This window comes from Arthrobacter sp. NPDC057009 (genome assembly GCF_042673905.1).
GTDB lineage: Bacteria > Actinomycetota > Actinomycetes > Actinomycetales > Micrococcaceae > Arthrobacter.
This window is the reverse complement of the sequence record NZ_JBHUSB010000013.1, coordinates 1-115343: the sequence shown is the minus strand read 5'-3', so window position 1 is coordinate 115343 and position 115343 is coordinate 1. Positions and strand designations below refer to the sequence as shown.

The 115343-nt window shown below is 66.7% G+C and carries 88 protein-coding genes; 32 read left to right on the top strand and 56 right to left on the bottom strand.

The features are described from left to right. Positions 1–59 precede the first annotated feature (59 nt). The 6 genes from ACFTR6_RS14745 to ACFTR6_RS14720 all read right to left on the bottom strand — a co-directional run bounded on the left by ACFTR6_RS14745 (position 60) and on the right by ACFTR6_RS14720 (position 5276). Complete coding sequence (locus ACFTR6_RS14745; protein ID WP_076803166.1) at positions 60–392, bottom strand: metal-sulfur cluster assembly factor; 333 nt, start codon at positions 390–392, stop codon at positions 60–62. 16 nt (positions 393–408) lie between these two features. Then, complete coding sequence (gene sufC, locus ACFTR6_RS14740; RefSeq protein WP_076803168.1) at positions 409–1194, bottom strand: Fe-S cluster assembly ATPase SufC; 786 nt, start codon at positions 1192–1194, stop codon at positions 409–411. A 109-nt stretch (positions 1195–1303) separates the two neighbouring features. Next, positions 1304–1663, bottom strand: a complete 360-nt coding sequence (locus tag ACFTR6_RS14735) for a non-heme iron oxygenase ferredoxin subunit (RefSeq protein ID WP_087873436.1) — start codon at positions 1661–1663, stop codon at positions 1304–1306. A 54-nt stretch (positions 1664–1717) separates the two neighbouring features. Then, a complete protein-coding gene (gene sufD / locus ACFTR6_RS14730; RefSeq protein ID WP_076803172.1) occupies positions 1718–2959 on the bottom strand; it encodes a Fe-S cluster assembly protein SufD in 1242 nt (413 codons plus the stop codon). After that, positions 2959–4422, bottom strand: a complete 1464-nt coding sequence (sufB, locus tag ACFTR6_RS14725) for a Fe-S cluster assembly protein SufB (RefSeq protein ID WP_076803174.1) — start codon at positions 4420–4422, stop codon at positions 2959–2961. The genes sufD and sufB overlap by 1 nt, the downstream gene beginning before the upstream one ends. Next, the gene (locus ACFTR6_RS14720; protein WP_087873434.1) at positions 4422–5276 is read right to left on the bottom strand and encodes a helix-turn-helix domain-containing protein; all 855 of its coding nucleotides are present in this window, start codon (positions 5274–5276) and stop codon (positions 4422–4424) included. Before ACFTR6_RS14720 ends, sufB begins: the two co-directional genes overlap by 1 nt. 107 nt (positions 5277–5383) lie before the next feature. On the opposite strand from ACFTR6_RS14720, the gene ACFTR6_RS14715 reads away from it, so the two are divergent. The 3 genes from ACFTR6_RS14715 to ACFTR6_RS14705 are packed head-to-tail and all read left to right on the top strand — an operon-like array spanning position 5384 to position 8059. Further along, on the top strand, positions 5384–6352 hold the full coding sequence (locus ACFTR6_RS14715) for an ABC transporter ATP-binding protein (RefSeq protein ID WP_377958435.1): 969 nt from the start codon (positions 5384–5386) through the stop codon (positions 6350–6352). Further along, the gene (locus ACFTR6_RS14710; RefSeq protein ID WP_087873432.1) at positions 6349–7107 is read left to right on the top strand and encodes an ABC transporter permease; all 759 of its coding nucleotides are present in this window, start codon (positions 6349–6351) and stop codon (positions 7105–7107) included. The genes ACFTR6_RS14715 and ACFTR6_RS14710 overlap by 4 nt, the downstream gene beginning before the upstream one ends. A gap of 7 nt (positions 7108–7114) precedes the next feature. Beyond that, positions 7115–8059 carry a heme A synthase gene (locus ACFTR6_RS14705; protein ID WP_377958434.1) on the top strand — a complete coding sequence of 315 codons (945 nt, stop codon included), beginning with the start codon at positions 7115–7117 and terminating at the stop codon, positions 8057–8059. A gap of 648 nt (positions 8060–8707) precedes the next feature. Here the strand turns inward: ACFTR6_RS14705 and ACFTR6_RS14700 are convergent. Next, positions 8708–9655 (bottom strand): heme o synthase, encoded by a 948-nt coding sequence (locus ACFTR6_RS14700; protein WP_377958433.1) that lies wholly within the window; start codon positions 9653–9655, stop codon positions 8708–8710. A gap of 517 nt (positions 9656–10172) precedes the next feature. On the opposite strand from ACFTR6_RS14700, the gene tkt reads away from it, so the two are divergent. The 6 genes from tkt to pgl are packed head-to-tail and all read left to right on the top strand — an operon-like array spanning position 10173 to position 18416. After that, positions 10173–12290: a transketolase gene (gene tkt / locus ACFTR6_RS14695; RefSeq protein WP_377958458.1), complete on the top strand. Its 2118-nt coding sequence runs from the start codon at positions 10173–10175 to the stop codon at positions 12288–12290. A 30-nt stretch (positions 12291–12320) separates the two neighbouring features. Then, positions 12321–13439, top strand: a complete 1119-nt coding sequence (gene tal / locus ACFTR6_RS14690) for a transaldolase (RefSeq protein ID WP_087873429.1) — start codon at positions 12321–12323, stop codon at positions 13437–13439. Positions 13440–13445: 6 nt separating this feature from the next. Continuing rightward, entirely contained in the window at positions 13446–15080 is a 1635-nt protein-coding gene (locus ACFTR6_RS14685) for a glucose-6-phosphate isomerase (RefSeq protein ID WP_377958432.1), read from the top strand. 15 nt (positions 15081–15095) lie between these two features. After that, the gene (gene zwf, locus ACFTR6_RS14680; RefSeq protein WP_377958431.1) at positions 15096–16670 is read left to right on the top strand and encodes a glucose-6-phosphate dehydrogenase; all 1575 of its coding nucleotides are present in this window, start codon (positions 15096–15098) and stop codon (positions 16668–16670) included. After that, positions 16667–17608, top strand: coding sequence for a glucose-6-phosphate dehydrogenase assembly protein OpcA (locus tag ACFTR6_RS14675; RefSeq protein ID WP_076803190.1), 942 nt, complete (start codon positions 16667–16669; stop codon positions 17606–17608). The genes zwf and ACFTR6_RS14675 overlap by 4 nt, the downstream gene beginning before the upstream one ends. Further along, a complete protein-coding gene (pgl, locus tag ACFTR6_RS14670; protein ID WP_076803192.1) occupies positions 17598–18416 on the top strand; it encodes a 6-phosphogluconolactonase in 819 nt (272 codons plus the stop codon). Before ACFTR6_RS14675 ends, pgl begins: the two co-directional genes overlap by 11 nt. Here the strand turns inward: pgl and ACFTR6_RS14665 are convergent. From ACFTR6_RS14665 to ACFTR6_RS14585, 17 genes are all read right to left on the bottom strand, one after another. Continuing rightward, positions 18387–18764 (bottom strand): RNA polymerase-binding protein RbpA, encoded by a 378-nt coding sequence (locus ACFTR6_RS14665; RefSeq protein ID WP_076803194.1) that lies wholly within the window; start codon positions 18762–18764, stop codon positions 18387–18389. The two genes, pgl and ACFTR6_RS14665, sit on opposite strands and share 30 nt — an antisense overlap. A gap of 152 nt (positions 18765–18916) precedes the next feature. Beyond that, complete coding sequence (gene secG / locus ACFTR6_RS14660; protein ID WP_087873427.1) at positions 18917–19174, bottom strand: preprotein translocase subunit SecG; 258 nt, start codon at positions 19172–19174, stop codon at positions 18917–18919. Positions 19175–19223: 49 nt separating this feature from the next. Next, positions 19224–20039: a triose-phosphate isomerase gene (gene tpiA, locus ACFTR6_RS14655; protein ID WP_076803198.1), complete on the bottom strand. Its 816-nt coding sequence runs from the start codon at positions 20037–20039 to the stop codon at positions 19224–19226. A gap of 116 nt (positions 20040–20155) precedes the next feature. Then, positions 20156–21382: a phosphoglycerate kinase gene (locus tag ACFTR6_RS14650; RefSeq protein WP_076803200.1), complete on the bottom strand. Its 1227-nt coding sequence runs from the start codon at positions 21380–21382 to the stop codon at positions 20156–20158. 10 nt (positions 21383–21392) lie between these two features. Next, on the bottom strand, positions 21393–22403 hold the full coding sequence (gap, locus tag ACFTR6_RS14645; RefSeq protein ID WP_076803202.1) for a type I glyceraldehyde-3-phosphate dehydrogenase: 1011 nt from the start codon (positions 22401–22403) through the stop codon (positions 21393–21395). A 276-nt stretch (positions 22404–22679) separates the two neighbouring features. After that, the gene (locus ACFTR6_RS14640) at positions 22680–23303 is read right to left on the bottom strand and encodes a superoxide dismutase (RefSeq protein ID WP_076803204.1); all 624 of its coding nucleotides are present in this window, start codon (positions 23301–23303) and stop codon (positions 22680–22682) included. A 136-nt stretch (positions 23304–23439) separates the two neighbouring features. Further along, positions 23440–24420, bottom strand: a complete 981-nt coding sequence (gene whiA, locus ACFTR6_RS14635; protein WP_076803206.1) for a DNA-binding protein WhiA — start codon at positions 24418–24420, stop codon at positions 23440–23442. 10 nt (positions 24421–24430) lie between these two features. Further along, a complete protein-coding gene (gene yvcK, locus ACFTR6_RS14630; RefSeq protein ID WP_076803208.1) occupies positions 24431–25444 on the bottom strand; it encodes a uridine diphosphate-N-acetylglucosamine-binding protein YvcK in 1014 nt (337 codons plus the stop codon). Further along, positions 25444–26367: an RNase adapter RapZ gene (gene rapZ, locus ACFTR6_RS14625; protein WP_076803889.1), complete on the bottom strand. Its 924-nt coding sequence runs from the start codon at positions 26365–26367 to the stop codon at positions 25444–25446. Before rapZ ends, yvcK begins: the two co-directional genes overlap by 1 nt. Before the next feature lie 112 nt (positions 26368–26479). Then, complete coding sequence (uvrC, locus tag ACFTR6_RS14620; RefSeq protein WP_377958429.1) at positions 26480–28519, bottom strand: excinuclease ABC subunit UvrC; 2040 nt, start codon at positions 28517–28519, stop codon at positions 26480–26482. A gap of 56 nt (positions 28520–28575) precedes the next feature. Then, positions 28576–29244, bottom strand: a complete 669-nt coding sequence (locus ACFTR6_RS14615; RefSeq protein WP_377958428.1) for a lysophospholipid acyltransferase family protein — start codon at positions 29242–29244, stop codon at positions 28576–28578. Continuing rightward, positions 29231–29947: an HAD hydrolase-like protein gene (locus ACFTR6_RS14610; protein ID WP_377958427.1), complete on the bottom strand. Its 717-nt coding sequence runs from the start codon at positions 29945–29947 to the stop codon at positions 29231–29233. Before ACFTR6_RS14610 ends, ACFTR6_RS14615 begins: the two co-directional genes overlap by 14 nt. A gap of 170 nt (positions 29948–30117) precedes the next feature. Then, positions 30118–33042 carry an excinuclease ABC subunit UvrA gene (gene uvrA, locus ACFTR6_RS14605; protein WP_377958426.1) on the bottom strand — a complete coding sequence of 975 codons (2925 nt, stop codon included), beginning with the start codon at positions 33040–33042 and terminating at the stop codon, positions 30118–30120. A 60-nt stretch (positions 33043–33102) separates the two neighbouring features. Next, positions 33103–33483 (bottom strand): GntR family transcriptional regulator, encoded by a 381-nt coding sequence (locus ACFTR6_RS14600; RefSeq protein WP_076803217.1) that lies wholly within the window; start codon positions 33481–33483, stop codon positions 33103–33105. After that, on the bottom strand, positions 33480–35375 hold the full coding sequence (locus ACFTR6_RS14595; protein ID WP_377958425.1) for an ABC transporter ATP-binding protein: 1896 nt from the start codon (positions 35373–35375) through the stop codon (positions 33480–33482). Before ACFTR6_RS14595 ends, ACFTR6_RS14600 begins: the two co-directional genes overlap by 4 nt. Positions 35376–35388: 13 nt before the next feature. Then, positions 35389–37221 (bottom strand): ABC transporter ATP-binding protein, encoded by a 1833-nt coding sequence (locus tag ACFTR6_RS14590; protein ID WP_377958424.1) that lies wholly within the window; start codon positions 37219–37221, stop codon positions 35389–35391. A gap of 122 nt (positions 37222–37343) precedes the next feature. Beyond that, positions 37344–38153 carry a trans-aconitate 2-methyltransferase gene (locus ACFTR6_RS14585; RefSeq protein ID WP_377958423.1) on the bottom strand — a complete coding sequence of 270 codons (810 nt, stop codon included), beginning with the start codon at positions 38151–38153 and terminating at the stop codon, positions 37344–37346. A gap of 76 nt (positions 38154–38229) precedes the next feature. On the opposite strand from ACFTR6_RS14585, the gene ACFTR6_RS14580 reads away from it, so the two are divergent. Further along, the gene (locus ACFTR6_RS14580) at positions 38230–40776 is read left to right on the top strand and encodes a DEAD/DEAH box helicase (RefSeq protein WP_377958422.1); all 2547 of its coding nucleotides are present in this window, start codon (positions 38230–38232) and stop codon (positions 40774–40776) included. On the opposite strand, the gene ACFTR6_RS14575 is transcribed toward ACFTR6_RS14580, so the two are convergent. The 7 genes from ACFTR6_RS14575 to sbnA all read right to left on the bottom strand — a co-directional run bounded on the left by ACFTR6_RS14575 (position 40763) and on the right by sbnA (position 51462). After that, a complete protein-coding gene (locus tag ACFTR6_RS14575) occupies positions 40763–41347 on the bottom strand; it encodes a hypothetical protein (protein WP_140416543.1) in 585 nt (194 codons plus the stop codon). The genes ACFTR6_RS14580 and ACFTR6_RS14575 overlap by 14 nt on opposite strands. A 44-nt stretch (positions 41348–41391) precedes the next feature. After that, positions 41392–42513, bottom strand: a complete 1122-nt coding sequence (locus ACFTR6_RS14570; RefSeq protein ID WP_377958421.1) for an acyl-protein synthetase — start codon at positions 42511–42513, stop codon at positions 41392–41394. 68 nt (positions 42514–42581) lie between these two features. Beyond that, positions 42582–43649: a 2,3-diaminopropionate biosynthesis protein SbnB gene (gene sbnB, locus ACFTR6_RS14565; protein WP_087873415.1), complete on the bottom strand. Its 1068-nt coding sequence runs from the start codon at positions 43647–43649 to the stop codon at positions 42582–42584. Continuing rightward, positions 43646–44653 (bottom strand): TauD/TfdA family dioxygenase, encoded by a 1008-nt coding sequence (locus ACFTR6_RS14560; protein WP_377958420.1) that lies wholly within the window; start codon positions 44651–44653, stop codon positions 43646–43648. Before ACFTR6_RS14560 ends, sbnB begins: the two co-directional genes overlap by 4 nt. 16 nt (positions 44654–44669) lie before the next feature. Beyond that, positions 44670–47279, bottom strand: a complete 2610-nt coding sequence (locus tag ACFTR6_RS14555; protein WP_377958419.1) for an amino acid adenylation domain-containing protein — start codon at positions 47277–47279, stop codon at positions 44670–44672. After that, positions 47276–50242, bottom strand: coding sequence for a Pls/PosA family non-ribosomal peptide synthetase (locus ACFTR6_RS14550; RefSeq protein WP_377958418.1), 2967 nt, complete (start codon positions 50240–50242; stop codon positions 47276–47278). Before ACFTR6_RS14550 ends, ACFTR6_RS14555 begins: the two co-directional genes overlap by 4 nt. Positions 50243–50394: 152 nt before the next feature. Further along, on the bottom strand, positions 50395–51462 hold the full coding sequence (gene sbnA / locus ACFTR6_RS14545) for a 2,3-diaminopropionate biosynthesis protein SbnA (protein WP_377958417.1): 1068 nt from the start codon (positions 51460–51462) through the stop codon (positions 50395–50397). 433 nt (positions 51463–51895) lie between these two features. Here sbnA and ACFTR6_RS14540 point away from each other — a divergent pair, with 433 nt between their 5' ends. After that, the gene (locus ACFTR6_RS14540) at positions 51896–53005 is read left to right on the top strand and encodes a M20/M25/M40 family metallo-hydrolase (RefSeq protein WP_377958416.1); all 1110 of its coding nucleotides are present in this window, start codon (positions 51896–51898) and stop codon (positions 53003–53005) included. Positions 53006–53020: 15 nt separating this feature from the next. Here ACFTR6_RS14540 and ACFTR6_RS14535 read toward each other — a convergent pair whose 3' ends face one another. Then, positions 53021–53749, bottom strand: coding sequence for a 4'-phosphopantetheinyl transferase family protein (locus ACFTR6_RS14535; RefSeq protein WP_377958415.1), 729 nt, complete (start codon positions 53747–53749; stop codon positions 53021–53023). A gap of 112 nt (positions 53750–53861) precedes the next feature. On the opposite strand from ACFTR6_RS14535, the gene ACFTR6_RS14530 reads away from it, so the two are divergent. The 4 genes from ACFTR6_RS14530 to ACFTR6_RS14515 all read left to right on the top strand — a co-directional run bounded on the left by ACFTR6_RS14530 (position 53862) and on the right by ACFTR6_RS14515 (position 57804). Then, positions 53862–54362, top strand: coding sequence for a GNAT family N-acetyltransferase (locus ACFTR6_RS14530; protein WP_377958414.1), 501 nt, complete (start codon positions 53862–53864; stop codon positions 54360–54362). Between the two features lie 124 nt (positions 54363–54486). Then, a complete protein-coding gene (locus ACFTR6_RS14525) occupies positions 54487–55764 on the top strand; it encodes an alpha/beta fold hydrolase (protein WP_377958457.1) in 1278 nt (425 codons plus the stop codon). A 188-nt stretch (positions 55765–55952) separates the two neighbouring features. Beyond that, a complete protein-coding gene (locus ACFTR6_RS14520; RefSeq protein ID WP_377958413.1) occupies positions 55953–56402 on the top strand; it encodes a GNAT family N-acetyltransferase in 450 nt (149 codons plus the stop codon). A 124-nt stretch (positions 56403–56526) separates the two neighbouring features. Continuing rightward, positions 56527–57804 (top strand): alpha/beta fold hydrolase, encoded by a 1278-nt coding sequence (locus ACFTR6_RS14515; protein ID WP_377958456.1) that lies wholly within the window; start codon positions 56527–56529, stop codon positions 57802–57804. Positions 57805–57899: 95 nt separating this feature from the next. Here the strand turns inward: ACFTR6_RS14515 and ACFTR6_RS14510 are convergent, their stop codons facing one another. The 3 genes from ACFTR6_RS14510 to coaE all read right to left on the bottom strand — a co-directional run bounded on the left by ACFTR6_RS14510 (position 57900) and on the right by coaE (position 62566). Continuing rightward, positions 57900–58925, bottom strand: coding sequence for a TerC family protein (locus ACFTR6_RS14510; protein ID WP_076803240.1), 1026 nt, complete (start codon positions 58923–58925; stop codon positions 57900–57902). Positions 58926–59151: 226 nt separating this feature from the next. Then, positions 59152–61284: an excinuclease ABC subunit UvrB gene (uvrB, locus tag ACFTR6_RS14505; RefSeq protein ID WP_076803241.1), complete on the bottom strand. Its 2133-nt coding sequence runs from the start codon at positions 61282–61284 to the stop codon at positions 59152–59154. Positions 61285–61324: 40 nt separating this feature from the next. Continuing rightward, positions 61325–62566: a dephospho-CoA kinase gene (gene coaE, locus ACFTR6_RS14500; protein WP_377958412.1), complete on the bottom strand. Its 1242-nt coding sequence runs from the start codon at positions 62564–62566 to the stop codon at positions 61325–61327. 146 nt (positions 62567–62712) lie between these two features. On the opposite strand from coaE, the gene ACFTR6_RS14495 reads away from it, so the two are divergent. Together ACFTR6_RS14495 and ACFTR6_RS14490 are read left to right on the top strand one after the other, a co-directional pair. Beyond that, positions 62713–63399: a YigZ family protein gene (locus ACFTR6_RS14495; RefSeq protein ID WP_076803243.1), complete on the top strand. Its 687-nt coding sequence runs from the start codon at positions 62713–62715 to the stop codon at positions 63397–63399. Between the two features lie 97 nt (positions 63400–63496). Next, a complete protein-coding gene (locus ACFTR6_RS14490; RefSeq protein WP_377958411.1) occupies positions 63497–64063 on the top strand; it encodes a type 1 glutamine amidotransferase domain-containing protein in 567 nt (188 codons plus the stop codon). Positions 64064–64200: 137 nt separating this feature from the next. On the opposite strand, the gene rpsA is transcribed toward ACFTR6_RS14490, so the two are convergent. The 3 genes from rpsA to polA all read right to left on the bottom strand — a co-directional run bounded on the left by rpsA (position 64201) and on the right by polA (position 69956). Continuing rightward, a complete protein-coding gene (gene rpsA / locus ACFTR6_RS14485; RefSeq protein WP_076803245.1) occupies positions 64201–65676 on the bottom strand; it encodes a 30S ribosomal protein S1 in 1476 nt (491 codons plus the stop codon). A 192-nt stretch (positions 65677–65868) separates the two neighbouring features. After that, the gene (locus tag ACFTR6_RS14480) at positions 65869–67158 is read right to left on the bottom strand and encodes a GNAT family N-acetyltransferase (protein WP_377958410.1); all 1290 of its coding nucleotides are present in this window, start codon (positions 67156–67158) and stop codon (positions 65869–65871) included. Then, positions 67158–69956, bottom strand: a complete 2799-nt coding sequence (gene polA / locus ACFTR6_RS14475; protein ID WP_377958409.1) for a DNA polymerase I — start codon at positions 69954–69956, stop codon at positions 67158–67160. Before polA ends, ACFTR6_RS14480 begins: the two co-directional genes overlap by 1 nt. Before the next feature lie 19 nt (positions 69957–69975). Here polA and ACFTR6_RS14470 point away from each other — a divergent pair, with 19 nt between their 5' ends. Then, entirely contained in the window at positions 69976–70479 is a 504-nt protein-coding gene (locus ACFTR6_RS14470) for a hotdog fold thioesterase (RefSeq protein ID WP_076803248.1), read from the top strand. A gap of 40 nt (positions 70480–70519) precedes the next feature. Here the strand turns inward: ACFTR6_RS14470 and ACFTR6_RS14465 are convergent, their stop codons facing one another. From ACFTR6_RS14465 to ACFTR6_RS14440, 6 genes are all read right to left on the bottom strand, one after another. Next, positions 70520–71068, bottom strand: coding sequence for a dihydrofolate reductase family protein (locus ACFTR6_RS14465; protein ID WP_377958408.1), 549 nt, complete (start codon positions 71066–71068; stop codon positions 70520–70522). A 45-nt stretch (positions 71069–71113) separates the two neighbouring features. Further along, on the bottom strand, positions 71114–71335 hold the full coding sequence (locus ACFTR6_RS14460; protein WP_076803250.1) for a hypothetical protein: 222 nt from the start codon (positions 71333–71335) through the stop codon (positions 71114–71116). After that, on the bottom strand, positions 71332–72561 hold the full coding sequence (locus ACFTR6_RS14455; protein ID WP_076803251.1) for an inorganic phosphate transporter: 1230 nt from the start codon (positions 72559–72561) through the stop codon (positions 71332–71334). The genes ACFTR6_RS14460 and ACFTR6_RS14455 overlap by 4 nt, the downstream gene beginning before the upstream one ends. 188 nt (positions 72562–72749) lie before the next feature. Then, on the bottom strand, positions 72750–73268 hold the full coding sequence (locus ACFTR6_RS14450) for an HAD domain-containing protein (RefSeq protein ID WP_087873398.1): 519 nt from the start codon (positions 73266–73268) through the stop codon (positions 72750–72752). A 58-nt stretch (positions 73269–73326) separates the two neighbouring features. After that, positions 73327–74577: an FAD-dependent oxidoreductase gene (locus ACFTR6_RS14445; RefSeq protein ID WP_377958407.1), complete on the bottom strand. Its 1251-nt coding sequence runs from the start codon at positions 74575–74577 to the stop codon at positions 73327–73329. Then, complete coding sequence (locus tag ACFTR6_RS14440; protein WP_377958406.1) at positions 74570–75874, bottom strand: MFS transporter; 1305 nt, start codon at positions 75872–75874, stop codon at positions 74570–74572. The genes ACFTR6_RS14445 and ACFTR6_RS14440 overlap by 8 nt, the downstream gene beginning before the upstream one ends. A 49-nt stretch (positions 75875–75923) precedes the next feature. Here ACFTR6_RS14440 and ACFTR6_RS14435 point away from each other — a divergent pair, with 49 nt between their 5' ends. From ACFTR6_RS14435 to ACFTR6_RS14415, 5 genes are all read left to right on the top strand, one after another. Further along, positions 75924–76751: an IclR family transcriptional regulator gene (locus ACFTR6_RS14435; RefSeq protein ID WP_377958405.1), complete on the top strand. Its 828-nt coding sequence runs from the start codon at positions 75924–75926 to the stop codon at positions 76749–76751. Between the two features lie 142 nt (positions 76752–76893). Then, positions 76894–78027 carry a cupin domain-containing protein gene (locus tag ACFTR6_RS14430; RefSeq protein WP_377958404.1) on the top strand — a complete coding sequence of 378 codons (1134 nt, stop codon included), beginning with the start codon at positions 76894–76896 and terminating at the stop codon, positions 78025–78027. Further along, on the top strand, positions 78024–78860 hold the full coding sequence (locus tag ACFTR6_RS14425; protein WP_377958403.1) for a fumarylacetoacetate hydrolase family protein: 837 nt from the start codon (positions 78024–78026) through the stop codon (positions 78858–78860). The genes ACFTR6_RS14430 and ACFTR6_RS14425 overlap by 4 nt, the downstream gene beginning before the upstream one ends. Then, the gene (locus ACFTR6_RS14420) at positions 78860–79609 is read left to right on the top strand and encodes a maleylpyruvate isomerase family mycothiol-dependent enzyme (RefSeq protein ID WP_377958402.1); all 750 of its coding nucleotides are present in this window, start codon (positions 78860–78862) and stop codon (positions 79607–79609) included. Before ACFTR6_RS14425 ends, ACFTR6_RS14420 begins: the two co-directional genes overlap by 1 nt. A gap of 74 nt (positions 79610–79683) precedes the next feature. Further along, entirely contained in the window at positions 79684–82110 is a 2427-nt protein-coding gene (locus tag ACFTR6_RS14415) for a phosphoketolase (protein WP_377958401.1), read from the top strand. Between the two features lie 10 nt (positions 82111–82120). On the opposite strand, the gene ACFTR6_RS14410 is transcribed toward ACFTR6_RS14415, so the two are convergent. The 3 genes from ACFTR6_RS14410 to ACFTR6_RS14400 form a co-directional block, all read right to left on the bottom strand. Continuing rightward, the gene (locus ACFTR6_RS14410; protein WP_076803260.1) at positions 82121–82552 is read right to left on the bottom strand and encodes a VOC family protein; all 432 of its coding nucleotides are present in this window, start codon (positions 82550–82552) and stop codon (positions 82121–82123) included. 146 nt (positions 82553–82698) lie between these two features. Beyond that, entirely contained in the window at positions 82699–83373 is a 675-nt protein-coding gene (locus tag ACFTR6_RS14405; RefSeq protein WP_377958399.1) for a response regulator, read from the bottom strand. Further along, positions 83370–85367 (bottom strand): DUF4118 domain-containing protein, encoded by a 1998-nt coding sequence (locus tag ACFTR6_RS14400; protein ID WP_377958398.1) that lies wholly within the window; start codon positions 85365–85367, stop codon positions 83370–83372. The genes ACFTR6_RS14405 and ACFTR6_RS14400 overlap by 4 nt, the downstream gene beginning before the upstream one ends. A 113-nt stretch (positions 85368–85480) precedes the next feature. Between ACFTR6_RS14400 and ACFTR6_RS14395 the strand changes: the two genes are divergently transcribed. Next, positions 85481–86101, top strand: a complete 621-nt coding sequence (locus tag ACFTR6_RS14395; RefSeq protein ID WP_076803263.1) for an L-threonylcarbamoyladenylate synthase — start codon at positions 85481–85483, stop codon at positions 86099–86101. 6 nt (positions 86102–86107) lie between these two features. Here ACFTR6_RS14395 and ligD read toward each other — a convergent pair whose 3' ends face one another. Further along, entirely contained in the window at positions 86108–87130 is a 1023-nt protein-coding gene (gene ligD / locus ACFTR6_RS14390) for a non-homologous end-joining DNA ligase (RefSeq protein WP_377958397.1), read from the bottom strand. A gap of 217 nt (positions 87131–87347) precedes the next feature. On the opposite strand from ligD, the gene ACFTR6_RS14385 reads away from it, so the two are divergent. Both ACFTR6_RS14385 and ACFTR6_RS14380 read left to right on the top strand, forming a co-directional pair. Beyond that, the gene (locus ACFTR6_RS14385; protein ID WP_377958396.1) at positions 87348–89321 is read left to right on the top strand and encodes an amylosucrase; all 1974 of its coding nucleotides are present in this window, start codon (positions 87348–87350) and stop codon (positions 89319–89321) included. 22 nt (positions 89322–89343) lie between these two features. Next, positions 89344–90027, top strand: a complete 684-nt coding sequence (locus tag ACFTR6_RS14380; protein ID WP_377958395.1) for an alpha/beta family hydrolase — start codon at positions 89344–89346, stop codon at positions 90025–90027. A gap of 5 nt (positions 90028–90032) precedes the next feature. On the opposite strand, the gene ACFTR6_RS14375 is transcribed toward ACFTR6_RS14380, so the two are convergent. Further along, positions 90033–92213, bottom strand: a complete 2181-nt coding sequence (locus tag ACFTR6_RS14375) for an elongation factor G-like protein EF-G2 (RefSeq protein WP_377958394.1) — start codon at positions 92211–92213, stop codon at positions 90033–90035. Positions 92214–92462: 249 nt separating this feature from the next. Here ACFTR6_RS14375 and ACFTR6_RS14370 point away from each other — a divergent pair, with 249 nt between their 5' ends. Then, positions 92463–94592, top strand: coding sequence for a glycogen debranching N-terminal domain-containing protein (locus ACFTR6_RS14370; RefSeq protein ID WP_377958393.1), 2130 nt, complete (start codon positions 92463–92465; stop codon positions 94590–94592). 83 nt (positions 94593–94675) lie between these two features. Beyond that, entirely contained in the window at positions 94676–95707 is a 1032-nt protein-coding gene (locus tag ACFTR6_RS14365) for a glycosyltransferase family 4 protein (protein WP_377958392.1), read from the top strand. 17 nt (positions 95708–95724) lie between these two features. Here ACFTR6_RS14365 and ACFTR6_RS14360 read toward each other — a convergent pair whose 3' ends face one another. Next, positions 95725–98472, bottom strand: coding sequence for an ATP-dependent RNA helicase (locus ACFTR6_RS14360; protein ID WP_377958391.1), 2748 nt, complete (start codon positions 98470–98472; stop codon positions 95725–95727). Between the two features lie 102 nt (positions 98473–98574). Next, on the bottom strand, positions 98575–100329 hold the full coding sequence (locus ACFTR6_RS14355) for a DUF222 domain-containing protein (protein ID WP_377958390.1): 1755 nt from the start codon (positions 100327–100329) through the stop codon (positions 98575–98577). Between the two features lie 74 nt (positions 100330–100403). Here ACFTR6_RS14355 and ACFTR6_RS14350 point away from each other — a divergent pair, with 74 nt between their 5' ends. Further along, on the top strand, positions 100404–101126 hold the full coding sequence (locus ACFTR6_RS14350) for a hypothetical protein (RefSeq protein WP_377958389.1): 723 nt from the start codon (positions 100404–100406) through the stop codon (positions 101124–101126). A 9-nt stretch (positions 101127–101135) separates the two neighbouring features. On the opposite strand, the gene ACFTR6_RS14345 is transcribed toward ACFTR6_RS14350, so the two are convergent. Continuing rightward, positions 101136–101840, bottom strand: coding sequence for a BTAD domain-containing putative transcriptional regulator (locus tag ACFTR6_RS14345; RefSeq protein WP_377958388.1), 705 nt, complete (start codon positions 101838–101840; stop codon positions 101136–101138). Positions 101841–102190: 350 nt separating this feature from the next. Here ACFTR6_RS14345 and ACFTR6_RS14340 point away from each other — a divergent pair, with 350 nt between their 5' ends. Further along, positions 102191–105955 carry a DUF3376 domain-containing protein gene (locus ACFTR6_RS14340; RefSeq protein ID WP_377958387.1) on the top strand — a complete coding sequence of 1255 codons (3765 nt, stop codon included), beginning with the start codon at positions 102191–102193 and terminating at the stop codon, positions 105953–105955. Here ACFTR6_RS14340 and ACFTR6_RS14335 read toward each other — a convergent pair. Together ACFTR6_RS14335 and ACFTR6_RS14330 are read right to left on the bottom strand one after the other, a co-directional pair. Beyond that, complete coding sequence (locus ACFTR6_RS14335) at positions 105905–107761, bottom strand: DNA/RNA non-specific endonuclease (RefSeq protein WP_377958386.1); 1857 nt, start codon at positions 107759–107761, stop codon at positions 105905–105907. The two genes, ACFTR6_RS14340 and ACFTR6_RS14335, sit on opposite strands and share 51 nt — an antisense overlap. Continuing rightward, positions 107758–108792 carry a hypothetical protein gene (locus ACFTR6_RS14330; RefSeq protein ID WP_377958385.1) on the bottom strand — a complete coding sequence of 345 codons (1035 nt, stop codon included), beginning with the start codon at positions 108790–108792 and terminating at the stop codon, positions 107758–107760. Before ACFTR6_RS14330 ends, ACFTR6_RS14335 begins: the two co-directional genes overlap by 4 nt. Positions 108793–109030: 238 nt before the next feature. Here ACFTR6_RS14330 and ACFTR6_RS14325 point away from each other — a divergent pair, with 238 nt between their 5' ends. Continuing rightward, positions 109031–109663 carry a hypothetical protein gene (locus ACFTR6_RS14325; RefSeq protein ID WP_377958384.1) on the top strand — a complete coding sequence of 211 codons (633 nt, stop codon included), beginning with the start codon at positions 109031–109033 and terminating at the stop codon, positions 109661–109663. Between the two features lie 11 nt (positions 109664–109674). Here ACFTR6_RS14325 and ggt read toward each other — a convergent pair whose 3' ends face one another. Together ggt and ACFTR6_RS14315 are read right to left on the bottom strand one after the other, a co-directional pair. After that, positions 109675–111501 (bottom strand): gamma-glutamyltransferase, encoded by a 1827-nt coding sequence (ggt, locus tag ACFTR6_RS14320; protein ID WP_377958383.1) that lies wholly within the window; start codon positions 111499–111501, stop codon positions 109675–109677. Positions 111502–111599: 98 nt separating this feature from the next. Continuing rightward, on the bottom strand, positions 111600–112841 hold the full coding sequence (locus ACFTR6_RS14315) for an MFS transporter (RefSeq protein WP_377958455.1): 1242 nt from the start codon (positions 112839–112841) through the stop codon (positions 111600–111602). 195 nt (positions 112842–113036) lie between these two features. Here ACFTR6_RS14315 and ACFTR6_RS14310 point away from each other — a divergent pair, with 195 nt between their 5' ends. After that, positions 113037–115190, top strand: a complete 2154-nt coding sequence (locus ACFTR6_RS14310; RefSeq protein ID WP_377958382.1) for a glycogen debranching N-terminal domain-containing protein — start codon at positions 113037–113039, stop codon at positions 115188–115190. The last annotated feature ends 153 nt before the right edge of the window (positions 115191–115343 follow it).

Sequence of the window (115343 nt, the reverse complement as noted above, 5' to 3'; positions counted from 1 at the left end):
AACGACGACGGCCGGTCACCTTCGCTGGGAAGGTGACCGGCCGTCGTCGTACTTGTGTGTCAGATGTTGAAGCCGAGGGCCCGCATCTGGTCCTTGCCGTCGTCGGTGATCCGCTCCGGACCCCATGGCGGCATCCATACCCAGTTCAGGCGCCACTCGTCCACGACGCCGTCAAGCGCTTTGCCCACCTGCTCCTCGAGCACGTCGGTCAGCGGACAGGCGGCGGTGGTGAGGGTCATGTCGATCAGCAGGGCGCCGTCTTCATCCGAGTACCGCAGGCCGTAGAGCAGGCCCAGGTCCACGACGTTGACCCCGAGTTCGGGGTCGATGACGTCCTTGAGCGCCTCTTCGACATCCTCCAGGGCGGTGCGCCCTGCGTCGATTTCGGTCATGGTCAGTCAGTCCTAACTAGGCCTGGACCGCAGCCGCCGTGGCGGTTCCGGCAGCACCGGCGTAGCGGTCGTAACCTTCTTCTTCCAGACGGTCGGCGAGTTCCGGGCCGCCCTCTTCCACAACCTGGCCGTTCACGAAGACGTGGACGAAGTCAGGCTTGATGTAGCGCAGGATCCGAGTGTAGTGCGTGATGAGCAGCGTGCCCATGTTGCCGGTGGCGTGTGCGCGGTTGACGCCTTCGGAGACCACCTTGAGGGCGTCAACGTCGAGGCCGGAGTCGGTCTCGTCCAGGACGGCGAACTTCGGCTTGAAGAGTTCCAGCTGCAGGATCTCCACGCGCTTCTTCTCACCGCCGGAGAAGCCTTCGTTGACGTTGCGCTGGGCGAAGTCGGCGTCGATGCGCAGCTGCTGCATCGCGGCCTTGACGTCCTTGGTCCAGGTGCGCAGGGCCGGGGCTTCGCCGTCGATGGCGGTCTTGGCGGTCCGCAGGAAGTTGGTCATGGTGACGCCGGGAACCTCCACCGGGTACTGCATGGCGAGGAAGACGCCGGCGCGGGCGCGCTCGTCAACGCTCATGGCCAGCACGTCTTCGCCGTCCAGCGTGATGGAACCGCCGGTGACGTTGTAGCGCGGGTGGCCGGCGATGGTGGAGGCCAGGGTGGACTTGCCGGAGCCGTTGGGGCCCATGATGGCGTGGGTCTCACCGGTGCGGATGGTCAGGCTGACGCCCTTCAGGATTTCCTTGGTGCCCTGCTCGGTGTCGATGCTGACGTGCAGGTCCTTGATCTCAAGAGTAGACATGTGTCTTGTTCTCCTCTGCACCGTGCCGTTCTGTCGGCGGTGCGGTCTCTGGTCTGGAAGTTGTTAGGTTCTGGGACAGGCCCGGCTGGCTTCTGCGGCCGTTGCCGGATCAGGTGAAGTTCGGCGTTTCGGCGCCGTTCAGGACGTTGGTGAAGTCCACGTAGACGTCGTCCCCGTGGATCTCCACCGCGAACACCGGAACGGGGTCGTAGGCCGGCAGCTGCAGGGGTTCGCCGGTGCGCAAATCGAACTGGGAGCCGTGCCCCCAGCACTCGATGGTGCAGCCTTCCACGTCGCCCTCGGAGAGCGAGATGTCGGCGTGCGAGCACGTGTCACCGATTGCGTGGATTTCTCCCATGGAGTCCTTGACGATCGCGACGGGGTAGTCGTCGATCAGGATCCGCAGGGCCTGCTTGAGCTGGATCTCGTGTGCCTTGCAGACGAGTTCGCCCTTGGGCTGTTCAGTCATCCGTTGTCCTGTGCTGTAGTTCCGGCCGGTTGGGCCGGGCCTGTTTCCGTACGGTCAGTTCTCGTTGGCGGCGAGCTCGCGCTCGACTTCCTCGGTCAGGCGCTCTTCGAGGGCCGGAACCTTGATCTGCTGGATGATCTCGTTGAGGAAGCCGCGCACCACGAGCCGGCGGGCCACGTCTTCGGGAATGCCGCGGGCCATCAGGTAGAACAGGTGCTCGTCGTCAAAGCGTCCCGTGGAGCTGGCGTGGCCGGCACCCTCGATGAGGCCCGTCTCGATTTCGAGGTTGGGCACGGAGTCTGCCCGGCAGCCGTCGGTGAGCACCAGGTTCTGGTTCTTCTCGTACGAGTCGGTTCCCAGCGCCTGCTTCTGGATCAGGACGTCGCCAACCCAGACGGTGTGCGCGTTCTTGCCCTGCAGGGCGCCCTTGTAGAGCACGTTGGACTTGCAGTTGGCCACGTTGTGGTCAACGAAGGACCGGTGCTCCAGGTGCTGGCCGGCGTCGGCGAAGTACAGGCCCAGCAGCTCGGCCTCGGCGCCCTCGCCGGAGAAGCGGACGTTGGAGTTCAGGCGCACCACGGAACCGCCGAGGGAAACGGCGATGTGCTTGTAGACGGCGTCCTTGCCCACCTGGGCGTCGTGCTGGCCCAGGTGGCGGGCGTCGTCTTCCCAGAGCTGCACGGAGATCACGGTCAGCTGCGCGCCCTCGCCAACAATCACTTCCAGGTTTCCGTTGTGGTCGGCGGCACCGGTGTGCTCCACGATGACCACGCTGCGGGAGTTGGCACCCGCCTCCAGCACGAAGTGTGCGTTGGAGCGGCGGCCTGCGCCCGCCCCGTTGACCAGGATGCGGACCGGCTCAGCCGGCTCTGCCTCGGCCGGGATGACCACGTGCAGGGCCTCGTCCGTGTTGGCGGAGGCGACGACGGCGGCCCGGTCGGCCGGGGTCAGGACCGAGCCGCGCGGGGCGGCACCCTGTGCGAGGGTTCCGCGGACGTAGCCTTCGGGAGCTTCCACGGTGAACGCTGCAGCGTCGCCGTCCGTTGCGGCGTCGGACAGCAGGTTGGCCAGTCCGCGGACCGGGGTGAAGCGCCATTCCTCTTCGCGGCCCGTGGGCAGCGCGAAGTCGGCGACGTCGAAGCTCGTGAGCCGCTCGGCGCGCGAGGACATGACGGTGACGCCGTGGTTGTGGCTGTGGTCCACCTTCGCGGGGACCAGCGCCTCGCCTTCCTCCGTGAACCCGGCGATGGAAGGAGCTCCGATGCGGGCCTTTTCAGTAGTAATTTCGGCAGTCATTAACCGACGGATCCTTCCATCTGGAGTTCAATGAGGCGGTTCAGCTCGAGGGCGTATTCCATCGGCAGCTCGCGGGCGATCGGCTCGATGAAGCCGCGCACGATCATGGCCATGGCTTCGTCTTCGCGCATGCCGCGGGACATGAGGTAGAAGAGCTGCTCTTCGGAAACGCGCGAGACGGTGGCCTCGTGCCCCAGCTGCACATCATCCTCGCGGATGTCGATGTACGGGTAGGTGTCCGAGCGGCTGATGGTGTCCACCAGCAGAGCGTCACAGCGGACCGTGTTCGCCGAGTGCTTGGCACCCTCGCGGACCTGGACCAGGCCGCGGTAGGCCGCGCGTCCGCCGCCACGGGCAACGGACTTGGAGATGATGGAGCTCTTGGTGTTCGGCGCGATGTGCACCATCTTGGAACCGGTGTCCTGGTGCTGGCCTTCGCCGGCGAACGCGATGGACAGGGTTTCGCCCTTGGCGTGCTCACCCGTGAGGTAAACGGCCGGGTACTTCATGGTGACCTTGGAGCCGATGTTGCCATCGATCCACTCCATGGTGCCGCCCTCTTCGCAGATGGCGCGCTTGGTCACGAGGTTGTACACGTTGTTGGACCAGTTCTGGATGGTGGTGTAGCGGACGCGGGCGCCCTTCTTGACCACGATCTCGACGACGGCGGAGTGCAGCGAGTCCGAGGTGTAGATCGGCGCGGTGCAGCCTTCGATGTAGTGGACGTAGGAGTCCTCGTCGGCGATGATCAGCGTGCGCTCGAACTGGCCCATGTTTTCCGTGTTGATGCGGAAGTAGGCCTGCAGCGGGATGTCGACGTGCACGCCCTTGGGCACGTACACGAAGGAACCGCCGGACCATACGGCCGTGTTCAGCGAGGCGAACTTGTTGTCGCCCACCGGAATGATGGTGCCGAAGTACTCCTGGAAGATCTCCGGGTGCTCGCGCAGCGCGGTGTCGGTGTCAAGGAAGATGACACCCTGGCTCTCGAGGTCCTCGCGGATCTGGTGGTAGACAACCTCGGACTCGTACTGGGCGGCGACGCCGGCCACGAGGCGGGCACGCTCGGCTTCCGGGATGCCCAGCTTCTCGTACGTGTTGCGGATGTCCTCGGGCAGATCCTCCCAGGAAGCAGCCTGCTTCTCGGTGGAACGCACGAAGTACTTGATGTTGTCGAAGTCAATGCCCGACAGGTCCGCGCCCCAGGTGGGCATGGGCTTGCGGTCGAAGTACTTCAGACCCTTCAGGCGGAGGTCGAGCATCCATTCCGGCTCGTTCTTCTTGGCCGAGATGTCGCGGACCACGTCCTCGTCGAGGCCGCGGCGGGCGTTAGCGCCGACGTCGTTCTTGTCGGCCCAGCCGTACTCATAGTTGCCGATGCCGTGCAGCTCGGGATTCTTTTCCAGAATCTCAGCGATAACACCAGGCTCGGCAACCTTCTTCTCTGATAGTTGGTCCGTCATCACGGCCTTTCTTGCAGATGGTTGGATACTTCGTCCAGGGTGTCCGGCGTGTCACCGGCGGCCGAAGCCACCGTCAGGGCCGGACGGCCTGTGGGTATGTGGGTGGTGCAGACGTGTCCCCCGCGGGCGAGCGTGGAAAGCCTGCGGACATCGACACCGACGAGGCGCGAAAACATTTCCGCTTCCGCGTCGCAGAACACGGGAAACTGGGTGGCCAGCTGCTGGATAGGGCAGTGCCCCTGGCACAGCTGGACGCTGGACAGCGCCGCGGGCAGCGGCGCCTTCGCTTCAATGGTGGCCGTGGACGCGACGAAGCCGTCCCGCGACAGGGCGGCAGACAGTGCCTGGGCACGGGCGGTGATGTCGGTTCCGGCCGCCTCCACCTCGGGGGCGTAGCGGCGCTCCATCTCCGCAAAACGCTCGACGGCGAACCGGCGGACGGCTTCGTCCCCCGCCACCGCGCCGAGCTGCTTGAGCGCCAGCGTGGCGATGTTCAGGTAGTCATCGCCCAGTGAGGACTGGCCCTGGGAGCTGAGGACGTAGCGGCGGGCGGGACGGCCGGCTCCGGCGCCTGCGCGGGCAACGCGCTTGACCTCGATCACGCCTGCACGGGAGAGGTGGTCCAGGTGGCGGCGGACGGCGGCCGGAGTGAACCCGAGCAGGTCGCCCAGTTCCGCGGCGCTGACCGGCCCGTGTTCCAGGACGGCGCTGAGGACGCGGTCGCGCGTGCGCTCATCCGAGTCGGCTGCGGCCGGCACCGACGCCAGGGCAGCACGTTTTCCACCGCGCAGCGCACCGGTAGGCGCGCCCTGCCCGGCCAAAGGCGCGGAAGTGGTCTTGGTCATGGAATACACAACACAATAATGTCGTAATTTATTGCGGCCTTCCAGTAAGGCAAGGCTGACCTGAGCCCGGCACCCCGGCTCGAGCGTGAGAGTACTACTTCCCGTAGAATACTGGGGTGCGATCCCCCAAATCCCCCGTCCTGACCATCGACGGGCTCATCAAGGACGTCGGTCCGCTCCCCGCCCTCGATGGCAAGATGCTCAGGGTGGTGAGCGACGTCTCACTCGTCGCCGGCCGCGGTGAAGTCACGGCGCTGCTTGGAGCCAACGGTGCCGGCAAGACTACCACCATCGAATGCGCGCAGGGGCTGCAGAAGCGGACGGGCGGATCCATTACGCTGCTCGGTGCCGACCCCGGCACTGCCAGCGCGGAACTGCGCGCCCGCGTCGGCGTCATGCTCCAGGACGGCGGCCTCCCGCCGTCGGCCCGTCCCATTCCCCTGCTCCGGCACATTGCCGGCATGTACCGCAATCCCAGGCCCCTGGATGAACTGGTGCAGCGGCTGGGCATCGACACTTTCAGCGGGACCAACGTCCGCCGGCTGTCCGGCGGGCAGAAGCAGCGGCTGGCCCTCGCCGCTGCGCTGATCGGCAATCCGGAGGTCCTGTTCCTGGATGAGCCGAGCGCCGGGCTGGACCCGCAGTCCCGGCAGCTGGTGTTCGACCTGATCGGGGAACTCCGGGACAGCGGCATGGGGATAGTGCTCACCACCCACCTCATGGATGACGCGCAGCGGCTGGCCGACTACGTGTACATCATCGACGCCGGCAGGAACGTTGCGGAGGGCACCGTTGCCCAGCTGCTGCAGCACAGGATGCCGGAAACGCCCCACAAGGACCACATCCGGACGCTGCACTTCGAAGCCGTGCCGGGACTGGATTTCGCCGGCGTCCTGCCTGCCGAGGTCGAGGTCCGCGAGACGCGTTCCGGCAGCTACACCGCCACGGGCGCGCTGACCCCGGACGACCTTGCCGCGCTGGCCGCATGGTGGGCGCAGCACGGCATCATGCCGGGCTCCCTGAGCATGGAGGCCCGGAGCCTCGAAGATGTATTCCTTGACATTTCCGGAAGGGAAATCCGATGACGACAGCCACGGGCAGCACCCCCGCTCCCCTGCTCCGCCGGATCCTCCTGCAGGGCAAATACGAGGCCGCGACCATGCTCCGGAACGGCGAGCAGCTCATCCTGGCCGTTGTACTGCCGCTCCTTGCCCTGGTCGGGCTGACGGTTACTCCGCTGCTGGACGGCATCGGGGACAGCCGGATCAACGTTGCCGTTCCGGGCATCCTCGCGCTCTGCGCCATGTCCACGGCGTTCACGGGCCAGGGCATCGCGACGGGCTTCGACCGGCGGTACGGCGTGCTGCGGTTCCTGTCCACGACGCCGCTGGGCCGGGCCGGCCTCATCGCCGGAAAGATCCTGGCGGTGCTGGCTGTCCTGGTAATCCAGGTGGTCATCGTCGCCGCCGTCGCCTTCCCGCTCGGCTGGCGGCCGGATCCGCTGGGCGTGGTTCCCGGCCTGGGCCTGCTTGTCCTGGGCGCGGCGGCGTTTACGGCCCTGGGCCTGCTGGTGGCCGGCACCGTCCGGCCCGAGGCCACACTGGCCATCACCAACCTGCTGTGGATCCTGCTGGGTGCCCTCGGCGGCATCGTGATCCCCATGCAGCGGCTGCCGGAACTCGCCCAGAGCACCGTCCACCTGCTGCCGTCCGGGGCCCTTGGTGAAGGGTTGCGGGACGCGTTCCTGCACGGCGCCGTGAACGGCAATGCTGTCCTTGTCCTGCTGATGTGGACGGTCCTCGCCGGCGCAGCAGCCATCCGCTGGTTCAAATGGAATTGAGAATAAAGTGAGCACGGCTTCACGCCTCCCCCAGTTCGTCGGCCGCCTGGCATCCAAGCTGCCCGTCACCGTCGATTCGACAGTCCGCCGCCTCGCTGTGCTGTCCCTCATCGGGCAGACGGTCCTGGTGGTGACCGGCGGCGCTGTCCGGCTGACCGCCTCCGGTCTGGGCTGCCCGACGTGGCCCCGCTGCACGAACGAGTCCCTCGTGAACACCCCGGAAATGGGCATCCACGGGTTCATCGAGTTCGGCAACCGCCTGCTGACGTTCGCCCTCGCCGCCGTCGCCGCACTCATGCTCGTGTACCTGTGGAACCTGCGCAAGGAGCGCAAGGACCTCTTCCTGCTGGCACTGGGTCTGCTGGCGAGCATCCCGGCGCAGGCCATCATTGGCGGCATCACCGTGCTGACGCAGCTGAACCCGTGGGTGGTGGGCCTGCACTTCCTGGTCTCGATGGCCCTGGTGGTCTTCGCCACGCTGCTGGTCAACCGGGCCTACGGGAGGACAGGCAGGTTCCGGACCCACTCCCTGGCCGCGCTGCCGGGCACCCTGCGCCCGGTGATGACCGCCGTCGCGCTTTTCTCTGCCGTGGCCGTGATGCTGGGCGTCGTGGTGACCGGAGCCGGACCGCACGCGGGTGATGCCGATGCGCCCCGCAACAACCTCGACTGGGACCTCTTCTCGCACATCCATGCCGTGCCCGCGTACCTCGTCACTGCCGGCACGCTGGTCGCCGTGTACTTCGTGTTCCGGCGCGGAATTGCGGGGATCTTCCGGACGGCTGTGCTGATGCTCCTCGGCGTCACCGTGCTCCAGGCCGCCATCGGCTTCACGCAGTACTACAACGGCATTCCGGCGCTCCTCGTCGGGGCGCACATGCTGGGCGCGGCCCTGCTGATGAGTGCGGCAACCAACGCAGCCGACGTCGCCCGCTCCAGCCCCGTCGAGTAGCCTCCAACGCCCGCTCATTCCCTGCCGCTTCTTCCCCGACGCTCTATCACTTCCTGTCGGGTTTTCCCCGACGCTCTATCAGTTCCTTTCGGGTTCTTTTCAACGCTCTATCAGTTCCGCGTCCCCAGGTCCTGCGGGAATTCTCGAGACGTTTGATCACTGTCGCCGCCATGAGGGGCGGGCTCTCTCCCGCAAAGAGACCGCACGACGTCGTTGGCGCTGGGCGACCGGCGATGGTGTTTGTCCACGTTCTGCGGTCCGAACCGCCAGCCAGCTTCGGGGAGGGTGCCTCGATCTGAACTGGTCCCATGATGCTCCACACGGTCTACGAGCGCTTACCGTTGCAGGAGTTGGCGGTCCTGGACAGGCCGCGTCGTGCATTTCCTCTGGCGCCAGGCAGCACCGCGCGGCGCGCCTTGGTGGACCCACGGCATTCAGACACTTCGTATGAGACGAGTAATGCTCCCTGACATTGGTCAGGGAGCATTACTGTCTTCAGTGCAGGATCTGATGGGGCGTCGGGGGAAAGCCTGCAGGATCTGATGGGGCGTTGGGGGAAAGCCTGCAGGATCTGATGGGGCGTCGGGGGAAAGCCTGCAGGATCTGATGGGGCGTCGGGGGAAATCCTGCAGGATGTGAGGACGCGTTTTAGCCCATGATCGGCGTGCCGACGAACGGGTCGACGGCCAGCGCGATGAAGAGCAGCGTCAGGTAGCTGATGGAGCCGTGGAAGACCTTCATCGCGCCCTTGTCCGAAAGGTCGCCGCCCTGCGCCCGGTTGTACAGGGCGTGGGACTCGTAGAGGAACCAGGCACCGGCCAGCACGGCCACAGAGGTGTAGACCCAGCCCGCGCTGCCCGCCGGGATCATCAGCAGCGAGCACGCGACCATGGCCCAGGCGTAGAGAACCACCTGCACGGAAACGACCCTGGCGCCGGCGATGGCACCGAGCATCGGCACGTTGGCGTTGCGGTAGTCCTCGCCGTAGCGCATGGACAGCGGCCAGTAGTGCGGCGGGGTCCACAGGAAGATCACCATGAACAGCACGATGGCCGGCCACTGGACAGTGTTGGTGACGGCGGACCAGGCGATGAGGACCGGGAAGCAACCCGCAGCGCCGCCCCAGACGATGTTCTGGGCAGTGCGCCGCTTGAGGATCATCGTGTAGATGACGACGTAGAAGACGATGGCACCGAGTCCAAGCCATGCGGAGAGCGGGTTGGCGCCGAACCATAGGATGGCTATGGCCGCCGCGCCCAGCAGCCACGCAAACACCAGCGCCTCGCGTGGCGTTACCTCACCGGTAACGAGGGGGCGGTTCTCCGTACGGTGCATCAGCTTGTCGATGTCACGGTCGATGTAGCAGTTGAATGCACCGGCGCTGCCGGCGGCAAAGGCGCCACCGACAAGGGTTGCCATGATGAGCCCCAGGGACGGGAAGCCGCGCTGTGCGTAGATCATGGTGGGCAGGGTGCTGACCAGCAGGAGTTCGATGACTCTGGGCTTGGTGAGTGCAAGGTACGCCTTCGCCTTGCGGGCTAGTCCGGCTCTTCCGTGGACCCGGGAAGAGGTCAGCGGCGTATCTGTTGTGCTCACGTGGCAGTCACTCTGTTTCTGTCTGGCTGTTCGTCTGACCAGTCCGTCTGGACGTATGGTCCGGACTGATCCCTCAACGGCGGTCGGCAGGGCTGTCATGCGGGCGCTTGAGCCCGCCCTGTCCGCCGGTGGCCTCCCGATATCATACCGCGGTCCCGCATGGATCGCTGGCATCGGCGTGTGACGGCAAATCACTGAAAATGATTCGTTCGAGCGTGCTTCGATCACATTAACGCAGCCTCACGGCACGAAAGATTCATAAAAGAGAAATTGCGTCCAACTGGTGAGATTTTGACCGCTCGAAGTGTGGAATAGAGCTAAGCTGTCTGCAGATCAGCGCACGCTGGAAGACGGGCGAGAAACCGCATTCCATCCCGTCGGGCGACTGAATGAAGATCAACGTTTCAATGGTGAACGGCTGGTACACCTAAATGCAGCGGGCACCAATTATGCCCTGCCGCTGTGTGCCATTACCGTCTGCCGTTAACACAGAGAGGGGCCCGGTTACGTGGCACATTTGACAGAGCAGGAACTGACCTGGACCGACCTCGACAAGCGCGCCGTTGACACTGTGCGTGTCCTGGCCGCCGACGCCGTGGAAAAGGTGGGCAACGGCCACCCCGGCACCGCGATGAGCCTGGCTCCGGCCGCATACCTTCTCTTCCAGAAGCTCATGCGCCATGACCCGAAGAACCCGGACTGGATCGGCCGTGACCGCTTCATCCTCTCCCCCGGCCACTCCTCGCTGACCCTGTACATCCAGCTGTTCCTCTCCGGCTACGGCCTGGAGCTGAAGGACCTGGAAGCACTGCGCACCTGGGGCTCCCTGACCCCGGGCCACCCGGAATACAAGCACACCGCCGGTGTTGAAATCACCACCGGCCCGCTGGGCCAGGGCCTGGCCTCCTCGGTGGGCTTCGCCTACTCCCAGCGCCGCCAGCGCGGCCTGTTCGACGCCGATGCTCCCGCCGGCGAGAGCCCGTTCGACCACACCATCTGGGTCATCGCCTCCGACGGCGACCTCCAGGAAGGCGTCACCTCCGAGGCTTCCTCCCTGGCCGGGCACCAGGAACTGGGCAACCTCGTGGTCATCTACGACGAGAACCACATCTCCATCGAGGACGACACCGACATCGCCTTCACCGAAGACGTCCTGAAGCGCTACGAGTCCTACGGCTGGCACACCCAGCGCGTGGACTGGACCAAGACCGGCGACTACGTCGAAGACATCCAGGAGCTCTACTCCGCACTGCTGGCGGCCAAGGCGGAGACCTCCAAGCCGTCCATCATCTCCCTGCGCACGATCATCGGCTACCCGGCCCCCAAGAAGCAGAACACCGGCAAGATCCACGGCTCCGCCCTCGGATCCGAAGAAGTGGCAGCACTGAAGAACGTCCTGGGCTTCGACCCGGAGAAGTCCTTCGAGGTTGACCAGGAAGTCCTGGCCCACGCCCGCCAGGTGGTGGACCGCGGTGCCCACGCCCGCAAGGAATGGGAAGAGTCCTTCTCCGCCTGGCAGTCCGCCAACGCGGAAGCTGCCGCCCTGCTGGAGCGCATTGAAACCCGCCAGCTGCCCGCCGAGCTCGACGGCGCCCTCCCCGTTTTCCCGGCCGGCAAGGACGTTTCCACCCGCGCCGCCTCCGGCAAGGTCCTGAACGCGATCGGCCCGGTCATGCCGGAACTCTGGGGCGGTTCCGCTGACCTCGCCGAGTCCAACAACACCACGATCGAGGGCTCGCCGTCGTTCATCCCGGCCTCCCGCTCCACGGAAGCCTGGAAGGGCAACCCGTACGGCCGCGTCCTGCACTTCGGTATCCGCGAGCACGCAGCCGCGTCGATCGTGAACGGCATCAGCCTGCACGGCAAGACCCGCGCGTTCTCCGGCACGTTCCTGATCTTCAGCGACTACCAGCGTCCCGCCATCCGCCTCTCTGCCCTCATGGGCGTGCCGTCCCTGTACGTCTGGACGCACGACTCCATCGGCCTCGGCGAAGACGGCCCCACCCACCAGCCGGTGGAACAGCTCGCCTCGCTGCGTGCCATCCCCGGCCTGGACGTCGTCCGCCCGGGTGACGCCAACGAGGTGGCCGTAGCGTGGAAGACCATGCTCGAGAACCACGAGAACCCGGCCGGCATCGTCCTCACCCGCCAGAACATCCCCACCTACGAGCGTGGCGAGGGTGCAGCCGAAGGTGACACCTTCGCGTCGACCGCCGGCGTCGCCAAGGGCGGCTACGTGCTGGCCGAGGCATCCAGGGACGGCAAGAGCGTCGACCCGCAGGTCATCCTGATCGGCACCGGTTCCGAAGTCCAGCTCGCCGTCCAGGCCCGCGAGGCACTGCAGGCCGAAGGCATCGCGGCCCGCGTGGTCTCCATGCCGTGCGTCGAGTGGTTCAACAAGCAGGACGCCGCCTACCGCGAGGCTGTCCTGCCCGCAGCCATCAAGGCCCGCGTTTCCGTTGAGGCCGGCCTGTCGCAGGGCTGGCGCGAGTTCGTCGGCGACGCCGGCCGCTCCATCAGCCTCGAGCACTACGGCGCATCCGCCGACTACAAGCGTCTGTTCCAGGAATTTGGCATCACGGCAGAAGCAGTTACCGCCGCCGCCAAGGAATCCCTCGCCGGACTCCAGTCCTGACAGCACCCCCACAGTTCAAGGAGATTAGAAATGACTAGCACTCCCACCCAGCAGCTCTCCGACGCCGGTGTTTCCATCTGGCTCGATGACCTCTCCCGCGGCCGCCTGAAGACCGGCACGCTGCAGAAGCTGATCGAAGAAAAGAACGTTGTTGGTGTCACCACCAACCCGTCCATCTTCCACGCGGCCATCACCACCGGCCACGACTACGACGCCGTCATCGCCAAGGAGGCCGCCGCCGGCGCCTCCATCGAAGACACCATCTTCGAAATCACGACGACGGACGTCGCCGACGCCTGCGACCTCTTCGCTCCGATCGCCGCCGCCACCAACGGCGTCGACGGCCGCGTCTCCATCGAGGTGGATCCCCGCCTGGCCTGGGACACCGCCGGCACGATCGCCGAAGCGAAGCACCTGTACAAGAAGGTCAACCGCGACAACGTCCTGATCAAGATCCCGGCCACCCTTGAGGGCCTGGAAGCGATCACGGCTACCCTGGCCGAGGGCATCAGCGTCAACGTGACCCTGATCTTCTCGCTGGAGCGCTACCGGGCTGTCATCAACGCCTTCCAGTCCGGCCTGGAGCAGGCCAAGGAAAACGGCCACGACCTGTCCAAGATCCACTCCGTCGCCTCGTTCTTCGTCTCCCGCGTGGACACCGAAATCGACAAGCGCCTGGACAAGATCGGCACGGACGAAGCCAAGGCCCTCAAGGGCAAGGCCGGCGTGGCCAACGCCCGCCTGGCCTACCAGGTCTACGAGGAGCTTTTCTCCACCGAACGCTGGGCAGTCCTCGCCGAAGCCGGCGCCCGTCCCCAGCGCCCGCTCTGGGCCTCCACCGGCGTGAAGGACCCGGCCTACCCGGACACCCTCTACGTCACCGAGCTCGTCGCCCCCGGCGTCGTGAACACCATGCCGGAGAAGACCCTGGACGCCACGTTCGACCACGGCGTGGTCACCGGCGACACCGTCACCGGCGGTTACGATGAAGCCAACGCCACCCTTAACGCCCTTGATGCCCTCGGTGTCTCCTACAACGAGGTCGTCGCCCTCCTGGAATCCGAAGGCCTCGACAAGTTTGTTGCCAGCTGGAAGGAACTGCTGGCTGACGTTGAAGGCGCTCTCGCCACTGCACGGAAGGCTTCCTAGTCCACAATGAACACACTCAGCTACGACGCCACCGGTGCTGCCCGGAAGGCTCTTGAGCAGCACCTGTCCGCCCTCGTTGAAGACCGGGTTGCCACCCGTATTTTCGCGAAGGACCACACTTTGTGGGGTCCGGATGCGGAGTCCGAGTCGGCTATCCGCCTGGGCTGGGTTGAGGCGGCTACTGTCTCCCGGTCCCTGGTGGACGGCATCCTGGAGCTCCGGGATGCTTTGAAGGCCGAAGGGGTGACCCGGATTGTGCTGTGCGGCATGGGCGGGTCCTCGCTGGCTCCTGAGGTGATCGCCGGCACCGCTGGCGTCGAGCTGACTGTGCTGGACAGCACCGATCCCGAACAGGTCGGCGCTGCCCTTGCGGACCGTCTTGTGGAGACCGCGATCGTGGTGTCCTCGAAGTCGGGTTCTACCCTGGAGACCGATTCGCAGCGCCGGATTTTTGAGCAGGCCTTCACCGATGCCGGCATTGATGCCCGGAGCCGGATCATCGTGGTGACCGATCCGGGTTCCCCGCTGGATAAGGCGTCCCGTGACGCCGGGTACCGGGCGGTGTTCAACGCGGACCCGAACGTCGGTGGCCGGTACTCGGCGCTGACCGCTTTCGGGCTTGTCCCCTCCGGCTTGGCCGGGGTGGACATCGCGGCCCTGCTGGACGAGGCGGAGGAAGCCGCCGAGGTCCTGAATGAGGACGCACCGGAGAACATTGGCCTGGTCCTGGGGGCCGCGCTGGGGGGCACGAGCCCGCTGCGGAACAAGATCGTGATTGCGGAGGACGGCTCCGGCATTGTCGGTTTTGCTGACTGGGCCGAACAGCTCATCGCTGAATCCACGGGCAAGCTTGGCACCGGCGTCCTGCCGGTGGTCGCCGGGCCGAATGCCCCGGAAGTTACCTCCGGCGCTGAGGACGTCCTGGTGGTCCGGCTGGTCAGCACGGACGCCGACGTCGAACTTGGCGAGAACGAGATGGCCATCGCCGGCGGGCTCGCCTCGCAGCTGCTGGTGTGGGAGTTCGCCACGGCCGTGGCCGGGCGCCTGCTGGGCATCAACCCGTTCGACCAGCCCGACGTCGAGGCCGCGAAGGTCGCTGCCCGCGGGCTGCTGGACGCGCAGCCGGAACCGACGCCGGCCAACTTCACCGACGGGGCGATCGAGGTCCGCGGCGGGGAATGGCTGGGTGACGCGGCGACCGCGGCCGACGCTGTTGCGGCGCTGCTGGGACAGCTGGGTGCCGACGGGTACCTGAGCGTGCAGGCGTACTTCGACCGACTGGCGTTCTCCCAGCTTGAGGGTGTCCGGGACGAACTTGCCGCCGTGAGCGGCCGTCCGGTCACGTTCGGCTGGGGTCCCCGGTTCCTGCACTCCACCGGGCAGTTCCACAAGGGCGGTCCCGCGATCGGCGTGTTCCTGCAGGTCACCGCGGCGTCCGCCACGGACCTGGCCATCCCGGAGCGCCCGTTCACCTTCGGTGAGCTGATCGCGGCGCAGGCCGCCGGCGACGCCCAGGTGCTCAGCGAGCACGGCCGGCCCGTCCTGCGCCTGCACCTGACCGACCGTGCGGCGGGCGTGGCCCAGCTGCAGGAGATTGTTTCGTCGCTGGCCAGCAAGGCAGCATCCGCCACTGAGAGCTAAGGCACCGATATCACCATGCCAGATACTTTGAACGGCAAGAGGCCAGCGGGCCGGTCCGGGAACCCGTTGCGGGATCCGCGGGACCGGCGGCTGAACCGGATTGCCGGACCGTCCTCGCTTGTGCTCTTCGGAGTCACGGGGGACCTTGCCCGCAAGAAGCTCATGCCTGCCGTGTATGACCTCGCCAACCGTGGCCTGCTGCCGCCCAGCTTTGCGCTGGTGGGTTTCGGGCGGCGGGACTGGGACAACGAGGACTTCGCCGCTGAGGTGAAGGACGCGGTGACGTCCTACGCACGCACGCCGTTTGACGAGGCGGTCTGGAACCAGCTGTCCGAGGGCATCCGGTTCGTGCAGGGCGCGTTCGACGACGACGCCGCGTTTGAGCGGCTCGGCGAGACGATCAAGGAACTCGACGAGAACCGCGGCACGCGCGGGAACCATGCGTTCTACCTGTCGATCCCGCCGAAGGCTTTCGAGCAGGTCTGCCGGCAGCTCTCCAAGCACGGGCTGGCGCAGGCCGAGGGCGAGAAGTGGCGGCGCGTGGTGATCGAGAAGCCCTTCGGCCATGACCTCGAATCGGCCCGGCAGCTCAATGACATCGTCGAGTCGGTGTTCCCGCAGGATGCGGTGTTCCGCATCGACCACTACCTGGGCAAGGAAACGGTCCAGAACATCCTGGCGCTGCGCTTCGCGAACCAGCTGTTCGAACCGCTCTGGAACGCCAACTACGTGGACCACGTCCAGATCACCATGGCCGAGGACATCGGCACCGGCGGCCGCGCCGGATACTACGACGGCGTGGGCGCGGCCCGCGACGTGATCCAGAACCACCTGCTGCAGCTGCTCGCGCTGACCGCGATGGAGGAACCGATCTCCTTCAACGCCGATGACCTGCGCGCGGAAAAGGAAAAGGTCCTCGCCGCCGTCCGGCTTCCGGAGGACCTCTCCACCCACTCGGCCCGCGGGCAGTTCGCCGGCGGCTGGCAGGGCGGGGAACAGGTGCAGGGGTACCTGGAGGAGGAAGGCATCCCGGCCGACTCCACCACCGAAACCTACGCGGCGATCCGCGTGGACATCAACACCCGCCGCTGGTCCGGAGTGCCGTTCTACCTGCGTGCAGGCAAGCGGCTGGGCCGGCGCGTCACCGAAATCGCGGTGGTGTTCAAGCGGGCACCGAACCTGCTGTTCCAGACTCCCGGGACCGTTGACCACGCCGGTGACGACTTCGGGCAGAACGCCGTGGTGATCCGGGTCCAGCCCGATGAGGGCGCCACGATCCGCTTCGGTTCCAAGGTCCCCGGCACCCAGATGGAAGTCCGGGACGTGACCATGGACTTCGGCTACGGGCACTCCTTCACGGAATCCAGCCCCGAGGCGTACGAGCGGCTGATCCTGGACGTGCTCCTGGGCGAGCCGCCGCTGTTCCCGCGGCACGAGGAAGTGGAGCTGTCCTGGAAGATCCTGGATCCCTTCGAAGAGTACTGGGCCAGCCTCGGCGAACAGCCCGAGCCCTATGCGCCCGGCAGCTGGGGCCCCGCCTCCGCTGATGAGCTGCTAGCCCGCGACGGACGCACCTGGAGAAGGCCATGATCGTAGACCTGCCCAACACCACCACCTCGAACGTCTCGAAAAAGATCCAGTCCCTGCGCGAGCAGGGCGGCGTGATCGCGCTCGGCCGGGTGCTCACCCTCGTGGTGGTCACCAAGTCCGGGCTTGAGGAAGAAGCGATCGAGGCTGCCAACGAGGCCAGCCGCGAACACCCCTGCCGGATCATCGTGCTCGCCGACGCAGGATCGTCCGCGCCGAACCGGCTCGACGCGCAGATCCGCGTCGGCGGGGACGCCGGCGCGTCCGAGGTCATCGTGCTGCGCGGCTACGGCGAACTCGCCGAGGAAAGCGAGTCCCTCGTCGCCGCGCTGCTGCTGCCCGACGCCCCGATCGTGGCCTGGTGGCCGCACGGTGCACCCAAGAACGCCTGCGAAACCTCGATCGGACGCATCGCCCACCGGCGCATCACCGACTCGGCCAACGAGGCCGAACCGCAGGTCGCGCTGGAAAACATCCGGAACACCTACAAAGCCGGCGACACCGACCTCGCCTGGACCCGGCTGACGAACTGGCGGATCCAGCTCGCCGCCGTCCTGGACCAGGTGGACTCCTCCCCCGTCACCGCGGTCGCCGTCGAGGGTGCCTCGGACTCCCCCAGCACCATCCTGCTCGCGGCCTGGCTGACCCTGACCCTGGACGCCCCGGTCACGATCGTGGCCGACCCCGCCGGAACCGGCATCCGCCGCGTCCGGCTCACCCGCGCCAGCGGAGACGTCCAGCTCTTCCGCCCCGGCCTCTCCGTCGCCGAGCTCACCCAGCCCGGGCAGCCCGCACAGCGGATCTCGCTCCCGCGACGCAGCCTCCGCGACTGCCTCGCCGAGGAACTCCGCCGCCTCGACCCCGACGAAGTCTTCGGCGAAGTGATTACTATTGGACTGCCACGTACCAATCTAAGGAGTGTCCGTCCCAGTGAGCGCTGAGCCCAGAGTAAGCATCCATCCTGACTCTTCCGTACTCATGGCCGCCATTGCGGCCCGCCTGATCACCAAGCTCGTGGATGTGCAGGACCGATTCGGTGAAGCAACGGTGGTGCTGACCGGAGGCACGGTGGGCATCGGCACGCTCAAGGCGGTGGCCGATTCGCCCGCCGCCCCCGCGGTGGACTGGGGCAAGGTCAATTTCTGGTGGGGTGACGAGCGCTTCGTCGGTGCCCAGGACCCGGACCGCAATGCGGTTCAGGCGCATGAAGCGCTGCTGAAGCACATCGACGTCGATCCTGCCCGGGTCCATGTTCCCGGGTCCACGGATGACTTCGAGACACCGGAACAGGCCGCAGAGGATTACGCACGCCGCCTCAGCGAGGCTGCGGCGGCCGAGCACGCCGCTGACGCTTCGGATGACCGTCCCGAGGAGCCGGGCCGGCTCCCCCGGTTCGACGTCGTTCTGCTGGGTGTGGGTCCGGACGCGCACGTGGCGTCCCTGTTCCCCGAGCAGGGCGGTATCCGCGAGAAGCAGCTGACTGTTGTGGGGGTCCGCAACTCCCCGAAGCCGCCGCCCGAGCGCATCTCCCTGACGCTGCCGGCGATCAACACTTCCGCTGAGGTGTGGATGGTGGTCGCAGGCGAGGATAAAGCCGGTGCCGTTGGCCTGGCCCTGGCCGGGGCGAACCCGGTGCAGGTGCCCGCGTCCGGTCCGGCGGGCCGGTCCCGGACGCTGTGGCTGATCGACGAGAACGCAGCCTCGCGCGTTCCTGAGCAGCTAGTCAGGAAGGCGCCGGCCGGCTCTTAGCCGCTGCAGCGCTCCAGCCAGAACGTCTTCGGCGTCCTGGCTGGAGCGTCTTTCTTTAACGTATTCCAGGTGGGTCTTGAAGCCTTCTTCCGGCGCTGCAACGGGCAGTCCGGCACCAGGATTGCGGGAAGCCGGGCGACCGCAGTGGCGGCAGTCCCAGATCTCCGGAATCTCGTTGTCCGGCAGCTTAAGAAAAACAGGCCGCGTCTCATGCCCCATGGCGCACCAATAGGAGACACAAATACGCGGCAGGGGCTCCCCTAGAGGATCATCGCCCTGGTTCTTCAATCCGGCTCCCTGAATGACACCCACGCGGGTGCCACGGAATCCTGAAGAGGAATGCACCATGGGAACTCCTCGCTACTAATGGCGGCGCTGCCGTTAGATCCGATAGCGACAGTTTAGTGCGGAGTTCCTCTTGGCGGCAGGGAAAAGCCCGGCCCAATCAGGAACGGATCCTGACCGGGCCGGGCTTTTTGGGCTCGGAGCTTGGGCCGGCGTTAGGAGTCGGCCGCGCCCGTGAAGCGCATCAGAAGGCCCAGGGCGATGATCACGAGGCCCCACGTGACACCGAGGATGACGGTAAACCTGTTGAGGTTGCGCTCGGCAACACCGGAGGACGCCAGCCCCGAGCTCATGCCGCCGCCGAACATGTCCGACAGGCCGCCGCCGCGTCCCTTGTGGAGCAGGATGAGCAGGGTCAGCAGAAGGCTGGTAATGCCCAGCAGGATCTGCAGAATCACATGAAGAACGTCCACGACGGCCTTTCCAAAGTTGGTGGATACGGGAGCGTGCCAGTTGAACGGATTAGTCCGTGACGAGGTGGCTCTCGAACTTGACAATATTAGCAAACTCGGCGGGATCGAGGCTGGCACCGCCCACCAGGACGCCGTCGACGTCGCGTTCCTTGAGGATCGCGGCAGCGTTGCTGGCCTTGACTGAACCGCCGTAGAGCAGGCGTGCCTTGGCGGCCACGTCGGCGTCGAAGAGTTTGGTGAGTTCGGCACGGATGGCCGCGCACATTTCCTGGGCGTCCTCCGGACCCGCAACCTCACCGGTGCCGATGGCCCAGACGGGCTCGTAAGCAACGACGAGTTCGGCTGCCTGCTCCGCAGACAGGCCTTCAACGTCGGCGCGGAGCTGGTCCAGCGTGTGCTCAACATGGGTGCCGGCCTGGCGGATTTCCAGGCCCTCGCCGATGCAGAGAACGGGGATCAGGTTGTGGCGGTAGGCAGCCTTGACCTTGGCATTGAGGACTTCGTCCGACTCGCCATGGACAGTACGGCGTTCGCTGTGTCCCACGAGGACGTACTTGCAGCCGAGCTTGTTGAGGAACTGGCCGGAGATGTCGCCGGTATACGCGCCGGAGTCAAACTGGGACAGGTCCTGGCCGCCGTAGGCAATCTCGAGTTCGTCGCCCTGGACGAGGGTCTGCACACCGCGGAGGTCCGTGAAGGGCGGGAAGACGGCGGCTTCCACGCGGTTGTAGTCGTGCTTGGCGTCGGACAGTGTCCAGGCCAGCTTCTGCAGCAGGGTGATGCCCTGGACGTGGTCCATGTTCATCTTCCAGTTGCCTGCGATCAAAGGCGTGCGGTCAAAGGTGCCGTTGGTTGACGTTGTCACGTGTTCTCCAAAAGTGCCGGTCAAAGGTGCTGATGATGTGAGCAGCCGGCAAGGCGTCTCCCCCGTACGTCCAAGTGAAGCACGGTGCGGAAGGTACCCTGCCGGCTGGTGTCCTGTTAGCGGTCCAGAACGCTCAGGCCGGGAAGTTCCTTGCCTTCAAGGTATTCCAGGCTGGCGCCGCCGCCGGTGGAAATGTGGCCGAACTGGTCATCGGCGAAGCCGAGGGTCCGGACGGCAGCCGCGGAATCGCCGCCGCCGACGACGGTGAACGCGTCCGTCTCCGTCAGCGCCTGGGCGATGGCCCGGGTGCCTGCGGAGAACGCCTCGAACTCGAACACGCCCATCGGTCCGTTCCAGAACACGGTCTTGGCGCCCTTGATCTGCTTGGCAAACGCCGCGGCGGATTCAGGTCCGATGTCCAGGCCGATGCCCTGCGTGCCGAAGCTGCTGCTTTCGATGGCGTCGGCGCTGACCGTTTCATGGTCGGCGTCGGCTGCGAACTTGGCGGCGACCACCACATCCGTGGGGATCACGAAGTCCGTGCCGGCGTCCGCTGCGCGCTTGAGGTAGTCCTGGACGACCGGGATCTGGTCCTCTTCCAGCAGGCTGCCGGCCACCTTGTGGCCCGCCGCTGCCAGGAACGTGAACAGCATGCCGCCGCCCACCAGGATGGTGTCAGCCTTGCCGAGCAGGTTGTCGATGACAGCGAGCTTGTCCGATACCTTCGACCCGCCCAGGACCACGACGTAGGGACGCTGGGTGTCTGCGGTCAGCTTGCGGAGGACTTCCACTTCGGTTCCCACAAGGTCGCCGAGGTAGGACGGCAGCCGGGTGGCGACGTCGTAAACGCTGGCGTGCTTGCGGTGCACGGCGCCGAAGGCGTCGTTTACAAACGCGCCGTTGCTGCCGGTGAGTCCCACCAGCTCATCCGCGAAGGCGCCGCGCTCGGCCTCGTCCTTGCTGGTCTCGCGTGCGTCGAACCGCACGTTCTCGAGCACCAGGACCTGGCCGTCCTGCAGCGATGCTGCCTGCTCCTTGGCCGAGGGTCCCACCGTGTCCTCCGCGAGGGAGACCGGGAAGGAGGCCAGCTCGGCCAGGCGGGTCACCGCCGGCTTGAGGGAGTACTTGTCTTCAGGGGCGCCCTTGGGGCGGCCAAGGTGGGCTGTAACCAGCACGCGGGCACCGGCGTCCGTGAGCTTTCCCAGCACTGGCAGTGAGGCCCGGATGCGGCCGTCGTCAGTCACTGTAGAGCCGTCGAGCGGCACATTCAGGTCACTTCGAACCAGAATGTACCGCCCGCGGACACCTTCAGCGATCAGTTCGTTGAGGGTGTGAGATGTCATGTAGCTAACCCTAGCCCAGCTTTGCGGCGACAAGCTCCGTGAGGTCCACAAGGCGGTTTGAGTAGCCCCATTCGTTGTCATACCACGACACAACCTTGACCTGGTTGCCAATCACCTTGGTCAAACCGGAGTCGAAGATGGACGAGGCGGGGTCCCCGACGATGTCGGAGGAAACGATCGGGGCGTCCGTGTAGGTCAGGATGCCCTGCCACTCGTCGGACTCGGCAGCCTTCTTGAGCGCGGCGTTGACTTCTTCGACGGTGGTCTCGCGGGAGACGGTGACGGTGAGGTCGGTGGCGGAGCCGGTGGGGACGGGAACGCGGATGGCGTAGCCGTCCAGCTTGCCCTTGAGCTCCGGCAGGACCAGGCCGATGGCCTTGGCGGCACCGGTGGAGGTGGGAACCATGTTGATGGCGGCTGCACGGGCACGGCGGAGGTCGTTGTGCGGCCCGTCCTGCAGGTTCTGGTCTGCGGTGTAGGCGTGCACGGTGGTCATCAGGCCGCGTTCGATGCCGAAGTTGTCGTTGACGATCTTGGCGAGCGGGCCGAGGCAGTTGGTGGTGCAGGAAGCGTTGGAAATGATGTGGTGCTTCTCGTTGTCGTACAGCCCGTCGTTCACGCCCATAACGATGGTGATGTCCTCGTCCGAGGCAGGGGCGGAGATCAGGACCTTCTTGGCGCCGGCCTCAATGTGCTTCTTGGCGGCAGCGGCCTTCGTGAAGAATCCGGTGGACTCGATGACGATGTCGACGCCGAGGTCCTTCCAGGGGAGGTTTGCGGGGTCACGCTCGGCGAGGACCTTGATGGCGTTGCCGTTGACGACCAGGTTGCCTTCCTTCACCTCAATGGTTTCGGTCAGGCGACCGCCGACGGAGTCGTACTTGAGCAGGTGGGCCAGCGCTTCGGGGCTGGTGAGGTCGTTGACGGCAACGATCTCAAGGTCCGCACCCTGGGCCAGTGCTGCGCGGAAGTAGTTGCGGCCGATCCGGCCAAAGCCGTTGATACCAATACGGGTCGTCACTTTTCAATCTCCTTTGTGCTTGGGAAGCACAACTAGTTGAGCGGGCTAAAAGCCAACTAACAGATCCCGCACGCCATTGGGCAAGATATTTTTCAGATCGGAGGGCGACCAGCCTCATTGCTGAAGGCTAACCGCCTTCCGTGATCTATCTTACGTTTAAGTTGGTCCGCCCCCGCAAGTGCGGGGGCAGACCGTCCATGATTTGAGCCTAATGACGCCGAATGTGAGATTTGTTACTGCAATATGTACTTCGGGTCACACATTCGGGTATCGCGCTTAAAGCGTGATGAGGCCGGTTGCGTTGGCGCGGGCCGCGGCGAAACGGGCCGAGACGTCTGCCCAGTTGACGATGTTCCAGAACGCCTTGACGTAGTCGGCCTTGACGTTGACGTAGTCCAGGTAGAAGGCGTGCTCCCACATGTCCAGCATCAGCAGCGGCGTGGTGCCCAGCGCGACGTTGCCCTGCTGGTCGTAGAGCTGCTCGATGACGAGGTTGCCGCCGATGGGCTCGTAGGCCAGGAAACCCCAGCCCGAACCCTGCAGGCCGAGGGCGGCTGCGGAGAACTGGGCGCGGAAGGCATCGAACGAACCGAAGGCGTCGTCGATGGCGGCGGCGAGCTCACCTTCAGGCTTGTCGCCTCCGTCCGGGGAGAGGTTGTTCCAGAACACGGAGTGGTTGACGTGGCCGCCGGTGTGGAAGGCCAGGTCCTTGGAAAGACGGTTGATGTTGGCGAAGTCGCCCTTTTCGCGCGCCTCGGCCAGCTGGGCCAGCGCGTTGTTGGCGCCCGTCACGTACGCGGCGTGGTGCTTGCTGTGGTGCAGCTCCATGATCCGTGCAGAGATGTGGGGCTCGAGCGCTGCGTAGTCGTAGCTGAGTTCGGGCAGAACGTACTCGGTCACAAAATCCTCCAATGTCGTGGACAGGTTGTCCGGTTTTGCTAACTCTCGGATTGTGCATCCCGGATGACGGGTCATCCGGAAAACTCCGGTGGCGGCAGCAACGTCCCCCACCTGGTCTTGATTCTATGGGCGCCGTTTACTCGTCCAGCATTTCCGGCGTCACATTGGCATCCGTGCCCGGGATGCCGAGATCCGCGGCGCGTTTGTCCGCCATGGCCAGCAGCCGGCGGATGCGTCCGGCGATGGCGTCCTTGGTCATGGGCGGGTCGGCGAGCCGGCCAAGTTCGTCAAGGCTGGCCTGTTTGTGGGCCACCCGGAGCTCGCCGGCGTACTTGAGGTGGTCCGGGACGTCGTCGCCGAGGATTTCCAGGGCCCGGTCCACGCGGGCGCCGGCTGCCACGGCGGCCTGCGCGGAGCGGCGGAGGTTGGCGTCGTCAAAGTTGGCGAGCCGGTTCGCGGTGGCCCGGACTTCCTTGCGCATGCGCCGCTCTTCCCAGACCATGAGGGCGTCGTGTGCGCCCATCCGGGTGAGCAGCGCGGCGATCGTATCGCCGTCGCGGATCACCACGCGGTCCACTCCCCTGACCTCACGGGCCTTGGCCTGGATCCCGAGGCGGCGCGCCGCGCCGACCAGCGCGAGGGCCGATTCCGGCCCGGGGCAGGTGACCTCCATGGACGAGGACCGCCCGGGTTCGGTCAGGGAGCCGTGCGCCAGGAAGGCGCCGCGCCACACCGCTTCGGCGTCGGCGGCTGAACCGTTGACGACGACGGACGGCAGCCCGCGCACGGGCCGGCCCCTGCCGTCCAGAAGGCCGGTCTGCCGGGCCAGCGCCTCGCCGTCGCGGACGACGCGGACCACGTATCGGCTGCCGCGGCGCAGCCCGCTGCCGGACACGACGATGATCTCGCTCTGGTGGCCGTAGACCTCGGCGATCGCGGCGCGCAGGCGCCGGGCGGTGGAGGCCAGGTCCACCTCGGCTTCGATGACGATCCGGCCCGAGATGATGTGCAGTCCCCCGGCGAAGCGGAGCATGGCCGAGACCTCAGCCTTGCGGACTGATGACTTCTTGATATCCAGGCGGGAGAGTTCTTCCTTGACTGATGCTGTCAGTGCCATGGCACCTTTCCTAACTGTTCCCGAAAATATCCTGGTAGGCCGTAGCCAGCCGCAAGGGATCGTGGACCGGACCCCGGCCCGAAGCCCCTACTCTACCCAAGACAACCTCGGCGCCGATCATCCCGGCGGCCCGCTCGAACTCGGCCAGGTCCGAAACCGAGGCCGGGTCCGCAAGCACCACGTCCGCATTGAATTCCGGGGCATACTCGCGCAGGACGTGAAGGTGGTCCGCGGCGGACATGCCGGAGGTTTCCTTGGTGTCCATGGCGAGGTTCATGGTGAGGCAGCGCTTGGCCGGCGTATCGCAGAGCGCCTGCCGCATTTCCGGCAGCAGCAGGTGCGGAAGCACGGAGGTGTACCAGGAACCCGGGCCGAGCACCACCCAGTCGGCGAGCTCGATCGCGGTCAGGGCCTCAACGCAGGCGGGGGCCTGGCCCGGCAGCAGACGGACGCTTTCCAGCGACCCCGCCACGGCACAGCGTGCCTGCCCCGTGATGGTGGTGACTGTGCTGGTGCCATCCGGGGCTGTTACGCGCACATCGCCTTCGATGGTGAGCGGAACGGTGGACATGGGCAGCACCTGGCCGCGGGCGCCGAGCAGGGCACCGGCCCACTTCAGGCCGGCCACCGCGTCCCCGAGAAGCTCCCAGAGCGTGACGATGAGCAGGTTGCCCATGGCGTGCTCGTCGAGGGAGGCGCCGCCGCGGGCGGACTGGAAGCGGTGCTGCATGACGTCGCGCCAGGTGCGTCCCCAGTCGGTGTCGTCGCACAGGGCGGACAGGGCCATCCGGAGATCACCGGGCGGAAGGACGCCGTACTCCTCGCGCAGGCGGCCGGAGGAACCGCCGTCGTCCGCCACGGTGACCACCGCCGTCAGTTCGGAGGTCAGCAGTCGCAGCGCCGAGAGGGAGGCCGACAGGCCGTGGCCGCCGCCGAGCGCGACGACGGTGGGTCCCTTGGCCTGTTGGGAACCGGTCAGGCCGGCCGGTGGAATCAGGGGCAGCGGGCCGGTAAGAACACCCATTACTCGCGGCCCAGGTCCCGGTGCGTCGTGGTCACGGTCACCCGCGGATATTGCGCGAGCCGCTTGGAGAGCTCCATGGCCACAGCCACCGAGCGGTGCTTTCCGCCCGTGCAGCCGACGGCGATCGTGGCGTAGTGCTTGTTCTCCCGCCGGTACCCCTCCAGGACGGGTTCCAGGGCATGGACGTAGCGTTCCACGAAGTTGGGAACGCCTTCGGCGCCCAGGACGTAGTCGCTGACGTCCTGGTCCAGGCCGGTGTGCGGCCGGAGCGCCGGCACCCAGTGCGGGTTCGGGATGAACCGGACATCGGCGACGTAGTTCGCGTCCACCGGGAGGCCGTACTTGAAGCCGAAGCTCATGATGTTCAGGCGTATCGCGATGGGGCCGGTCTCGGTGAACAGCTCGGTGATCGCCGTGGCGAGCCCATGCACGTTCAGGGCCGAGGTGTCCAGGACCAGGTCCGAGGAGTCGCGGAGCTCCTTGAGGACCTCACGCTCCGCGGCGATGCCGTCAAGGATCCGGCCACCGGCCTGCAGCGGGTGCGGGCGCCGGCCCTGCTCGAAGCGGCGCACCAGGACGTCGTCGCTGGCATCGAGGAACAGGACCCGGAAGGTGACGCCGCTGGCTTCGAGGGCGCGCAGTGCCGCCCGGATGTCGGCGAACAGGGCCTTGCTGCGCACGTCCATGACCACGGCGAGTTTGGGTATGGACTGCGGGGCGTGGGAGACGAGTTCGGCGAGGGTTCCCAGCATCTGCGGCGGCAGGTTCTCGACGACGTACCAGCCGTGGTCCTCCAGCGCATCGGAGGCGGTGCTGCGGCCGGCGCCGGACATTCCGGTCACGATGAGCAGTTCCGCTTCGGCGGGCTTGACCGGTGTCAGGCCGTCCTCTTCCGTGCTGGACTCCGCCGTCGACTCTGCCATTGATTCCAGCCTCATTCCTGCTGTTGCCTCCCGCGTGCAGTTCCTGCGCGGTTGCTGTTTGCGGCACACGCCGATTTCCCGTACTTACCCTAACCAAGTTTCCGGGTGCGGGCTAAGTTTCCAGCACTTCACCGGTGGTCATGTTGATCGCCGGAACGGCGTCTTCAGGTGCACCGCCGGCTCCTGCGGGACTGAAGTGCGTGACGATGGCCGCGGCCAGCGCCGGCCCGACGCCCTTGGCAGCCGTCAGTTCCTCTGCCGTTGCGGCCTTGATCTTCTTGACGGAACCAAAATGCGCGAGCAGGGCCTTCCGCTTGGAATCGCCCAGCCCGGGTACGCCGTCGAGGGCGGAGACGGTCATCGCCTTGCCGCGCTTTTGCCGGTGGAACGAGATGGCGAACCGGTGGGCCTCGTCGCGGATGCGCTGGAGCATGTAGAGGCCCTGCGAAGAGCGCGCCAGGATGACGGGGAAGTCGCTGTCCGGCAGCCAGACCTCCTCAAGGCGCTTGGCGAGGCCCACGACGTAGACGTCGTCGATGCCCAGAGCTTCGAGGGCCCGGGCGGCCGCGTTGACCTGGGGCTTGCCGCCGTCGACCACCACGAGGTTGGGCGGGTAGGCGAACTTGGCTTTGGGTGCGGGTGTGGTGGTGTCAGCCAGCGCAGCGTCCGCGGCGCTCCCGGAAGCCAAGGCCGAGCCGTTGGCCCCGGCCGCCGGGGTGGCTACCAGTTCCGCCGTCTCAACCTGGGCGGTCTTGTCCACGAGGTAGTGCCGGAAGCGCCGGGTCAGCACGTCATGCATCGCAGCCGTGTCATCCGTGGCAGCGGCCCCGGTGATGGAAAACTTCCGGTAGTCGGACTTCTTGGGCAGCCCGTCCTCCACCACCACCATGGACGCCACCACGTTGGTGCCCTGGACGTGGGAGACGTCGAAGCACTCGATGCGCAGCAGCGGGACGGGCAGTTCCAGCGCTTCCTGCAGTTCCTGCAGCGCCTGCGACCGGACCGTCAGGTCACCTGCCCGGCGGGTCTTGTGGAGCCGGAGCGCGTGCTCGGCGTTATCCCGGACCGTGGACATGAGCGCGGCCTTGTCACCGCGCTGTGGAACGCGGATGTCCACCTTGGCGCCGCGGATTCCGCCGAGCCACGCCGCAAGATCCTGTGCGTTGCTCGGCTCAACGGGCACCAGGACTTCGCGGGGAAGCCGGCCCTGGATCTCGGCGTCCTCGCCGTAGACCTGCTGGAGGAGGTGTTCGACGAGGTCGGGGGTGGTGAAGTCCTCCACCTTCTCGACAACCCAGCCGCGCTGGCCGCGGACCCGGCCGCCCCGGACATGGAACACCTGGACGGCCGCTTCGAGTTCGTCCTCGTGCAGCGCGAAAACGTCGGCGTCGGTGTCTTCGGCGAGCACCACGGCGTTCCGTTCGAAGACCTTCTTGAGGGCGGTGATGTCATCCCGCAGGCGGGCGGCGCGTTCGTAGTCAAGGATGGCGACGGCGGCCCCCATCTCCTTTTCGAGCCGCGCGATGAACCGCTTGGCCTCGCCTCCCATGAAGGCGCAGAAGTCCTCGGCCAGGGCGCGGTGTTCCTCGGGCGTGACACGGCCAACGCAGGGGGCCGAGCATTTGTCGATGTAGCCCAGCAGGCAGGGCCGGCCGCTGGCCTGCGCCCGCTTCAGGACTCCCGCGCTGCAGCTGCGCACGGGAAAGACCCGGAGCAGAGTGTCCATGGTTTCCCGGATGGCACCGGCCGTGTACGGGCCGAAGTAACGGGTGCCCTTGCGCCGCTCGCCGCGCATGACTTGCACGCGCGGCAGCTTCTCGCCCATGGTGACGGCAAGGTAGGGGTAGGTCTTGTCGTCCCGGAACACCACGTTGAACCGCGGCTTGAATTCCTTGATCCACGTGTATTCCAGCTGCAGGGATTCCAGCTCGCTGCCCACCACGGTCCACTCGACGCTGCTGGCCGCGTACACCATGGCATGGGTCTTGGGAAGCAGCCCGGCCGGGTTCGCGAAGTACGAGTTCAGCCGCGACCGGAGGTTCTTGGCCTTGCCGACGTAGATGACCCGCCCGTGGGGATCCCTGAACCTGTAAACACCCGGATTGGTCGGAATCTCACCCGTCTGGGGCCTATAACTCGATGGATCTGCCACGTTTCCAGTCTACTGAGCCGGGGAGGTGCCGATTGCCGCCGGCAGGTCGCCAGCGCCTACTCGATGACCTTGCTCTGGTTGTAGCTGGTGGAGCGCTGCTGGCCGCTGAGCTCGGCGATGGCGTCCATGATCTTGTCGGTCACCTGGCGCCGCGCGGGGAGGGAGTGGTCGGGGCCGGTCCTGTCGAAGTAGAGCGGCTCCCCCACCTTCATGGTGAAGTGCTGGGGCGAGACGGCGTTGCGGCCGGCGGGCTGCAGCTTTTCGGTGCCGATCAGTCCCACCGGAATGACCGGCGCCCCCGTGGTGAGGGCCAGCCAGCCGACACCGGTCCGGCCGCGGTACAGGATCCCGTCGCGGGACCGGGTGCCCTCGGGATAGATGCCGATGCCCCTGCCGTCCTCGAGGATGTCCAGGAGCGTCTTGAGGGCCTGCACGCTCGCGGCCTGCTCGCCGCGTTCGACGGGAATGGAACCGACGGCGGTGAAGAAGGACTTCATCACGCGCCCTTTGAGGCCCTTGGTGGTGAAGTATTCAGCCTTGGCAAAGAACGCCACGGGCCGGGGCATGAGCGCCTGGACGATCACGCTGTCCAGGAAGGACAGGTGGTTCGGCGCCACAATGAACGGCCCGTTCTTGGGCACATTCTCGAGCCCGATGACGGTGGGCCGGCAGGTGCCGGAGATGAGGGTGCGCGTGGTCCAGCGGACTCCGTCAAACAGCTCCATCGTTGCGCACCTCGCTCATGGCTGCGGTACGGACGTTCTCCAGTTCCTCGACCTTGGCGCGCAGGCTGTCGGTGCTGTGCACGACCGCCACGGCTCCCGCTTCCTCCAGTTCGCCGTCGGGCGCAAAACCCCAGCTCACGCCGATGCAGTCGAGACCGTTGGCCAGTGCTCCTGCCACGTCCTGGGCACGGTCGCCCACCATCACGGCGTGCTGCGTGTGGAGGGACGCCATGGCAGCGGCGATGATGCCGGTTTTGCCGACCGGGCCAGCTGCCGCTGCGGTCTCGTCCGCGGCCGAGCCCCTGATAGCGAGGAACTGGCGTGCGATCCTGTGGTGCTCAAGCACGATGTTCGCGAGGCCTTCAGGCTTTTGCGTCGCCACTGCCACGGGGCGTCCCGCTTCCACGTACTCGTCCAGCAGCTCGACAATGCCCGGGTACAGGCGGCTCTGGGCGATGCCGACGTCAAGGTAGTGCATCCGGTAGGTCCGGATGACCGCCTTAAGCATGGCCGGCGGAACAGCAGCCACGTTCAGCAGGGAGTCGCTCAGCTTGGGGCCCACCATGGCATCCAGCAGGTCCTGGCTCGGAACGGGAAGTCCATGTTCTCGGAGGGCCGCGGCAATTCCGCCTGTAATCCCGCCGGCCGGATCGACAAGAGTGCCGTCCAGGTCGAAGATCACGGGCACTGTTGTTGAAGTCACCGGCTTAGTTTCTCATGGCGGCACGCCTGCTCAAACTCGTATGCCATCCAAGGCATACTTCCGCCGCTGCTGAAGAGTTTCGGAGAACGACGGGGGGACCCGGGAAACAGCGATGGCCCGCCGGTCGATCTGGCGGGCCATCGCTGTGGCTGGAGCGCGCGACGCGCGCCTTATCCGAGGATCTCGGCCAGGAACTTGGCGGTGTGGCTTTCGGACGACTTGGAAACCTGCTCGGGCGTACCAGAGGCCACGATGCGGCCGCCGCCGGAGCCGCCGTCGGGGCCCAGGTCCACGATCCAGTCGGCGCTCTTGATGACGTCGAGGTTGTGCTCGATGGTGATGACCGTGTTGCCCTTGTCCACGAGCCCCTGCAGCACCATGAGCAGCTTCCGGATGTCCTCGAAGTGGAGCCCGGTGGTGGGCTCGTCCAGGACGTAGACGCTGCGCCCGTTGGACCGTTTCTGGAGTTCGGCTGCCAGCTTGACGCGCTGCGCCTCACCGCCGGACAGCGTGGTGGCGGGCTGGCCCAGCCGGACGTATCCGAGGCCGACGTCCACGAGCGTCTTGAGGTGGCGCGCGATCGGGGAGAAAGCCGCGAAGAACTCGGCACCCTCCTCGATGGGCATGTTCAGCACGTCCGCGATGGTCTTGCCCTTGTAGTGCACCTCGAGGGTTTCGCGGTTGTACCGGGCGCCATGGCAGACCTCACACGGAACATAGACGTCCGGCAGGAAGTTCATCTCGATCTTCAGGGTGCCGTCACCGGAGCAGGCTTCGCAGCGGCCGCCCTTGACGTTGAAGGAGAACCGTCCGGGAAGGTAGCCGCGGACCTTGGCCTCGGTGGTCTCGGCGAAGAGCTTCCGGATGTGGTCGAACACGCCCGTGTACGTGGCCGGGTTGGACCGCGGGGTGCGGCCGATCGGGCTCTGGTCCACGTGGACCACCTTGTCGAGGTGCTCGAGGCCCTGAACGGTGCGGTGGCGGCCGGCCACCTGCTTGGCGCCGTTGAGCTTGTTGGCGAGCACCTTGTACAGGATCTCGTTGACCAGGGTGGATTTGCCGGAGCCGCTGACGCCGGTCACGGCGGTGAACAGGCCCAGGGGGAAGGCGGCATCGACGTTGACGAGGTTGTTTTCGCGCGCGCCGACCACCTTCAGCTCGCGCTTCTTGTCGTACTTGCGCCGCTTCTTGGGGACGTCGATGCTCTTCCGGCCGGAGAGGTAGTCGCCGGTGAGGGACTTCGTGTTCTCCAGGAGTTCCTTGTAGGACCCGGAATGGACCACCTGCCCGCCGTGCTCGCCGGCGCCCGGGCCGATGTCCACGATCCAGTCCGCTTCGTGGATGGTGTCCTCGTCGTGCTCGACCACGATGAGCGTGTTGCCCAGGTCCCGCAGCCGGGTCAGGGTTTCGATCAGGCGCCGGTTGTCCCGCTGGTGGAGTCCGATGGAGGGCTCGTCCAGGACGTAGAGGACGCCCACGAGGCCCGAGCCGATCTGGGTGGCCAAGCGGATGCGCTGGGCTTCACCGCCGGAGAGCGTGCCGGAGGGGCGTTCCAGGTTCAGGTACTCCAGGCCCACGTCCAGCAGGAAGGTCAGGCGGGCCTGGATCTCCTTGAGGACCTGGTGCGCAATCTGCGCCTCTCGGCCGGTCAGCACGAGGTTGTCCAGGAATGCTGCGCATTCACGCATGGGCAGTCGTGCGACGTCGGCAATGGACTTGCCATTGATGAGAACCGAGAGCGACGCCGGGTTCAGCCGCGCACCGTCGCAGGCGGGGCAGGGGATCTGCCGCATGTATTCCTCGTACCGGTCCCGGGCGTAGTCGGACTCGGTTTCGGTGTGCTTGCGGTGCACATACTGCACCACGCCCTCGAAGCCGGTGCTGTACTTGCGCTCCCGGCCGAAGCGGTTGCGGTACTGCACTACAACCTTGTGGTCCTTGCCGTGCAGGACGGTCTGCCGGACGTCCTTGGGCAGGTCCTGCCACGGCGTGCTCATGGAGAACCCGAGCTCCAGGGCGAGTCCGCCGAGCAGCCGGTTCCAGTATTCGGTGGTCGCGGTGCCGAGGGACCACGGGGCGATCGCTCCGTCCTCCAGCGCGAGCTCCGGGTTGGGAATGATGAGTTCCTCATCCACTTCCAGCCGGGTGCCGATGCCGCTGCAGACCGAGCAGGCGCCGAAGGGGTTGTTGAATGAGAACGACCGGGGCTCGATCTCGTCGATGGCCAGCGGGTGCTCGTTGGGGCAGGCCAGGTTCTCCGAGAAGGCACGCGTGCGGTGGGGATCGTCGGCGTCGAGATCCACGAAGTCAGCCAGGACGCGTCCCTCGGCGAGGCCCAGCGCCGTCTCGATGGAATCCGTCAGCCGCTGGCGGATGCCTTCCTTGACCACGAGCCGGTCCACCACCACCTCGATGGTGTGCTTGAACTGCTTGCCAAGCTTGGGCGGATCGCTCAGCTGGATGAGGTCGCCGTCCACCCGGGCGCGCGAATAGCCCTTGGCGGTCAGTTCCTTGAAGAGGTCCACGAATTCACCCTTGCGCCCGCGCACAACCGGGGCGAGGATCTGGAAACGGGTGCCGTCCTCCAGCTCGAGCAGCTGGTCCACGATCTGCTGCGGGGTCTGCTTGATCACGGGCTCGCCGCACACCGGGCAGTGCGGCCGGCCTACACGTGCCCACAGGAGACGCATGTAGTCGTAAATTTCAGTGATGGTGCCCACGGTGGAGCGCGGGTTCTTGCTGGTGGACTTCTGGTCGATCGAGACCGCCGGAGACAGGCCCTCGATGAAGTCGACGTCGGGCTTGTCCACCTGGCCCAGGAACTGCCGGGCGTAGGCCGAGAGCGATTCGACGTAGCGGCGCTGGCCCTCGGCGAAGATGGTATCGAAGGCCAGGGAGGACTTGCCGGAGCCGGACAGGCCCGTAAAGACGATCATGGCATCGCGCGGCAGGTCGAGGTCGACGTTGCGCAGGTTGTGCTCGCGTGCGCCCTTGACCACCAGCCGGGAAAGGTCCGGGCGCGCCGGTTTGGCGGGGCTTAAGGGGACGACGGCGGAGGGGGCGACAGCGGTTTCTTCAGCTACGGCTTTAGGCACCCACTAATGCTAGTCGAAAACTTCTTCGAATATCCACGCGGGTGTGCTACGCCACGTCCGCTAGTCGGCGTCGTAGGCGGCCGCCAGCAGATGTACTGCCTGCGCGAATGTGGCTCCCTGTGATTTTGCCGCTGCCGCATATTCTGCTGCGGCCTCGGACAACGCCCCCCACCGTTCGTCGCGGGCGCAGACAACCGTTCCGTTGCGGCCCTTCGTGGCGACGACTCCCGCGGCTTCGAGTTCCTTGTACGCCCGGGCCACGGTGTGGGGTGCGACGCCGAGGGTCCCGGCCAGGGTCCGCACTGCCGGCAGCCTGGTGCCCGGGGCGAGCTTGCCCTGGTCCGCCTGTTCGATCACGTAGAGCCGCAGCTGCTCAAAGAGGGCCACGGAGCTGCCGGTGTTCGGCTTCCACTGCCCGGGGAAGGCATCTCCGCCGGTCACAGGCCCAGCTCCCGGTAGCGCTGCTGGCCTGCGGCGTGCCGGCCGCGGGGCCGGCGGATTGCCCCAAGTTCGCGGTCCACACCGCGGAACTGGGCCTCGTACAGGTGCCTGTAGTGGCCGTCCACGGACAGCAGGCTGCTGTGCGTCCCCTGTTCAACAATGCGTCCGTGATCCATGACGAGAATTAGATCAGCGTCGCGCACGGTGGACAACCTGTGGGCAATGATGAAGCTCGTCCGGCCCTGCCTCAGCCGGTTCATGGCAAGTTTGATCTGCACCTCGGTGCGGGTGTCCACCGAGCTTGTTGCCTCGTCCAGGATGAGGACGCTGCGGTCGGCGAGCCGGGCCCGGGCGATGGTGATCAGCTGCCGCTGGCCCTGGCTCAGCGAATCGCCGTCGTCGCCCAGGACCGTTGCGTAGCCGGCGGGCAGCGACCGCACGAAGTGGTCCACATGGCTGGCCTCGGCCGCTGCCAGGATGCGGTCGTCGTCCGCGCCCGGCCAGCCATACTCGATGTTTTCGCGCACGGTGCCGCTGAACAGCCACACGTCCTGCATGACCACGGCGAAATTGGACCGCAGTGAGTCCACCGGCACGGTGGCGATGTCCGTGCCGTCGATGGTGATGCGCCCCGAATCCGGTTCGTAGAAGCGCATGAGGAGGTTAACCACCGTGGTCTTGCCGGCACCGGTGTGTCCCACGATGGCCACGGTCTGTCCCGGGAGGACGGAGAAGGACAGCCCGCTGACCGCCGGAGCCCCGGGGGTGTAGGCAAAGGTCACGTCCTCGAACTCAATCCGGCCGCGCAGGCTCCCTTGGGCGGACAGGTTCCCTTGGCCGGATGGGGGCACCTGGCCGGCCGGAACGCCGTCCTCGCGCGGGATCTCGGGCTCGTCAAGCAGGGCGAACACACGCTCGGCCGAGGCGGCGCAGGACTGCATCAGGGTGAGCATGCCGCCGATTTGCCCCATGGGCTGGGTGAACAGGCGGCTGAACTGGATGAAGGCCTGGATGCCGCCGATCGTCATGGCTCCCGCCGCCACCTGCAGGGCGCCGACGACGGCCACCGCCACGTAGTTGATATTGGCGACGAAGACCATGAGCGGCTGCACCGCTCCGGACACGAACTGGGCGCGTGCGCTGGTGCGCGCCAGCCGGTCGTTGCCGCGGCCGAATACGGCCGACGCCGCGTCCTGCTGCCCGAACGCCTTGATGACCTCGTGCCCGGTGATGAATTCCTCGACGTGGGCGTTCAGCTCCCCGGTGGATGCCCACTGGGCCGCGAAGTAGGTCTGCGACTGGCGGGCCATGTACACCGTTATCAGCGTGGAAACCGGAACCGAGATCAGGGCAATGGCGGCCAGCAGCGGCGAGATCCACAGCATCATGGCCAGCGAGCCGCACAGCATCAGAACGGACATGATCAGCTGCGTGAGCAATTGGGTGAGCGCCTGGGAGATGTTGTCGACATCGTTGGTGGCCCGGCTGAGGACATCGCCCCTGGCCTGCTCATGGAAGTGCGACGACGGCAGCCGGTGCAGTTTGTCCTCGACTGCGGCGCGGAGGCGGAAGACAAGCCGCTGCACCGCCTGTGCGGTCAGGGCTCCCTGGACCCAGTTGAAGACCGAGGTGCCGACATACATCAGCGCGACCACGCCAAGCAGGGCCGCCAGCTTCCCGGCGTCGAATGTGCCGCGTATGAAACCGTCCACGACGAGGTCGGTGGCGTCACCGAGAAGCTTGGGAGCCGTCACGTTGAGGGCGGCGAAACCGCAGGTGGCCGCGATCGCCACGGTCATCCTGCGCCTTGAGGGGCGCAGGAGTCCCAGGAGGCGTTTGGCCGCCGGCACAAAGCTGCCGGTGGTGCGCTTGGCTGCGTGCGTGCCCTTCATGGGCGCCCGCTTTTCACGGCTGTTCATCCAGGGCCAGCTGGAATTCTGCGGTTTCCCGGTAGGTGGGCGACACTGCGAGCAGTTCGGCGTGGGTCCCCTGTGCCACCAGCCGGCCTTCCTCCAGTACCAGGATCCGGTCCGCGTCCATGATGCTGGGGATGCGTTCGGCCACCATGAGCACCGTGGCTGCTTCCAGCCTGGGTGCCAGCGCCTGCCGGACCGCGGACTCGGTGGCATAGTCCAGGGCGGAAAAACTGTCGTCAAAAAGGTAGAGGTCCGCACTGCGGAGCACCGCGCGGGCGATGCATAGGCGCTGCCGCTGCCCGCCCGAAAGCCCGGCCCCACCCTGCGCGACGGCGGCCTGGAGACCGTCCGGGAACGCGCGGACGAAGTCCTCGGCCTGCGCCAGCTGCAGGGCCTGCCAGAGGTCGTCCTCGGTGGCGTCCGGCGCGGCCATCCGCAGGTTGCTCGCCACGGTGCCTGCGAACAGGTAGGAGTGCTGCGGCACCGCCGAAATCCGCTGGCGCAGCCGGCCGGGCTGAAGTGTCCGGACATCGGCGCCGCCGAACCGGACCTCACCGGTTGTGGCGTCGAGGAACCGCGGCAGGAGGTTCAGCAGCGTGGTCTTGCCGCTGCCTGTGGGACCGATGATGGCCGTGGTGGTGCCCGGCCAGGCTGAAAAGGAGATGTCGGCCAGGACGGGTGACTCCGCCCCGGGGTAGGCGAACCAGACGTGGCTGAACTGGACTCCCCCGCCGGCTGCCGGCTCCGGCGCTGGCTCCGCCCCGGCGGCCACTGCCGAGCCCGGCACGACGGCCGAGCCCGGCACGGCGGAGGAGGCCGGCGCCGCTGCCGAGGCGGGCGGCGCTGCCTCCGCCCCTTTGGCCACTGCCAGAGCCGGCGCCACGTCAAGGACGTCCTGGATCCGTTCGGCGCAGACGGCAGCGCGCGGCGCGGTGCTGAACACGTACATGGCCATCATGATGGCCAGCAGGATCTGCAGGATGTAGGCGATGAAGGCCGTCAGGGCGCCCACTTCCATCCTGCCGCTGCTGATCAGGTGCCCGCCGAACCAGACCACCGCCACGGACGAGAGGTTCACCACGATCATGATCATCGGAAGCATGCCCGCGACCAGGAGCGCCGACTGGAGGTTGTTCCGGGTCAGCCGCCGGTTCGCTTCCGCAAAGCGCGCAACCTCATGCTTTTGCCGGACGAAGCCGCGGATGACGTTCGCGCCGATGATCTGTTCGCGCAGGATCCGGGTGATGTTATCGATGAGTGCCTGGCCCTGGCGGTAGAGCGGGATGAGGCGGCGCACGATCAGGTACATGATGAGCACCAGCACCGGGACTATGACAATCACGACGGCGGACAGGGCCGCGTTCTGCTGGACGGCCAGGATGATGCCGCCGATGCCCATGACCGGCGCCGCGGCGAGCATGGTGAACACCAGGACGGCGAAGGTCTGGATTTGCTGGACATCGTTGGTGGTCCTGGTGACGAGGCTGGGCGTGCCGAACGTCCCGATCTCCTGCGAAGACATGGCCTGGACCTGGGAGAACAACTCCCGCCGCAGGCGGTGGCCGATCTTCATGGCGACGCCGGCCCCGAGGTACCCGGCGCCCAGGGCTGCGGCGGCCTGCATGGCGGTCAGCACCAGCATCCAGCCGCCGAGCGCCAGGATCACCCCGGGCTGGCCGGCGAGGATCCCGTCGTCGATGATGCTGGCATTCAGGGTCGGCAGCAGCAGGTTTCCCGCTGTCTGCACCACCTGCAGCACGATAATCGCCCAAACAGCGGCCCGGTGCTCACCGAGGAGGCGGAGCATTAAGCCAATCAGCACCGCACCTCCTCCATCGCCAGGGCGTACGGGAGCCCAGGCCGGTCCCCAATAACCGCTTGGCCATTGTAAGCCAGATCACATGGGACCGCGCGGGTATGGCCCGCGCGGCGGGAGCAGCTGCCCTAAAGCTTCCGGGCTACCGCGAAGATCCTGCGGAACGGATATACCGTGCCGTGCGCTGTGGCCGGATAGGCGGCTGCCAGCCGGGCGCCGTATTCGGCCTCGAACCCGGCCGCTTCATCCGGGGACAGCGCTGCCAGCACGGGCCGCAGGCCTGCGCCCCGCACCCAGTCCAGCACCGGGTTTTCACCGGTGAGCACCTGCTGGTAGGTGGTCTCCCACGCATCCGCTGCACATCCGGCGTCGAGCATGATTTCCAGGTAGCGGGCGGGCGGCGCCACCGCTTCGTCGTGGCGGAGCACGCCGGCGAGCTTGCCGGCCCACTTTGGCGACTCGGCAACCTCCCGCATCAGGGTGTGGGACGCCGCAGTAAAGTTGCCCGGCACCTGGAGGGCGAACCACGCGCCCGGTTTCAGCGCCTTCAGCCAGCCGGCCAGCAGCTCCGGGTGCCCGGGAACCCACTGCAGGGCAGCGTTGCTCACCACCACGTCCGTGTCTTCGGAAGGCAACCAGGAAGCGATGTCCCCGAGGGTGAACTCCAGTCCAGGCGCGGACTGCCGGTGCTGTTCGGCCGTGGCCAGCATCTCCGCGGAGGAGTCGACTCCCACCACCCGCGCGGACGGCCACCGTGCCGCGAGTGTGGCCGTCAGGCTGCCGGGGCCGCAGCCCAGGTCCACCACTTCCCGCGGGGCATCGGCGAGGACCCGGCCCGTCAGGTCAAAGAAGGGGCGCTGCCGGTAGTCCCCGAACTGAACGTATTGGGCGGGATCCCACACATGGCCTCCTCGGTCGAACGGTCCGGACAGGTGCATTGTCCTGGCAGTGCGAGCCTAGCGCCGGGTCGGCACGAAACCGTTCAGGGACGCGCTGGCACTAAGCTGGAAAGCAATGAAACTCGTTGAACAGCTCCCCGCCCCGTCCGCACGGATCACCACCGGGACCGGCGCGGACCCGGACACGCTGTACGAGCGTTTCGTGGAGTGGACCGAAAGCCGCGGCCTGCAGCTCTACCCGGCCCAGGACGAGGCCATCATGGAGCTGGCCTCCGGCGCCAACGTGATCCTCGCAACGCCCACCGGCTCGGGCAAGTCCCTGGTTGCCATAGCGGCCCATTTCCAGGCGATGGCCCGCGGCGAACGCAGTTACTACACCGCCCCCATCAAGGCCCTGGTGTCCGAAAAGTTCTTTGCCCTCTGCGAGATCTTCGGGGCGGAGAACGTCGGCATGATCACCGGCGACTCCGGGGTTAACCAGGACGCCCCGATCATCTGCTGCACGGCCGAAATCCTGGCCAACACCGCCCTGCGTGAAGGTGCGGCGGCCGAACTGGGCGCTGTCATCATGGACGAGTTCCATTTCTACTCCGATCCGCAGCGCGGCTGGGCCTGGCAGGTTCCGCTGCTGGAGCTTCCGCAGGCACAGTTCCTCCTGATGTCCGCCACGCTGGGCGACGTCAGCCGCTTCGAGGCCGGCATGACCGAACTGACGGGCCGGACCACCACTACTGTCAGCTCAGCCGAACGCCCGATCCCGCTGCACTACTACTACCGCGAGACGCCCGTCCACGAGACGCTCGAGGAGCTGCTGGGCACCAGGGAAGTCCCGGTCTACGTGGTGCACTTCAGCCAGGCGGAAGCCATTGAACGCGCACAGACGCTGATGAGTATCAACATGTGCACGCGCGAGGAGAAGGACAGGATCGCAGAGCTCATCGCGAACTTCCGTTTCGCCGCGGGCTTTGGCAAGACGTTGAACCGCCTGGTCCGGCACGGCATCGGCGTCCACCACGCGGGCATGCTGCCCAAGTACCGCCGGCTCGTGGAACAGCTGGCCCAGGCCGGCCTGCTCAAGGTCATCTGCGGCACGGACACGCTGGGCGTGGGCATCAACGTGCCCATCCGCACCGTCGTGCTCACCGCACTGAGCAAGTACGACGGCGTACGCACCCGCCTGCTTAACTCCCGTGAGTTTCACCAGATAGCCGGAAGGGCCGGCCGGGCCGGCTACGACACCGCCGGCACCGTGGTGGTCCAGGCTCCCGAACACGTCGTGGAGAACGTGAAGGCGATGGCCAAGGCCACCGCCAAGTTCGGCGATGACCAGCGGAAGCTGCGCCAGGTGGTGAAGAAGAAGCCGCCCGAGGGGTTCGTGTCCTGGGGTGAGCCGACGTACAACAGGCTGGTGGAGTCGGTTCCGGAGCCGCTGAGCTCCAGCTTCACCGTGACCCATGCGATGCTGATGAACCTGATGGAGCGGCCGGGCGACCCGTTCGCCGCGGCGCGCCGCCTCCTCACCGAAAACCACGAAGGCCGGCCCTCGCAGCTGCGCCTCATGAAGAAGGCGCTGGGCATCTACCGGGAGTTGCTGGCGGCCGAGGTTGTGGAGCGCATCCCGGTTGCGGAGCAGGGGACGGACGGCCGTACGGTGCGCCTGACCGTCCACCTGCAGCCGAACTTCGCGCTGAACCAGCCGCTGTCCCCGTTCGCTTTGGCCGCCCTGGACCTGCTGGACCCCGAGTCGCCGTCCTACGCACTCGATGTGGTCTCAGTGATCGAGGCCACGCTGGAGAAGCCGCGGCAGATCCTTTCCGCGCAGCAGAAGAAGGCACGCGGCGAAGCTGTGGCTGCCATGAAGGCAGACGGCATCGAGTATGACCAGCGGATGGCCATGCTCGACGAGGTCACCTATCCCCAGCCGCTCGCGGAAATCCTCGGCGAGGCCTTCGAGGTGTACCGGAAGGCGGCGCCGTGGGTGGGCGACTTCGAACTGGCACCCAAGTCGGTCATCCGGGACATGTACGAGCGCGCCATGAACTTCGGTGAGTTCGTGCAGTTCTATGGCCTGGCCCGTTCCGAGGGCATCGTGCTGCGGTACCTTGCGGACGGTTTTAAGGCGCTCCGGCAGACCGTGCCGCAGGACGCGCTGCGGGAGGACCTCGAGGACCTGGTCGCCTGGCTGGGTGAGCTGGTCCGGCAGGTGGATTCCAGCCTCCTGGACGAATGGGAGGAGCTGACCTCGGGTGCGGCACCCACGCCGCACGACGCACCGCCTCCCCCGCCGCCGTCGCTCACGTCCAACATCCGGGCCTTCCGGGTCATGGTGCGGAACGAAATGTTCCGGCGCGTGGAGCTTTTCGCCGACGAGGACGCCACTGCCCTCGGAGAGCTCGACGGCGACGCCGGCTGGGATGCCGACCGCTGGGAAGACGCGCTGGACGATTACTTCGACGAGCATGACGACATCGGCACCGGCCCAGACGCACGGGGGCCGGGGTTGCTCATCATCACCGAGGAGCCCGGCGTCTGGAAGGTCCGGCAGATCTTCGATGACCCCGCGGGCAACCACGACTGGGGCATCTCCGCGGAGGTGGATCTTGCGGCCTCGGACGAGACCGGCACTGCGGTGGTCCGGGTGACCGGAGCTAACCGGCTCTGAGACGGGCAGTGTATTGCCAACCAGCCAGAGCCGTAGATGACTTACGCGGGGCGTACCTCAGCAGCTTCAGGACCATGCTGGCCTGCTCCGAGGAGAAGCGCTCCCCTGTGTCAGGATCGAGCCACGGTGCTGTGTCCTCGTGGTGCCCGGCAAGCTCCAGGACCGGCAAGGGCAGCGCGGGCGTCCCACCGTTCCCCGCGGACAACAGATCCGGCCTCGTGGCGGGATCGAAGTAGACCCGGCGCTTGCGGTCCCGCGTCAATTCGTCGGGACTGTGGCAGGTGTAACCGGCCCAGTGGACAGGGCCCGGCCAGGCATCAGGGCTTGGCCGGGCATTCTGGCTTGTGTCCGTGTACGGAATTGGCTGGGTCAGCGGCGCTTGGGCTACCGGTTTCTGATCCTCCAACGTCGGGGCGGATTTGACGTATTCCACCCACTGCCCGTTGACCTCAACGTAGAGCAGGTTCTGCTCGCCACCCAGAAAATAGACTGTAACGCCGGCCCGCACATTCGCGGCCGGGTCGGTCTGCACTGCGGGCGGCATGCTGCCGCCCGTCGTCACTTCATGCATCTGACTGACCATCGTCGGTACCGGTTCCTGCTGAGGCGCCGAAATCAGGCCTTCACGAGAGCCGGCGCCTCAGCGACGGCGGTGCCCGCACCGAGGTAGCGCCCGATGCTGACAGGGCAGTGGCCAAGCCCGCCGTCCGGCCCCCGTCGGCGGAAGTTGATGACCTGGCCTGTTCTGCCGCACCCGCAGGTGCCGGTCGCGACGTCGCCCATGTCGTCGGTGAGGAGGAAACCGGGGTAGCTGGTGCTGAGGGCGTCCAGGACGGCGATGGTGCCGGTCTGCCCCGGGGCGAGCTCCTTGCCGTCCTGGCCAGGGTCCCGGATGGAGATGTAGCACCACGGCGGGACGTGCTTGCGATGCAGGTGGCATTCGACAGCGAGCATGTTCGACTCGATCAGCCCGTACATGTCGCGCACGTTCTCCGCGCGCACGCCGAGCAAGTCGTGGCACCGCTCCCGAAAGCGTTCGTCAGGGATGGCCTCGTCGGTGTGCCGCTTCCAGCCGCCGAGAGTGATGATCATGCTGTACGGGTCCAGGCGCAGATTGATCTCCTCCCGCTCGAGGAACCGGAGCAGTTGGCCGATGAGGAACGGCGGACCGATGATGTGGCGCGTCATATGGCTTTTCCACCGGCGCAGTTCCCCCAGGGCCTGCCCGGCGTCGAACGCCTCGTCGGCAACGAGATATGTGTGGTGGTCGAAGACGCTGTTCAGGATGTTCAGGTCCTTGAGCAGTCCCATCTCCGAAGCTTCCGGGTCCGACGGATTCAAGAAAAGTCCCGCGCCCCCGGACAGGCTGAAGAACTCCCGGTAGGTGCCGATCAGGCCGACCAGCGCCAGGGTCAATGTCTCGCTGTTGCGGGGGGCGACGGACGGGACACCGCGGGTTCCGCTGGAGCGGGTTTCGGTCTCGACGTCGGCCAGGGAGCAGGTGAGCAGCACCCGGGCGTCGGGACGCTTGAACAAGCCAACCGGCAACAGTGGCAGCGCTTGCAAGTCGTTGATGTCATTGATCGCGGTGGGATCGACTCCCAACGCGTCACACTGGGCGCGATAGAAGCCGTTTCCGGCCTGGTGGTAAATCGCGGCGTCGCGCAGGACGTCGGTGACTGACCGTGCCCAGTCATCAGGCGACTGGGTGTAGGCCTTGGACACATTCCCTAGCATTTGTGGTAACGAGAGCATTGTGTCACTCCTCGGTGGGTGCGTACCGATGGATGGGTTGCGTCGCAGGGTTAGCCATACCGGCGCAACTCGGAAAAGAAGTCCTCGACCGTCCGGAGCTGGCCGCTGCGGGCAAGTTCGTCGTAGACGTACTTGCCCACTGCCAGGTCGAGCACGCCAAGGCCGAACGGCGAAAACACGATGGGCCGGTCGTCCGGCGGCGAGACCTTGCCGTCCATGACGTCGGCCAGGGTGCCGTCCACGAAGTCCCTGTTGCCGACCATCTGCTCCGCGAGATGGGCCGATGTCCCGGCTTTCAGGCAGTGGTCGACGTCGTCGAGAATGTTGGTCGACGCAAGCAGGATCTCAGGGGCCAGATCGCGCAGGGACACGTGCAGCACCAGCGGGTTGTGCGCGAACCACGTCGTATCGTGCACGTGCGGCTGGCCCGCCACCGTGGCGAACACGACCAGGTCGCTGCTCCTGATCAGCTGCTCGGGGCCGTTGTGCACGGTCACCCGGGCTCCGGTCCCGCTGCGCTCGAGGTAGCCCTTGAAACCCTCGGCACTCTCACCCGAGAGGTCGAACACCCCGATCTCGTCGAAGGACCAGTCGGTGGCCTTCAGGAAGGTGTGGATGTAGCGGGCAATGAGGCCAACGCCGAAGAATCCGATACGCCGGGGACGCCCGCGTCCCCGGCTGAGCCAGTCCGCAGCCGCGGCGGCCGATGCAGCCGTCCTGGAGGCACTGATGATGGAGCCCTCCATGCATGCGAAGGGGTAGCCCGTTTCCCGGTTGTTGAGGATCAACACCGCTGAGGCGCGCGGAATCCCCGACGACACGTTGTCCGGGAAGCTGGAGACCCACTTAATGCCGTCAACCTCCACCTGTCCGCCGATCGAGGCCGGCAGGGCGATGATGCGCGAGGTGGGCCGGTCCGGGAAGCGCAGGAAATAGGACGGCGGGTTCACCGAGTCTCCGGCTGCATGCACCCGGTAGGTCTGCTCGACAAGTTCGACGATCTGCTTCTCCCGGCCCTGGAGCACCTGCTGCACTTGGGTCCCTGCAATTACCGCGAAGGGCGGAACCGTCTTTGGTTCTGCGGCCGCTGCGACTGGGGTAGTGGCAAGCTCTGTCATAGTGCACCATCCTCGTTGTGGTTATCGAGATCGAAAATGTTCTGCGGCTCGGCCATGCCGACAAGAATCTCCCGGGGCCCCTCATAGGCCTCGCGGCTGTGGGCCATGCCGATGTTGTCGACCAGCATGAGGTCCCCCGTCTCCCAGGGGGTGCGGAGGGTGTGGGCCTCGTAGACCTCGTTCAGGAGGGCAATGATTTCCTCGCCGATCGGCTCGCCATTGCCGAAGCGGGTGTTGAATGGCAGCCCATCTGGACCGTAGACGTCCACCAGGTACTCCCGCACCTCGGGTGCGATCGTCCATTCGCTCAGGAACGCAACCTGGTTGAACCAACAGCGTTGGCCGGTCGCCGGGTGCCGGACCACGGCGGGGCGCCGTTGCCGGGTGCGCAGCTCTCCGTCGGGCTGCCACTCGAACTCGATCCCGTGCGCCCGGCAGTAGCTCTCGACGTCCGCGCGGTCCGAGACCCCGAACGCCTCCTCATAGGAGGCACCGATGTCCTCGTTGTAGCTGCGGGCGAGCAGCCACCCCTCGCTTTCAAACCGGCGGAGGATGTCCGGCGGTATGGCATCGAGCACGGTGCGGGCGTCCGCCACACCGGTCACCCCGCCGGCGCTCGGTGCCTGAAGACAGGCGAAGAGCATCAGGCCGGGGAACTCAAGCGCGTAGCTGAGCTCGTGGTGCATGCACATAGGCTGGTTCGCGGGCCACGTCAGGGATGAGTACACGCCGTCCAGGTAGGGCTGCCTGGCGGCGAAAGCCTCCCGGTCCGGCATGAGGCCGCCTGAAATCAGCCGTTGGAAGGTATCGGCCACTTCGGCTGGATCACGGAGGCCCAGGCCGCGGACCAGGACGGCGCCGTGCTCATCAACCGCCGCACGCAGCGCCTCACGGTTCTCTTCAGCCCACTGCACAGGGTCGTGGCCGTGCTCGACGATGAGCAGCGGCGCCCGGCCGGCTTGGCGTTCCACGTCGAACTGGATCCTGGGTGTAGGAGACGACATCAGAGGTCCTTCCGTTTCATGGGTAGCGGGTGGGATTGGCCACCGGTCCTCCCGCCGGGGCCATGGAATCGGGCTCCGTGACGGCTCCCGCCATCCGCGGGGCGGGCGGAACGGTTGTGCCCGCGAAGGACGAGGCCTCAAGCAGGGCCGCCAGGTCTGCCAGGATGGGCGTCTGCATGATGTCCTTGATCGACACTGCACGCTTGAGCAGGACGGCGAGCTTCACCGCGGACAGCGAGGTCCCGCCCAGTGCAAAGAACGAGTCCTGCCCGCCGATCCGGCCCACCGGCAGGCCGAGCACCGTCGCCCATGCCTCGGCGAGCCGCTGCTCAGCGGCTGAAAGCGCTTCCGTGGCGGCGCCGGCTTCGGGAACCACCTCGCGCGCCATGCGCGTCAAAGCCTTCCGGTCGATCTTCCCGTTGCCGGTCAGGGGCAGGCTCTCCTGCCACCTGTACGCCGACGGAACCATGTAGCCCGGTACCCGGGCAGCCAGCTCGCTGCGGATTTCGTCGACCTCCAGCGGCCGGCTGCCGGAGTAGAACGCCACCAGGAACTTGGACTGACCGGCGCCCTCACCGACGACGACGGCGCCGTCCCGGACGCCGGGAACCCGCAGCAGCGCGTTTTCGATGTCGCCGATTTCGATCCGGAACCCGGAGATCTTGACTTGGTTGTCCCGCCGGCCCAGGTACTCCAGCTTGCCGTCCGGGGACCAGCGGCCGTAGTCGCCGGCCCGGTAGAGCCGCGCGCCGTCCACATAGGGATCGGTGGAGTAGGCCTGTGCAGTGCGCTCCGGGTCGTTGATGTAGCCGCGGCCCACGCACACCCCGGAGAAGGCGATCTCACCCGGAGCTCCAAGCGGAACAAGCCGCTGCCGCTCGTCGAGGATGTGGATCCGGACGTTCGGGATTGGCGGGCCCAGTGGTACGGTGCCGCCGGCGGGCGCTGCACTCATCACTTCGTGGTTCGTATCATCGGAGGTCTCCGTCAGCCCGTAGGCGTTGACAAGCTTGACGTCCGGCATGACGTCGAACCACCGGCGGACCAGCTCACGCTTCAGGGCCTCCCCTGTCGCCGAGACGCAGCGAAGGTGCGGTAAGGCATGGGGCTTGCCGCCCAGGTACGCCACCACGGCGTCCAGATACGACGGGACGACCTGGAAAACCGCCACCGCGCCCCGTTCCACCGTGTCGATGAAGCGCTCGACGTCGAGGATGCGGTCCTGGCCGACGATGAGTGTGCGGCCGCCGACGAGCAACGCCGAAACCAGCTGCCACAGCGAGATGTCGAAGCACTGGGGTGCGCTCTGGGCGACGACGTCCCCGGGGCCAATCCCCAGGTCCTCGATCTTGGCGTACAGGTGGTTCACCATGCCTGCGTGCTCGCACATCGCGCCTTTCGGCTCGCCAGTGGACCCGGAGGTGAAATAGACGTAAGCGAGCTGATCGGGACGAACCTGTATGCCGAGGTCGCCGCCGGGGTGCCCCTCGGCCTCGATGTCCTCGAACAGAAGCTTCGTCACTGCAGGCATTCCCTCCAGTGCCTCATCGAGGGTGGTGGTGCTGCCGCCTTCGGTGACCACTACCCGGGCCCCGGCCCGCGTGAGCGTTCTGGCGATCCGGTCGGCCGGGAAGTGCGGCTCGATCGGCAGGTACGCGCCTCCGGCCTTGAGGATGCCGATCACCGCGGCCATCCACTCCAGGTCCCGTTCGGCAACAACCGCCACGATGTCCTCGGACTGCAGCCCCCGCGCGAGCAAGGCGCGGGCCAGCCGGTTGGCGCGGGCATTCAGCTCCGCGTACGACCACTCCCGCGAGTCCTGGACCGCCGCAATACGATCGGGATGCTGCCGGACACGCTCCTCGAACAACTCGTGGAAGCGCCGCTGGGGCCGGGGCCGCCCCGGCCCGGCCAGCTGCTCAAGCTGGAAGCACCGCTCCTCGGGGCCGACGAGGTCGACGTCGTCGGGGTCCGACCCTGGGTCGGCGACCAGATGCCGGACTGCGCTCAGGTGATAGCCGGCGATCCGGAGGGCTGCGTCCTCGTCGAGGACGTCGCGGCGGTAGTTCAGACGAAGCACCTCGCCGGTGGCTGCGTTCCCGACCGACATCCCGAGCACGATGCCCTCCGGCAGCCCGGTATCGTCATCCCGAAGGCTGCCGAACACCACCTCGTAGCCCGGGGCGGCCGCCTTGTGATTAGCCTGCCTGAAGCTAGCCTGCATGGGCCCGGACTGCTCCGTACGGGCCCGAATTTGGCGGTCGTTCGCATCAGAGACGAGGGCTCGCCAGGACCGGTGGGTCAGATCCAGGTTGCACTGCCAGGTCCCGAACGAATCCAGGCAGCCGGTGGTGATCTCCGTCTCACCGGACAGGGCCTGGAGCACTCTGGCGTGCGCCGCCAGCCAGATCGAGCCGGGAGCCACTTGCAGGCTCTGGGCCAGCGTCCGCACGGCCGTGCCCAGGTCCCCGGGAACCGGCAGTTCGACCTGCTCTTGGCCCGGTTGGGGATCCTGCGTCCACCTGGGGATCGTCGTCGGTGCGGCAGCGGGGAGGGAGTTCCCGCCGCCGGCCGAATCGAGCGATTCGCCGGCCGTGCGGCAGCTGAGCGCGGGGCTGGAGGTCATGACAGTGGCCTTTCCAGGACGTCGGGCAATGTGATGTCGGCTCCGGCCTCTTCGGCCGGGTTGCCACCCCACACGGTTCCCCGGGGGAGCGTCGTCCCCTTCATGACGAAGGAGTCGGTGGTGACGACGGCACCGTCTTCTGCGCTCACGCCGTAGTGGACAACGCAGCCGATGCCAAGCGTGACGCCGTCCCCAAGGATGCTGTGGTCGGTCTTGAACATTCCGTCCTCCTGGGAATGGCACTGCAATGCGGAGCCGGCGTTCAGGGTGCAGCGGGAGCCGATCGTCACCAGGACCCGGTCGGGGAACGCGCAGCCGTCATCGAAGACCCGGGACCCGATCTTCACACCGATCAGACGCCAGAGCAGCGGCTTGAACGGCGTCCCGTCGAGCATGTTCACGTACCGGCTCTGGATCTGCAGCTTCCAGTACCGCTCGTGCCACCAGAAGTAGGGGTTGTAGATCGAGCAGAGCTGGGGCGTAAGTCCCCGCCGCGCCACGATGCGCTCGATGCCAGCGGGAACGAGCAAGCCAACCACGAGCATTACGGCAAACGACGCACTCACGGCAAGGAAACCGAATTGGTCGGACAGCTCGAGGGCGGCGAACATGATGATCATGGCCAGCGAGATGTTCAGCCACCGCACCAGCATCAAGAGGGCCATTGTGCGCAGGTTGTGCCTGTTCTTGGCGGCCAGGTCCCGACGGAAGTGCGCACGGCTCCTGTGTTCCTCAGGGAGGGCGTCCCGGAAGACCGAGCGGGGGATCTCGAACGGCGGCGACCCGAGCAGGCCCACGTCATGGCGCACCGGTCCGTCGATGGGGACCGCCACCATGGTCGCGAGCAGGCAGTTGTCCCCGGTTCTTGCCCCGGCCGGGTAGAAAACGCCGTTGCCAAGGAAGTTGTGCTTGCCGATCGCCGCCCGGCTGACCTTGAACGACGTCGGCGAGTAGTCGGCGTTCATAAACGACACTGCGTCGGCGATCATCGTGCCGGTGCCGATCGAGGATAAGAAAGGATTGTCGTGCTTGAACACCGAACCCATGTTCGAGCCGGTCTGCTGGACTTTCCCGAGGTCGTACCCGATGGCCTGCAGGTAGTTCACAATGTACGAACTGTCGCCGAACAACCCGCCAAGCATGGCATTGTTGGTCAACCTCGTCACCGCCCGCGATGCCGCGTCACGCAGTCCGAACAGCGGATACACCGTGTCAGGCTTTAACGCGAGGTTGAGCAGCCGCGGCACGGTCGTCACCATGACCAACGCCGCGACCGTTCCACCGAAGACGGTCAGGCCGGCGAGGCCAACAGCGTGGGCGTAGAAGGACCAGTCAGTGAACGCCAGCGGCTGCGCCTCCAACAGCGCCGCCACGCGCGGAAACGCCAGCACGGCCAGGGCGATGGTTATGGTCAGCATGACCCGGCCCACCCCGACCGCACTCAAGAACTGGGTGAAGGCAAACCATCCCCGGCGCCAGGGCCGGTAGGGCGTGGCCTCAACCGTGCGGAAGTCCGCATCCGTGCGCCGGCCCGGCGTACCGTGCCAGCGCTCGTCCGCGGGCACAGCCTGGCCAGCGTACAAACTGGCCCGGTGGCCCAACTGCGACCCGTCTCCCATGGACGTGTTAATGTCCAGGATGCTGCCCTCGCCGACGAGCACGTCACGGCCCAGCGTCACCGCGCCGAACTGGATAACGCCGCCGTGGGCCCGGTAGCCGGTTGCGATCACGTCCTTGCGGATCACCGTCCCCTCCCCGATCGTGAGCAGGTCGGTGCAGACCGGCAGGCGCTTGGTCATGATCGTCACGTTGCGGCCCACTTTGGCACCCATGGCCCGCAGGTAGAAAGTTGTCAGCGGGGAACCGACCATCAGCGACAGCGGTGAAGTTCGCATCAGGGTCTTGACCAGCCAGAACCGGAAGTACTGCAGGCTCCAGATACGGATCTCCTGGGGCCGGAAGCGCCCGATAATAATCCACTTCGCGGCCACCGGCAGGATACTCAGCAGCACGAACGTCGCCCCGGCGTACGCGACCGACCGCAGGTAGATCTCCAACAGGCTCGTCTCGTGGCTCAACCAATGGTGGTTACCCGCCCCCGCTTCCGGGAATATGAACAGGTAACCCACCACCGCGAGCCAGCCAGCGAGGAGGCAGTAGCCAAGGTAGACGAGCACCTGCAGGGCGCCACAGGCGACGTACTCCCAGGTCCGCGCGTCCATCGGCGCCGGAACCTCCGGCACCGAAGCCGCGACCGGCGAGGGCTCCTGCAGCCGGTCGTGCTGCAGGGGGACCTGCAGAGCCGCGGCCAGGGCCGAGACGCTCGGATTGCCATAGACATCCTTCATCGACACCGCCGGCAGGTCCGGCTCCTTCCGCATCCGGGCGCAGAACCGCGCCATAACCAGCGAGTCCGCGCCCAGGTCCTGGAAGAAGTCAGCGTCCATCGGGACTTGCTGGATGCCGAGAACTCCGGACAGCACCCCGGCCAGCCGCTCCCGCACCTGCACCGAGGCCGGCGCCGTTTCCGCCGGTGCCAGGGCCGCGGCCAGCCCCGAGATCGTCGGGTTCTGATAGATGTCCTTGATCGACACCGCCGGCAAATCCGGCTGCTTACGCACCCGGGCGCAGAACCGCGCCATGACCAGCGAGTCCGCACCCAAGTCCTGGAAGAAATCAGCCTCCACCGGCACATGCTCAAGGTCCAGCACGCCGGACAGCACCTCCGCCAACCGTTCCTGCACCTGAACCGTCGCCGGCGCCTCTTCCGCCGGTGCCAGGGCAGCGGCCAGCGCCGAGATGGTGGGATTCTGGTAGATGTCCTTGATCGACACGGCGGGCAAATCCGGCTGCTTGCGCACGCGGGCGCAAAACTGCGCCATCACCAGTGAGTCCGCGCCTAATTCATAGAAGAAGTTGGCGTCCACGGGGACGTCGTCCTTCTTCACCACTGATGCGAGCACACCCGCCAGCCGGCGCTCCAAGGCAACCGCGGTACCCGTGGCCGGCGTGGCTGGAGAGCCATTCCCGGCCGGAGCCGCGGTTGTCTCAGGAATGGGGGGAATGACGGGAGATGCGGAACGCGGAGCGCCCTGTAGATTGTCGAGTCGCATTTTCACTGCAGGAAATTTCCGAGGGCGGCGACGTAATCGGCCACGGAGATGGGGCCTGAGCGCTGTGGCTCCGGCACCGGGCCGGAGAGCCGCCCATGGGTCCCTGCCAAATCGGCGGTTGCCAGCGCTTCGGCGCCGAAGTGCTCGTGCACCCAGTCAGGGTTGTAGATGGTGTCCAGGTAGGGACGGCCCATGTCCGGGGAGATGGCCACCGCCGTCAGGTCCTGGGCGTCGTGGTCGGCGAGCCAAGACATGGCGCCGTGGACCACGGTCCCGGTGGAACCACCGAGCGTGAAACCGGCAGCCGCGAGGCGGTGGCAGGCGCGCACCGTGTCCAGTTCTTCGACCATCACCACGTCATCGATGAAGGATTCGTCGAGCTGCGGCGGCCGCACGCCCATGCCGAGTCCCGGGATCAGGCGGGTGGCCGGCGGGCCGCCGAACGAGACCGATCCTGCGGCGTCGACGGCGACAATCCGGACGTCGGGCCGGTGTTCACGGAAGTACCGCGCGCAACCCATCAAGGTCCCCGTTGTCCCGGCTCCCACGAACAGCACGTCCAGTTCAGGGAACTGACTGGAGATCTCGGGGGCAGTCCAGCGGTAGTGCGCTCCCCAGTTGCCGGGATTGGTGTACTGGTTGAGCCAGATGTACCGCTCGTCGGACGCGCACAGGTCCTGCACGTGGTTGAGCCGCGCGCCGAGGAAGCCCCCGGTGGGATCCGGTTCGGTGACCAGGTCCACCTGCGCCCCGAGCGACTCCATGAATTGCCGGGTTGCCGGGTTGCAGCGCGGATCGATCACACACACGAAGCGGTATCCCTTGCTGGCGGCGATCATGCTGAGCGCGACGCCGAGGTTGCCCGATGAGGATTCCACGAGGATGGATCCGGGGCCGATCAGACCCTCCCGCTCGGCGCGCTCGACCATCTCCCGTGCGGGCTTGAGCTTGATTGAGCCGGCGAAATTGAAGCCCTCGATCTTCAGATAGAGGCGGCAGCCCAGCACCCCTTCCAGGTCGACGAACAGGCTCTGCTCGTTAAACAGGTGCGGGTCCTTGATAATCGGCATGTTCTCCCTCGTTCCCTGCCATGCGCTTGGTCAGGGTTGGGGGACTGTTCCTGCCAGCTTGTGCGTGAAGGGTGGCGGACATCTGCGTCCTGACCAGTTCACTTTTCAAGAAGAGCCGCACAGGGCGGCACGAACGGAACACTGCGGTCACCGCTATCTTCCCCAGCAGCGAATACCGGCTTCCCCACCGCAAATACTCCGAGATGCAGTTGAGGCTTCAAACCTGTGGTTCGACAGTAGGCAGGTTCCGTAGCCCGCCGCAACCATTTCGAGTACCTGTATCCAATCCCTTGTGAGTACCTACTTACTCGTACTCGCACCCCCCGCGCGAAGCCATACTCGACTCTTGTCAAAGACCTTCCAAACCCCTCTGAGCAAGCAGTAGCGTTCTCTCATGAACGCGTTCCGATCGACGCGCAGATATCGAATACCCATGGCAGGAACCATCATCGCTGCTGCCGCATTGCTGATGGCGGCATGTTCCTCGCCGGCCGGGAGGGTGCCGCTCGAGGCACCGCCGGCCGTGACAATCCCGGCACAGGAATCCCCGCCGCAACGGCAACCGGCCACCCCGCCGGTGCCCACGGCGGCGCCGGAAACCGTCAAGCCTGGTGCGGAAGCAAAGGCCACCCAGGTCCACGCAGCCTTTGCCAAGCGAAACCTGATGAAGCACCTCCAGGCACTGCAAAAAATTGCCGATGAGGCCGGCGGAAACCGTGCCTCGGGGACCCGCGGGTACGAAGCGTCCGCCCGTTATGTTGAGGAACAGCTGCGTGCGGCCGGGTACAAGCCGGTACGGCAGGTCTTCACCTATTGGGATGAGGACCGCGAGGCGGACACAGAGACCTTCAACATCCTCGCGGACACTGCAGGCAGCGCCGAACACACCATCGTGGTGGGCGGCCATCTCGACTCGGTGCGCCGCGGTCCAGGGATCAACGACAACGGCAGCGGCGTGGCCGCCATGATCGAGACCGCCCGCTGGATGGCCGAGACGGGCGTCCAGCCGAAGAACCGGGTGCGTTTTGCTTTCTGGGGCGCCGAAGAGGTGGACCTGCTGGGCTCCCAACACTACGTAGACTCGCTCAGCAACAAGGAAAACACTGAGACCATGCTGAACCTGAACCTGGATATGGTCGCATCGCCCAACGGCGGACGGTTCGTCCACGACGGTGACGGCTCAAGCTTCGGTGACGCCGCTCCGGCCGGCTCGGACGTAATCGAGCGCACCTTCCTGGACTATTTCGCGGAGAACGGATTGGCGACCGCGCCCGCGGAATTTGAAGAGGGCGACTCCGACTACGACGCATTTATGAAAGCCGGCATCCCCACGGGCGGCCTGTTCACCGGAGACGAAGACGAGAAGACGGCCCAACAGGTCGAGGAGTTCGGCGGCACTGAGAACGGCGAGCACGATCCGTGCTATCACAGGGCCTGCGACGACACTTCAAACATCGACCGGCAGTTGCTGCACGACATGGCGGGTGCCCTGGGCTACGTGACGGTTGCCTTCGCGATGCTGCCGCGCGCTGACTCAGAGTGATGGCCGGGGCTGCAGCTAACTACGAGGCGCCACGACAAGTGCCACTGCTGCAGTGAATGAAAGCGGCAGCCCCACCGAACCCGGATCCACAGCGTCCACCACCCAGCCAGGACGGCCGCCCGTTCCCGCCACGTGATCCGGCAGCAGGGGAACGGAACCGGCAACATCCACCAGGGCCGGATCGACGACGGCCAGCCCCCTGCCGATCGCCTTCAGTACTGCCTCCTTGCGGGTCCACAGGCGTGTCTGGAAACCCGCCCTCAGCGCCGGCTCTACCTTCTGCAGTTCTTCCTGTTCCCGCGCCGAAAGTGCAACCTGTCCAAATCCCTCAAAACCTGCGGCCCCGCCGCTCTCCAGGTCGACGCCGACCCCCAGCAGCCGCCCGTCCGTGGACGCGGCCAGCAGGCACCAGTCTTCCGCCCTGCTCAGGCTGGCCAGGACGGTCACCTTCCGTGAGCCAGCCTGATACCGCGGCATCCCATGCACATGGTCGTCCCTGGTGCACTCCCGGCAGACGTAATCGGCCTGCAGGTCCGTGGGATCCACTCCGGCGATCTCGGCGGCATGGCGCCGCAACGCGATGCGCCCGGCCAGGAACCTCTCCCGCCGCACCTGCGAAGTGAACGCCCCTGCCAGCCGCCGCTCGCCATCGTCCAGGAATTCGGTTTGGCGAAGGTCGACGCTGGACAGCCGGACGGCTGCCAGACGGATCGGCTGCACGGCTGGCTGGGCTGGCCTGTTCACACCGCCCCCGGAAGGGTTGCTGATTCTTGACGCGTCATTGGACTCAACAGCCTATACGCCAGCGGCATCCTGCGGGCGTGCAGCCTCCCCGGTACGCAGTAAGCTCGGATCCATGAGTGTAATCCGTCCCGCCACACCCGCCGATGTTCCCATAATCCTGCAGATGATCCACGAGCTGGCCGTATACGAAAAGGAGCCGGACGCGGTCCGGAACACGCCCGAGCTGCTCACCGAGGTCCTCTTCGGGAACAACCCGCGCGTTTACGCCCATATTGCCGAAAACGGGGACGGGCAGGTGCGCGGCTTCGCACTCTGGTTCCTCAACTACTCAACGTGGGAAGGCGTGCACGGGATCTACCTGGAGGACCTCTACGTCACCCCGGAAGCACGGGGCGAGGGCCACGGGAAGGCCTTGCTGCAGCACTTGGCCGCGACCGCCGTCGAACGCGGCTATGCGCGGGTCGAGTGGAGCGTACTGGACTGGAACGAACCGTCCATCAACTTCTACCGGAAGCTTGGAGCGTTCCCGATGGAGGAATGGTCCACGTTCCGGCTGACGGGAGCCGCGCTGGCCGAGTTCGGGAGCCGCACCGAAGTTGGTGTCCATGGCTGAGGCAGCGCTGGACGCCAGCGTGCAGAAGGGCGCCAGCTCGCAGAAGGGCCGTAGAGTGCAGAAGGGCGCCAGCTCGCAGAAGGACCCTGCCCATACCGTCCGGGCCCGGCACACGTTCCGTGGCATGCGCACGGTGGAGCACTGCTTCAGGGTGCCGCTGGACCATTTTGCGGACCAGGCCGCCGATGCCGCGGCTGAGACCATCACCGTCTTCGCCCGCGAGTACGTTTCCGCCGAGCACACCGAGGCTGAGGCCGCCGAGCTGCCGTGGCTCCTGTACCTGCAGGGTGGTCCGGGAGGCCGCGGCAACCGCTTCGCGTCGCTCGGGGGCTGGAGCAAGGCGGCCGCGAAGGATTTCCGTATCCTGATGCTGGACCAGCGCGGCACCGGCCTCTCCTCCCCCATTGACCGCAACACGCTGCCGCTGCGGGGAGACGCCCCCGCGCAGGCCAGCTACCTCAAGCACTTCCGGGCTGACTCGATCGTTGCCGACGCCGAACTCATCCGCCAGGCCCTCGGCGCGGAGCCATGGACCGTCTACGGGCAAAGCTACGGCGGCTTCTGCGCCCTGACCTACCTGTCATTCGCGCCCACCGGCCTGCGCGAAGTCCTGATCACCGGCGGGCTGGCCCCGTTGAAAGGTTCCCCGGACCGGGTCTACCGGGAGACATTCAGGCGGGTGGCTGCCCGCAACGCGGAGTACTTCGGCTGGTATCCCGAGGACCGCGAGGCCGTGAACCGCATCGTGGACCACCTCCGCAGCACCCCGGAGTACCTCCCGGACGGCTCCCCGCTGACGGTGGAGAGGTTCCAGATGGTGGGATCCTTCCTCGGCGGGAACACGCGGGTGGACAGCCTGCATAACCTGCTGGAGGACGCCTTTGTGGAGACGCCCTGCGGTGCGCGGCTCTCGGATCCGTTCCTGGAGCAGGTGCGCGCACACATCTCGCGTGCATCAAACCCCCTGTATGCGCTGATGCACGAGTCCATCTACGCCCAGGGCGCGGCCACCGGCTGGGCGGCCTGGCGTGTCCTTGAGGAGTTCCCGGAATTCGGCCCGGACGCTGCCGAGGTACTCCTGACCGGCGAAATGGTCTACCCCTGGTACTTCGACCAGGATCCGGCCCTCCGCCCGCTGGGAGAAGTGGCGGAACTGCTGGCGGCCGAGACCGGCTGGAAGCCGCTGTACGACACGGCGCAGCTGGCCGCCAATATCGTCCCGGCCGCGGCTGCCGTCTACCGCGACGACATCTATGTGGACCACGGGCTCTCCATGGAGACCGCCGCCGCCGTCCGCAAACTGAAGACGTGGGAAACCGGGGAGTTCCACCACGACGGGATCGCCGACGACGGCGAAGCCATTTTCAGCCGCCTCCTCGGCATGGTGCGCTCGGTCCGGTAGCCAGGCAACCAACAGCCCCGGCAACGGACAAAGCAACCCCGGCCACGTGGGGCGGCCGGGGTTGCTTTTCTTTGTGCTGTGGGGGCAGAGGAGGCCTAGTCGACGTCGCTCATGCTCTTCCGCGCGTCCTCCTCGAGGCGGGCGTCCAGCTTGGCCCCACACCCGCCGATGTTCCCATAATCCTGCAGATGATCCACGAGCTGGCCGTATACGAAAAGGAGCCGGACGCGGTCCGGAACACGCCCGAGCTGCTCACCGAGGTCCTCTTCGGGAACAACCCGCGCGTTTACGCCCATATTGCCGAAAACGGGGACGGGCAGGTGCGCGGCTTCGCACTCTGGTTCCTCAACTACTCAACGTGGGAAGGCGTGCACGGGATCTACCTGGAGGACCTCTACGTCACCCCGGAAGCACGGGGCGAGGGCCACGGGAAGGCCTTGCTGCAGCACTTGGCCGCGACCGCCGTCGAACGCGGCTATGCGCGGGTCGAGTGGAGCGTACTGGACTGGAACGAACCGTCCATCAACTTCTACCGGAAGCTTGGAGCGTTCCCGATGGAGGAATGGTCCACGTTCCGGCTGACGGGAGCCGCGCTGGCCGAGTTCGGGAGCCGCACCGAAGTTGGTGTCCATGGCTGAGGCAGCGCTGGACGCCAGTGTGCAGAAAGGCGCCAGCTCGCAGAAGGGCCATAGCTCACAGAAGGGCGCAAACTCGCAGAAGGACGCTGTACATACCGTCCGGGCCCGGCACACGTTCCGTGGCATGCGCACGGTGGAGCACTGCTTCAGGGTGCCGCTGGACCATTTTGCGGACCCGGCCGCCGATGCCGCGGCCGAGACCATCACCGTCTTCGCCCGCGAGTACGTTTCCGCCGAGCACACCGAGGCTGCGGCCGCCGAGCTGCCGTGGCTCTTGTACCTGCAGGGTGGTCCGGGAGGCCGCGGCAACCGCTTCGCGTCGCTCGGGGGCTGGAGCAAGGCCGCCGCGAAGGATTTCCGTATCCTGATGCTGGACCAGCGCGGCACCGGCCTCTCCTCCCCCATTGACCGCAACACGCTGCCGCTGCGGGGAGACGCCCCCGCGCAGGCCAGCTACCTCAAGCACTTCCGGGCTGACTCGATCGTTGCCGACGCCGAACTCATCCGCCAGGCCCTCGGCGCGGAGCCATGGACCGTCTACGGGCAAAGCTACGGCGGTTTCTGCGCCCTGACCTACCTGTCATTCGGGCCCACCGGCCTCCGGGAAGTCCTGATCACCGGCGGGCTGGCCCCGTTGAAAGGTTCCCCGGACCGGGTCTACCGGGAGACGTTCAGGCGGGTGGCTGCCCGTAATGCGGAGTACTTCGGCTGGTATCCCGAGGACCGCGAGGCGGTGAACCGCATCGTGAACCATCTCCGCAGCACCCCGGAGTACCTCCTGGACGGCTCCCCGCTGACGGTGGAGAGGTTCCAGATGCTGGGATCCTTCCTCGGCGGGAACACGCGGGTGGACAGCCTGCACAATCTGCTGGAGGACGCCTTCGTGGAGACGCCCTGCGGTCCGCGGCTCTCGGATCCGTTCCTGGAGCAGGTGCGCTCACAGGTCTCGCGCGCATCAAACCCCCTGTATGCGCTGATGCACGAGTCCATCTACGGCCAGGGTACGGCCACCGGTTGGGCGGCCTGGCGTGTCCTTGAAGAGTTCCCCGAGTTCAGCCCGGACGCTGCCGAGGTACTCCTGACCGGCGAAATGGTCTACCCCTGGTACTTCGACCAGGATCCGGCCCTCCGCCCCCTGGGGGAAGTGGCGGAACTGCTGGCGGCCGAGACCGGCTGGAAACCGCTGTACGACACGGCGCAACTGGCCGCCAATATCGTCCCGGCCGCGGCCGCCGTCTACCGCGACGACATCTATGTGGACCACGGGCTCTCCATGGAGACCGCCGCCGCCGTCCGCAAACTGAAGACGTGGGAAACCGGGGAGTTCCACCACGACGGGATCGCCGACGACGGCGAAGCTATTTTCAGCCGCCTCCTCGGCATGGTGCGCTCGGTCCGCTAAGCCGGGCAGTTAGCAAACCCAGCAGCGGACAAAGCAACCCCGGCCACATGCGCGGCCGGGGTTGCTTTTGTTCGTGCTGTGGGGGCAGAGGAGGCCTAGTCGACGTCGCTCATGCTCTTCCGCGCGTCCTCCTCGAGGCGGGCGTCCAGCTTGGCCTTCTGCGCGCCGGTGCTGACGAGGCTGGCGATCACGGCAATGATGATGGTGCCGATGATAACCGCGAGGGACACGAAGGTGGGGATCTCCGGGGCCCATTCAATGTGGTGCCCGCCGTTGATGAACGGCAGTTCGTTGACGTGCATGGCGTGCAGGATCAGCTTCACGCCGATGAAGGCCAGGATGATGGACAGTGCGTGCTTCAGGTAGACGAGGCGGTTCATCAGGCCGCCGAGCAGGAAGTACAGCTGCCGCAGGCCCATCAGGGCGAAGATGTTCGCCGTGAAGACAATGAAGGCGCTTTGCGTCAGGCCGAAGATGGCGGGGATGGAGTCGACGGCGAACAGCAGGTCGGTCATGCCGATGGTGATGAAGACGATGAGCATCGGGGTGAAGACCTTCTTGCCGTCCACCGTGGTGCGCAGCTTGCCGCCGTCGAACTTCTCGGACATCGGGATCACCTTGCGGAGCTTGGCGATGATGGCGTTCTCCGTGTCCTCTTCGTCTTCGCCTTCGTCCTGCGCCTGCTTCCACGCGGTCCAGAGGAGGAACGCACCGAAGATGTAGAAGACCCAGCTGAACTGTTCAATGACGATGGCGCCGAGCATGATGAAGATGCCGCGCAGGATCAGCGCGATGATGATGCCCACCATCAGCACTTCCTGCTGGTACTTACGGGGCACCGAGAAGCGCGCCATGATGATGATGAAAACGAACAGGTTGTCGATGCTAAGGCTGTACTCTGTCACCCAGCCGGCCACGAACTGGCCACCGTACTCGGGTCCCGTAAACGCGAACATGGCACCGGCAAACACCAGGGCCAGCGCCACATAAAAGGCCACCCAGAGGCCGGCTTCCTTCATGGAGGGCTCGTGCGGGCGGCGCACCACCAGAAGCAGGTCCATAAGGAGGATGATGCCGAGGACGACGAATGAGCCGACCTCGAACCAGACGGGAAGTTCCACAAAAACGCCTTTCGCAGGGTACAAAAAACCGGTGTAAGTCTCTCCGGCGAACCTGTGCACTTGGTGCTGATGTGGCTGCCCGCTACGCCCGGCAAGGCATCTGTGCCTTGCGTGTTGACGTCCGTAGCGCTTGGGATACTCCCCTACGTGACCACAACTTTACCCTAGAGCCGCGGGCGGCCGCGCCACGTGACGCGCCGGCCCCCTGCGGCCACCCCGGCAGCCGTCAGGCGTGCCCGGCCGACTGCATCTGGCGCAGTTCCTTCTTCAGCTCGGCAACCTCGTCACGGATCCGGGCGGCCACTTCGAACTGCAGTTCGGCGGCCGCGCCGTGCATCTGCTCCGTGAGCTGTTCGATCAGGCCCACCAGGTCCTCGGCGGGCGCCGCAGCGAGACCGTCGGCGCGTACGATGGCCGCACCCTTCTTGGCCCCCTTGCCGGACTTCGCGCCGGGCTTGGCCGCCGAGGTTATGCCGCGCTTGCCCTTGCCGTAGTCGAAGCTGCCCAACAGCGCATCGGTGTCTGCGTCCTCCCGGGCCAGCTGGTCCGTGATGTCGGCGATCTTCTTGCGCAGCGGCTGCGGGTCCACGCCGTTTTCGGTGTTGAAGGCCACCTGGATGGCGCGGCGGCGGTTGGTTTCCTCGATGGCCTGCGCCATGGAGTCAGTGATCTTGTCCGCGTACATGTGCACCTGCCCGGAGACGTTCCTGGCAGCACGGCCGATGGTCTGGATCAGCGACGTGGAGGAGCGCAGGAAGCCTTCCTTGTCGGCATCGAGGATGCTCACCAGGGACACCTCGGGCAGGTCCAGGCCCTCGCGGAGGAGGTTGATGCCCACCAGCACGTCGAAGGTGCCCAGCCGGAGTTCGCGGAGCAGTTCCACGCGCCGCAGGGTGTCCACGTCCGAGTGCAGGTACTCCACCTTGACGCCATGACCTACGAGGTAGTCCGTGAGGTCCTCGGCCATGCGCTTGGTCAGGGTGGTCACCAGGACGCGCTCGTCCCTTTCCACCCGCGTCCGGATCTCGCCCAGGAGGTCGTCGATCTGGCCCTTCGTGGGTTTGACGATGACCTCGGGGTCGACGAGGCCGGTGGGGCGGATGATCTGCTGGACGTAGCCGTCCGCCTTGCCGAGCTCGTACTTGCCCGGCGTGGCCGACAGGTACACGGTCTGGCCGACGCGCTCCAGGAACTCGTCCCATTTGAGCGGCCGGTTGTCCATGGCGGAGGGCAGCCGGAAGCCGTGGTCCACCAGGGTGCGCTTGCGCGACATGTCGCCCTCGTACATCGCCCCGATCTGGGGCACGGTGACGTGGGATTCGTCGATGACCAGCAGGAAGTCGTCCGGGAAGTAGTCAAGGAGGCAGTGCGGCGCGCTGCCCCCGGCGCGCCCGTCGATGTGCCGGGAGTAGTTCTCGATGCCGTTGCAAAAGCCCATCTGCTGCATCATTTCGAGGTCGTACGTGGTCCGCATCTTCAGCCGCTGGGCCTCCACGAGCTTGTTCTGCCCCTCAAGGACGCTGAGCCGTTCCGCGAGCTCGTCCTCGATGGCGGTGATGGCCCGGGACATGCGCTCCGGCCCGGCCACGTAGTGCGACGCCGGGAACACGTACATCTCCGTTTCCTCGCGGAGGACGTCCCCGGTGACCGGGTGCAGCGTGTAGATGTTTTCGACCTCGTCGCCAAAGAACTCGATCCGGAGGGCAAGTTCCTCGTACATGGGGATGATCTCCACGGTGTCGCCGCGGACCCGGAACGTTCCGCGGTGGAAGTCCATGTCGTTGCGGACGTACTGCATGGCGACGAACCTCCGCAGGAGATCGTCGCGGTTCATCTGCTGGCCCTGGCGCAGGGTGACCATGCCGGCGATGTACTCCTCGGGCGTGCCCAGGCCGTAGATGCAGGAGACGGTGGCCACCACGATCACGTCGCGCCTGGTCAGGAGGGCGTTGGTGGCGGAGTGCCGGAGGCGTTCCACTTCCTCGTTGATCGAGGAGTCCTTCTCGATGAAAGTGTCCGTCTGCGGGACGTACGCTTCGGGCTGGTAGTAGTCGTAGTAGGAGACGAAGTATTCCACCGCGTTGTTGGGCAGCAGCTCGCGGAACTCGTTGGCCAGCTGCGCGGCGAGGGTCTTGTTCTGGACCATCACCAGCGTGGGCCGCTGCACCTGTTCCACCAGCCAGGCCGTGGTGGCGCTCTTGCCGGTGCCGGTGGCGCCGAGCAGGACCACGTCCTTTTCTCCGTTTTTGATGCGTTCGGTGAGTTCGGCGATGGCCGTCGGCTGGTCACCGGCCGGCTTGAATTCGCTGATGACCTCGAACGGGGCAACGACGCGGTTGATCTCCTGCGCAAGACTCATGCATCTAATCTACCGCCGGGCACTGACAGGAACGCCTGATTCAGCTTTGGGCTGTACGGGCAACACCGGTGGAAACGTACGACGGCGGCTGCCAGCCGCTGCTTTCGGCCCACCGCTGCGCTCCGGGAGCGGCCACCTCGCGGAACCAGTCCTCTTTACCTTCCGCGTAGCCGGCGGTGGTGGCGTCGGAGGCATGCAGCGCGGCCACGCGGCGTTTCTTGGCGCCATACTCCCTGCGGGCGGCAGGGTCGGCGCGCAGCCAGTCGCGGAAGCACAGGGCAAACCACCAGCCCGGCGAGCCTGCCACCCGGACATGGAGGTTCACCGGACGTGCAGGATCGGCGTTGCCGTGCAGGCGCTTGGACCAGGCGGCGGGGTCGGGACGTCCGGGCAGCGGGCTGTCCACGAGGATGCCCGGCCAGCGGGGAAACCCCGCGGCACCAAGCAGGGGCGCAATGCGGTCTGCCGTGGCAAGATCAGCCACTGAGAGCTGCAGGTCGATGACGTCCTTGGCTTCGAGGCCGGGAACCGCCGTTGACCCGATGTGGTCCACGGCCAGGACGTCCCCCGGTGCGGCGGCCTTCAGCCGCTCAGCCAGGTTGGAAGCCTGGCGCGGCCAGTCGGAGTCAGGGGCGGCCAGGACGGCGGCACCGCTGCGGGCCGCCACCGTGCCCTGGCTGATGTTCCGCGCGAAGGGCAGCAGCCGTTCGTTCCACAGCCGGTCCACCGAGGCCAGCAGCTCCGCGCGGGTGCCCGAGTTGGTAAGAACCGCGTCCGCTGCGGCGAGCCGGTCCTGCCGGGATGCCTGGGCTGCGATCCGCGAACGGGCATCCGCTTCGGTCATGCCGCGGTGCTCGGTCATGCGCTGCAGCCGGACATCCTCCGGAGCGTCCACCACCAGCACAAGGTGGAAGTTCTTCTGCTGTCCGGTTTCCACCAGGAGGGGGATGTCCTGCACCACCAACGCGTCGGCCGGGGCAGCCGCAATCACCGCCGCGGCGCGTTCGCGCACCAGCGGATGGATGATGCCGTTGAGCTCCGCGCGCCGTTCCGGCTCCTGGAACACGATCGCCCCGAGGCGTGGCCGGTCGAGCCGCCCCGCAGCATCCAGAATCTCCGGGCCGAATGCGGCCACGACGGCGGCAAGGCCGGGAGTGCCTGGTTCCACGACTTCACGGGCGATCGCGTCGGCGTCGACGAGCACGGCCCCCAGCTCCTCAAGGCGTGTTGCCACCAGTGACTTCCCCGAGGCGATCCCGCCCGTCAACCCAATCTTCAGCACCCCCCAAGACTAATCCCCGCTGCCTCCCCAATCTCGCAAGCTCGATTGGGGCCCCTCGGCAGCGTGGGCCCATCCACCGCCCCCTAACCTCGCTCCGCTCGGCCAGGGAACCCGGCCGGCGTGGGCCCATGTCCTAGACTTGGGCGGTGCAACAGCAAGAGAGCAGGTCATCCGCGTACACCACTCTGGCTGCCGGTGACGGCTTCCGTCACGAGATCGAGATTAAGCGGTCCCGGTTCATCGCCGTGCTGCGGCGGGCGGACAGCGAAGAGGATGCCCGTGCCCTGGTGTCCGAGCTCCGACGCGAGTTTCACGACGCCCGGCACCACTGCTCTGCGTTCGTGCTCGGGCCGGACCGGGACGTCCAGCGTTCCAGCGACGACGGCGAACCCTCTGGCACCGCCGGAATCCCGATGCTGGAGGCCCTCCTGCGGAGGGAGACCGCGCCCGGGGTGACGGACCTCAGTGACGTAAGTGCCGTCGTCGTACGTTATTTCGGCGGGATCCTGCTCGGTGCCGGCGGGCTGGTGCGCGCCTACTCCGATTCTGTCTCGACGGCGCTGGAACTGGCTCCGCTGGTGCAGCGCCGCCGGCTGCGCATCTGCGCCGTACGCGTACCGCACGCCGCGGCCGGGCGCCTGGAAAACGACCTGCGCAGTGCAGGCTACGCGATGGCCGGGACCGGCTACGAGGCCCAGTCCACGGTCCTGCGGCTCGCCCTGCCGGATGCGCCGGACGACCTGGCCGCGGCAGCCGACCGGCTGGCCGCAATGACCGCCGGAAGCGCCGCCCTCCACCCCGAGGGCACGGAGTGGATCGACATCGCCCGCTGACCGGCAAGCTGGCAGGCCGAAGAAAATCATCAGCTTGCTTATGAGTTTCCGCTTTTCTAGGGTGGACCTGTAAGGCACCACAGGAAAAGGAGGACTCATGTCAGAGCACAACATCAACGGCAAGAGGGTCGCATTTCTGCTGACGGACGGCGTGGAGCAGGTGGAGCTGACCAGCCCCTGGGACGCCGTCAAGAACGCCGGCGGTGAACCCGTCCTGGTGGCCCCGAAGAGCGGCAAGCTGCAAGGCTTTAAGGGCGTCGAGAAGGGCGACACCTTCGACGTGGACCTGGTCCTGAAAGACGCCAACGCCTCGGACTTCCATGCCCTGGTCATTCCGGGCGGCGTGGTGAACGCCGACCACCTTCGGGTCGACAAGGATGCACAGGCGTTTGCGCGGAGCTTCTTCGAACAGCACAAGCCGGTGGCGGCCATCTGTCACGGCCCCTGGCTGCTCATTGACGCGGGCGTCGTCAAGGGCCGGAACCTCACGTCATACCACACGCTGGCCACGGACCTGCGGAACGCCGGGGCCAACTGGAGCGACCAGGAAGTGGTGGTGGACCAGGGCTTCGTGACCAGCCGGAAGCCCGACGACCTCCCCGCGTTTAACGACAAGGTGCTGGAGGAAATCGCCGAGGGCGAGCACGCCGGGCAGACGGCCTGACGCTACCCATCGCCAGCCGGCACCGCAGATTGCCGGATACCAAAAAAGGTGGCCGCCCCCTTTCGGGGACGGCCACCTTTTTACTGGCGTTCAGCCCTGCCGGTGTTCAGCCGGCGCGGACCAAAAGTACCTGGCAATTAGTTGCCGGTCAGCTTCTCGCGCAGGGCGGCAAGAGCCTCGTCCGAAGCAAGCGTGCCCGCACCGGAGTCGGTGGCAGCCGGCTCGGAGGAGTAGCTGGTGGCGCCGGAGTCGCTGTCGCCGGACGTTGCAGCTGCAGCGTCGTCGGCAGCGTGCTGGGCAACCTGCTTCTTGTGTGCTTCCCAGCGGGTCTGGGCGTCAGCGTACTGCTGCTCCCAGGCGGCGCGCTGTGCCTCGTAGCCCTCGAGCCATTCGTTGGACTCGGGGTCGAAGCCCTCGGGGTACTTGTAGTTGCCCTCTTCGTCGTACTCAGCGGCCATGCCGTACAGAGCGGGATCGAATTCGGTGCTGTCGGCGTCGACGCCCTCGTTAGCCTGCTTGAGGGAGAGGGAGATGCGGCGGCGCTCGAGGTCGATGTCGATGACCTTGACGAACAGTTCGTCGCCAACAGAGACAACCTGCTCAGCCAACTCAACGTGGCGGACGGCCAGTTCGGAGATGTGAACGAGGCCTTCGATGCCGTCTTCGACGCGGACGAACGCACCGAACGGAACGAGCTTGGTGACCTTACCCGGAACAACCTGGCCGAGGGCGTGGGTGCGGGCGAAGGTCTGCCACGGGTCTTCCTGCGTAGCCTTGAGGGACAGGGAGACACGCTCGCGGTCCAGATCCACTTCGAGGACCTCGACGGTGACTTCCTGGCCAACCTCGACAACCTCGGACGGGTGGTCGATGTGCTTCCAGGACAGCTCGGAAACGTGAACCAGGCCGTCTACGCCGCCCAGGTCCACGAAGGCACCGAAGTTGACGATGGAGGAAACGACGCCGGGACGGACCTGGCCCTTTTCCAGCTTGTTGAGGAAGGTGGAGCGGACCTCGGACTGGGTCTGCTCGAGCCAGGCACGGCGGGACAGCACAACGTTGTTGCGGTTCTTGTCCAGTTCGATGATCTTGGCTTCGATCTGCTGACCGATGTACGGAGCCAGGTCGCGCACGCGGCGCATCTCGACGAGGGATGCGGGCAGGAAGCCGCGCAGACCGATGTCGAGGATAAGACCACCCTTGACAACCTCGATGACGGTACCGGTAACAACACCGTCTTCTTCCTTGACCTTCTCGATGTCGCCCCAGGCGCGCTCGTACTGAGCACGCTTCTTGGAGAGGATCAGGCGGCCTTCTTTGTCTTCCTTGGTGAGCACCAGGGCCTCGACCTGATCGCCGACGGAGACAACTTCTCCGGGATCAACGTCGTGCTTGATGGAAAGCTCGCGGGAGGGGATGACACCTTCGGTCTTGTAACCGATGTCGAGCAGAACTTCGTCGCGGTCGACCTTGACGACGGTACCTTCGACGAGGTCCCCGTCGTTGAAGTACTTGATGGTGGCGTCGACTGCTGCGAGGAAGTCCTCAGCGGTACCGATGTCGTTAATGGCGACCTGCGGGGTACCGGGCTTCTCGGTGGAGGTGATGGTCATGTAGTAGGGGCTCCGTTGTGGATAGTTAGTCGGTCAGGCAAACCGCCGCGCCCGCGTTATGGAACGCAGGCGCAGTGCGGGCACTCCGCAAGGAAGTGCCTGGTCATCCTGATTTTTGTGGATTGAAGAAAATGCGGGCACGTAGTATCCGCCCGTTTATTCTAGCGGCCAGCGCCAACCAGGGTCAAAGCGCTAGAAATGTGTCAGGCAGTGCGGCGGGCGTTCGACGGCGAACATCCGGCGCGCCGTCAGCGCGGCCCCGGGAGTGTGCTCGGTGATCCGGCCGGCCGCTGCCAGCGTGACGGGGCAGACGGCGCCCAGGTAGATGGATCCGAGTTCGGCAACGTCCAGCGACAGGTCAGGCATGGTGCCCGGCGGTGCCTCCGTGACCCGGGCATCTCCCCCGCTGACGTTCAGGACGTACGTGCCGCCCGCGAACCCCAGGCCGTCAGCCACGTCCAGCAACAGAGTGCCGTCGGCGGAGAAACGCCGCGCAGCCAGGGCCCGGCCGGTGTCCAGGATCCGCAGCCAGAGCATGTCCCGCTGGTCTGCCGACTCAATGCACCGGGGATCCTCGAGCGCCCAGCCCAGGGGGTCATCCACCGGAGCCGACTCCCAGCTCACGCGCTCGGAGAGGTCGATGGCACCCAGGAACTGCCACAGCTCCAGGTATGCCGGGCCCGTGGCCGCCACGAGATCGACGAGTTCGATGGTGTACGGCCTGGCGTCCCAGCCGGCGAACTTGTAGGAGGCGTACCCGTCCACCCGGCCGGATGCGTCGTAGTGCAGGGCGCACCTGATGGCTTCATCCTCCTTACCGTCACGGCTGAAGGCCCCTGACACGGTGTGCCGGTAGGCCTCCTGCCGCACGATGGATCCCGGGGTAAGCCGGTGGACCTGGTCGAAGATGCCGGGCGCCAGGTCAAGGAGCACCTTGCGGTCGGCCATTTCCACGGTGCCGGTGGGCGCGTGGCGGATCCTGAACCTCGGCCCGGTGTCCACCTTGATGCTCCGCTCGAACGTGGCAACACCGAAGCCGAAGCGCCCGTAGATGGAACCTTCAGAGGCGTTGAGGGCGGCCAGCGCGAGGCCGGCGGCCTTGGCGGCGCCCAGGTCTTCGGTCATCATCCGGCGGAGGAGACCCTGCCGCCGGTGCGTTCCGCGGACCGTCACCGAGGTGACGAGCTGCGCTTCCAGCTGCCGCCCGTACCCGATGTTCAGGTCCTTGCGGAGCGTGGCGAAGGTGGCCACCGGCACGTCCGGCCCCAGGGAGTGGGGAGCCACCGGTGCCGCCTGGTAGACGCCGGTGAGTTCCCTGTTGTCTGTCCGGTACATGGCCAGGACCTTGTCCACGAACGTGTCGTTCCGGTTGCTGTCGTGGAAGCCGAAGCCCACCGCCTTGACCCATGTGCGGGCCAGGTCGGTGTCAGGGGAACCGTTGGCAGCCGTGCGGAAGCGCCTGGTCTCGTACCGGTCGGGCATCAGTGGCCTGCGTCGTACCAGCTGGTGCCGACGCCGATCTGGACTTCCAGCGGAACGCTGAGTTCCGCGGCGGCAGCCATCTGTTCCGTGACGAGCTTCTCGACGGCCTCCCGCTCGCCCTTGGCCACTTCCAGGACCAGTTCGTCGTGGACCTGCAGCAGCATGCGCGACTTGAGCCGCTGCGAGGCCAGCTCGGAATGCACGCCCAGCATGGCCCGCTTGATGATGTCGGCCGCCGATCCCTGGATGGGCGAGTTCAGGGCGATGCGTTCGGCGTTTTCCCGCAGCTGCCGGTTGGTGCTGGTGAGGTCCGGCAGGTAGCGGCGCCGGCCTTCGATCGTGGCGGTGTAGCCGTCAACGCGGGCCTGGTCCACCACGCCACGGAGGTAGTCGCGCACGGCACCGAAGCGGTCGAAGTAGTTCTTCATCAGCGTCCTGGCCTCATCGACCGAAATTTCCAGCTGCTTGGACAGCCCGAAGGACGTGAGCCCGTAGGCGAGGCCGTAGGACATGGCCTTGACCTTGGAGCGCATGGCGCTGGTCACCTCAGCCGGCGGCACATGGAAGATGGACGAACCCACGAAGCGGTGCAGGTCCTCGCCCTGCCGGTAGGCCTCGATCAGGCCGGCGTCGCCGGACAGATGGGCCATAATGCGCATTTCGATCTGTGAGTAGTCGGCGGACAGCAGGCACTCGTAGCCGTCGCTGACCACGAAGATGCCACGGACCCGGCGGCCTTCCTCGCTGCGGATGGGGATGTTCTGCAGGTTGGGGTTGTTCGACGAGATGCGTCCTGTCGCCGCCACGTTCTGCGCATACGTGGTGTGGATGCGCCCGTCCTCGGCCACGGACTTCTTGAGCGTTTCCACCATCTGCCGCAGCTTGGCCGATTCGCGGTGCGCCATGAGCTGGACCAGGAATTCATGCCCGGTCTTCTCCAGCAGGTTCTTCAGGGAGGCCGCGTCCGTGGTGTAACCGGACTTGATCTTCTTGGTCTTGGGCAGCTGGAGTTCCTCGAACAGGACGGTCTGCAGCTGCTTGGGCGAGCCCAGGTTCACCTCGTGGCCGATCGCGGCAAACGCGCGTTCCTGGGCGTCGTCGATCACCCGGGCAAGGTCCGCGAGCTGCTCGTCCATCAGCTCCATGGAGACGGCGATGCCGGCCTGTTCCATGTCGGCCAGGACGCGGCTTACGGGCAGTTCCAGCGTGGCCAGCAGCTCCTCGGCCTTGCGTTCCTGCAGTTCCGCTTCGAAGAACCGGCTCAGTTTATGGACGACGGCGGCCACCTGCACCAGGGCGCCGGACGCCGCGGCAGCGTCGTCGTCGAACTCCAGCTCCAGCTGGCCCGCCTTCGCGGCCTCCGCGGAGACATGGATGTTCAGGTGGTGCTGGGCCAGCTCCCCGAGTTCGTAGGTGCGGCGGTCAGGCTCAATGAGGTACGCGGAAATGGAGGTGTCGTCCACGACCCCTTCCAGGCCGAGGCCGCGGTTGGCCAGGGCCTTCAGGGCCGCTTTGTAGCCGTGCACGACCTTCGGGGACTCCCCGTCCCGGAGCCACTGCGCCAGCACGTTCTCGGCGTCGGCGTCCAGCCCCGTGAGGTTCACGTAGGCGGCAGCGTCGTCGCGGACGATGGCGACGGCTTCAGCATCTTCGCCGATCCGGCCGGCCAGCACGTCCACGGCGAGGGCCGACCGCTGCCCGGCACCTGCCTCGAAGAAGGCCCGCAGCGCGTCCGCATCCTGCAGCGTTGCGAAGTCCCGGCTTTCCAGGGTCTCGCGTTCGGCTTCGGGGACCTCACCGGCATACAGCTCGAAGAGCCGGGTGCGGATGGTCTTGAATTCGAGCTCATCGAAGAGCTCCTCGAGCGCCTGCTGGTCCGGCCGCGGATCGGCCAGCTGGTCGAGGGTCACCGGGAGGTCGAGGTCGGTGTGGAGCTGGTTCAGCTTGCGGTTGCGCTTGACGGCGTCCACGTTGGCGCGGAGAGCGTCGCCCACCTTCCCGCCGATGGCGTCGAGGTGTTCCAGCACGCCCTCGAGGCCGCCGTAGAGATTGATCCATTTGGCTGCCGTCTTGGGCCCGACGCCGGGAACGCCCGGCAGGTTGTCCGCTGTTTCGCCCACCAGGGCGGCGAGGTCCGAGTACCGGGAGGGGCTGACGAAGTACTTTTCCTCGACGGCGGCGGCGTCCATGCGCGGGATGTCGCTGACGCCCTTCCGCGGGTACAGCACGAAAACGTTGTCGGTGATGAGCTGGAAGGCGTCGCGGTCGCCCGAGACGAGCAGGACCTCGTAGCCGGCTTTTTCACCCATGGCCGCGAGGGTGGCCAGGATGTCGTCCGCCTCGTAGCCGGGCATCTTGATGGTCTTGATGCCCCAGGCGCCCATGACTTTGTCGATGAGGTCGATCTGGCCGCTCATTTCCCGGGGCGTTTCGTTGCGGCCGCCCTTGTACTCGCTGTATTCGGCTTTGCGGTGAGTGGTGTCATCCGAGACGTCGAAAGCGACCGCGACGTGGGTGGGCTTCTGTTCCTTGATCAGGTTGATGAGCATGGAGGTGAAGCCGTGGATCGCGTTGGTGTGCTGGCCCCGGGCGGTGGAGAACTTGTCCGCCGGGAGTGCGAAGAAGGCCCGGAAGGCCATGGAGTGCCCGTCCAGCACCAGAAGCCGGGGCTGCTCCGTCAGGGGAATGACGGGGGCATCGGTGGCCGACACCGAAGTGACGGCAGGATCGGTCACTGTGGTGCCCTGAAGGGTCTGGGTTGCGGACGGGATTGGGGCCGGTTTGGTTGTTTCACTCACAGGTGCCAGCCTAGTTGCCATGATGGACAATTTCACGCCCGGCCCGGCCGGTGAGGCCAGCCCCACACAGGCTGTCGAAGCACAGTTCAGGGAAGAATTGTTTGCCGCGGGCGTTCCGGAGCACCTCCACGACTGGCTTGCCGGGTACGGCATCGGCGCCCTGGTGGTGAAGATGGGCATCCGGTTCCTGGAGATGAGCCCGGAGCGGTGCGTGGCAACGATGCCGGTGGAGGGGAACACCCAGGTGGCGGGGATCCTGCACGGCGGGGCGCATGTGGTGCTGGCCGAAACGCTGGGATCGTTTGCCGCCGGGATGCATGCCGGCCCGGACCGCCAGGCGCTGGGCATCGAGGTCGGCGCCACGCACCACCGGGCCGTTGCCGCCGGCACGGTGACCGGAACCTGCACGGCCATCCACCTGGGCCGCACGCTGACCACTCACGAGATCGTGATGACCGACGAACAGGGACGGCGGCTGTCCACGGCGCGCATCACCAACCTCATCCGGGACATCGGCCGCTAGCGGCCGTCCGCGGGAAACCTAACGGCCGCCGCCCGGAACCCTAACGGCGGGGCCAGCGGTAGCGGAGCTCCACGATCCCCCGCCCCTGGGTACGTGCCTCCTGCAACTCGAGCGCCGGCGTCGGACCTTCTTCAAGGGGAAGCAGCCGCTTTCCGCCGCCAAGCACCACGGGGATGACGGAGACGATCAGCTCGTCGAGCAGGCCGGCAGCGGCGAACTCGGCGGCCAGCTCTCCGCCGCCCACCACCCAGATGTTCCTGCCGGCGGCGTCACGCCAGAGGTCGTCGATGAATTCGGTCACCTCGCCGCGCACAAAAGCGACGTCGGCCCCCGGCGGGGCGCTGAATTCGTGGTGGGTGAAGACCCAGCAGGGCGTCCCGGGGTAGGGCCAGTTTCCTGGCTCGTGGTCCATCAGCCACTGGTAGGTGGTCCCGCCCATGACGATGCAGCCGATGCCGGAGATGAAGGCGTCGTAGCTTTCCTTGCCGCCTTCGAAACCGTCGAACTGCAGCAGCCAGGCAAGGTCGTCGTCCGCGGTGGCGATGAAGCCGTCGAGGGAGGATGCAACGTAATACTGGACACTCGGCATGCGCCCAGCCTAGCCACTCCCGTTCCCTCTTCCCAGAGGGGAAGGCTAGCCGCTGAAGTACGGAATGATCAGGTAGAGACCGAACAGCACGGCGACGCCGCAGAGACCGAAACAGGCATAGGAGAGGTACTTCAGCCACGCCGGCGCGGCGGGCTGGCGGTCACCGGCAATGGCGGTCAACCGGACGCCCAGGGAATAGAGGACCACGACGGTCACGGCGGCAACCAGCGTGGCGCCGCCTACGGTGAGGAGTTCCAGCCACTTCATCGCTGCGTGCCCTTCGGGTTGTTGTTCTTTGCGCGCTCGGCGGCGCGTGCCCTGGCGAGGGCCTTCTTCTTGGCGAAGCGGACAGCCTGCCCGGCCTCTTCGACTTCCACGGCGTTGTGGTGGCCCACCTGGGACTTGCGGGACACCAGGAACATGTACAGCACTGCCCCGGTTCCGGCCACGGCCGCGATCACCACGCCGACGGTGCCGGTCTTGACCAGCAGTGCCGTCAGGGCGCCAACGATGCCCGCCGCCGGGAGGGTGAAGAGCCAGCCGACGATGATGCGGCCCACCATGGCCCAGCGGACGCTGGTGCCCCGGCGGCCCATTCCCGAACCGATGACGGAACCGGAGGCCACCTGCGTGGTGGAAAGGGCGAAGCCCAGGTGCGAGGAGGCCAGGATGGCGGAGGCGGTGCTCGACTCGGCCGCGAAGCCCTGCGCGGGCTTGACCTCGGTAAGGCCGGCGCCCATGGTCCTGATGATGCGCCAGCCGCCGGCGTAGGTGCCGATCGCGATGGCGAACGCGCAGGCCGCGATGACCCAGAACACCGGGCCTGATCCTGGCTCCTGCGTTCCGGCGGCGATCAGCACCAGGGTGATGATGCCCATGGTCTTCTGGGCGTCGTTGGTGCCGTGCGCCAGCGCCACGAGGCTGGAGGTGAAGATCTGGCCGGTCCGGAAGCCGCCGCGTTTCTGCGTCAGCTTGCTGCCCGTCTCCGGATCGTGCCGGGCGGTGAGGGCGTAGGCGATGCGGGTGCAGACGTAGGCAACGATGCCGGCAATGAGGGGCGCGAAGATGGCCGGCAGGATGACCTTCTGCAGCAGCGTCTCAAGGTTGATGGTGTGGAACCCGATGCCCGCGATCGCCGCTCCGATGAGTCCGCCGAAGAGTGCATGCGACGAACTGGACGGCAGGCCCTTGAGCCAGGTGATCATGTTCCACAGGATGGCGCCCATGAGGCCGGCGAAAATAATGTCCGGGGTGATTTGTACCCCGCCGTCCCCCTCGCGGATGATGCCGCCCGAGACCGTCTTGGCCACTTCCGTGGACAGGAATGCGCCTATCAGGTTCAGGACTGCCGCGAGTGCAACCGCAGTCTTGGGCTTGATGGCACCGGTGGCAATGGGCGTGGCCATCGCATTCGCGGTGTCATGGAAACCGTTCGTGAAGTCGAAAAATAATGCCAGCGCAATGACCAGCGCCACCATGAAGGTGATGTCCACCTGTTGCCCAATCTGCAGAGTCTACGTTCAGCAGTTCCACTTCCCCTGCCCGCACTGCACAGCATAGTTCACCCAGTGTTAAAGAAGAGTTCGTTGGGCGGGAGTTGCAAAGCTGCGGAGCGGGCTTGAAACCCTATCGATCGTACGCGCCCTGCAGGCGAGGTCAAACCTGCGGACCGAGGCGGCGGTCACACCTGCCGTTCCGCGTGTCCGGCGAAAGCACGGATGGTTTCCAGCTCGCCCGGTGAGACGCCGGTCCGGGGATCCGGCGAGACCAGCAGGGCACGGCGGCCAAGGATCCGCGCCCAGGCCTGCGCCCGCCCCTCGAAGGCCAGCTGGTCGTCCACCCAGATAATGCGCTCCGGCGTGTTGCTGCCCACATCCGCCTGGATGGCATCCAGCTTCCACCAGTCGGCGCCGCCTCCTGCCCCTTCGGCGGTCAGCACAGGCCACGACCCGCCCTCCAGTCCCGTGACCGGGCAGAGTACCGCGGGGGCCAGTTCCTCCCAGCTGGTGAGCCAGACGCAGCGGAGCCCGGGCCGCAACGAGAGCCGGTTCAGTGCCGCCACCAGCTCCGCCGCGTAGGCCACTTCCAGCATCCCGGCATAGGCGTAGTGCCACGGCGAGCCCCACGGACTGGTGCCCGTGGGGCCAAACGGGCACACCACCCCGTCGACGTCGAGGTACAGGGTGACTGTATGTTCCACAGCGTTCCTCCAGCGCCAACGCTACGGACAGCGTGCCTGAGGGGGCCAAGGGATCCCGCTAGGCAGGGACCCCCACCCGGGCCGGGGGCAGCGACGCGGAAGGAACGCCGTCGCCGTCCTGGCCGTACAGCCAGTCGTTGTACTGGTAGTCGCCGTCCTTCCGGCTCCTGAAGAGCAGGTTCCGTAGGGTGCGGGCCAGCCCCGAGACGTGCCAGGATTCGCCCCAGACGCGCGCCGTCCGCTGCACGCGGGCAGTGCGCGCGGCGCGTGCGGAGTTGAAGTTCCTGATGGCGGCGTCCCAGCCGGCAGGATCGGTGCCCTCCTCCGTGAAGACGGTCCCGAGGCTGGCCTCCTGCAGCACCGCAGCGTCCTCGAGGGCCTGGCAGGCGCCCTGCGCGAGGTACTGGAGCATCGGGTGCGCGGCGTCGCCCATCAGGACCATCCTGCCGGCCACCCAGTTTTCGATGGGGTCGCGGTCGTACATGGGCCAGCGGATTCCAGTGGCGAGGTTTTTCAGGGCCTCCCTGACGGCCGGCACACAATCCCTGTACGCGGCCTCGAGCTCGTCCACTCCGCCGTACTGCTCCTCGCCGCGCTCGAAGGAGGCGGACTTGAAGACGGCAACGGTGTTGAGCAGCTCCCCCTTCCGCAGCGGGTACTGCACGAGGTGGCAGTCCGGGCCCAGGTAGACAATCACGTCCTCGAGGTCACCCTGGGGCGTGGCCGCCGTGATGGGAACAGTTCCGCGGTAGGCAACGTACGACGACGACACCGGGCCGTCCTGCGCCACCTCGCTCCGGAGGACCGACTTGAGTCCGTCGGCCCCGAGGACGACATCGGCCTCGTAGGTGGACGCGTCCGATGCCCGCGCGGTTGCCCGGCCGTCCACGGTCCTGACAGCCTCGACCGTGACGTCGTTGACAAGCCGGACGCCGGCGTCCCGGCAGGCGTCGAGCAGGATGCGGTGCAGGTCGCTGCGGTGAATGACCACATAGGGGGCGCCGTACCGTTCCTCGAAGCTGCCGCCCAGGGACTGCCGGGTGAGCTCCTCGCCCGTCACGGCGTCCCGGAAGACAAGATGCCTGGGCCGGACTCCGATCTCAAGCGCCTTCTCGAGCAGGCCCCAGCGCTTGAGCACGCGGGAGGCATTGGGTGCCATCTGCAGCCCAGCCCCAACTTCGCCGAACTCCGGCGCCCGCTCCAGCAGCGTGACCTCGGCACCGTTCTCGCGGAGGGCAAGGGCGCCGGCCAGGCCGGCCATGCCGCCGCCGATCACCAGGACATCGGTGGACGGTTTCGGGTTAGACATTATTAACTCCTACAGGGGTTGAAGTTGTGCGGATGGTTTTTGCGCCGACGGCCAGGAGCAGGAGGGCTGCAGCCGCGGCGGCCCCGGCGAATGCCAGGAAGTTGGAGTTGACGCCCAGCCCGGCTGCCAGCAACAGGCCGCCGGCCTGGGGTGCGGCCACCGCGCCGATCCGGCCCACGCCGAGGGCCCAGCCAAGGGCGGTCCCCCGCAGGTGGGCAGGGTAGTGGCTGGCGACGGCGGCGATCACCAGGCACTGCGTCCCGTGCGTTCCGACGCCGGCCAGCACCAGCATCAGGTACACCACGGTGACCGGGGGTCCGGTTACGAGCACCAGGAGCGCGAGGGCGGCGACGGTGGCCGCGGCAACCGCCGTCGGGACAGGGCCGAAGCGGGTCCCGGCCCAGGCCGTGGCCACGGACCCGACGACGGCCCCAAGATTCAGTGCCAGTGCGAACGTCAGCGCCGAACCGAGGTTGTAGCCGGCCAGCTGCATCAGGTTGGGCAGCCAGGTGCCCAGCCCGTACCAGGCAAAGAGGGTCACGAGGGTGGCCACCGCATAAAGCACGCTCACGCCCAGGTAGGGTGCCCGGAGCAGCGAACCGAAACCTGCGCGCCCGCTTTCCGGCGCTGCGGGTCCGGTGCGTGTACCGGCCGGCGGCAGGGTCTCCGGCAGGTAGCGCAGCCCCAGCGGAATCACCACTGCCAGCGCCAGCACCGCGACGAGGAACATGACGGGCCAGCCGAAGGCCGGGATCAGCGGTATGCCAACCAGCGCGGCCAGTGACCCGCCAATCGGCACGCCGGACATCATCAGGGTGGCGATGGTGGACCGCCACTTGGCGGGCACGAGTTCGGCCACCAGGGCGTTGGCCGAGGGCACCAGTCCGCCGAGGCCGATGCCGGCCAGCAGCCGCAGGGCACCGAAGACGTAGGCATTCGGGGCAAAGGCGCACAAGATGGTGAAGACCGAAAACAGCACGGAGCAGCCGAGGATGGTCCGGCGGCGGCCCCAGGTGTCGGCCATCCGGCCCGCGAAGACGGCGCCGATCATCATGCCGGCGAAGGCCATGGATCCGACCGTTCCGGCGGTGGCCTTCGTCAGGCCCCAGCCGGTGTCGCTGATAAGGGCGGACTGGACGGTCCCGTAGACGATGAGGTCGTAGCCGTCGAAGACCACCAGCAGCCAGCAGACGAGCACGGCCATGGCGGACTTCCTGGAAAACTTGGGCGGCGGTGCCGCGGACGCTGTTCCGGGCGTGGACCGCTCCGGCGCTGCAGCGGAAGGTGTGTGATTCATGCCACCAACTTTCACTGGTGACGCGGTGGGCTTCCAATAGAATTCTGTCATGCAGAACTTGCCGCTCCGGAAGAAGCCCACGTACTCCATCGAGGCGGTGGACAATGCGCTGCAGCTGCTGCAGCTGTTGCGGGACGGCGGCAGCCTGCGGCTCAAGGACGCGGCGGACGAGCTGGGGGTCGCCCCGTCCACCGCCCACCGGCTGCTGGCCATGCTGGTGTATCGGGGCTTCGCGGTGCAGGACGAAACCCGCCGCTACGTTCCGGGGCCGGCGATGGGGGCGGGTCCGGCCGGCGTTCCGTGGACCCGCCTGCTGCGGAATGTGGCCCGGCCGCACATGGAACTGCTGAGTTCGCGCCTCAATGAGACCGTGAACCTCATGATCCGGGTGGGCACCAAGGTCCGGTTCCTGGAGACTGTGGAGGGCACCAGCACCCTGCGCGTCGGCGACAGGCAGGGCACCGTGCTGCCGGCGAACAAGGCGTCGGGCGGCAAGGCGATGCTGGCCGAGCTGGAGCCTGCGATGGTTGAGCAGCTGTTCCGGAGCCAGAACGCGGAGATCGGCGGCGACAGCATTCCCGACGCCGAGTACCCGGCCTTCCTGCGGGAACTGGAATCGGTCCGCAGCAATGGCTTCGCCGCCAACTTCGAGGGAACAGAGGAAGGCATCAGTGCGCTGGGCATGGCCCTGCACAACGGGAAGGGTGAGGTGGTGGGTGCCATCAGCGTGGCCACGCCGGTCACCAGGTTCCGTGCGGTGTTCGACGCCGGACTGGTGCAGGCAATGGTCGAAATGCGCCGGCAGCTGGAGATCGACATCGCCGCCAACCCCGCGGAGCCAACTGGCGCAGGTCACCCAAGTAGCTCGCAGTTGTAGTCGTTTTGGGCCCTCATAACGACTACAACTGCGAGCTAGTTGGGCCAGCAACTTCTGGAGAGCAGAATAGTCTGGGGATGGCAGCGGCGCTATCCCTAATCTCGGTTCTACGCCAGACGCACCAGAACCCGAGGAGGCCGCCGTGTCCATCAGCGCCGAGACCACGACCCACGCATCAGTTGCCGCCGCCCATGCGGCCCCGGAGCCCACGCCCGAGGAGGCCGCGCAGCTGGAGCAGCTGTACCGGGACTTCAACAGGGAGAACCTCATCCCGCTGTGGACGGAGATCGGTGACCTCATGCCGATGGTTCCCTCGCCGAAGGCGGTGCCGCATGTGTGGCGCTGGAACGACCTCTACCCCCTGGCTGCCCGCGCCGGGGATCTGGTTCCCGTGGGGCGGGGCGGCGAGCGGCGGGCCATAGCCCTCGCCAACCCGGGGCTGGGTGGCACGCCCTATGCGACGCCGACGCTGTGGGCGGCCATCCAGTACCTGGGCGCCCGCGAGACCGCGCCGGAGCACCGGCACTCGCAGAACGCGTTCCGGTTCGTCGTCGAGGGTGAAGGGGTCTGGACCGTGGTGAACGGCGACCCGGTGGCCATGCGCCGGGGAGACTTCCTGCTGACGCCGGGCTGGAATTTCCACGGCCACCACAACGACACCGACCAGCCGATGGCCTGGATCGACGGCCTGGACATCCCCTTCGTGCACTACGCCGACGCCGGGTTCTTCGAGTTCGGCACGGAGCGCGTCACCGACGAGGCCACCCCGGACATCTCCCGCTCCGAACGGCTCTGGGCCCATCCCGGTCTCCGCCCGCTCTCCGGCCTGGAGAACACCACCAACTCCCCCATCGCCGCGTACCGCTGGGAGCACACCGACAGGGCGCTGCGCGAGCAGCTGCTGCTGGAGGACGAGGGCCACCCGGCCACGGTCAGCCAGGGCCATGCCGCCATCCGCTACTCCAACCCGACCACCGGCGGCGATGTCATGCCTACCATCCGCGCCGAGTTCCACCGGCTCCGCGCCGGCGCCGCGACCCAGGGCCTCCGGGAGGTGGGTTCCAGCGTGTGGCAGGTCTTTGAGGGCACCGGCAGCGTGGTGCTTAACGGCGAACGCAGGGAGCTCGCCAAGGGCGACCTGTTCGTCGTCCCATCGTGGCAGGAATGGTCCCTCGAAGCCGAAAGCGAATTTGACCTGTTCCGATTCAGCGACGCCCCCATCTTTGAACGGCTGAACTTCAACCGCACCTACACCGAAGGACGCACGAACGCATGAGACTCCTCACCCTCCGAATTCCCGCTGAGGGAAAAACAGTTACCAAGGCCGTCCGCCAGGACGGCGATACCCTCACCGAGATTCCCGGCTTCGCCGACGTCGGCGAACTGCTCCGCAGCGAAAACTGGGAAGCCACAGCTAAAGCGGCCAACGGCGGAACGCACGCGCTCGACGACGCGGACCTTGCCGCCGTCGTGCCTTTCCCTGGGAAAATCATCTGCGTGGGCCACAACTACCGGAACCACATCAAGGAGATGGGCCGCGAGGTTCCGGACCACCCCACCCTGTTCGCCAAGTACCAGGAATCCCTGATCGGGCCCAACGACGACCTGGCGCTGCCGCAGGAATCGGACACCGTGGACTGGGAGGCCGAGCTCGCCGTCGTCATCGGTAAAAAGGGCCGCCGGATCAGCGAGGCGGACGCCGCGGACCACATCGCGGGGTATTCCGTGCTCAACGACATCAGCATGCGCGACTACCAGTTCCGAACGGTGCAGTGGCTGCAGGGCAAAACCTGGGAAAACTCCACCCCCTTCGGCCCCGCCCTGGTCACAAAGGACGAGTTCACCGTTGGGCCGCTGATGACCTCGGCCGTGGACGGCGAAATCCAGCAGCAGACCCCCACCGGCGACCTGGTGTTCACACCCGAATACCTGGTCTCCTACATCTCGACGATCATCACGCTGAACCCCGGCGACGTGATCGCCACCGGCACCCCCGGCGGTGTGGGCCACGCCCAGGACCCCAAGCGCTACCTGCAGGAAGGCCAGGTCCTGGTGACCACCATCGAGGGCCTGGGCCAGCTGACCAACCGCGTGGTCAAGGAAGCCTGATGGTCGCCCGGCACGACCTCGCCACCGACCCGGGCCTGCAGGAGGAGCTCCTGCAGGCCCGGCGGGGCACCGCGTTCTTCGCCCGGAAGCTCAACGAGCTCACCGATGAGGAGCTCGACGGCGGCTCCCTCCTTCCGGGCTGGACGCGCCGCCACGTCGTGGCGCACGTCGGCTACAACGCCAGGGCCATCGCGCGGCTGGTCGAGTGGGCTGCCACCGGTGTGGAAACGCCCATGTACCCGTCCGTCGAGGTGCGGAACCACGAGATCTCGTTCGGGGCGACGCTGTCACCGATCGCACTGCGGAACCTCTTTGACCACTCGGCCGTGCACCTCAGCGTCGAATGGCGCGATCTGCCGGACCGGGACTGGTCCAACGAGGTGAAGACCGTCCAGAGCCGCACCGTCCCGGCGTCCGAAACCGTGTGGATGCGCACCCGCGAAGTCTGGATCCACGCCGTCGACCTCGGCAACGGGGCAACCTTCGCCGACATCCCGGAGGCCGTCCTGGCACGGCTGCTCCGCGACATCACCGGCGCCTGGCACGCCCGCGGCACCGATGCCGGGCTGGTTGTCCGGGTGACGGGCATGGACGGGGCGTTCGGCGACATCAATGCCCCTAATCCGACGATCATCTCCGGACCCCTGCCCGCCGTCGTCGAATGGGCGGCAGGCCGTGGCACCGACGGCGTCACCGCCAGCGGACGGGGCGCCACGGGTGAGGTTCCCGCCGCCCCGAAGTGGATCTGAGGGCACCCAAATGCCCGGGGTAGACTGTGCCCGTCAGCGCGGGAACCGAACCGACGGAAGGCACACGAATGGGCATGGCCGAGACAAGCGGGACGATATCGGATGACGAGCTGGGTCTCCTCCAGCGCTATTGGAGCGCAGCGAACTACCTGACGGTGGCGCAGATCTACCTCCAGGAAAATCCGCTGCTCAGGGAGCCGCTGAAGCCGGAGCACATCAAACCGAGGCTGCTGGGGCACTGGGGTACCGGCCCCGGGCTGTCCCTGATCTACGCCCACCTGAACCGGCTGATCAGGAATACGTCCGCCGAGGTGCTGTTCATCGCCGGACCCGGCCACGGCGGCCCCTCGGTGGTGGCGAACGTCTATCTCGAAGGCACCTACTCGGAGATCTATCCGGACATCAGCCGCGACGCCGAAGGTCTGCGGAAGCTGGCGCGGCAGTTCTCGACGCCGGGCGGCGTGGGCAGCCATGTTGGCCCCGCCACCCCCGGTTCCATCCACGAGGGCGGGGAGCTGGGCTATTCGCTGATGCACGCCACCGGAGCCGTGATGGACAACCCGGACCTCATCGCCGCCTGCGTGGTGGGTGACGGCGAAGCCGAGACCGGCCCGCTCGCTGCCTCCTGGACGGCACCGTTCTTCCTCAACCCGGCACGGGATGGCGCCGTCCTGCCCATCCTGCACCTCAACGGGGCAAAGATTTCCGGGCCCACCGTCCTGGGACGCCGGCAGGACGAGGACGTCGAGGCACTGTTCCGCGCCAACGGCTGGGACCCTGTAACCGTCTCCGGCGACCAGCCCGAGAAGGTCCACCACGCCCTGGCCGCCGCCCTCGACGATGCGTATGCCAGCATCCGGAACATACAGCAGGGTGCCCGGGGTGCCGGTTCCAGTGCCGACGCTGGCTCTGGCGGTGGCTCTGGCGGTAAACGGACGAGGGCGGCCCGCTGGCCGGCGATCATCCTCCGCACGCCCAAGGGCTGGACCGGCCCGGAAAGCGTGGATGGCAGCCCGGTGGAGGGAACGTTCCGTTCGCACCAGGTTCCGCTGTCCGGGGTCCGGGACAACCCGGAGCACCTGGCGCTGCTGGAGCAGTGGATGCGCTCGTACCAGCCTGAAACACTGTTCGACGGCGACGGCCGGCTTCTGCCCGAACTTGCGGCACTGGCGCCGGAAGGCAAGCTCCGGATGGGGGCGGCGCCCTGGGCCAACGGCCAGCCGTCTGTCCCATTGGAGATTCCCGACCTCGCGCAGTACGCGGTGGACCCCGGCCAGCCTGGCTCCACCAGCATCGAAACCACGAAGCCCCTGGGCGAGCTGTTCCGCGACCTCTACACCGGCACGGAGGACAATCCCCGGTTCAGGCTGTTCTGCCCGGACGAGACCAACAGCAACAGGCTGGGCGCCGTGTTCGAGGCCACCGACCGTTGCCTCCTGCTGCCGGGAAGTGACGGCGACGACCACATTTCGGCGGACGGCCGCGTCATGGAGGTGCTCTCGGAGCATCTGTGCCAGGGCTGGCTGGAAGGCTACCTGCTCACCGGCCGGCACGGGTTTTTCGCCAGCTATGAAGCGTTCGCCATGGTCAGCGCCTCGATGACCGTCCAGCACGCCAAGTGGCTGCAGCATGCCCGTGAACTGGAATGGCGCTCGCCCGTTCCAAGCCTGAACATCCTGCTGACCTCCACCTGCTGGCGCAACGACCACAACGGCTTCAGCCACCAGGGCCCTGGCCTGATCGACACCGTGCTGTCCCTGTCCGGTGAGGTGACCCGGATCTACCTGCCGCCGGACACCAACACGCTCCTGGCCGCCGCAGCACACAGCCTCCAGAGCACCGACTACGTGAACCTCGTCGTCGTCGACAAGCAGTCCCACCCGCAGTACCTCACGCTCGAGGAGGCCCGCGCGCACGCCGAGGCCGGGGCCTCCCGCTGGGAGTGGGCCGGCAACGAGGACGGCAACAGCAGTACCGAGCCGGACGTCGTGATCGCCTGCGCCGGGGACATTCCCACCGAGGAGGCACTGGCGGCCGCCTGGCTGCTGCAGCGCCACGTCCCCGACGCCACGGTGCGCGTGGTGAACGTCATGGATGCCATGGTGCTTCCGCCGCAGGACGTGCACCCGCACGGGCTCGACGACTGGACGTTCAGTTCGCTGTTCACGGACACGTGTGAAGTGGTGGTGGCATGGCACGGCTACGCCCGCTCCTTCCACCAGCTCCTGCACGGCCGGCCCAACCCGGACCGGTTCCACGTCCGCGGCTACAGCCAGCAGGGAACCACCACCACGCCGTTCGACATGGTGGTGGTCAACCGCATGAGCCGCTACCACCTCGCGCTGGAGGCGCTCCGCCGGATGCCGCGGCAGTTTGACGGCGCGGAGGCGCTGGCCGAGCACTGCCACCGGCAACTGGATGCCCACGCCGGGTACATCCGGGAGCATTTCGAGGACCTGCCCGAAATCCGCGAGTGGGTCTGGTCCCCGCCGCGCTCGTAACCCGGGACGGTTAGGGAGCAGTAGCTGCCGAGGCTCCATTGACGTTTACGAGCCAGGCGATGCCGAATTTGTCGGTGCACATGCCGAAGATGTCGCCCCACGGTGCCTTGTCCATCGGGACGGTGACGGTGCCGCCGTCGCCGGACAGTTTGTCGTAGTAGCCGCGCAGTTCGGCCTCGTCGTCGCCGCTGAGCGACACGGAGATGTTGTTTCCCGGCGAGTAGTCCATGGAGTTGGGGGTGTCGGCCCCCATGAGCACGAGCCCCTTCTCCGTGGTCAGCATCCCGTGCATGATCTTGTCGGTTTCGGCCGGATCGTCACTGGCGTGGAAATCTCCGAACGTGCTGAGCGCCAGGTCGCCGCCGAAGACGGACTGGTAGAAGGTCAGGGCGTCGCGGGCGTTGTCACGGAAGCTGATGTACGGGTTGAGCAGGGTGGACACGGTAGGTTCTCCTTCGGCTGTACGTGTGGCGCCCGGTGTGTGGCGCCCGGCATTAGACATGTTGCCCGAATCCGGCTGCCCTTCATAGGGGTTCACGGAAGTTCATACGACGTTCATAACCGCAGGTCAGGGCTCATAAGAGTAGGTCAGGGCCGGAACCGGTATCCGATTCCGGCCTCGGTCAGCAGATGGCGCGGGTTGCCCGTGTCCGCTTCCAGTTTGCGCCGGAGCTGGGCGATGTACACGCGCAGGTAGTTGGCTTCCTTCTCGTAGGCCGGCCCCCACACACTGGCCAGGATCTCCTGCTGCGTGATCAGCTTCCCCGGATTCCGCACCAGCAGCTCCAGGATGCTCCACTCGGTGGGCGTTAGCCGGACCGGCTCCCCGTTCCGGGTGACCATCCGCCGGCCCAGGTCCACACTGAACTCCGGGGTGTCCACCGTGGACTGGTCGGGAGCTTCCGGTGCGCGGCGCAGGAGTGCGCGCAGCCGGGCCAGGAGTTCTTCCAGCCCGAACGGCTTGGTGATGTAGTCGTCGGCTCCGGCGTCGAGGGCGTCCACCTTGTCCGACGAACCGTGCCGGGCTGAGAGGACCAGGACGGGGGCTGCGCTCCAGCGGCGGAGCTCCCGGAGGACCGCGGCGCCGTCCATGTCCGGCAGTCCAAGGTCCAGGACAACGAGCTGGGGCGGGTTGCGGGAGGCGGCGAGCAGCGCTTCCTCGCCGTCCGCGGCGGTCTCCACCGTGTAGCCGTGCGCCTGCAGCGTGATCCGCAGGGCCTTCAGCAGGTGCTGGTCGTCGTCGACCACGAGGACACTGCTCACTGGGCCGCCTCCTGCTGGGAAGAGGATGGTGAAGCGCCGTGCCGCGATGAATCGGGCCCCATTGAGTCAGGCCCCGTGGAAAGGGGAAGCCGGATCACCATGGTCAGTCCCCCGCCCGGCGTTTCCTCGGCCGCCAGGCTTCCGCCCATGGCCGAGACGAACCCCCGGGCGACGGCCAGGCCGAGGCCCACGCCGGTTGACTGGGAAAGGTCGTCGAGGCGCTGGAAGGGACGGAACATCGCCGGCACGTTCCGGTCCGGCACGCCGCGTCCGTGGTCGATGATGCGCAGTTCACCGGCCGGGTGGCCATTGAGGACGGCGCTGCTGAGGCCGCCCGCCGCGGAGGTCACGATGATGTCGGAGGCGGGGGCGTACTTGACCGCGTTTTCCGCGATGTTGGCGATGACCCGTTCCAGCAGGACCGCGTCGGCATCGACGGCGGGAAGGTTCGGCGGCAGGACCACCCGCACCCTGCCCGGGGGAAGTCCGGTCAGCGCCGGTGGCACAACATCGAGCCACCGGACGGGCTTCAGGAGGGGGCGTACCGAGTCTGCGGTGATCCTGGACATGTCGAGGAGGTTGCCCACCAGGCCGTCCAGGCGGTCCGAACATTCGTCAATGGTTTCCAACAGCTCCTGTTTCTCCTCGGGGGTGTACCTGACCGCGGTCTGCAGCAGACCGCCGACGGCGAGTTTAATGCCGGCCAGCGGCGTGCGGAGGTCGTGCGAGACGGCCCGCAGGATGGCGGTCCGCATGGTGTTCCCTTCGGCAAGCCGCAGCACCTCCAGGCGGCTCGCGGCGAGCTGCCCGCGCTCCAGCTGGGCGAGCACGTGGGCGGCGAAGGCGCCGAGCAGGCTGCTGTCGGCTGCCGGCACAGCCTTGCCGAACAGCACCAGCCAGGTACCGTCGTCGAGCGGTTCCACGGTGTGTTCGGCGAACTCCGTGCCGTCCCGTTCAGACCCGGTCAGCTCACCGGCGCTGGCCAGCAGCCTCCGCCCGGTTTCACCGTCCGCCTTCGGGGGCGCCAGCCGCTCCCCCGAAGCAGGCCGGTCACCCGGAGCAGGCCAGTCACCTGAAGCAGCGCCGCTCCGGAAAGCCGGTCCGCTGAAGACAGCCGCACCGCGGACACCAAAAACGTCCAGTGCCTGTTCCAGCAGGCTGCCCACCGTGTCCTCGGCGCGCGTGGCTGCGCGGGCGAGTTCTCCGAGTGTGGCTGCCTCGGCGCGGGCCCGGGCCGCTTCCTTGGAGCGTCGGGCGGACCTGTCCACCACGCCGGCCACAGCCACCGAGACGCCCACGAACACCGCCAGCGAAAAGAGGTCCTGCGGGTCGTGGATAGCCAGGTCACCAACGGGCGGTGTCGAGAAGTAGTTGACCAGCAGGCTGCTCCAGAACGCACCCACGACGGCCGGCCACAGACCGCCCACGAGCGCCACGGCTACCGCCCCGGCGAGCTGGACCAGGACCGCGGTGGCCACGCTGTGCTCGGTCACGGCGAGCGCCAGCTGCAACAGGATGGGAACGGCGGCTGCCAGCACGAACCCGACGGCGACGCGCACGCGGCCAAGGTTCCGCTGCCGCCGCCGGCCTGTGCCCCGTCCGGCGAGGGGATGCGGCACTACCTGCACGTCGAGGTCGCCTGCGGCGCGGATGATCCTCGCTTCTGTGCCACCTGCAAGGACCCTGGCCAGTGGACGGGCACGTGACTGGCCGATGACCAGGCGGGTGGCGCCGACATGGCCCGCGAATTCCAGGAGCGCTTCGACTATGTGATGGGCAGCCACGGTGTGGTAGCTGCCGCCCAGTTCCACTACGAGCCTTCGCTGGGACTCGAGGGCGGTGGTTGATTCCCGCGAGGCGCCCTCGGCTGAACGGATGTGGACGGCGAGAACTTCGCCGCCCGCCGCGCCATCCAGGGCCTTCACGGCACGGCGGATCAGGATCTCCCCCTCGGGGCCTCCCGACAGGCCAATGACGATCCGTTCCCCTGCCATGACGCCATTCTTTCACCTGCGGACCGCCTTTCCATGGCACATGCAGCCTTGCAGAGGCGGCTCGCATGGGGCTGGTGCGTGCACTGAACGCCGGCCCGCCGTAGGCTCAACGCATGGCGAAATTCTTTGATGTGCACCCCGAGGACCCCCAGCCGCGCGCGATCTCGCAGATCGTGGAGCTCCTTCATTCAGGCGGGCTGATTGCCTACCCGACGGACTCCTGCTACGCCCTCGGCGCCCAGCTGGGCAACAAGGAGGCGCTGGACAGGATCCGGTCCATACGCCAGCTGGACGACAAGCACCATTTCACGCTCGTGTGCCGGGACTTCGCCCAGCTGGGCCAGTTCGTGAACATCGGCAACGACGTCTTCCGCAGCATCAAGTCCGTCACTCCGGGCAGCTACACGTTCATCCTGCCGGCCACCAAGGAGGTTCCGCGGCGGCTGCTGCACCCGAAGAAGAAGACCGTGGGCGTGCGCATTCCCCGGCACAACTTCGTCCAGGCGCTGCTGGCCGAACTCGGCGAACCGCTGCTGTCCAGCACCCTGCTGCTGCCGGACGAGGAGGAGCCGCTGACCCAGGGCTGGGAAATCAAGGAGCGGCTGGACCATGCGGTGGACGCCGTCATCGACTCCGGCGACACGGGCTCAGAGCCAACCACCGTCGTCGACTTCTCCAGCGGCACCGCCGAGGTGGTCCGCCGCGGCACCGGCGACCCGTCCCGCTTCGAGTAGGGGCGGCTACTCCGGCTTCTTGGCGCGGCTGGGCTGCACGCGCGGCGGTTCCCCCGGCATCTTCGGGTAGTCGGGCGGGAACGGCAGCTCACCGAGTCCGTTCCCCACATCCCGCTCCCACCATTCCAGGAGCGTGTCTATGGTGCCCGGCTTCGCATGCATGTCCGCCCACGGGTCGCCCACCGTTTTCAGCCGGTCTGGCACAGTGAGGATTGTGAAGTCCTTGGGCCTGACGTCGCCCAGCTCATCCCAGGTGATCGGGCAGGATACGGAAGCGTTCGGAAGTGCCCGCGGACTGTAGGCACCAGCGATGGTGCGGTCGCGGTTGGCCTGGTTGAAGTCGACGAAGATGCGTTCGCCACGTTCTTCCTTCCACCAGTTTGTGGTGACCTTGTCCGGCATCCGCCGCTCAAGCTCCCTCGCAGCCGCAATCACGGCGTGGCGGACGTCCAGGAACTCGCGGGTCGGCTCAATGGGCGCATATACGTGCAGGCCGCGGTTGCCCGAGGTCTTCAGGAAGGCGTCCAAACCTGCTTCCGCGAGCACCTTCCGCAGTTGCAGGGCCGCGGGGATGGCGTCGTAGTAGTCGGTGCCGGGCTGGGGGTCCAGGTCGATGCGCAGCTGGTCGGGGTTGTCGGAATTGTCCGCGTGCGATGGCCACGGGTGAAAAACCACCGTGTTCATCTGCGCCGCCCACACCACCGCGGCCGGCTCGTCAAAGACCAGCATCGGATGCGAGCGCGCGCTGGGAAAGACCACCTTCACCGTCCGGATGAAGTCCGGAGCACCTTTCGGCGGGTTCTTGGAGAAGAACTGTTCGCCGTCCACGTCGCCCGAAAACCGCTGCAACGCCACCGGCCGGTCGCCGTTCGCCCGGATGAAGGCCTCCCCCACATCCACAAAGTACCGCGCGAGGTCCAGCTTGGTCAGCCCCAGCTCGGGCCACAGCACGCGGCTCGGACTGGAGATGCGCATTTCCCGTGGGCCGTCGGGCCCCTCGACACTGATGGTGGTCTGTTCACTGGCCATGGGGACAACCTACCCCGCCCGACGTGCGGCGTCAGCAGTTAGCCAACCGTGGCTCCGCCCGGACGCGCCCTGCCAAGGCAGGTCCCGCCGTCGGACATTGACAAGTCCGCCACGGCGAAAACATCTTCCCGCTCTATGGGCAGAGGCGGGACCATCTGTAAGGATGAAAGCCACGGGCGCCGCCAGGCGCAGAGCATCCTCGAAGGAGACCCGTTCCATGGTTGAATCCGCTCGCCTCGACGCTGGCCACGGACCATCTGCCGCCGAGGAATCCACTGCATCCCCGGATTCCAAGTCATCCGGAAAGGGCAACGGGCAGCTCTTCAGGACTGCGGCCGCGGAGGCCGGCCTGGTTCCCGGCAGCAGGGACTGGAACGCGCTTGAGGAGCGCTACGACCGGCACTTTCCCGACCTGTCCAGGCTGTTCCGTTCGCTGTACGGATCGCGTCCGGACGTTGAGGAACAGCTGGCCGCCCTGGTGGCGGAGATGGCCCGCTCCTGGCAGAACCGGCCCGCCGACCTGAAACAGCTCGACGACGGCCGGGAAGACAACAGCGACTGGTTCCAGTCCAACCGCATGCTCGGCGGCGTCTGCTATGTGGACCGCTATGCAGCCGACCTGGAAGGTGTGCGTGCCCGCATCCCCTATTTCAAGGAACTCGGCCTCACCTACCTCCACCTGATGCCGCTGTTCCTTGCCCCGGAACCGCTGTCCGACGGCGGCTATGCGGTCTCCAGCTACCGGAAGGTCAACCCGAAGCTTGGCACGATGGACCAGTTGCGCGCCCTCGCCGCGGAATTGCGGGCCAACGGGATCAGCCTGGTGGTCGACTTCATCTTCAACCACACCTCGAACGAGCACGAGTGGGCGCAGCGGGCGGTCGAGGGCGATCCACGCTACAGCGACTACTACTGGATCTTCCCCGACCGCACCATGCCCGATGCGTTCGAACAGAACGTGCGTGAAATCTTCCCCGAAGACCACCCCGGTTCCTTCGTGCAGCTGCCGGACGGCCGGTGGGTGTGGGCCACGTTCCACACGTTCCAGTGGGACCTGAACTACTCCAACCCGGAGGTGTTCCGGGCCATGGCCGGCGAGATGCTGTTCCTGGCCAACCTGGGCGTGGACATCCTTCGCATGGATGCGGTGGCCTTCATCTGGAAGCAGCTCGGCACGCCGTGCGAGAGCCTGCCCGAGGCGCACACTCTGCTGCAGGCCTTCAACGCCGTCTGCCGGCTCGCGGCGCCCTCGCTGCTGTTCAAGTCCGAGGCGATCGTGCACCCGGACGAGGTGGCCCTGTACATCGATCCGGCCGAGTGCCAGCTCTCCTACAACCCGCTGCAGATGGCGCTGACCTGGGAGGCGCTGGCCACACGGAACGTGGCGCTGCTGGCCCAGGCCCTCGAACGGCGGCACAACATTGCTCCCGGGACTTCCTGGGTGAACTACGTGCGCAGCCACGACGACATCGGCTGGACGTTTGCGGACGAGGACGCCGCCGAGTTCGGCATCAACGGCTTCGACCACCGCCGGTTCCTGAACTCGTTCTACGTCAACCGGTTCCCCGGAAGCTTCGCCCATGGCGTGCCGTTCCAGGACAACCCGCGCACCGGTGACTGCCGCATCTCCGGCACCACGGCGTCCCTGTGCGGCCTGGAGGACGGTTCGGCGGAGGCGATCCGCCGGGTCCTGCTGACGCACTCGGTGGCCTTCAGCACCGGCGGCATCCCGCTGCTCTATCTCGGTGACGAGGTGGGCCAGCTCAATGACTACGGCTATGCGCAGGAGGACGGCCACGAGGCGGACAGCCGGTGGGTGCACCGGCCGCAGTTCCCCGCGGAAAAGTATGCCAAACGCCTGGACGCCGCCACTCCCGAGGGGGCGGTGTATGCGGGGCTGCGACGGCTGGCGGAGGTGCGCGCGGCGACTCCCGAGCTGGCCGGCACACGGCTCGTTCCCTTCAGCACGAACAATTCCGCTGTACTCGGCTACCAGCGCCCGGGGGTGGGAACGACGGTCCTGGCCCTGGCCAATTTCAGCGACGGCCCGCAGGTGGTGTCGGCCGAGACGCTCTCCGGGTTCGCGGCCGAAGCGCTGGACCTGTTTTCCGATGTGCCGGTCCGGATCGACGAGGGGCTCGTGCTGCGGCCCCAGGACTATGCCTGGTTACGGGTGGTCCCGGCCGACTGAAGCGATCGGGCATGATGGACTCATGCCCACAGCTGATACTCCCGTCACCATTGCCGTCGGTGACGGCCACGTGTCCGGTGCCTACGCACGGCCGGCCAATCCGTTCGCAACCCTGGTGCTTGCCCACGGGGCCGGCGCGGGCATGGAGCATCCGTTCATGCGGGGCTTTACTGGCGCTTTGAACGACGACGGCGTGGCCACCTTGCGCTTCAACTTCCCCTACCGCGAGGCGGGCCGGAAGTTCCCCGACCGCCCGCCTGCAGCCATTGCCACCTGGCGGGCGGCGATGGCTGACGCTGCAGCCCGGTCCGCAGGGGAAAGCGAGCCGGTGTGGGCTGCCGGAAAGTCGTTCGGCGGGCGGATGGCGTCCATGGCGGTGGCTGAGGGCATGCCTGCCGCCGGCCTGGTCTACCTCGGCTACCCGCTGCACCCGCCGGGCAAGCCGGAAAAGCTCCGCGACGAGCACCTCTATGGTCTAACAACGCCCATGCTCTTCCTCCAGGGAACGCGCGACACCTTCGCCACCCGGGAACTGCTGGAAGGCGTGGTTTCACGGATCGGACCTACGGCCACGCTGCAGTGGTGCGAGGGCGGGGACCACTCATTCGCTGTGGCCGGCAACAAGCGCAGCGCCAAGGAAATCGGAGCCTCGCTGGCTGCGCCGGTCGCCGCATTTATGCGCGCCAATCAGCCCGCCGGCGGCTAGGGAGACTAGGCGTTCGCCGCCGCAGGAGCCACGTTGCCCGGGACGGGTTCGTGCCGCAGGTAACTGCGGCGGAAGCGGCCGGTGCCGGCGGTCAGAGCCCGCAGCTGGACCGCATACCGCAGGAGCTCCCCGTCCGGGACCTCGGCGGTGACTTCCGTGACGTCGCCACCGGACGACGTCGTACCCGTGAGCCGGCCACGGCGGGCCGACAGGTCGCTCATGACAGACCCCACGTACTCGTCGGGGATGCTGATGGTGACAGAAGAGACTGGCTCCAGCAGCTGGATCCGCCCGGCGGCCGCGGCCTCCCGCAGCGCGAGCGCGCCGGCGGACTGGAACGCGGCATCCGAGGAGTCGACGCTGTGCGCCTTGCCGCCCACGAGGGTCACCCGGATGTCCACCACCGGGAAGCCGGCCGACACCCCCTTCTGCATCTGCGCCCGCACACCTTTCTCGACCGAGCCGATGAACTGGTTCGGCACCACCCCGCCCACGGTCTTGTCCACGAACTCGAAGCCGGCCCCGCGTTCCAGGGCTTCCACCTCGATGTCGCAGATCGCGTACTGGCCGTGTCCGCCCGACTGCTTGACGTAGCGCCCGTGTCCGGCGGCGGGGGCGGCGAACGTTTCCCGCAGCGGCGTCACCACCGGCACGGTCTGCAGCTTCACGCCCTGGTCACGCAGCCGGTCCAGGACCACCTCGCCGTGGGCCTCACCCATGCACCACAGGATCAGCTGGTGGGTTTCCGAATTGCGCTCCACCCTTAGGGTCGGGTCTCCGGCGGCCACCTTGCCCAGGCTCTTGGCGAGGGCATCCTCATCGCTACGGGTGGCGGCCTCGACGGCGAGCGGCATCAGCGGCTCCGGCATGTCCCACGCGGTGATCAGCAGCGGGGCATCCTTCGCTGACACGGTATCGCCGGTCTCCGCGCTGCCAATCTTGGTGATGGCGCAGATGTCCCCTGCCACGCAGTACGGGATGGGCCGCAGGTTCGCCCCCAGCGGCGAATACAGGTGGGCCAGCCGCTCGTCACTGTCGTGGTCCTCATGGCCGCGTTCGGCCAGCCCGCGGCCGCTCACGTGCACTGCCGAATCCTCGCGCAGCGTGCCGGAGAAGACGCGCACCAGGCACACCCGTCCCAGGAACGGGTCGATGGTGGTGCGCACCACCTCACCCGCCAGAGGTCCGTCCGGGTCGCACGTCAGCGGCCCCGCCGGCTCGCCGGCAAGATCGGTCACGTCCGGCACGGCACGCTCCAGAGGCGTGGGAAATGCCCGGGTCAGCATCTCCAGCAGTTCCGTCATGCCGAGGCCGGTCTCGGCCGATGCCGCCAGAACAGGGAAGAACGATCCCCGCGCCACAGCTTTTTCGAGGTCCCCCACCAGGACATCGGCGTCGATATCCTCACCGCCGAGGTAGCGATCCATCAGGGACTCATCCTCGCTCTCGGAGATGATCCCCTCGATCAGCGTGCCGCGTTCGGACTCGGCAGCGGCACGCTCATCGGCACTGGCGTCCCGGACGGCGGGCTCCGGGGATTCGCCGTCGTACTCCGACACCTGGCCGGACAGCAGGCCGAGCAGCCCCGTGACACTGCCGTCCGTTCGCACCGGGAGGTAGGCAGGCACCACGGACTGCCCGAACGCGCGCTGGCAGGCGGCCAGGGCGGCCTCGAAATTTGCCCGCGGATGATCAAGCCGCGTGATCACCACGGCCCGCGGTGTGTCCAACTGGGCGCACTCCGCCCAGAGCGAGGTGGTGGCGGCATCGACGCCGTCCACGGCCGACACCACGAACAGCGCCGCGTCCGCAGCGCGCAGCCCGGCCCGCAGCTCGCCGGTGAAGTCCCCATAACCGGGCGTGTCCAGCAGGTTCACCTTCACGCCGTCGTAAACCAGCGGCGCCACGGAAAGCACCACGGAGCGCTGCTGGTGGATCTCCGACGGCTCCGCATCGCTGACCGTGTTGCCGTCAACGATCGAGCCCATCCGTGGAATTGTCCCGGCGGCGGCGAGCAGGGCCTCGAGCAGCATGGTTTTGCCGGCTCCGGAGTGTCCCACCAGTGCGACATTGCGGATGCCCTCCGGCTTGTCCACCGGCGCTCCGGCGGACGCGTCCGCCCGCCGGAGATCGGAGCTGCCGCGGCCCGGACCCTTGCCCCGGCCGTTAGTGCCTTTTACCGACATGACCATCTCCCGGCGTGCTAGTCGTGAGCCGCCAAGCGGCCTTAGTAAGACGATTCGACACCTAAAGCTGCTGTTCAGCAAGGGGTCAGGGCCCCTCAGCAGGAGTCCGACGGCGCGGCGGCGCGGCTCTCCGCGCCAGCCCACCGAAAGCGAATAACCCGTTGCGGTGCCATCCCGGTAGGGGCACGATGGATAACGTGGCCGCACGGGCCGGCCCATGCCAACCGACCAGTCGCCAGGGAGCAGTCGATGAGTGCGTGGAATGAAAATATCGGTGCAGGATCAGCCGGACTGACAGCGGTGACCGTGGTGGAGGGCTCCTCCTTCTGCATCTCCGCCGAGAGTGGGGACGTGTTTCCCGGCCAGCCGCAGGGTGCGTTTTACCAGGACACCCGGATTCTGTCCCGCTGGCAGCTGACGGTCGACGGCGTTCCGCTGGAGCCGCTGTCCGGCCAGACCCGCGAACCGTACCGGGCTGTGTTCATCGGCAGGCCGCGCGGAGCCAGCGGCGCTGTGGAGAGCCCGCTGGTGGTGGAGCACAACCGGACGGTCGGGCCCGGGCTTCGGGACGACATCAAGGTCCACAACTACTCCGAAAAGCCGCTGACCTGCCGGATCCAAATCAGGGTGGATGCGGACCTGAGCGACCTGTTCGACGTCAAGGGCGGAAAGGTCGTCCCGTCCGCCGAGCACAGCCGGAAGGTCCGGGCCGAGGCCCTGCAGATTGACGCCATACGCAACGGAATCCACCGCGGCGTGGTGATCAGCGCCCCGGGTGCCATGGTCACCGAGGATGCCCTGACGTTCGACGCCGACCTGGCCGCCCGGGGCACCTGGACCGCCAGCGTGTTCACCACTCCCCTGGTGGACGGCGCCTTCCCTGAGCAGCCATTCACCCACGAGACTGCCCCGCACGTGGGCGCGCAACGCTACGCCGCCTGGGAGGAGCATGTTCCCCGGCTCACCGTAACTGACAAGAACGTGGAAAAAGTCCTCACCCGGAGCCAGGAGGACCTGGGTGCCCTCCGGATCTTCGACCCGGAGCATCCCGAGCGGGCCGCCGTCGCCGCCGGTGCCCCGTGGTTCATGGCGCTGTTCGGCAGGGACTCGATCCTGTCCTCCTACATGGCCCTGGCGGTGGATCCGAAGCTGGCCACAGGAACCCTGCAGACCCTGGCAGCATTGCAGGGCAAAAAAGTGGATCCGGACACCGAGGAGGAACCGGGCAGGATCCTGCACGAGGTGCGGCTGGGCGTCACCGCCGGGCTGGCCCTCGGCGGCAGCCAGGCGTACTACGGCACAGCCGATGCAACTCCGCTGTTCGTGGCACTGCTGGCGGAGCTGGGACGCTGGGGCCTGGCGGGCGACCTGCTGGACTCGCTGCTGCCGCACGCCGACCGGGCCCTGGACTGGATAGAGAACTACGGCGACCGGGACGGCGACGGCTTCGTGGAGTACCAGCGCGCCAACGAACACGGACTGCTGAACCAGGGCTGGAAAGACTCCTGGGACGGCATCAACTTCGCCGACGGAAGCATGGCGGAGGCCCCAATAGCGCTGTGCGAGGTGCAGGGCTACGTCTACGGCGCCTACCTCGGACGGGCACTGCTCGCCCAGCAGCTGGGCGATACGGACATGGCGTCAAAGTGGAACCGCAAGGCCGCTGACATCAAGGCCGAGTTCAACGACAGATTCTGGCTCCCCAAAAAGGGGTACTTTGCCGTGGCCCTGGACAAGGACAAGCGTCCGGTGGATGCCTGCGCGTCCAACATGGGCCACTGCCTGTGGTCAGCCATCGTCGACGCGGACAAGGCGCCCCTGGTGGCGGAGCGGCTCATGTCGCCGGAGATGTTCACCGGCTGGGGTATCCGTACGCTCGCCTCCGACATGGGCGCCTACAACCCCGTCAGCTACCACAACGGTTCGGTGTGGCCGCACGACACAGCCCTCATAGCCGGCGGACTGATGCGGTACGGGTTTGTCGAGGAGGCCACGCGCATTGCCATGGGCCTGTTTGATGCGGCGGAAAAGTTCGACGGGCGGCTGCCGGAACTTTTCTGCGGGTTCTCGCGGGACGATTTCCCCGACCCCGTCCCCTTCCCCACGTCCTGCTCGCCGCAGGCCTGGGCCTCGGCCGCGCCGGTGCACCTGATGCGGATCCTGCTGCGCTTCGATCCGCTGCTTCCCCGCGAGGAGGTCTGCCTGGCCCCCGTGCTTCCGGCTGCGTTCGGCAGCTTCCGGGCGGACCACGTACAGATGGACTCGGCCCGTATCACCGTCCAAGCCACCGGCACCGAAGGGTCAATCGATGGCCTGCGCCAGGGCCTGACCTTGCTGCACGAGCCCCGTCCGCCGCTGGCACGGCTGATGAGGCACTAGCCAGGGCACCCGTCCCACCCATAACTGAATGGTCTCAGTAGTTAAAACGGTCTCAGAACATCCGGACAACAAGGGAGCTGCGGATGCGTATCGGTTTAATTGCGGGGCCTTGGTATCCGATTCCCCCCACCGGGTACGGAGGCATCGAACTGGTGGTCGACGCCCTTGCCAGGGGATTTTCCAGGGCCGGCCATGAGGTTCTGCTCGCATGCGCGGCGGACAGCACCTGCCCTGTGCCGCAGCTCCCCGGCATGCGCCCCTCCGAACCTGACTTCGTGGGGTTCACCTCCTCCGAACTCAGCCACGTCGTCAACGCGTATGCCGGGATGGACGGCATGGTTGACCTGGTCCACGACCACACCCTCGCCGGCCCGCTCTACCGCGGGCGTCCCGAGGGGCTGCCGGTGGTGACCACGCTCCACAGCGACCTGAACCCCTCCTTTACCGCCGTTTATGGCGCAGCCGCCCGGGACACAACCCTGATCGCCATTTCCAGGAGCCAGGTCAGCAGCGCGCTGGCCGACCGGGTCGCGGCAATCATCCCGCACGGCATGGAACTGTCAGCCGTTCCGGTGGGTCAGGGGCAGGGCGGCTATGCGTGTTTCCTCGGCCGGATGTGCCCGGACAAGGGCGTGGTGGAGGCCATCGAAGTGGCCCGGCTGGCAGGGATTCCGCTTCGCATCGCGGCGAAGATGCGGGAACCGGCTGAGGTGCAGTACTTCCACGACGTCGTGGAGCCGATGCTGCGGCCGGACGTGGAATTCCTCGGCGAAGTGGGCGGCGCGGACAAGTACAAGCTGCTGGGTGAAGCCGTCGCCCTGCTCAACCCGATCCAATGGATGGAGCCGTTCGGCCTGGTGATGATTGAGGCGATGGCCACCGGCACTCCGGTCGTCGCCACCCCAATAGGGTCAGCCCCCGAGGTCATAGACGACAGCGTCACCGGTTATCTGGCCTCGGCCCCCGAGGAACTGGCGCGTCTCCTGCTGCGCGCGCCGGACCTGGACCGGGCGACAGTCCGGGCTCAGGCCGAGGACCGCTTCAGCACCGAGCGCATGGTCGAGGACCATTTGGCCCTCTACACCCGGCTGATCGGGGTCACTTCAGCACGGTAACCATTTCCGGGAGCTAATTACTTTCGGGCGTTGGTCCGTGCGGTAGCCGTCGCGGTCCAGGGGTCCTCTGGCCACGGGTGTTTGGGATAACGGCCACGCATCTCGGCGCGGACCTGTGCATACGGCCCTGACCAGAACGAGGCGAGGTCGTCCGTGACGGCCAGCGGCCGCCTGGCCGGTGACAGCAGGTGAAACTGCACCGCCACCTTTCCATCCGCCAGCCGCGGTGTCCTGTCCCAGCCGAAGCATTCCTGGAGTTTGACTGCGACCACCGGCCTGCCGCCGTCGTCCTCTGCCTGCGGGTAATCAATCCTGACGCGGGAACCGCTGGGCACCTCCAGGAACTCCGGGGCGAGCTCACCCAACCGGGCGGCGTCGGGCCAGGGAAGCAGTCGTCGAATCGGGTCCGCCAGGTCGATGCCGGAGGTTGACACCCCTCCGGCCAGCGCCTCGAGCTCGGGACCAAGCCAATCGTCGAGCCGTGCCAGCAACGCCTGCTCGGACATGTCAGGCCACGGATCACCCAGCTCCCGGTGCAGCAGAGCGAGACGGCGTCGCAGTTCATCGGCCGACGTCGACCATCCGATAACTCCGAGTCCCTGCTCCTCCACTGCCCGGGCGACGGCGGCGTGGCCATCCGCCGCGGATGCCGGCACCGGCGTGGAGGACAGGACGATGGCGCCCAGCCGACGCTCCCTGCGGGCCGTCACCTTCCCTTGACTGAAGGCCGCCTCCACAGAGTCGCGCAGCAGGTGCGCTGCGGCGGCCTCGGCCGCGTCCGCCGTGAGCGGTGCGGCGGAGCGGATGACCGCGCCGGTCCCGGCGGCGTCCCGCCCGTCCGCCCGGGCAACTTCGGCGACGGCCAGCCATTCGTGTCCGGCCAGAGGGCTGCCGGCGGGCAGCCCGGCCCGGGTACCGGAGGTCAGCAGGTAGCGTTCCGGCCCATCTCCGGGCACGCGGCGTGCCACCCGGTCCGGGAAGGCGAGAGCCACAACCATGCCTACCTGTTCGGCATTTCCTGCCGGCAGTTCCACGGAGGGAACCTCCACCAAAGGAAGCCCGACGCCGGTCGCTGCCTGGCGTGCAAGCGTGTCCAGCCGCCGGGCCTCCTCTGCCCAGCGCCTGGCGGCGGGATCCTTGCCGGAGCGGAGCGTCGACACCAGGCGGGGAAGGTCGGCTCCGTTGGCGCGCTGGTCACCTGCCACGGCGGCAACCACCTCGGCTGCCGTTCCAAAACCAGGACGTGCGGGGGACGCCGAACCGGCGCCAGCCTTCCGCTCCTCCAGCAGCGCTGACCCCACCAGCAGGGCGCGTCCCAACCGGGGATCGGCGGGTATGCGTGCAAGTGCCTTGCCCAGCTCCGTGGCGTGGCCGTCGTCCCCCACCGCGCCAAGCTCGCGCAGCACTTCAGTGGCGTCCGCCATCGCCAGCGGGGGCGGCGTGTCCGGCAGGGCAAGCCCGCGGCCGGCCGGGGCGCCCCAGCATGCCAGGATCAGGGCCGCTCCGGTGAGGTCGGACACCGCGATCTCGGGAGTCTGGTGTGCAGGTGCCGCCCCGAGTGTCTTCTGGTCGTAGCAGCGGACCACCTTCCCCGGACCCTGCCGTGCCGCCCGTCCGGCTCGCTGTTCCGCGGAGGCCCGGGAACAGGAGACGGTGACGAGGCCCGTCATGCCCCTGCCGGCATCGCGGCGCGGTTCGCGGGACAGCCCGGAGTCGACCACCAGCCGGACCCCGGGCACGGTCAGGGACGATTCGGCCAGCGCTGTGGATACGATGATCCGTGACGGCTCCCCCGGTTGGCGGCCGGACACGGCACGGTCCTGGGCGGCTGGGCTGGCTTGTCCATGGAGTTCCAGGATTTCAACGCCGGGACCCACCCGGGTGCGCAGCTGACCAGCCACGTGTGACACTTCCCAAACACCCGGCAGGAACACCAGGGCGTCAGTGCCGGGATCGGCGGCGAGAGCTTCGGCGTGCGACGCCGCGGCGGTGTCCGCCACGTGGTCAAGGAAGGCGCGCGTCACGCCGCGCCCGTCCAGACGCGCCGCGGGAGCGGGCGCCCACGCCGTCTCCAGCGGGTGAAGCGCAGAAGGGCAGTCGACGACGGGAGCCGGCCCGCCGCCGTCGGCCTCCCCGCCGTGCTCTCCGCCCATGTTCCCGTCCTCGTTCCCTTCCTCGTTCCCACCGAGCAGGGCGGCGAACCGCGGCGCGTCCAGGGTCGCCGACATGGCAACGACCATGAGGTCACCACGCAGCTGGCGCACCTCGGCGAGCAGGCCCACCAGCAGGTCGGTTTCCAGGCCGCGTTCGTGCACTTCATCGAGGATTACGGCAGCGGTACCCTCCAGGCCAGGGTCGGCCAGCAGGCGCCGCAGCAGAATTCCCGGCGTCACAAATTCGATGAGGGTGGCGGGGCCGGCCTGCCGTTCGCCGCGGACGGTGTAGCCCACCCTGTCCCCCAGCTTCGTTCCGTCCAGGGCCGCCAGCCGCCGCGCAGCCGAACGCGCCGCAACGCGGCGCGGCTGGGTGACCACGATGCGCGGTTGCCCCTCCGCTGTGGAACCCTGCGCAAGGTTGGCAACCAGCGGAGGCACCAAAGTTGTTTTTCCGGTGCCCGGCGGTGCCTGGACCACAGCTGCTCCGCCGGCGCCCTGCTTTTGGAGCACGCCGGCCAGCTCTCCCAGCGACTCCGCAAAGACCAGCCCGGAGCCGATGGAGTCCAGGTTGAAGGGGGCGGAGGATGCCAGAGGGAGCGCGGAAGTCACCCTTCCATTGTGCCGGTCGGCAGCGGTGGGACCTGACGAAGACAGGCATGGACAGGAGCAGGCAGTCTAATGGCGGCCGCACTTCCGCCGGCAGTGGCTTCTCTACGCAGCTGTGACTGATGACCAGTTGGGCCAAGGGTCCAAGGGCAGGGGTGGCTCAGGGTCGTCCCGCTCATCGATCTCGTCGATCTCGTCGATCTCGTCGAAATCCTCGGGATCGTGTGGCTGGTCCGGATGATCAGGCCAGTCGGACGGTTCCGGCTCGGCGTGGCCGGCTGGCGCGCCGAACCAGTCGGGCGGTTCCGGTTCTGGCAAGGCGAGACCTGGTGGCAGTTCCGGGCAGTCTTGGCTGGGTGGCGCGTCGGACCAGCGCTGCTCAAAGTCGTTGGGCGCAAAGTTGCCTGGCACAAAGTTGTCCGGCCAGGTGGGTGGTTCCCAGTCCTGGTGTTCGGCGGGGTAATGGCGCCCGGATGGGGAGATCCAGCCGGGCGGGCTTTCCAGGGTGGCGCCGACCGGCCTCCACGCCGTGGCGTGTTTCAGTCTGTGGTGCTTGGGGCAGGGTTGGCCGAGGTTGGTCACGCCGGTGCCGCCGCCGTCGGCCCAGGAGAGGATGTGGTCGGCGTCGTTGTCCAAGGAATGGTTGTTGCAGTTGGGGAACGTGCATTTGGCGTCCCGGAGGCGTAGCCATTGGCGCATGGGTTTGGTGAGCCGGTAGCTGGTGCGGCCGATCTCCAGCGGTGCCCCGTCCCGCGGGTCGGTGAGGACCCGGAAGAACGACGTTGCGCCGTCGGCGACGAGCCGGCGGGCCATGGACGCCGGGATCGGCCCGTACCCGTCGAGTGTGGCGGGTTCGTCGGTGTGGCCGAGCAGTGAGAACACCGGCACCGTGACCAGCACCTGCGCCTGCGCCGCCGGGGACGGCACATTACCGGCCGTCATCTCGCCGGCAGGGGCGGAGCCTCCGGGGAAGGAGCCTCCTTGCCCGGAACCAGCTGCCCCACCGGTAATCCCCGGGGCTGGACGGAGCAGCGAGGTGGAAAAGACATCGGCCCGGAGCTGGCTCAGGGTTCGGGTTTCGGTCGGCCCTTGAAGACCACGTGCTATGGCGGTGGTGCGGTTCCAGATCCCGGCGGCCTGGTCCGCGGGCAAGAACGCCGAAAACCACGCCATGCCGTCCCGGTCCGGGGTGTACTCCAGTCGCCGGTCCTTCACGCTCTTGAAGTGCCGTTTTTCGATGCTGTCCTGATGGTGCCGTTCCCGCCAATACCGTGCCTTGGCCCGGAATCTCGCCGGTGCCAGCTCCCCGGCAAAGCAGCCCCTCGCCGCGTTGGGAGCATCAGGATCCAGGAAGTGGGCCTCGAACGCTGCGGCCGCTTCAGGTGACAGCCCTTCGGTCTCATCGCACATGATCCGTGCGTGCTGCCACGAAATGCGGCCCAGCTGCAGCGCGGCAAGTGTCATCGGCCGTTCCCTGGTCAGCATGTCCGATTCAACCAGCAGCCGTTCGGCAGCGCCTTCGCTAATGGTCAGCGCGCCGGCCACCTCCGCCCTCACGGCCATCTGCCGAACGGCCGCGTCCTGCGGGCTGCCAACCGGGACTGCCATCGCCGCGTCCGCCGTGACGTACCCGGCGGCAAGCTCCACCTTCACAGCCGCAAGCCGCGCCTCCATCCCGGCCACCCCGCTCAAACCGTCCAGGAATGCAGTCGCCTGCTCCCCAAGAGGATCAACCGGATCCGGCTCGAAACCAGCGCCAGCCGCACCCGGGGCAGCGGCCCTTCGGACCTTGGCAGCCATCGCCAACGCCGAGGCACCAATAGCCTCCAACACCTCCGCAGCAGCCACGCTGTTATCCATACCCCCAGTATGAGAAGGGGCACTGACAAAAACGTCCGGCGGAGGATCGGGCGGCCCCGGAAGCGCATAATGGCATGATCTACAGGCGACAAATTGCGACGGCAGCCCACGCCAGCGGATCAAAGGGCAAGGCTGCCCAGGACAAGGAGGTCCGGATGCTGAGGCTTCCGCGCATCACGGTTGAGGTTCCCGTGCTTGGCGTCGGTGACCGGCCCGCGGACTATGAACAGCTGGCAGCGTACGCCGACGGGCTGCGCAAGCCGGAGGGCCTCCACATGACACTGCTTCACATCGGCATTCTCGACGACTTTGCCGCCGATGTTGTGGCCTGGACCAAGGGGGCCACAGATCCCGCCGCGGCCGCCGTCAAAACCGCCGACTGGCTCCGTGCGCTGCCCGTGCTGGAGGGGTTCACCGGAACGGCGGAGAGGCTTGTTCTGTTCGGCGGCGGCAGGGTATCCGGCCTCGATGTGGAGGTGCCACAGCACGTACGCGATTTTCAGGTCTCTCTCGTCGCAGCCCTCCGGGAACTGCTGGACGACCTGCTGGTGGACAACCCGGACGACTTCATCCTCAGCTCCCCGGCTCTGGGTTACAGGTACCCGCGGTGGCACCCCCACGTGGCCATAGGCAAGCCGAAGTCGCGTGACCATTCTGGAGAGGGCCGGTCTGGAGAAGGCCGATCGCGGGAGCGGAGCGGCTCGTGGGAAATCCGTCCGCTGAAGGTGGAGTTCGGACCGTCGCAGATCAGGAACCGGCAGCTGCTGCCGGGCCCCGGCGACGGCGGCCATCAATAGCCGTTGCTCTCACCCCTCGGCGAACATCTTCTGAAGCGCCTCCGAAGGAACGAGGCCCATTTCCGCCATCAGGCGCGCTTTGTAGTTTTCGAAGGCACGAAGCGCCGCCACCCTGTTCCCCTGCAGCTGTTCGACTTCAACGACGACTCGTACAGCCTGCTCGTACAACGGCTCCAGGTCCAGAGCCGCCTCAGCTGCCTCCAGCGCCAGCCGGTACTCCGCACGCCCGAACAGCTCACCTGCCAGGCCGACCAGGGCGTGCAGGCGCGCACGACGAAACTCTGCCTGCTCGGCCATGACCCAGTCTTCGTACCACCCGGGCAGCAGATCAGCGCGGCGCAGGTCGGAAAGGAATGCGGCGGCGTGGCCATCTCCGCACCCCAGGCCCGGCTGCAAAATCTCTTGGTGGAGGCGGTGAAGATCAACCTCCACTGTGTCGTTCAATGACAGCACTGCACCACCGTTGGCCAGCAAGCCCGGCACCTGCCTGGCGATGAGATGGACGCTCACCCGGAGGCTGTCCAGGGCTTTGGGCTCCGAGTGCGCTGGCCACAGAAGACCGACCAGATAACTCCGGGACCGCGGTCCCTTCAGAGCCAAAGCCGTGATCAGCCGTTGCTGGCGCAGGGGGACGTGCAAGGCCTCGCCGCCCTGCCGAAGTTGCCACGATTGAAACAGGCTAAGTTGAAAACCACCAGCATCATCACCGGACATGCCCGCCCCCAAATCCTGCAGATTAAAGATCTGGGATAGATCTAGGAACGAGAATGCGCAGTCGCGCGGCCTCTGTCAATCATCATCAGGGGCCGCAGCAAGCATGACTGCCAGCTATTACTTTTCACGCCGTTCCGCCAGCTATAGGTACTTGGACGGGCGCGGCGCCATACTGGGACGACAATCGTTCAGTTGCAGGGGTTTCCTTGGCTTACTCAACATTGGGACAAGCGGCTGCATCACATCTGGGGCAAGCTGCCGGGAGAACGCGGGACCAGTCCGCAGCTGCGTCACGGCCCGGTCCGTTCGGTCCGGACCTGCCCCAGTCCGTGGCCGTGGCGCTCGCCCGCATGCGCCAGAACCCCGCTGATCCGGAGCTCCTCCACGACGTCGCGGCAGCCATCGATGCCGCTGCCGGCAAAGATCCGGATTTCCGTCAGGCCGTGGAGGAATTCGTCAGGGGGAGGCAACGCCCGCCACGAGTACAGCTGCGGGTCCTCGGCCCGGACCAGACACCGGAGGCCTCGGGGCTCCAACCGGCGTTCGGGCGGACGCTGAGAATTGCGCTTGCGATGCGCGGAGGGGTCAGCCTCGCAGTCTGGATCGGCGGTTGCGTGGCCGAACTGGACATTCTCCGGCGCCTGCGGATCTGCATTCCGGATCGCGCCGACGCGCGGGACAGGCCGGATCTCACCGCGTTCTACCTCAGTGGCACCGAGGGACTCGCAGAAAATCCCGCAGCCGCCCACATTCTCCGTCGGGCCACGGCCTATTCGACGCTGCTCGCGGAGACCCGCTACGACAGGGTGGAAATCGACATCCTGGCAGGCGCCAGCGCCGGCGGGCTGAACTGCATCCTCTATTCGGTGGCACAGATGGTCGGGGCTGCACCCGACGAAGACATATTGGAGACCTGGCAACGTGACGGCGGTCTCCAGGAGCTCATGCGGCCGCCCGGTCTCCGAAAGGTCAACTCCATCCTGCAAGGCGACGAGTACTTTTTCCCGGGAATCCTGCGCGCGCTGGAACGGATCCATGCCTCCGACCGCCGTCACCAGGCCCTGATTCCAGAGCACCTCACGATTGACCTGTCGGCCACTATTCTGGACAGCGAGGTCTCACGAAACCCTGACGTGCAGGAGGGGCGGGGAAGCTTCCACTTTGAAGGTCGCCATGCGGCGTCGGCCGCATCCGGCAACGGCCCGGTCCTCGAAAACAGGATCCCGGTACGGAACGACTTCGCCGGTGGCAGCGGACCGGGCGCCGCGGGCACGGGCCGTGCGGCCGCGCTGCCTCCCGAAGTCTCCGCGGACCTGGCGCGGCTCGCCTATGCCGCGCGGTCGACGTCGTCGTTTCCCGGCGCCTTTGAACCGGCAACGATCTTTTCCATGGAAGGCCCTCAAACCCTGCAGCCTTCGCCGGGGAAACCCAACATGCGGCATGCCTTCGGATCACACCGGTCATCGTCCGACATCCCTGGGGAAGCCGTATTCCATGTGGTGGACGGCGGCGTGTTTGACAACATTCCCATAGGCAGGGCGCTGACCGCAGCAAGGGGCCGGGTGTCCCAGCGCCCGGCGCACAGGGCGCTTCTGTATCTTGACCCTGACAGCGTCGGAGATTCCCTGCCCACAAGCCGCAGCGAGAACCTGTCACGCTTCCTCAATGCCGTCGGGGCGTCCGCCTTGCGGCTAAAGCGCAGGGAGTCCCTTGACTCCGAGGTCAAGGAATACGTCGACTACGTGAACGCCTTATCTTTGAACCTCGGCCGGTCGGAAGCCCTGGCCGCCGTGCTGTCCGACCGGTGGTCCACGGAGATCGCCGTGGACAGGCGCCGGGCCTACGTCCGCTACCGTGCCTCGGCGGACGTGGATCTGCTCACCCAGGTGCTGACCAGGCCTGACGAGTGGCAGGTTGCCTCCACGGTCACCGACCGGCGCAACTTCCGTGCACTCGGCAGCGACGAGCTCAGCGGGCTGGATTCGAGGATCATCCAAAAGTACCGGGATATTTCCCGGCAGGACGAGGAGGGGACAGCATTCCGACTGCTCACAAGTGACGCCCAGGCGTTGCTCGATGCCGCACAATGCTCCTTCTCGTGGCTCCGGCGCATGGAATCGGAATCATTTCCGAAGGAGTTGACGGACAGCATCGCATCCTTCGATGCACTTCGCACCGGCATATACGGAGTGATCAACAGTGCCGTGATCTTGCGGGACCAAGCCATCTGGGCAGTCCTCGAAAAATCAACGGACTGCGCCGAAAGTGTTCGTCATGAAAAAATCATGGCGGCATGGTTGTCTGCGGCGGAAACGAACCAGCCGAGCCGCATGCAATGTTGGGCTGCGTTGCAGTCGCATTTCGAAGTGCTGGTCCGCTACAGCGCAGACCTCACCGACAGGGCCGCGGACGCCGGCAGCCATCCGGAGCTGCGCGAATGGACAGAATCGCCCTGGCCCGACCTGACCCGGATCGCCCTCTTAAGTGCACCCGATTGCGGGTTCACAATCCACGACCTGGCCCCTTGCCTCGCCGCCGCCGGCATCCCGCCGGTGGTTGCGAGGATACGGTACTGGCGGATAGGGAGCGACGAACGGCCCGCCCACGCCTGCGATTACTCGTTGCTGAAAGACGGCGAGCGCCGAGGCGCGGTGGCATTCGCCCTCAAGAACCCAAACCTGTCACCTCGTGACCTGAGGGACTTGCTAAACCCGGATGCCGCCAGCCTTTCCTCCCGTTTCAAGCTTGCTGGCAACACGATGGCCAATTTCAGCGGGTTCCTGTCCAGGGACTGGCGCGAAAACGACTGGTGGTGGGGTCGCTTGGACGCAGCCGCCGGCATTTCGCGTTTTTTGGAGACGGTGGCCGTGGACCAGAACCCACGAATCCCGGAACTGGACGGGGACCAGGAATTATTCGACGGGTCCACGGCAGAAGCGCCCAGAGGTTCCCGGAACCGCGTCACCTGGCTCCAGGACCAGCTCACGGACCAATGGTTTGGCCTGCAGGCCGCGGCTCCCGAAGATCGGCGGAAGGCGCGGCAGTCCATCCGCGCCGGCGCCGATAGCCCGTCAGACCTTGGCGCCTCCTACCGGATGATGCTCATGTCGCGGGGGCTGCGCGTACTCTGGCGGGCGCGCCCGGACGGCAACCTTCCCACCGCCTTGGGCAGCTGGCTGCTCCATGTCCTGCTGGTTCCCCTGTTCGCAGTCCTGCCGGCGATCGTCCACCCGGCCCGGCTGGCGTTCATTCTGGGTTTTGGTGATGCTTCCCTCTGGGTTCTGGCACGTCCGGAGAACGCGGTCTTTGGCGCACAGCCGTTCCTTCTTTATCTGGGGCTGGTCCTGCCTGGCCTGATTTTCCTGGCACTCGCTTTCGTGGCGCTCGCCGATGGGCACCGCCGCTGGCGTCCCGTCCTTGAGGTCCTCTCTGGTGACCGGCTTTTAGCCACGGAGTACCGCGGTCACCAGCGTTCCGCGGCTCGAAAAGCCATGGCGGGTCCGGTGGCCGTCATCCTGCTGCTGGTGCCCCTGGGGCTGGCGGCCAGCCAGGCGAGGCAATTGATGGTGGTTGTCTGCCTGGTCTTCATGGGCATACTCACGGTCGCGACGCGGAAGTGGGCCATGTCGGTGCCGGCACCCGTGCACGGAAAGCATCCCGCACTGGACTGGGGACTGGCGTGCACCGGTCTCCTGCTGGCCGTTGCCGTGCCGCTCGTCACGGAACTGCTGCATTGGTCCGCGGCACGGGACTGGCAGTCCCTGGCGGTTCTGGCTGGCAGTCTGCTGGTTCTGTCCCTGGTGCTCACCTGTGACTGGCTGACTGCAGTGGGCACCCTGCTGACCGGCCTCGCCGCCTCGGCCGGCGGAATTCTTGCCGCTTGGGGCGTCTGGGTTTTGCTCGCTACCCTCCGCCAGTCCGAACGCACCATCCTCTGCCTTTTCGCCGCATTCGTGGCCTGGGGACTGGCGGTCTGGTGGATGCCCGAGATCACGCGGATGCTCAGGCACCGGTCGGATGCCGTGGTTACGGTCCCCCGACCCAAAGGCCCCAGCGCCGAGGTGTCACCACCGGATGTCCCCGGGCCGGTCCAGCGGGTCCCTGGCCTGCAGTGACTCCGGTGCCGTGAATGTGTCGGCGTTGCGCAGGTTTTCCGGGAATACCAACCGCGTACGCTCCTGAATTTCCCTGACAGCGACCTGAAATACCCGGAATTCATCAAGCTCCAGTGCTTCGAGCTGATTGAGGTTCTGGGTCAGCAGGAAGGCGCGTCCCTGCAACTGGCCATCCTCTACGAAGGCGACGATCTTCCAGTACTCCCTCGGCAAGGGGACACCCCGGTATATGCGGTCATTCGCCTGGAACACCGGACCGCCAAAGACGCTGACCCTCAGATCCTGGACGTCGACGTCGGCGAATACGGCGTCTTCAATGCGCCCCCACACCCCTTTTCTGGCGCTCTGGTTGAAGTCCTCCAATTGCGGCGTGATGTTGGTGAAGAAGAACGAGTCCTTGTTGGCCTGTTCTGCCTCCGTGAGATCGCCCCACAGCAGGTCTGCACGGCGCGCCAGGTGGCCCCGGTCCAGGCGGTTGTCGCTGTAGAGTTCATCCCCGCACTGGAACCTGCCCGGGATCCTCGGGTCCTTCGTGAAGCTAAGCGACTTTCGTGGGATCCTCTTCAATGCCCCGCCGTCGATGTTCCAGCCGACCCACCGGGCGAACCGGCGGCCCGCACTCATGACAAGCGAGAAGTGGGTGTAGGGAATTATGTCCGAGCCGTCCAGCGGCACCGCGTCCCCCTGAAGCGAGGCATCGAGGGTTGGCGGGTCGAGCCGGACGCCCAGGAAGGAGGGGTCATAACCCACGGCCACCGCTTCGGCGATTGCCCTGGAATCCGGCCGCACCAGCGTAATTCCGAGTTTCTCGAAGACGGATTGCGGCAGGCAGGCAAGGGCGTGCTCGTCCACGCTGGTCCCGGTTTCTCCCGCGAAGTGCAGCCCCGCAAGGACATTTCCGGGGGTTCCGTCGGCGTTCTTGAAGAGCCAGGCTGCACCGGAGTCACCGCCCCGGCTGATCTCCCCGTCCTCCGGCAGGTTCTGCTCATCCAGGCCAATCTCAAAGCCGCCTATCGCCTGCTCACCCGCGGCTCCATAGTGCAGTTTCGCGATCACGTCGACACGGCGGACCACGCCATGCGTCAGGCCGGTGGTGCGGCCGCTCTTCAAGACCTTGTCGCCGATTTCCGGTTCTCCCAGTTCCCGCGGTGCGGCGCCGACACCGAGGATTTCCGGATTGACGGTACGGCCCTCGATCGTGGCTACCGCGCAATCCCCCGCCACACCGAGGTGCGAGCGCTTAAGAACCCCGAGCCGGTTCCGGTCGACTCTGTTGTCATCGTACGGTCCGGGCTGCACCACCACGTCCCCCAATGCCCCACAGGTCCCGTGCAGCACATGCCAGTTGCTCAGCACGAGCGGTTCACCGTCAGTCTTGTCGTAGACAATGCAACCGATCGTTCCTGCTGTGCCCTGATAATGGGCGACGCTGACCCCGGGCAGCACGGGGTCAACCCGCACCTTCGCGGCAGGCGGCTCGGCTTCGGCCACAATGCGGAAACCCGGCCGGTAGCTGCGCTCGATCACATCGGTGGGAACGGCTACCCCGTCGATGATGATCTCACCGGGAATCGGCACCGTACCGAGTGCCTCAAGCTCATCAGGTGCCGCTTTCCGGTCGACAGTGAACTGCAAGGCGAGCTCACCGGTTGGACTGCCCTCACTCATCTTGTACCCGACCCCGATGGAAGAGATATTGGGGTCTTTGAGATACTCCGCTCCCCGGGTCCTGATGAACTGCCGCAGCGACTTCCTGGTCTCTTCCTCCGCCCCGCTTTTCCTGCTGGCAGACTCCTGGCCGGTCATCGCCCCACTCCCTCACCTTTTCCCGAAAGGGCGTGCAGCAGTTCCAGCGCGCGGTCCCGGTACTCCCCGCCGGCCGCTTCTACTGTCTCCGGAGAACTTCCTGCACCATCCATGGCCGCCAGGGCTGCTTCGGCACGCTCCTGAAGGTCTCCCAGCCGTTCGGCAGCGTGCGGGTACAGCAGCGCCAGGCCCCGGCGGTCCCCGGCCGAGAGATCCTTGCCGTTCCCGGTGGGCGCGCAACTGCTCGGACTGGACTTGTAGAAAAAGTCAGGAAAGCTGTACAGCATCACCGAATCGGAGTCGAACGGCCCGGCAACCACAGCGGGATCCTCCACGGTTCGCAGATTGTGGTCCACCTTCGCCCGGGGCCAGTTGTTTGGCGGGCCTGCAAGGTAGGTGTAAATGCCGGGGCGGCGTCCGGCCGCGTCCGGAATGAAAACCCCTTTGGCGTTCGTGGTGGGCGCGTAGTCCTGATCGTCATCCCACCTGAACTCCGCCTCGCAGGAGCCCCGCATGTTCTGGTGGGAGTGGTGGAACGCCAGCGCATGCAGGAATTCGTGCCTGACGGTGCCTTCCCACCTTTCGGGCCGCTCCGTCGTGAATCCGCCAAGATTCAGGCTCCGCTGGTTCGGCCGTCCGCCCACCGGCCCTGCCGGAGGGCCGATGGTGCTGTCGGTGCTGTCGGTGCCGACCAGGGAAAAGTAGCCGCCCATGTTGAACCCGACCCGGATCTCCGCCGCATGGAAAGTGTCGTTCTCGTGCCAGCGCCGGTAGTTTCCGGCGGCGTCCACGCCGAAGTCCAGTTCCAGGTTGCAGGCGTCACTAATCTGCCTGGTGGCCCCTGCCACATCTGCATGGAGTGCGGTGTCTCCGTCAAGGAAAGCTACCCGCACGGCGGAGCCTGGTTGCCAGCGGGCCAGGTCGGAGACGAGAAATTCCAGGGCAGTGTCGCTGCCCGCCATCTGGCTCCGCCATGCGTTCCGGTCCGCGATGGAGGCAAGTACCTCGTCGGGAAGTGATTCAAGTTCCATGGCCAACCTTCCACTGCACTGCTTCCAGCCGCTCCCGGGGACGTGACGGGCGGGCACGCACAGGAGCAGGACAATAACTTAGGCCCGCAACCATTACTGCAGCGTTACAGTCCTGCCGGCGGCAGCCGCAGACACCCCGGACCGGCGAGCGTCGTTGATCTGGCGCGGGTGGCTTTTTGGCTGGAGTATTGGGATTAATCACCTTCGTGCCTGGTGCTGGATTCGAGGGGAGACCGACATGAGCGAGGAAAAACCCAACAGCTGGTGGGGCACGCTGCCGGGGCTGATGACTGCCGCCGCTGCTGTGATCACCGCGCTGACCGGACTTCTTATCGGGCTGGGCCAGCTAGGCGTGTTCGACGCCGGGAGGTCTGGCAGCGTGTCGGGTCCGCCGACCGCCGTCGGGCCTTCACAGCCAGGGGCTGCAACCCAATCCGGCAATTCGCCCCGGAACGGCAATTCACAACAGAGCGGCAGCCCGGCTGCAGACCCCGGCATTCCACCCGACGGAAGCCCCGGATGGACAGTTACCCTGCCGGATCAGCGCAAATACCGCTCTGGCGACGTAGAGTATGAGCTGCTTCGGGCGCAGGCCCGGCCTGATGCCGACGGGAAGATCACCCTGACGTTCTCCGTGCGGTGCACCAATTACGGCCGGTATGACCTCAACTTCTGGGATTCCACGTTCCGCCTCAACGTGGCAGGGATCAGCACCGCCCCCGACTCCGGACTGAACGAACTGGTCGCGGGCGACGCAAGCAAGGCGGGTGATGTCACCTTCACGGTTCCGGCCTCCACGCGTGAAGCGGCACTGCGCATCAAGTTCCTGGGGGGCGAGAGCACAGTCAAGGTGCTTGTGGCCTCGCCCTGACAGGAACGGCCTTACCTTGAGGGTGTCACCACCATGGCGGAGCCTCCGCCGCGCCTGACCGGCTCGGCTGCGGCGACCATGCGTCCGTCGGACTTGAACTCGATGGCCGTGGCTGCGCCGATCTCGGCTGCCGAGGTGAACGCATCTCCGGACGGTGTGAACACGTGGCCGAACGGCATCAGCCGCTTCTCGTACTTCGCGATGAAGCCAGGCTCCGCGGTGACGTTGGCCGAGTTCCGCTGCGCCGCCCGCGGAGCCGCAATGGCATCGGGGATGCTCATGCCCAGGTCCACCCTGTTCAGGATCGTCTGGAGAACGGTGGTGATAATCGTCGAACCGCCGGGGGAACCGAGTGCCAGGAACGGCTCGCCGTCTTCGAGGACAATCGTCGGCGACATCGAGGACCGCGGGCGCTTGTTGGGCTCAATCCGGTTCGGGTCCTTGGGGTCGTACACCGTGGAGAAGTCCGTCAGCTCGTTGTTGAGCAGGAACCCGCGGTCGGGGACCACAATGCCTGAGCCGCCGGTCTGCTCGATCGTGAGGGTGTACTCGACGACGTTGCCCCACTTGTCCGCGACCGTCAGGTTGGTAGTGGAGATGTTCTCGGTGTCCTTCTCACTGGCGGGGGCCGCCGCAATAGCCGGGCACGCGCCGTCGTAATTGGCCACGTCGCCGGGAGCCACCGGCTTCACGGCTGCAACTTTCGGGTTGATCTCGCACGAGCGTTCCTTGCCGAACAGCGGGTCGGTCAGGGCATCGGTGGGAACATCGACGAACGCCGGATCGCCGACGTACTTGCCGCGGTCCGCAAAGGCGAGCGAGCTCGCCTCAAGGTAATGGTGCAGCGCGCTCGGCGCGGACATCCCGGAAAGGTCGAACGGCTCAAGAATGTTCAGCGCCTCGCCCACCGTGGTGCCGCCGCTGCTCGACGGCGCCATGCCGTAGACGTCCAGGCCGCGGTATTCCACATGGGTGGGCGCCTGGTCCAGGGCGACGTATTTGGCGAGGTCAGCCGTGGTCAGGTGCCCCGCCGGGACGGGCAGCTTGGTGGTTGCGGTCTTCGGCGGAGCCTGGACAGTATCTGCCATCTCCTTCGCGAGGTCCCCGTGATAGAAGGCGCGGGTTCCCTTGTCAGCGAGCAGCCGGTAGGTGGCCGCAAGGTCCGGGTTCCGGAAGATGCTGTCGACGGCGGGTGCGTCACCACCGGGGAGGAATAGCTCGCTGGTGGAGGTGAACGCCTCGAAGCGGAGCTTGTTGTCGAGGGTCTGCTGGCGGAACGTCTCGTCCACTACAAAACCGCGGTCCGCCACTTCGATGGCAGGCTCGAGGACGTCATCGAGGTCCTTGGTTCCCCAGTGGTACAGCGCGCGCTCCCAGGTGGCCGGTGTGCCGGGCACGCCCACGGAGACGCCGCTGGTGACGAGCTCCGGGGTGAAGTTGTAGGGCTTGCCGGTCTTCGGATCGATGAAGGCGTCGCGCGGCATGGCGGCGGGCGCTGTCTCGCGGCCGTCGATGGTGCTCACGTGGCCGGTGTGTGCGCTGTAGAACAGGAAGTAGCCTCCGCCGCCGATGCCGGCGCTGTACGGCTCGGTCACGCCGAGGGTGGCTGCAGCGGCCACGGCTGCGTCTGCAGCGTTGCCTCCGCTGCGGAGGATGTCGATGGCCGCGGCGGATGCCTCCGGGTCAACGGTGCTCACTGCCCCGCCGTACCCGGTGGCGGTCGCGGTCTTTTCTGTGACCCGCTCATCAGCGAACGCGGGAGTGGCGGCGGCCCCCGCCGTCACACTCAACGCCAGTGCAGTGGTGACGGCAGCTGTTCGGCTTCTCAGGTATGACATGGTCGCTCCCGGGTTCGTGTAGTGCGGGTGGACGGTAATGTCACGCTACTCCGCCGCGGAAGGACACTCAACGGCGAAAACATTCGCCGGAAGCGGACTCAGCGGGCGTGCGATTCATCCGCGGCGGCACCCTGACGGCGGCTGGCATACAGGAACGGCACGGCGAGTATCTGGAGCACGCCGCTGACCGCCAGCGACGCCGGGTAGCCGTACACGTCGGCGGTCCGCCCCAGCAGCGGCTGCACCACCACGCCGCCGCTCGACCCCATGAGGGACGCGAAACTGAGCACCGTCGCCCGCTGCCTGGACTCGATCATGTCATTGAGGTAAGCCTGCCCCACGGGAGTCCCCACCTCGGCCACGAGGGCCCACAGAGCCAGCAGCACCAGGGCCACCCAGAACTCCCGGGTGAAGCCGAGCGCCACCAGGATCACCGCGCTCCCCGCTCCGCTGAGGATCAGTACCGTGGTGCGCTTGCGGACCAGGCGCCGGACGCGCGGTGCCAGCCAGCCGCCAAGAATCTCCGCCCCGGCAACGATGGCCGCCGCAAGGCCCGCGATGGCGTACGCGCCGCGGTCGCCGAACAGCTCAAGCAGGAACGGCTGCAGGGCATAGAAAACATAAATCCCGACGCCGGCCGTAAACGGCGCGGACAGCATCACGTAGCGCACGGGCGGATTTTTCAGGCCCTTCTCAATGGAGGCCGCCAGCACGGCCCGCGTCGCCCGAAGGGGATGCGCTGAGCGTTCGGGGGTGAAGCCGACGTCGTGCATCAGCCACAGGGCCACCGTGAACATCGCCATCAGCACGCCTACCCGCAGCAGGAAAGGCACACCCAGGTCCGTGGCCTGGGCGATCACGCCGCCGGCGACAGACCCGATGAGCATGGCGGTGCCGGACACCATCTGGCCGCGCCCGAGCACCGTCTCCAGCGCGCCGTCGTACCCGGAGAAGTGCAGCGCATCCACCAGCCAGGCCTCCACCGCGCCGGAGAAGAAAGTGAAGCCCAGGCCCAGCAGCACGGACACCACCGCCCACGACCAGAACGGCGCGGAGAGTTGCCACAGAAAATAGTAGAGGAGCGTCGAGACGGACAGCGTGGCGGTGCCGAGCAGGAAGGAAACCCGGCGGCCCCAGCCGTCGGCCACCACTCCGGTGGGCACCTCGAAAATGACCATCCCGGCGGTGAAGAACGCGTTCGCGGCAAAGGCTTCGAGGTTGGAGAGCCCGGCGTCGAGCAGGAAGAGCGTGTTGATGCCCCAGATGAAGGAGGCCGCAAGGGTATTTCCCAGCGTCAACGTCAGGTAGATGCGCTGCACCTTGCGGGCTGCCGGGTTCATCGCCCCGCTGTCCGTCCCGGCGCGAAGTTGGGGCACGCACCCATTCTCTCCGTGTTTACGGAGGGCCGCCAGAGACCCTTTTATCGCCGCCCGTTCGGGCGTAGCGTCGTGCCCAAGGGAGTTGGCGGCAGCCTGGTAGTGCGGCTCCGGTCCGCACGGCGCCGCTTTCTTCTTGAGCCGTCGAAGGAGGCGGGAATGGCTGCTGGCTGGAATGCTGATACGGCTGCCGGCCCTGTAGGAACGGGCACGGTCACCCTGGTGGAAGGCTCGTCCTTCTGCATTTCCTTGGCGAACGGGGATATCCATCCGGAGCATCCGCACGGGGTCTTTCATGAGGACACCCGGATCCTGTCCCGCTGGAACCTGTCCGTGAACGGCCAGCCCCTGGAGCCGCTGACGGCGGAGACCAAGGAGCCTTACCGGGCCCTGTTCATCGGCCGAGTCCCCCGCTCTGACGGGTACGCGGACAGTCCCCTGATCGTCGAACGGCTGCGGGAGGTGGGCGCCGGCATCCTCGAGGAGATCACCATCCGGAACTACTCCGCGGAGGCCACCGAATGCGTCGTTTCCCTCACCGTTGAATCTGATTTCGCGGACCTTTTTGAGGTGAAGGAAGCACGTGTCCAGCGGCGCTGGGAGGAGTCCCGCCAGCCCGAGGGCGACTCCCTGGTGATCAGGGCCAGTTGGCAGAATCTGGTGAAGGGCGTCGTCGTTGATGCCCGCGGCGCCGAGGTCACCTCAGATTCCGTCACTTACCGGACAGTGGTCCCTGCCCGCGGCGAATGGAGCTGGCGGGTAAGCGTGGCGCCTGCCGCCGACGGCGGCGGGGTCCCGCCGTCGTCCTTGGTCCGCCCGGTCGGCGAGGTGTCATCGAGCGACCGCCGCCGGCAGGAATGGGTGGCCAAAATTCCCAAGCTGCACATGGGCAACCGCTCCATAGAAAGGACCTTGCGCCGCAGCTATGATGACCTGGGCGCGCTCCGGATCGAGGACCCGGCGCATCCCGAGCGGATTGTCGTGGCTGCGGGGGCGCCCTGGTTCATGACGCTGTTTGGCCGGGACTCGTTGTGGGCGTCGGAAATGGCGCTGCCGGTGGATCCCTCCCTGGCGCTGGGCACCCTGCAGACGCTGGCCGACCGGCAGGGCAAAGTGGTGGACCCCATGAGCGAGGAGGAGCCCGGGAAGATCCTGCACGAGGTCAGGCTGGGTGTCTCCAGCGGGCTGGCGCTGGGCGGCAAGTCCGCGTACTACGGGAGCGTCGACGCCACGCCGCAGTTCGTCATGGCGCTCGGTTCGGTCAGCCGCTGGGGATTCGGCCGGGACACCATCGCCGCGCTGCTGCCCCACGCAGACCGGGCGCTGGACTGGGTGCGGAACTACGGCGACAAGGACGGCGACGGATTCGTCGAGTATGAGCGACTCAACGACCAGGGCCTGATCAACCAGGGCTGGAAGGACTCGTGGGACGGCATCAACTTTGCCGACGGGACGCTGGCGAAGCCGCCGATCGCGCTCTGCGAAGTCCAGGCCCTGGTGTACTCGGCGTTTTTGTCCCGGGCGTGGATGGCGTACGACGCCGGCGACGCAGCTTTGGCGGCAAAGCTTACGGAGGAAGCGGCGCAGCTGAAGAAGAAATTCAACGAACAGTTCTGGCTGCCCGACCGCGGCTACTACGCTGTGGCGCTCGACCGGGACAAGCGGCCCGTTGACGCGTGCACGTCCAACATGGGGCAGTGCCTGTGGCACGGCATTGTGGATGACGACAAGCTGCCGCTGGTGGCCGAGCGCCTGATGTCGCCGGAGATGTTCAGCGGCTGGGGCGTCCGGACGCTGGGCACCGACATGGGCGCCTATAATCCCGCCAGCTACCACAACGGCTCGGTCTGGCCGCACGACAATGCCATCATCGCCGTTGGCCTGCTGCGCTACGGCTTCGTGGAGGAGGCGCAGCGGATCTCCACCGCCCTGCTGGAGGCGGCCGATTATACGGACGGCCGGCTCCCGGAACTGTTCTGCGGCTTCAGCCGGGACCAGGTCACGGAGCCGGTGCCGTATCCGACGGCGTGCTCCCCGCAGGCGTGGGCGGCCACCACACCGATCATGCTGGTGACCAGCCTCATGCGGTACGACGCGCACGTGTCCCGAGGCGGCGTGTGGATGGACCCGGTCCTGCCGGAATCCTACGGGGACCTGCATATTACGAACGCCCCCATGGGCGGCGGCCGGATCACCATCAAGGTCACGGATTCCGAACCCTCCGTGCTGGGACTCCCGGAAGGACTGACCTTCCACCGCGAGCACCGGCCCTGGCTGACGGAGCTGATGGCGGAGGCCGGGCTGGGAAAGTAGGGGCCGCCGTCGTTCCTTGGGAGCCGTTCTTCGGGCGCGGTTCTCGGGGCGCGGCGGGCTAGGAGACTGCTGAACTAGGGGCTTTTTGAGGGGTTGGGCGGGTGCGTGAGCGCTTTGCCCGGCTTCTCAGGCATGTGCGGGTGGTCGGAGCGG

Coding starts and splice junctions, on each gene's coding strand:
- ACFTR6_RS14745 (WP_076803166.1), bottom strand. CDS start 392: ATGACCGAAATCGACGCAGGGCGCACCGCCCTGGAGGATGTCGAAGAG.
- sufC (WP_076803168.1), bottom strand. CDS start 1,194: ATGTCTACTCTTGAGATCAAGGACCTGCACGTCAGCATCGACACCGAG.
- ACFTR6_RS14735 (WP_087873436.1), bottom strand. CDS start 1,663: ATGACTGAACAGCCCAAGGGCGAACTCGTCTGCAAGGCACACGAGATC.
- sufD (WP_076803172.1), bottom strand. CDS start 2,959: ATGACTGCCGAAATTACTACTGAAAAGGCCCGCATCGGAGCTCCTTCC.
- sufB (WP_076803174.1), bottom strand. CDS start 4,422: ATGACGGACCAACTATCAGAGAAGAAGGTTGCCGAGCCTGGTGTTATC.
- ACFTR6_RS14710 (WP_087873432.1), top strand. CDS start 6,349: ATGACGACAGCCACGGGCAGCACCCCCGCTCCCCTGCTCCGCCGGATC.
- tal (WP_087873429.1), top strand. CDS start 12,321: ATGACTAGCACTCCCACCCAGCAGCTCTCCGACGCCGGTGTTTCCATC.
- ACFTR6_RS14685 (WP_377958432.1), top strand. CDS start 13,446: ATGAACACACTCAGCTACGACGCCACCGGTGCTGCCCGGAAGGCTCTT.
- zwf (WP_377958431.1), top strand. CDS start 15,096: ATGCCAGATACTTTGAACGGCAAGAGGCCAGCGGGCCGGTCCGGGAAC.
- ACFTR6_RS14675 (WP_076803190.1), top strand. CDS start 16,667: ATGATCGTAGACCTGCCCAACACCACCACCTCGAACGTCTCGAAAAAG.
- ACFTR6_RS14665 (WP_076803194.1), bottom strand. CDS start 18,764: ATGGTGCATTCCTCTTCAGGATTCCGTGGCACCCGCGTGGGTGTCATT.
- ACFTR6_RS14650 (WP_076803200.1), bottom strand. CDS start 21,382: ATGACATCTCACACCCTCAACGAACTGATCGCTGAAGGTGTCCGCGGG.
- whiA (WP_076803206.1), bottom strand. CDS start 24,420: ATGGCACTGACAGCATCAGTCAAGGAAGAACTCTCCCGCCTGGATATC.
- yvcK (WP_076803208.1), bottom strand. CDS start 25,444: ATGGGTGTTCTTACCGGCCCGCTGCCCCTGATTCCACCGGCCGGCCTG.
- rapZ (WP_076803889.1), bottom strand. CDS start 26,367: ATGGCAGAGTCGACGGCGGAGTCCAGCACGGAAGAGGACGGCCTGACA.
- ACFTR6_RS14615 (WP_377958428.1), bottom strand. CDS start 29,244: ATGGAGCTGTTTGACGGAGTCCGCTGGACCACGCGCACCCTCATCTCC.
- ACFTR6_RS14595 (WP_377958425.1), bottom strand. CDS start 35,375: ATGAAGGGCACGCACGCAGCCAAGCGCACCACCGGCAGCTTTGTGCCG.
- ACFTR6_RS14585 (WP_377958423.1), bottom strand. CDS start 38,153: ATGCACCTGTCCGGACCGTTCGACCGAGGAGGCCATGTGTGGGATCCC.
- ACFTR6_RS14580 (WP_377958422.1), top strand. CDS start 38,230: ATGAAACTCGTTGAACAGCTCCCCGCCCCGTCCGCACGGATCACCACC.
- ACFTR6_RS14575 (WP_140416543.1), bottom strand. CDS start 41,347: ATGCATGAAGTGACGACGGGCGGCAGCATGCCGCCCGCAGTGCAGACC.
- ACFTR6_RS14570 (WP_377958421.1), bottom strand. CDS start 42,513: ATGCTAGGGAATGTGTCCAAGGCCTACACCCAGTCGCCTGATGACTGG.
- sbnB (WP_087873415.1), bottom strand. CDS start 43,649: ATGACAGAGCTTGCCACTACCCCAGTCGCAGCGGCCGCAGAACCAAAG.
- ACFTR6_RS14560 (WP_377958420.1), bottom strand. CDS start 44,653: ATGTCGTCTCCTACACCCAGGATCCAGTTCGACGTGGAACGCCAAGCC.
- ACFTR6_RS14555 (WP_377958419.1), bottom strand. CDS start 47,279: ATGACCTCCAGCCCCGCGCTCAGCTGCCGCACGGCCGGCGAATCGCTC.
- sbnA (WP_377958417.1), bottom strand. CDS start 51,462: ATGCCGATTATCAAGGACCCGCACCTGTTTAACGAGCAGAGCCTGTTC.
- ACFTR6_RS14540 (WP_377958416.1), top strand. CDS start 51,896: ATGGCAGGAACCATCATCGCTGCTGCCGCATTGCTGATGGCGGCATGT.
- ACFTR6_RS14530 (WP_377958414.1), top strand. CDS start 53,862: ATGAGTGTAATCCGTCCCGCCACACCCGCCGATGTTCCCATAATCCTG.
- ACFTR6_RS14525 (WP_377958457.1), top strand. CDS start 54,487: ATGCGCACGGTGGAGCACTGCTTCAGGGTGCCGCTGGACCATTTTGCG.
- ACFTR6_RS14520 (WP_377958413.1), top strand. CDS start 55,953: ATGATCCACGAGCTGGCCGTATACGAAAAGGAGCCGGACGCGGTCCGG.
- ACFTR6_RS14515 (WP_377958456.1), top strand. CDS start 56,527: ATGCGCACGGTGGAGCACTGCTTCAGGGTGCCGCTGGACCATTTTGCG.
- uvrB (WP_076803241.1), bottom strand. CDS start 61,284: ATGAGTCTTGCGCAGGAGATCAACCGCGTCGTTGCCCCGTTCGAGGTC.
- ACFTR6_RS14490 (WP_377958411.1), top strand. CDS start 63,497: ATGTCAGAGCACAACATCAACGGCAAGAGGGTCGCATTTCTGCTGACG.
- rpsA (WP_076803245.1), bottom strand. CDS start 65,676: ATGACCATCACCTCCACCGAGAAGCCCGGTACCCCGCAGGTCGCCATT.
- ACFTR6_RS14480 (WP_377958410.1), bottom strand. CDS start 67,158: ATGCCCGACCGGTACGAGACCAGGCGCTTCCGCACGGCTGCCAACGGT.
- ACFTR6_RS14470 (WP_076803248.1), top strand. CDS start 69,976: ATGATGGACAATTTCACGCCCGGCCCGGCCGGTGAGGCCAGCCCCACA.
- ACFTR6_RS14465 (WP_377958408.1), bottom strand. CDS start 71,068: ATGCCGAGTGTCCAGTATTACGTTGCATCCTCCCTCGACGGCTTCATC.
- ACFTR6_RS14460 (WP_076803250.1), bottom strand. CDS start 71,335: ATGAAGTGGCTGGAACTCCTCACCGTAGGCGGCGCCACGCTGGTTGCC.
- ACFTR6_RS14445 (WP_377958407.1), bottom strand. CDS start 74,577: ATGTCTAACCCGAAACCGTCCACCGATGTCCTGGTGATCGGCGGCGGC.
- ACFTR6_RS14440 (WP_377958406.1), bottom strand. CDS start 75,874: ATGAATCACACACCTTCCGCTGCAGCGCCGGAGCGGTCCACGCCCGGA.
- ACFTR6_RS14435 (WP_377958405.1), top strand. CDS start 75,924: ATGCAGAACTTGCCGCTCCGGAAGAAGCCCACGTACTCCATCGAGGCG.
- ACFTR6_RS14425 (WP_377958403.1), top strand. CDS start 78,024: ATGAGACTCCTCACCCTCCGAATTCCCGCTGAGGGAAAAACAGTTACC.
- ACFTR6_RS14420 (WP_377958402.1), top strand. CDS start 78,860: ATGGTCGCCCGGCACGACCTCGCCACCGACCCGGGCCTGCAGGAGGAG.
- ACFTR6_RS14415 (WP_377958401.1), top strand. CDS start 79,684: ATGGCCGAGACAAGCGGGACGATATCGGATGACGAGCTGGGTCTCCTC.
- ACFTR6_RS14400 (WP_377958398.1), bottom strand. CDS start 85,367: ATGGCAGGGGAACGGATCGTCATTGGCCTGTCGGGAGGCCCCGAGGGG.
- ACFTR6_RS14395 (WP_076803263.1), top strand. CDS start 85,481: ATGGCGAAATTCTTTGATGTGCACCCCGAGGACCCCCAGCCGCGCGCG.
- ligD (WP_377958397.1), bottom strand. CDS start 87,130: ATGGCCAGTGAACAGACCACCATCAGTGTCGAGGGGCCCGACGGCCCA.
- ACFTR6_RS14385 (WP_377958396.1), top strand. CDS start 87,348: ATGGTTGAATCCGCTCGCCTCGACGCTGGCCACGGACCATCTGCCGCC.
- ACFTR6_RS14380 (WP_377958395.1), top strand. CDS start 89,344: ATGCCCACAGCTGATACTCCCGTCACCATTGCCGTCGGTGACGGCCAC.
- ACFTR6_RS14375 (WP_377958394.1), bottom strand. CDS start 92,213: ATGTCGGTAAAAGGCACTAACGGCCGGGGCAAGGGTCCGGGCCGCGGC.
- ACFTR6_RS14370 (WP_377958393.1), top strand. CDS start 92,463: ATGAGTGCGTGGAATGAAAATATCGGTGCAGGATCAGCCGGACTGACA.
- ACFTR6_RS14365 (WP_377958392.1), top strand. CDS start 94,676: ATGCGTATCGGTTTAATTGCGGGGCCTTGGTATCCGATTCCCCCCACC.
- ACFTR6_RS14355 (WP_377958390.1), bottom strand. CDS start 100,329: ATGGATAACAGCGTGGCTGCTGCGGAGGTGTTGGAGGCTATTGGTGCC.
- ACFTR6_RS14350 (WP_377958389.1), top strand. CDS start 100,404: ATGATCTACAGGCGACAAATTGCGACGGCAGCCCACGCCAGCGGATCA.
- ACFTR6_RS14345 (WP_377958388.1), bottom strand. CDS start 101,840: ATGTCCGGTGATGATGCTGGTGGTTTTCAACTTAGCCTGTTTCAATCG.
- ACFTR6_RS14340 (WP_377958387.1), top strand. CDS start 102,191: ATGCGCCAGAACCCCGCTGATCCGGAGCTCCTCCACGACGTCGCGGCA.
- ACFTR6_RS14335 (WP_377958386.1), bottom strand. CDS start 107,761: ATGACCGGCCAGGAGTCTGCCAGCAGGAAAAGCGGGGCGGAGGAAGAG.
- ACFTR6_RS14330 (WP_377958385.1), bottom strand. CDS start 108,792: ATGGAACTTGAATCACTTCCCGACGAGGTACTTGCCTCCATCGCGGAC.
- ACFTR6_RS14325 (WP_377958384.1), top strand. CDS start 109,031: ATGAGCGAGGAAAAACCCAACAGCTGGTGGGGCACGCTGCCGGGGCTG.
- ggt (WP_377958383.1), bottom strand. CDS start 111,501: ATGTCATACCTGAGAAGCCGAACAGCTGCCGTCACCACTGCACTGGCG.
- ACFTR6_RS14315 (WP_377958455.1), bottom strand. CDS start 112,841: ATGAACCCGGCAGCCCGCAAGGTGCAGCGCATCTACCTGACGTTGACG.
- ACFTR6_RS14310 (WP_377958382.1), top strand. CDS start 113,037: ATGGCTGCTGGCTGGAATGCTGATACGGCTGCCGGCCCTGTAGGAACG.